The sequence below is a fragment of the Burkholderia sp. 9775_39 genome (assembly GCF_015712225.1).
Lineage (GTDB): Bacteria > Pseudomonadota > Gammaproteobacteria > Burkholderiales > Burkholderiaceae > Burkholderia > Burkholderia cenocepacia.
The window spans coordinates 1-98092 of record NZ_JACCQC010000028.1 but is presented as its reverse complement, the minus strand read 5'-3'; the positions used below and the strand labels follow the sequence as shown (position 1 = coordinate 98092).

General features: G+C 67.0%; 84 protein-coding genes, 2 tRNA genes and 1 pseudogene. 29 read left to right on the top strand and 58 right to left on the bottom strand.

What is annotated here, in order from left to right; genetic code table 11:
• Nucleotides 1–59 precede the first annotated feature (59 nt).
• A complete protein-coding gene (locus H0X90_RS29150; RefSeq protein ID WP_077188734.1) occupies nt 60–884 on the bottom strand; it encodes an RNA methyltransferase in 825 nt (274 codons plus the stop codon).
• Nucleotides 885–1166: 282 nt separating this feature from the next.
• Between H0X90_RS29150 and H0X90_RS29145 the strand changes: the two genes are divergently transcribed.
• Both H0X90_RS29145 and H0X90_RS29140 read left to right on the top strand, forming a co-directional pair.
• Nucleotides 1167–1970 (top strand): inositol monophosphatase family protein, encoded by an 804-nt coding sequence (locus H0X90_RS29145; RefSeq protein ID WP_006493635.1) that lies wholly within the window; start codon nt 1167–1169, stop codon nt 1968–1970.
• Nucleotides 1971–2277: 307 nt separating this feature from the next.
• Nucleotides 2278–3900, top strand: coding sequence for an NAD(P)/FAD-dependent oxidoreductase (locus H0X90_RS29140; protein WP_006483988.1), 1623 nt, complete (start codon nt 2278–2280; stop codon nt 3898–3900).
• A gap of 122 nt (nt 3901–4022) precedes the next feature.
• Here the strand turns inward: H0X90_RS29140 and H0X90_RS29135 are convergent, their stop codons facing one another.
• From H0X90_RS29135 to H0X90_RS29125, 3 genes are all read right to left on the bottom strand, one after another.
• On the bottom strand, nt 4023–4349 hold the full coding sequence (locus tag H0X90_RS29135; RefSeq protein ID WP_034201563.1) for an EthD family reductase: 327 nt from the start codon (nt 4347–4349) through the stop codon (nt 4023–4025).
• 485 nt (nt 4350–4834) lie between these two features.
• On the bottom strand, nt 4835–5281 hold the full coding sequence (locus H0X90_RS29130; protein ID WP_125346100.1) for a hypothetical protein: 447 nt from the start codon (nt 5279–5281) through the stop codon (nt 4835–4837).
• A 61-nt stretch (nt 5282–5342) separates the two neighbouring features.
• Nucleotides 5343–5696 (bottom strand): hypothetical protein, encoded by a 354-nt coding sequence (locus tag H0X90_RS29125; RefSeq protein WP_125346098.1) that lies wholly within the window; start codon nt 5694–5696, stop codon nt 5343–5345.
• An 856-nt stretch (nt 5697–6552) separates the two neighbouring features.
• On the opposite strand from H0X90_RS29125, the gene H0X90_RS29120 reads away from it, so the two are divergent.
• Entirely contained in the window at nt 6553–7128 is a 576-nt protein-coding gene (locus H0X90_RS29120) for a hypothetical protein (RefSeq protein WP_227739779.1), read from the top strand.
• A 292-nt stretch (nt 7129–7420) separates the two neighbouring features.
• Here the strand turns inward: H0X90_RS29120 and H0X90_RS29115 are convergent, their stop codons facing one another.
• Nucleotides 7421–7930 (bottom strand): hypothetical protein, encoded by a 510-nt coding sequence (locus tag H0X90_RS29115; RefSeq protein ID WP_125346096.1) that lies wholly within the window; start codon nt 7928–7930, stop codon nt 7421–7423.
• A 194-nt stretch (nt 7931–8124) separates the two neighbouring features.
• Here H0X90_RS29115 and mutS point away from each other — a divergent pair, with 194 nt between their 5' ends.
• Together mutS and H0X90_RS29105 are read left to right on the top strand one after the other, a co-directional pair.
• Entirely contained in the window at nt 8125–10776 is a 2652-nt protein-coding gene (gene mutS / locus H0X90_RS29110; protein ID WP_230877587.1) for a DNA mismatch repair protein MutS, read from the top strand.
• A 4-nt stretch (nt 10777–10780) separates the two neighbouring features.
• On the top strand, nt 10781–12028 hold the full coding sequence (locus tag H0X90_RS29105) for a hypothetical protein (RefSeq protein ID WP_077188742.1): 1248 nt from the start codon (nt 10781–10783) through the stop codon (nt 12026–12028).
• Here H0X90_RS29105 and H0X90_RS29100 read toward each other — a convergent pair.
• Complete coding sequence (locus H0X90_RS29100) at nt 12008–12550, bottom strand: peptidylprolyl isomerase (RefSeq protein ID WP_006498638.1); 543 nt, start codon at nt 12548–12550, stop codon at nt 12008–12010. The two genes, H0X90_RS29105 and H0X90_RS29100, sit on opposite strands and share 21 nt — an antisense overlap.
• Before the next feature lie 32 nt (nt 12551–12582).
• On the opposite strand from H0X90_RS29100, the gene H0X90_RS29095 reads away from it, so the two are divergent.
• Both H0X90_RS29095 and H0X90_RS36250 read left to right on the top strand, forming a co-directional pair.
• The gene (locus tag H0X90_RS29095) at nt 12583–13803 is read left to right on the top strand and encodes a cupin domain-containing protein (protein ID WP_077188731.1); all 1221 of its coding nucleotides are present in this window, start codon (nt 12583–12585) and stop codon (nt 13801–13803) included.
• Between the two features lie 56 nt (nt 13804–13859).
• Nucleotides 13860–14106 (top strand): annotated as a pseudogene (locus H0X90_RS36250) (hypothetical protein).
• Here H0X90_RS36250 and H0X90_RS29090 read toward each other — a convergent pair.
• The 11 genes from H0X90_RS29090 to H0X90_RS29040 all read right to left on the bottom strand — a co-directional run bounded on the left by H0X90_RS29090 (nt 14107) and on the right by H0X90_RS29040 (nt 23472).
• Nucleotides 14107–14373 (bottom strand): hypothetical protein, encoded by a 267-nt coding sequence (locus H0X90_RS29090; protein ID WP_162482215.1) that lies wholly within the window; start codon nt 14371–14373, stop codon nt 14107–14109. It lies immediately after the preceding pseudogene.
• Nucleotides 14374–14413: 40 nt separating this feature from the next.
• On the bottom strand, nt 14414–15190 hold the full coding sequence (locus H0X90_RS29085) for an MBL fold metallo-hydrolase (RefSeq protein WP_006498636.1): 777 nt from the start codon (nt 15188–15190) through the stop codon (nt 14414–14416).
• 4 nt (nt 15191–15194) lie between these two features.
• Complete coding sequence (gene bamC / locus H0X90_RS29080) at nt 15195–16340, bottom strand: outer membrane protein assembly factor BamC (protein ID WP_006487057.1); 1146 nt, start codon at nt 16338–16340, stop codon at nt 15195–15197.
• A 111-nt stretch (nt 16341–16451) separates the two neighbouring features.
• On the bottom strand, nt 16452–17354 hold the full coding sequence (gene dapA, locus H0X90_RS29075; RefSeq protein ID WP_006487058.1) for a 4-hydroxy-tetrahydrodipicolinate synthase: 903 nt from the start codon (nt 17352–17354) through the stop codon (nt 16452–16454).
• Nucleotides 17355–17400: 46 nt separating this feature from the next.
• Nucleotides 17401–18003 carry a bifunctional 2-polyprenyl-6-hydroxyphenol methylase/3-demethylubiquinol 3-O-methyltransferase UbiG gene (locus H0X90_RS29070; protein WP_012492702.1) on the bottom strand — a complete coding sequence of 201 codons (603 nt, stop codon included), beginning with the start codon at nt 18001–18003 and terminating at the stop codon, nt 17401–17403.
• A gap of 8 nt (nt 18004–18011) precedes the next feature.
• Nucleotides 18012–19214: a tryptophan--tRNA ligase gene (locus tag H0X90_RS29065; protein WP_006487046.1), complete on the bottom strand. Its 1203-nt coding sequence runs from the start codon at nt 19212–19214 to the stop codon at nt 18012–18014.
• A gap of 8 nt (nt 19215–19222) precedes the next feature.
• Nucleotides 19223–19885 (bottom strand): site-2 protease family protein, encoded by a 663-nt coding sequence (locus H0X90_RS29060; RefSeq protein ID WP_006487048.1) that lies wholly within the window; start codon nt 19883–19885, stop codon nt 19223–19225.
• 47 nt (nt 19886–19932) lie between these two features.
• Nucleotides 19933–20565: an L-threonylcarbamoyladenylate synthase gene (locus tag H0X90_RS29055; RefSeq protein WP_006487045.1), complete on the bottom strand. Its 633-nt coding sequence runs from the start codon at nt 20563–20565 to the stop codon at nt 19933–19935.
• 69 nt (nt 20566–20634) lie between these two features.
• The gene (locus tag H0X90_RS29050) at nt 20635–21465 is read right to left on the bottom strand and encodes a 3',5'-nucleoside bisphosphate phosphatase (RefSeq protein WP_034178618.1); all 831 of its coding nucleotides are present in this window, start codon (nt 21463–21465) and stop codon (nt 20635–20637) included.
• An 81-nt stretch (nt 21466–21546) separates the two neighbouring features.
• Entirely contained in the window at nt 21547–22437 is an 891-nt protein-coding gene (locus H0X90_RS29045) for an alpha/beta fold hydrolase (RefSeq protein WP_034201557.1), read from the bottom strand.
• A gap of 177 nt (nt 22438–22614) precedes the next feature.
• A complete protein-coding gene (locus tag H0X90_RS29040; RefSeq protein WP_012492704.1) occupies nt 22615–23472 on the bottom strand; it encodes a ferritin-like domain-containing protein in 858 nt (285 codons plus the stop codon).
• A gap of 143 nt (nt 23473–23615) precedes the next feature.
• Here H0X90_RS29040 and H0X90_RS29035 point away from each other — a divergent pair, with 143 nt between their 5' ends.
• From H0X90_RS29035 to H0X90_RS29025, 3 genes are all read left to right on the top strand, one after another.
• Nucleotides 23616–24140 carry a gamma carbonic anhydrase family protein gene (locus H0X90_RS29035; RefSeq protein WP_006478410.1) on the top strand — a complete coding sequence of 175 codons (525 nt, stop codon included), beginning with the start codon at nt 23616–23618 and terminating at the stop codon, nt 24138–24140.
• Between the two features lie 25 nt (nt 24141–24165).
• Nucleotides 24166–25116 (top strand): Hsp33 family molecular chaperone HslO, encoded by a 951-nt coding sequence (gene hslO, locus H0X90_RS29030; protein ID WP_077188730.1) that lies wholly within the window; start codon nt 24166–24168, stop codon nt 25114–25116.
• Between the two features lie 137 nt (nt 25117–25253).
• A complete protein-coding gene (locus H0X90_RS29025) occupies nt 25254–25619 on the top strand; it encodes a hypothetical protein (protein WP_034201555.1) in 366 nt (121 codons plus the stop codon).
• 92 nt (nt 25620–25711) lie between these two features.
• Here the strand turns inward: H0X90_RS29025 and ftsB are convergent, their stop codons facing one another.
• The 9 genes from ftsB to H0X90_RS28980 form a co-directional block, all read right to left on the bottom strand.
• A complete protein-coding gene (gene ftsB, locus H0X90_RS29020) occupies nt 25712–26137 on the bottom strand; it encodes a cell division protein FtsB (RefSeq protein ID WP_006485304.1) in 426 nt (141 codons plus the stop codon).
• A gap of 81 nt (nt 26138–26218) precedes the next feature.
• On the bottom strand, nt 26219–27502 hold the full coding sequence (gene eno / locus H0X90_RS29015; protein ID WP_006478406.1) for a phosphopyruvate hydratase: 1284 nt from the start codon (nt 27500–27502) through the stop codon (nt 26219–26221).
• 106 nt (nt 27503–27608) lie between these two features.
• The gene (kdsA, locus tag H0X90_RS29010) at nt 27609–28463 is read right to left on the bottom strand and encodes a 3-deoxy-8-phosphooctulonate synthase (protein WP_006485302.1); all 855 of its coding nucleotides are present in this window, start codon (nt 28461–28463) and stop codon (nt 27609–27611) included.
• Nucleotides 28460–30118, bottom strand: coding sequence for a CTP synthase (locus H0X90_RS29005; protein ID WP_006478404.1), 1659 nt, complete (start codon nt 30116–30118; stop codon nt 28460–28462). The genes kdsA and H0X90_RS29005 overlap by 4 nt, the downstream gene beginning before the upstream one ends.
• A 179-nt stretch (nt 30119–30297) precedes the next feature.
• Complete coding sequence (locus H0X90_RS29000; protein WP_006493957.1) at nt 30298–31143, bottom strand: alpha/beta fold hydrolase; 846 nt, start codon at nt 31141–31143, stop codon at nt 30298–30300.
• Nucleotides 31144–31327: 184 nt separating this feature from the next.
• Nucleotides 31328–33808 carry a DNA internalization-related competence protein ComEC/Rec2 gene (locus H0X90_RS28995; RefSeq protein ID WP_077188729.1) on the bottom strand — a complete coding sequence of 827 codons (2481 nt, stop codon included), beginning with the start codon at nt 33806–33808 and terminating at the stop codon, nt 31328–31330.
• A 56-nt stretch (nt 33809–33864) separates the two neighbouring features.
• Nucleotides 33865–34653: a TatD family hydrolase gene (locus H0X90_RS28990; protein ID WP_077188728.1), complete on the bottom strand. Its 789-nt coding sequence runs from the start codon at nt 34651–34653 to the stop codon at nt 33865–33867.
• A gap of 67 nt (nt 34654–34720) precedes the next feature.
• Complete coding sequence (gene lolD / locus H0X90_RS28985) at nt 34721–35416, bottom strand: lipoprotein-releasing ABC transporter ATP-binding protein LolD (protein WP_006482997.1); 696 nt, start codon at nt 35414–35416, stop codon at nt 34721–34723.
• Between the two features lie 55 nt (nt 35417–35471).
• Entirely contained in the window at nt 35472–36725 is a 1254-nt protein-coding gene (locus H0X90_RS28980; RefSeq protein ID WP_006483000.1) for a lipoprotein-releasing ABC transporter permease subunit, read from the bottom strand.
• 149 nt (nt 36726–36874) lie between these two features.
• Between H0X90_RS28980 and H0X90_RS28975 the strand changes: the two genes are divergently transcribed.
• From H0X90_RS28975 to H0X90_RS28955, 5 genes are all read left to right on the top strand, one after another.
• On the top strand, nt 36875–37951 hold the full coding sequence (locus H0X90_RS28975) for a hypothetical protein (RefSeq protein WP_043206045.1): 1077 nt from the start codon (nt 36875–36877) through the stop codon (nt 37949–37951).
• 14 nt (nt 37952–37965) lie between these two features.
• Nucleotides 37966–39663, top strand: coding sequence for a single-stranded-DNA-specific exonuclease RecJ (gene recJ, locus H0X90_RS28970; protein ID WP_077188727.1), 1698 nt, complete (start codon nt 37966–37968; stop codon nt 39661–39663).
• A 153-nt stretch (nt 39664–39816) separates the two neighbouring features.
• Nucleotides 39817–40921, top strand: a protein-coding gene (prfB, locus tag H0X90_RS28965) for a peptide chain release factor 2 (RefSeq protein WP_012492708.1) whose coding sequence is annotated in 2 segments (ribosomal slippage) — nt 39817–39897 and nt 39899–40921 — 1104 coding nt in all. Because the reading frame shifts where the segments join, the coding sequence is not laid out codon by codon here.
• Between the two features lie 73 nt (nt 40922–40994).
• Nucleotides 40995–42521 (top strand): lysine--tRNA ligase, encoded by a 1527-nt coding sequence (lysS, locus tag H0X90_RS28960; RefSeq protein ID WP_006485977.1) that lies wholly within the window; start codon nt 40995–40997, stop codon nt 42519–42521.
• A 347-nt stretch (nt 42522–42868) separates the two neighbouring features.
• Nucleotides 42869–43597: a glycine zipper 2TM domain-containing protein gene (locus H0X90_RS28955; RefSeq protein ID WP_006498621.1), complete on the top strand. Its 729-nt coding sequence runs from the start codon at nt 42869–42871 to the stop codon at nt 43595–43597.
• Nucleotides 43598–43739: 142 nt separating this feature from the next.
• Here the strand turns inward: H0X90_RS28955 and iscX are convergent, their stop codons facing one another.
• From iscX to H0X90_RS28895, 12 genes are all read right to left on the bottom strand, one after another.
• Nucleotides 43740–43949, bottom strand: coding sequence for a Fe-S cluster assembly protein IscX (iscX, locus tag H0X90_RS28950; protein WP_006478393.1), 210 nt, complete (start codon nt 43947–43949; stop codon nt 43740–43742).
• 19 nt (nt 43950–43968) lie between these two features.
• Complete coding sequence (gene fdx, locus H0X90_RS28945; RefSeq protein ID WP_006478392.1) at nt 43969–44310, bottom strand: ISC system 2Fe-2S type ferredoxin; 342 nt, start codon at nt 44308–44310, stop codon at nt 43969–43971.
• An 88-nt stretch (nt 44311–44398) separates the two neighbouring features.
• Complete coding sequence (gene hscA, locus H0X90_RS28940; protein ID WP_077188726.1) at nt 44399–46267, bottom strand: Fe-S protein assembly chaperone HscA; 1869 nt, start codon at nt 46265–46267, stop codon at nt 44399–44401.
• 54 nt (nt 46268–46321) lie between these two features.
• Complete coding sequence (gene hscB / locus H0X90_RS28935; RefSeq protein WP_006491598.1) at nt 46322–46849, bottom strand: Fe-S protein assembly co-chaperone HscB; 528 nt, start codon at nt 46847–46849, stop codon at nt 46322–46324.
• 96 nt (nt 46850–46945) lie between these two features.
• Nucleotides 46946–47269, bottom strand: coding sequence for an iron-sulfur cluster assembly protein IscA (gene iscA / locus H0X90_RS28930; protein WP_012492710.1), 324 nt, complete (start codon nt 47267–47269; stop codon nt 46946–46948).
• A gap of 65 nt (nt 47270–47334) precedes the next feature.
• On the bottom strand, nt 47335–47742 hold the full coding sequence (gene iscU / locus H0X90_RS28925; protein WP_006481982.1) for a Fe-S cluster assembly scaffold IscU: 408 nt from the start codon (nt 47740–47742) through the stop codon (nt 47335–47337).
• Between the two features lie 67 nt (nt 47743–47809).
• Entirely contained in the window at nt 47810–49033 is a 1224-nt protein-coding gene (locus H0X90_RS28920; protein WP_006481979.1) for an IscS subfamily cysteine desulfurase, read from the bottom strand.
• 65 nt (nt 49034–49098) lie between these two features.
• Nucleotides 49099–49638: a Fe-S cluster assembly transcriptional regulator IscR gene (gene iscR / locus H0X90_RS28915; protein WP_006481969.1), complete on the bottom strand. Its 540-nt coding sequence runs from the start codon at nt 49636–49638 to the stop codon at nt 49099–49101.
• 114 nt (nt 49639–49752) lie between these two features.
• On the bottom strand, nt 49753–50235 hold the full coding sequence (locus tag H0X90_RS28910) for a low molecular weight protein-tyrosine-phosphatase (protein WP_006481978.1): 483 nt from the start codon (nt 50233–50235) through the stop codon (nt 49753–49755).
• A gap of 101 nt (nt 50236–50336) precedes the next feature.
• A complete protein-coding gene (locus H0X90_RS28905; RefSeq protein WP_006481968.1) occupies nt 50337–50564 on the bottom strand; it encodes a hypothetical protein in 228 nt (75 codons plus the stop codon).
• Nucleotides 50565–50692: 128 nt separating this feature from the next.
• On the bottom strand, nt 50693–52105 hold the full coding sequence (locus H0X90_RS28900) for a lactate utilization protein B (RefSeq protein ID WP_077188725.1): 1413 nt from the start codon (nt 52103–52105) through the stop codon (nt 50693–50695).
• 34 nt (nt 52106–52139) lie between these two features.
• A complete protein-coding gene (locus H0X90_RS28895; protein ID WP_006481974.1) occupies nt 52140–52862 on the bottom strand; it encodes a (Fe-S)-binding protein in 723 nt (240 codons plus the stop codon).
• Between the two features lie 183 nt (nt 52863–53045).
• Here H0X90_RS28895 and H0X90_RS28890 point away from each other — a divergent pair, with 183 nt between their 5' ends.
• Entirely contained in the window at nt 53046–53855 is an 810-nt protein-coding gene (locus H0X90_RS28890; protein WP_006478384.1) for an IclR family transcriptional regulator, read from the top strand.
• A gap of 113 nt (nt 53856–53968) precedes the next feature.
• Here the strand turns inward: H0X90_RS28890 and pbpG are convergent, their stop codons facing one another.
• Both pbpG and H0X90_RS36090 read right to left on the bottom strand, forming a co-directional pair.
• On the bottom strand, nt 53969–55135 hold the full coding sequence (pbpG, locus tag H0X90_RS28885; protein WP_006481981.1) for a D-alanyl-D-alanine endopeptidase: 1167 nt from the start codon (nt 55133–55135) through the stop codon (nt 53969–53971).
• A 232-nt stretch (nt 55136–55367) separates the two neighbouring features.
• A complete protein-coding gene (locus tag H0X90_RS36090; RefSeq protein WP_256858327.1) occupies nt 55368–55502 on the bottom strand; it encodes a hypothetical protein in 135 nt (44 codons plus the stop codon).
• Between the two features lie 287 nt (nt 55503–55789).
• Between H0X90_RS36090 and H0X90_RS28880 the strand changes: the two genes are divergently transcribed.
• Nucleotides 55790–56356: a phasin family protein gene (locus H0X90_RS28880; protein ID WP_006481973.1), complete on the top strand. Its 567-nt coding sequence runs from the start codon at nt 55790–55792 to the stop codon at nt 56354–56356.
• A 198-nt stretch (nt 56357–56554) separates the two neighbouring features.
• Here the strand turns inward: H0X90_RS28880 and lpdA are convergent, their stop codons facing one another.
• The 3 genes from lpdA to aceE form a co-directional block, all read right to left on the bottom strand.
• The gene (gene lpdA, locus H0X90_RS28875) at nt 56555–58324 is read right to left on the bottom strand and encodes a dihydrolipoyl dehydrogenase (RefSeq protein ID WP_006481971.1); all 1770 of its coding nucleotides are present in this window, start codon (nt 58322–58324) and stop codon (nt 56555–56557) included.
• A 277-nt stretch (nt 58325–58601) separates the two neighbouring features.
• Nucleotides 58602–60251 (bottom strand): dihydrolipoyllysine-residue acetyltransferase, encoded by a 1650-nt coding sequence (gene aceF / locus H0X90_RS28870; RefSeq protein WP_077188724.1) that lies wholly within the window; start codon nt 60249–60251, stop codon nt 58602–58604.
• 68 nt (nt 60252–60319) lie between these two features.
• On the bottom strand, nt 60320–63016 hold the full coding sequence (aceE, locus tag H0X90_RS28865; protein ID WP_006482558.1) for a pyruvate dehydrogenase (acetyl-transferring), homodimeric type: 2697 nt from the start codon (nt 63014–63016) through the stop codon (nt 60320–60322).
• Between the two features lie 273 nt (nt 63017–63289).
• Between aceE and fixL the strand changes: the two genes are divergently transcribed.
• From fixL to H0X90_RS28845, 4 genes are all read left to right on the top strand, one after another.
• Nucleotides 63290–65806, top strand: coding sequence for an oxygen sensor histidine kinase FixL (gene fixL, locus H0X90_RS28860; protein WP_012492712.1), 2517 nt, complete (start codon nt 63290–63292; stop codon nt 65804–65806).
• Nucleotides 65803–66441 (top strand): oxygen response regulator transcription factor FixJ, encoded by a 639-nt coding sequence (fixJ, locus tag H0X90_RS28855; protein ID WP_006493245.1) that lies wholly within the window; start codon nt 65803–65805, stop codon nt 66439–66441. Before fixL ends, fixJ begins: the two co-directional genes overlap by 4 nt.
• 242 nt (nt 66442–66683) lie before the next feature.
• On the top strand, nt 66684–67544 hold the full coding sequence (gene folD, locus H0X90_RS28850; RefSeq protein ID WP_006482550.1) for a bifunctional methylenetetrahydrofolate dehydrogenase/methenyltetrahydrofolate cyclohydrolase FolD: 861 nt from the start codon (nt 66684–66686) through the stop codon (nt 67542–67544).
• A 244-nt stretch (nt 67545–67788) separates the two neighbouring features.
• On the top strand, nt 67789–69876 hold the full coding sequence (locus H0X90_RS28845; RefSeq protein WP_006496800.1) for a M3 family metallopeptidase: 2088 nt from the start codon (nt 67789–67791) through the stop codon (nt 69874–69876).
• Between the two features lie 60 nt (nt 69877–69936).
• Here H0X90_RS28845 and dinB read toward each other — a convergent pair whose 3' ends face one another.
• Nucleotides 69937–71112, bottom strand: coding sequence for a DNA polymerase IV (gene dinB / locus H0X90_RS28840; protein WP_006496799.1), 1176 nt, complete (start codon nt 71110–71112; stop codon nt 69937–69939).
• A 165-nt stretch (nt 71113–71277) separates the two neighbouring features.
• Here dinB and H0X90_RS28835 point away from each other — a divergent pair, with 165 nt between their 5' ends.
• Together H0X90_RS28835 and H0X90_RS28830 are read left to right on the top strand one after the other, a co-directional pair.
• A complete protein-coding gene (locus tag H0X90_RS28835; RefSeq protein ID WP_077188723.1) occupies nt 71278–71970 on the top strand; it encodes an aspartate/glutamate racemase family protein in 693 nt (230 codons plus the stop codon).
• A 297-nt stretch (nt 71971–72267) separates the two neighbouring features.
• The gene (locus tag H0X90_RS28830; RefSeq protein ID WP_077188721.1) at nt 72268–73071 is read left to right on the top strand and encodes a DUF3472 domain-containing protein; all 804 of its coding nucleotides are present in this window, start codon (nt 72268–72270) and stop codon (nt 73069–73071) included.
• Nucleotides 73072–73168: 97 nt separating this feature from the next.
• Here the strand turns inward: H0X90_RS28830 and H0X90_RS28825 are convergent.
• Nucleotides 73169–73245: transfer RNA gene (locus H0X90_RS28825), tRNA-Met, on the bottom strand.
• Nucleotides 73246–73429: 184 nt separating this feature from the next.
• Between H0X90_RS28825 and xth the strand changes: the two genes are divergently transcribed.
• A complete protein-coding gene (gene xth / locus H0X90_RS28820; RefSeq protein ID WP_034201544.1) occupies nt 73430–74206 on the top strand; it encodes an exodeoxyribonuclease III in 777 nt (258 codons plus the stop codon).
• A 19-nt stretch (nt 74207–74225) separates the two neighbouring features.
• Here xth and H0X90_RS28815 read toward each other — a convergent pair whose 3' ends face one another.
• From H0X90_RS28815 to glnA, 4 genes are all read right to left on the bottom strand, one after another.
• Entirely contained in the window at nt 74226–76334 is a 2109-nt protein-coding gene (locus H0X90_RS28815; RefSeq protein ID WP_077188720.1) for a prolyl oligopeptidase family protein, read from the bottom strand.
• Nucleotides 76335–76421: 87 nt separating this feature from the next.
• Nucleotides 76422–77948: a nitrogen regulation protein NR(I) gene (gene ntrC, locus H0X90_RS28810; RefSeq protein WP_006496794.1), complete on the bottom strand. Its 1527-nt coding sequence runs from the start codon at nt 77946–77948 to the stop codon at nt 76422–76424.
• Nucleotides 77949–77985: 37 nt separating this feature from the next.
• Entirely contained in the window at nt 77986–79128 is a 1143-nt protein-coding gene (glnL, locus tag H0X90_RS28805; RefSeq protein ID WP_006482511.1) for a nitrogen regulation protein NR(II), read from the bottom strand.
• Between the two features lie 161 nt (nt 79129–79289).
• The gene (glnA, locus tag H0X90_RS28800) at nt 79290–80705 is read right to left on the bottom strand and encodes a type I glutamate--ammonia ligase (RefSeq protein WP_006482510.1); all 1416 of its coding nucleotides are present in this window, start codon (nt 80703–80705) and stop codon (nt 79290–79292) included.
• A 406-nt stretch (nt 80706–81111) separates the two neighbouring features.
• Here glnA and H0X90_RS28795 point away from each other — a divergent pair, with 406 nt between their 5' ends.
• The gene (locus H0X90_RS28795; RefSeq protein WP_006496791.1) at nt 81112–81579 is read left to right on the top strand and encodes a rhodanese-like domain-containing protein; all 468 of its coding nucleotides are present in this window, start codon (nt 81112–81114) and stop codon (nt 81577–81579) included.
• A gap of 116 nt (nt 81580–81695) precedes the next feature.
• On the opposite strand, the gene H0X90_RS28790 is transcribed toward H0X90_RS28795, so the two are convergent.
• From H0X90_RS28790 to hrpA, 5 genes are all read right to left on the bottom strand, one after another.
• The gene (locus H0X90_RS28790; protein WP_006482515.1) at nt 81696–82511 is read right to left on the bottom strand and encodes a molybdopterin-binding protein; all 816 of its coding nucleotides are present in this window, start codon (nt 82509–82511) and stop codon (nt 81696–81698) included.
• Nucleotides 82508–83335, bottom strand: coding sequence for an EI24 domain-containing protein (locus H0X90_RS28785; RefSeq protein WP_006478362.1), 828 nt, complete (start codon nt 83333–83335; stop codon nt 82508–82510). The genes H0X90_RS28790 and H0X90_RS28785 overlap by 4 nt, the downstream gene beginning before the upstream one ends.
• 116 nt (nt 83336–83451) lie before the next feature.
• The gene (locus H0X90_RS28780; protein WP_006482516.1) at nt 83452–84426 is read right to left on the bottom strand and encodes a sterol desaturase family protein; all 975 of its coding nucleotides are present in this window, start codon (nt 84424–84426) and stop codon (nt 83452–83454) included.
• Nucleotides 84427–84442: 16 nt separating this feature from the next.
• Complete coding sequence (locus H0X90_RS28775; protein WP_006482513.1) at nt 84443–85432, bottom strand: beta-propeller fold lactonase family protein; 990 nt, start codon at nt 85430–85432, stop codon at nt 84443–84445.
• 189 nt (nt 85433–85621) lie between these two features.
• Nucleotides 85622–89821 carry an ATP-dependent RNA helicase HrpA gene (gene hrpA / locus H0X90_RS28770; RefSeq protein WP_077188719.1) on the bottom strand — a complete coding sequence of 1400 codons (4200 nt, stop codon included), beginning with the start codon at nt 89819–89821 and terminating at the stop codon, nt 85622–85624.
• 23 nt (nt 89822–89844) lie between these two features.
• Here hrpA and argA point away from each other — a divergent pair, with 23 nt between their 5' ends.
• Together argA and H0X90_RS28760 are read left to right on the top strand one after the other, a co-directional pair.
• Nucleotides 89845–91224: an amino-acid N-acetyltransferase gene (argA, locus tag H0X90_RS28765; protein ID WP_006485509.1), complete on the top strand. Its 1380-nt coding sequence runs from the start codon at nt 89845–89847 to the stop codon at nt 91222–91224.
• 53 nt (nt 91225–91277) lie between these two features.
• The gene (locus H0X90_RS28760; RefSeq protein WP_006478357.1) at nt 91278–91553 is read left to right on the top strand and encodes an oxidative damage protection protein; all 276 of its coding nucleotides are present in this window, start codon (nt 91278–91280) and stop codon (nt 91551–91553) included.
• Between the two features lie 261 nt (nt 91554–91814).
• Here H0X90_RS28760 and H0X90_RS28755 read toward each other — a convergent pair whose 3' ends face one another.
• From H0X90_RS28755 to H0X90_RS28745, 3 genes are all read right to left on the bottom strand, one after another.
• Entirely contained in the window at nt 91815–93227 is a 1413-nt protein-coding gene (locus H0X90_RS28755) for an MFS transporter (protein WP_077188718.1), read from the bottom strand.
• 89 nt (nt 93228–93316) lie between these two features.
• Nucleotides 93317–94528 (bottom strand): CaiB/BaiF CoA-transferase family protein, encoded by a 1212-nt coding sequence (locus H0X90_RS28750; RefSeq protein ID WP_006497805.1) that lies wholly within the window; start codon nt 94526–94528, stop codon nt 93317–93319.
• Nucleotides 94525–96276 (bottom strand): acyl-CoA dehydrogenase family protein, encoded by a 1752-nt coding sequence (locus H0X90_RS28745; RefSeq protein WP_077188717.1) that lies wholly within the window; start codon nt 96274–96276, stop codon nt 94525–94527. Before H0X90_RS28745 ends, H0X90_RS28750 begins: the two co-directional genes overlap by 4 nt.
• Before the next feature lie 173 nt (nt 96277–96449).
• On the opposite strand from H0X90_RS28745, the gene H0X90_RS28740 reads away from it, so the two are divergent.
• Nucleotides 96450–97352, top strand: a complete 903-nt coding sequence (locus tag H0X90_RS28740) for a LysR family transcriptional regulator (RefSeq protein ID WP_006488085.1) — start codon at nt 96450–96452, stop codon at nt 97350–97352.
• 98 nt (nt 97353–97450) lie between these two features.
• Nucleotides 97451–97525 (top strand) — tRNA-Val (locus H0X90_RS28735).
• A gap of 118 nt (nt 97526–97643) precedes the next feature.
• Here the strand turns inward: H0X90_RS28735 and H0X90_RS28730 are convergent.
• Nucleotides 97644–98092, bottom strand: a 449-nt coding sequence (locus H0X90_RS28730) for an aminotransferase class III-fold pyridoxal phosphate-dependent enzyme (RefSeq protein WP_196438314.1), incomplete at its 5' end; no start/stop codon positions are given.

The following is a 98092-nucleotide window of genomic DNA, read 5'->3' as shown; positions in this document are numbered from 1 at the left end:
ACCCACCACCCGCCGCATCCGTCGGACGCCCCGCACCCCGCGATCAGCGCGCCGGCCGCTTACGCGTCGCCGCCCGGTTTGCCCGACTTCAGCAGGATGTGCTTCGCGACGCCGCGCAGGATGTTGACCTCCTCGCGCTCGAGGCCCGTGCGCGCGAACAGCCGCCGCAGCCGCGGCATCAGCTTCTTCGGGTTGCGCGGATCGAGGAAGTCGAGCGCGATCAGCGCATGCTCGAGGTGCACGTACATCCGCTCGATCTCGTCGCTCTGCGCGAGCGTGCCGGCTTCGGCCGGCGGTTGCGCCGACGGCTCGCTCGCCTGCTTGAGAAACGCGACGCGCAACTCGTACGCGAGCACCTGCACGGCCTGCGCGAGGTTCAGCGAACTGTAGGCCGGATTCGCCGGAATGTGCGCGAGCGCGCTGCACTGCTCGACATGCTCGTTCGCGAGACCCGTACGCTCGTTGCCGAACACGAGCGCGATGTCGCCCGTGCCGACCTGCGCGCTCGCCTGCGCGGCGGCCGCGCGCGGCGCGAGCCGCGGCGGCCCGTATTCGCGCGTACGCGCGGTCAGCGCGATCGACCAGTGCACGCCGGACAGCGCTTCGCCGAGCGTCGACACGACATGCGCGGACGCGAGGACGTCGTCCGCGCCGCTGGCCATCGCGATCGCCTCCGGATCGCTCTGCACGTGCGGCACGCGCGGTGCGACCAGCACGAGGCGCGAGAAGCCCATCGTCTTCAGCGCGCGGGCGGCCGCCCCGACGTTGCCGGGATGGCTCGGCTCGACGAGCACGAAGCGGGTGGACGTGAAGCCGCCGGACGGCGGCGGGGACGAGGCCGCGCCCGATTCGGACGGCGCGGCGGTGTTCTGCGGGGTTTCCACTACGAGACGACTCGGTTCATCAGAATGGCCGTATGGTATCGCCATCGCTCCCGCAAACCCACTCGTCCGGATGGCCAGTGGGGGTTTCCCCGCATTCCGGTCGCCTGAAACCGCCAAAAATCGGGTAAAATCATGCCTTTACGCGTTGCGCCGCGGCGCAGCGCGGGTCGTACCCCGCTCTTTGTCAATTCGCGTCTCACCTCGCCCCGGCACGCTTGCGCCGTTCCGGGCGGTTGTCCCACTTCGTGGCGGCCCGTGCCGCCGGCTACAGGATCCAGGCTCATGCATCCCATGCTCAACATTGCTGTCAAGGCTGCGCGCCGCGCCGGACAGATCATCAATCGCGCGTCCCTCGATCTCGACCTGATCGAGATCCGCAAGAAGCAGCAGAACGACTTCGTCACCGAAGTGGACAAGGCCGCCGAAGACGCGATCATCGAGACGCTGAAGACCGCCTACCCCGACCACGCGATCCTCGCGGAGGAATCGGGCGAATCCGACAACGAATCCGAATTCAAGTGGATCATCGATCCGCTCGACGGCACGACCAACTTCATCCACGGCTTCCCGTATTACTGCGTATCGATCGCGCTCGAGCACAAGGGCGTCGTCACGCAGGCCGTCGTCTACGATCCGAACAAGAACGACCTGTTCACGGCCACCCGCGGCCGCGGCGCATACCTGAACGACCGCCGCATCCGCGTCGGCCGCCGCGACCGCCTGGCAGACGCACTGGTCGGCACGGGCTTCCCGTTCCGCGAGAAGGACGGCCTCGACGCCTACGCGCGCCTCTTCACCGAAATGACGCAGGCCTGCACGGGCCTGCGCCGTCCGGGCGCGGCGGCGCTCGATCTCGCGAACGTCGCAGCCGGGCGCCTCGACGCGTTCTTCGAGCAAGGCATCAACGTGTGGGACATGGCAGCGGGCAGCCTGCTGATCACCGAGGCCGGCGGCCTCGTCGGGAACTACACGGGCGACGCCGATTTCCTGCATCGCCACGAGATCGTCGCCGCGAACCCGAAGATCTACGCGCAGATGATCCCGATCCTGAACCGCTACAGCCGCGTGCATCCGGCAGCGGAGTAAGCCCGGGCCGCGCCCGCGTGGCGCGGCTTTCGCGCAAACCGCTCGCAGGCATCGTCACGCTGGCGCGCCGATCGCCCCGGAACGCGGGACAATCTTCCGTGCACACGGGTCGCTTCGTGCGCCTATCCTGAAGTTGCCCGAGTTGCCTGGGGCCGGCCGGCGTATCGCCGCCCGCGCCGCTGGTCGCGCAATGCCAGCGAAGGGTTTGCGTCCGGCATGCCCGCGCGGCGACAACGCCGCCGCCGGCATGCCGGCCCCGCCTGTATCAACACCGCCACGGCGCCGTGGCAATCGCATCCGAGTCCTCATGTTACGGCTAAGCGAAATTAAACTCCCCCTCGACCACCCCGAGAGCGCGCTCGAGGCCGCGATTCGCGCGCGCCTCGCGGAGCTTGGCGTGGCGGCAGACGGGCTGCTCCGTTACACCGTGTTCCGCCGCGCGCACGACGCGCGCAAGCGCGCGGACATCAAGCTCACGTATATCGTCGATGTCGAAGTCAAGGACGAAGCGGCCGCGCTCAAGCGCATCGCCGGCAAGCCGCATTGCGGCGTGACGCCCGACATGGCGTACCACTTCGTCACGAAGGCGCCCGAACACGCCGATTTCCTGCGCCCGGTCGTGATCGGCATGGGGCCGTGCGGCCTGTTCGCGGGGCTGATCCTCGCGCAGATGGGGTTCCGTCCCATCATCCTCGAACGCGGCAAGGCCGTGCGCGAACGCACCAAGGACACGTTCGGCCTGTGGCGCAAGAGCGTGCTCAATCCCGAATCCAACGTGCAGTTCGGCGAAGGCGGCGCAGGGACGTTCTCCGACGGCAAGCTGTACAGCCAGATCAAGGATCCGAACCACTATGGCCGCAAGGTGCTCGACGAATTCGTCAAGGCCGGCGCGCCCGAGGACATCCTGTACCTGAGCCGCCCGCACATCGGCACGTTCCGCCTCGTCAGCATGGTGGAAAAAATGCGCGCGTCGATCCACGAACTCGGCGGCGAAGTGCGCTTCGAAACCCGTGTCGACGATATCGAAATCGACCAGGGCAAGGTGCGCGCGCTCAAGCTGTCGAACGGGGAAACGTTGCGGTGCGACCGCGTGGTGCTGGCCGTGGGCCACAGCGCGCGCGACACGTTCCAGATGCTGCACGACCGCGGCGTCTATATCGAAGCGAAACCGTTCTCGCTCGGTTTCCGCATCGAGCATCCGCAGGGGTTGATCGACCGCAGCCGCTTCGGCAAGTTCGCGGGTCACAAGCAGCTGGGCGCGGCCGACTACAAGGTGGTCCACCACTGCAGCAACGGGCGCGCGGTCTACAGCTTCTGCATGTGCCCGGGCGGCACGGTGGTCGCCGCGACCTCGGAGCCGGGCCGCGTCGTCACCAACGGGATGAGCCAGTATTCCCGCGCGGAGCGCAATGCGAATGCGGGCATCGTCGTCGGCATCACGCCGGACGACTATCCGGGCGGCCCGCTCGCCGGCATCGCGTTCCAGCGCAAATGGGAGGAACGCGCGTTCGAACTCGGCGGCGGCGACTACCGCGCGCCGGGCCAGCTGGTCGGCGATTTCATCGCGGGCCGGCCGTCGACGTCGCTGGGCTCCGTGGAGCCGTCGTACAAGCCCGGCGTGAATCCGACCGACCTCAGCACCGCGCTGCCGGACTACGTGATCGAAGCGATCCGCGAGGCGCTGCCCGAGATCGACAAGAAGATCGCCGGCTTCGCGATGCACGACGCCGTGCTCACCGGCGTGGAGACACGCACGTCGTCGCCGATCCGGATTCGCCGGAAGGACGACTACCAGAGCATGAATGTCGAAGGCCTGTATCCGGCCGGCGAAGGCGCCGGCTATGCGGGCGGCATCTATTCGGCCGCGATCGACGGTATCGAAGTCGCGCAAGCGGTGGCGCTCAGCCTGATGTCGGGACACGCGTCCTGAACTGCGGGACAGGGCCGGCGCACGCAGGTTCGTGACCTGGGCGCGGCCGGCCTGCCTGCGCCGCGACAGCGCGGGCGCCACGCCATACGCGGATGCGGTGCCGGGCGATAGCCGAACCTCGGTCAGTCTTCCGAACGCTCCACGACCACCTCGCTGATTTGCAGCACCGGTTGTATATCCGTGTAATTGGCGATGTCGGCCATGATCTCCTGCGCGTGCGGGTCGCGGGCTGCCTGGAAAGCTTCGACGGACGTACAGACGAAGTCACACTTGGCCACGTAAACCGGGTCGGTGCCAGGCGCACCGCCTGCGATGCCCTTGTCCACCGTGTAGTACAGACATGCCGCGCCGAGTCGCTGTTTCACCATCGGCATATGCGTCTCGCGGTAGTACGCATGGTCGAATCGCGCGCCTGCGGTGTACGGATACATGACACTGACTTTGATCATCGGATTGGTTCTCCTGTTGCGGCACGGTAATCGAGGCGCCGCCGCCCGCGAGACGAGGCCGAGGTCGCCGATACAGGCATGGCCGACCTTTGGCCCGGAATCGGCGTACTCGTTCTTGCGATTGTAAGCACCGGTGAACCCGTCTTGCCAGTTCGGTGGCAACGGGTGCCCCATGATGCCGCAGCGGCTCGGTGCTGTCAGATGCTTTGCAGGTCGGCAGCCGGGAGAAGCCGTCTTTCAAATCGCGACTGCCCGGCACCACCGGCAATCGGCCGAATGGCCAACTTCGCACGTTCACGTCGACGCCACTGGTAAACTCGGGCAACCCAAGCAACAACTTCATGCCTGATCTATGACCACGCTGTCGCCCGAGGCCTTTGCCGGCCACACCCCAATGATGCAGCAGTACCTGCGCCTTATCTGACGCGGGTCAGCGCAAAAACTTACGCCAAGACTTACGCCTGCTGTTTTGAGGAGCCGTTAGCTCAGCCCATCAAGAACCTAGATTCCGGGCAAACCCACGGCCGGCCATTACCGATGAAGAAGATGTAGCGAGTACCTTGTTCTGAAATCGAATTTCTAGCATCCGGCCTTCGCAAGAAACGAATTTTAACCGCCTTAGCAACAACCTCCACCCCAGCTTTCAGGGTCGCACTTTCCAGGCTTCCTTCGACTGCGTCAAGGCAACCAAATCTGTATCCAATTGCCATGTAGAAGTGGGCAACCGCAACAACGAATAAACAAATACCCGTGCCCCCAAACGCTATTCCTCCTACCGAATCACCAGTGATGCCAAAGTACGCAATAGCGCGTTCCAATGCATAGCTACCCAGCAAGGTAGATCCCAGGCCCATGATCGCGTAAGCATTTGCGCGTGACTCTGGTCTCATTTGCAGCCTCACTGAACCGGGATTGATAATTTCAAGAAGCACACCGCCCCGTCGGAGACGGGTGCCGAGTTGCAGTCTTGGTGCCCATCCCCTGCCGGATGACCTACCTCGGAGGCTCGATGCCTTCGTTACAATACGGACATCGGTGCACTCCAGACTTTCCGGAAAGGGCTTGCAATGGAATGAACTGATCTCGTAGCGCTTGCCAATCTGGGCATAGAGCCGTGGGACGCTGGGTGCTGATCAGCATGCGTTTGCCGCACTTCGGACACTTCACTGTTGCCGCCACAGCTCCTGCGATCGCCCAAAGCGAAAAGCCGATTGTCATGCCACCAAAGAAGTAATTCCTGCTGGCAAATAGCGGGATGCCAACCATCCAGAAGACCACGAACCAAGATGCCACCGCACCGAGCAATGTAGCGGTGCGAATGCCGGAGAGGATCTTCGATGTGTTCATGCGAGCATCCCTGCTTCTGGGGTTTGCGCGGGCACTTCTAATAAAGCTTATGACAATAGCAGCACTTAAAACCAACCCAAGGAGTCCAGGTGCCGCGTGGCGTACGAATGGCAAGTGATCGACAATGTGGGCAGACTAGAACAGCAAGCTGAGCCACCGACGAACACACTGCAATCACAAGAAAAACGATCGCCGCCAATGCTTTGGTCGACGGCGGCAGGAAAATAACAAGGGGCACGGCAACGCCAAGTGGTATCGCTGTGGCTGCCAAGTAGAAAAGCGTCGCCTTCGTACGCAGTCGCATTGCTAGCCCCGCTCTAGTGGGGTTATTGATGATCGCTTACAGCGGTCGACAAGCCGTAGAACAGCACCCATCGCCTCCTGATGTCTTGCGTGCAATCCCCGACCCCATACAGACGCAGTCTAGACTGTCGCCCGCAACTGGCGTGCCTGGGTAAGTACTACGTTGTGGGTTGTGTCGCGCAGCGCTAAGTCCATGCCCCCGGTCGCGGCCAATTCTCAGCGCCCGAAACTAGCCAAACGGTGAACTCCGCGCAGGCGCGTGCGAGCCACTGGTAAACTCAGGCAGCCAAAGCAACTTTTCCCGGTCACATGAGCACGCAACCAGCAGCAGCACCTGCCCCCGTAACTCCAATGATGCAGCAGTACCTTCGCCTTATCTGACAAGGCCTGACGCACAAAGCTACGCCGAGACCTACGCCGATAGTTTTGTCGACGGGCCGCTACCGATCCGGAAGGGACACTCCCAGAAACCCAATGCGGACATTCGCAGGCACCACCGACCGTCGGTCTACGTATGACACAATTGCATGATTTACGTTGACGGCGAAACCCTATGGCAAGCACCCGGGCAGCGAATAACGGAGTTCAAAGCGGTTCTTTGCTGACTGCCTTTCCCGAAGTGCTTCGCTCCGAAGTTACCGTCGTCACGGATTTGATTCGACCCAGCACCGCAACTCATCCCGGGGCGGCTGTCGTTGTTCGAGGCGAATCACTCAACATCCCGTATCGAATTCACCACGAATGCGATGACACGCTATTCCCTCAGCTGAACTCGGCTCAAGCGGCCATCTATGCTTGCGTGCTGACGAGGCACCTTGACGGACATGTGCGCCAGCGCCAAATCGGGCGGCTGGCCACTTCACCCGAGCCTTGGATTGCGCCTTTCATCGTGCACCTTTGCGGCGAGTATGTAATTGAAATCCTCGCCGAGATTGAAGCGAACTTGCCATCCATGGATCAATGCGTTTACGGGGCCTTTTTCAGGGAAAACCCAGTTTTCATGAAACGCACGCATGATCGAATGATCAGTTATTGGGATTGCTACTACCGTTGGCTGTACAAGCGAAAACTCGATTACGTTGGTTTTCGGGTATTCGAACGGTTCCACGAATGGTGTAGCTCCTCCTGACGGCCATTGGTGCATCGACCTTGGTCAACACGAGCGATTGTGAACAATTCGGATGCTCAAGTCGACTGACCGTTCATGGCCGGCAGCCGCCGGTCGTGATCTCCGGCAACTGGCCGAACGGCGAACTTCGAGCGGTCCCGTGCGGGCCGCTGGTAAACCCGGGCAGCCAAAGCAACTTTTCCCGGTCACATGAGCATACAACCCACCGCAGCACCTGCACCCGTCACTCCAATGATGCAGCAGTACCCGCGCTTTATTTGACGGGGCCCGATGCGCAAACCTACGCCAAGTCCTACGCTCGCCCATCACTACCCATCGGCCTGTCTCTGACGTACGGGGCAGCGAAGTCGGCGTCAAAAGTGCCCTTCCATGAGCGCACGCGCATCGAAGTAGAGTAGTAATACTCATAGTTTGTGCGGGGAATCTGGTCTACCCGGACTGCGACGCTTGCAAAAACCCCGTCTCGTATAGTTGCATCGCCCGTGCAAATGTATGAGACCACGGCAAGGTGTTCGTCCAGTATCTTCCGGATGAACTCGACTGCACCACCGGCCTCTTCGGCATTGCCCAGAACGGAGAAGAAATGCCGATGGGTTGCTGCGTAGAAAACCGTTACCTCGTCGTTGTACAAGGAAGAAACCTCTAAGGGGCCACCTTTCGATCCTGGGAGCGACGGCACCCGAACATTGAAATAATTCTCGCCAGCGCGGGCAACAATAGAGAAATGGCTCCTCCAGCTCGGGAAGGCTGAGAGAAGGTCTCCCGCCATTTGGCGAGAAAAGGGCTCAAGCAATTCGATCAAGGTGCTCCCCCGCAGCTCGCGAATAGCGCAACGCGATCAACGACAATCCTACGCCAGAAGTCGATCGACCTCTGCTGGCCGACAATCACCTGTCTTGATCATCGGAAATTGGCCGAAAGGCGAACTTCGCTCTCTCACATTGGAGCCACTGGTAAACTTCGGCAGCCAAAGCAACTTTTCCCGGTCACATGAGCATGCAACCCATCGCAGCACCTGCACCCGTCACCCCAATGATGCAGCAGTACCTGCGCATCAAGGCCGATCATCCGGACACGCTCGTCTTCTACCGGATGGGCGACTTCTACGAGTTGTTCTTCGAGGATGCGGAAAAAGCGGCGCGCCTGCTCGACCTGACCCTCACGCAGCGCGGCGCGTCGGCCGGCACACCGATCAAGATGGCCGGCGTCCCGCATCACGCGGTCGAGCAATACCTGGCGAAGCTCGTGAAGATGGGCGAATCGGTCGCGATCTGCGAGCAGATCGGCGATCCGGCCACGTCGAAGGGCCCGGTCGAACGCAAGGTCGTGCGCGTCGTCACGCCCGGCACGCTGACCGATGCCGCGCTGCTGTCCGACAAGAACGACGTCTACCTGCTCGCGATGTGCACCGGCCACAACAAGCGTGGCGTCGCGGTCAATATCGGCCTCGCGTGGCTGAACCTCGCGAGCGGCGCATTGCGGCTCGCCGAAATCGAGCCCGAGCAGCTTGCCGCCGCGCTCGAACGCATCCGGCCGGCCGAAATCCTGACGCCGGACGGTGCAACCGACGCCATTCCGGCCGGCGCGGGCGCCAGCAAGCGCGTGCCGGCCTGGCACTTCGACATCGCGTCGGGCACGCAGCGCCTGTGCGACCAGCTCGATGTCGCGAGCCTCGACGGATTCGGCGCGCATTCGCTGACGAGCGCGTGCGGCGCGGCCGGCGCGCTGCTGCTCTATGCCGCGGCCACGCAAGGCCAGCAACTGCGGCACGTGCGCAGCCTGAAGGTCGAGAACGAAACCGAATACATCGGGCTCGACCCGGCCACGCGCCGCAACCTCGAACTGACCGAGACGCTGCGCGGCACCGAGTCGCCCACGCTGTATTCGCTGCTCGACACCTGCTGCACGACGATGGGCAGCCGTCTGCTGCGTCACTGGCTGCATCACCCGCCGCGTGCGTCGGTCGCCGCGCAGTCGCGCCAGCAGGCGATCGGCGCGCTGCTCGACGCGCCGGCCAACGCGAGCCTCGATGCGCTGCGCAGCGCGCTGCGCCAGATCGCCGACGTCGAACGGATCACCGGGCGGCTCGCGCTGCTGTCCGCGCGCCCGCGCGACCTGTCGAGCCTGCGCGACACGTTCGCCGCGCTGCCGGCGCTGCGCGAGCGCATCGGCGCGATCGTCGCGAACGCGGATGCGCTCGCGCGCGTCGACGCGGCGCTCGCGCCGCCCGCCGAATGCCTCGACCTCCTGACGAGCGCGATCGCCACCGAGCCGGCCGCGATGGTGCGCGACGGCGGCGTGATCGCGCGCGGCTACGATGCCGAGCTCGACGAGCTGCGCGACATTTCGGAGAACTGCGGTCAGTTCCTGATCGATCTCGAAGCGCGCGAGCGCGCGCGCACCGGCATCGCGAACCTGCGTGTCGAATACAACAAGGTGCACGGCTTCTACATCGAGGTCACGCGCGGCCAGACCGACAAGGTGCCCGACGATTATCGCCGCCGCCAGACGCTGAAGAACGCCGAGCGCTACATCACGCCGGAACTGAAGACCTTCGAGGACAAGGCGCTGTCCGCGCAGGAACGCGCGTTGGCGCGCGAGCGCGCGCTGTACGACTCGGTGCTGCAGGCGCTGCTGCCGTTCATCCCCGAATGCCAGCGCGTCGCCTCGGCCCTCGCCGAGCTCGACCTGCTCGCCGCCTTCGCCGAACGCGCACGCGCGCTCGACTGGGTCGCGCCGACCTTCACCGACGAGATCGGCATCGAAATTGAACAGGGTCGCCATCCGGTCGTCGAAGCGCAGGTCGAGCAGTTCATCGCGAACGACTGCCGGTTCGGTCCCGAACGCAAGCTGCTGTTGATCACCGGGCCGAACATGGGTGGTAAGTCGACGTTCATGCGGCAGACCGCGCTGATCGCGCTGATGGCGTACGTCGGCAGCTACGTGCCGGCGAAGTCGGCCTGCTTCGGCCCGATCGACCGGATCTTCACGCGCATCGGCGCGGCCGACGATCTCGCGGGCGGCCGCTCGACCTTCATGGTCGAGATGACCGAAGCCACGGCGATCCTCAACGACGCGACGCCGCAAAGCCTCGTGCTGATGGACGAGATCGGCCGCGGCACGTCGACCTTCGACGGCCTCGCGCTCGCCTGGGCCATCGCGCGCCACCTGCTGGCGCACAACGCGTGCTACACGCTGTTCGCGACGCACTACTTCGAGCTGACGCAACTGCCGGCCGAGTTCCCGCAAGCGGCGAACGTCCATCTGTCGGCCGTCGAGCACGGCCACGGCATCGTGTTCCTGCACGCGGTGAACGAGGGCCCGGCGAACCAGAGCTACGGCCTTCAGGTCGCGCAGCTCGCGGGCGTCCCGGCGCCGGTGATCCGCGCCGCGCGCAAGCACCTCGCGTATCTCGAACAGCAGTCGGCGTCGCAGCACACGCCGCAACTCGACCTGTTCAGCGCGCCGCCGGCGGCAATCGACGACCTCGAATGCGCGGACGCGCCGGCGCTGCCTGACACGCCACATCCGGCGCTCGAAAAGCTGCGCGACATCGATCCCGACGATCTCAAGCCGCGCGAGGCGCTCGACCTGCTGTACGAGCTGCGCACGCTGGTCCGGTCGCACGATGCCGACGGGCACGCGTAAGCGCATGCCGCAGGGCCTGCCAGCCCGCGCCGCCGCCGCGCTCGTCACGGCGGCGCTTGCCTTCGCGCAGGCGGATGCGCTGGCCGCGCCACCCAAGCGCAGCGCGGCGCCCTACTCGTTCGCCGTCGTGTCGGGCGTCATCAACGTCCCGGCGGACGAGCCGGCCGCGCAGCGGCTGCTCGATGCGATCGCACGCGAACGCAACCTCGCGTTCGTCGTCTACGCGGGCGATCTCAAAGGCTCGAAGGAAGCATGCCGCGACGCGCTGTATTCGCAGCGCGGCGCGATCCTGGATTCAGCACGCGTGCCGCTCGTGTTCATTCCCGGCCACGACGACTGGATCGCCTGCAACACGGCGGCCGGCGGCGGCTACGACCCGGTCGAGCGGCTCGATTTCCTGCGGCAGACGCTGCTCGCCGATTCGGCGCTGCCCGACCCCGGTGCGCTGCAGATCACGCGCGAGAGCGAAGTCGCGCGGTTCCGGCCGTATCGCGAGAACGCACGCTGGATGCGCGACGACATCGTCTACGTCGCCCTCAATGCACCGGCGCCGAACAATCATTATTTGACGGCGGGCGGCCGCAACGGCGAATTCGAGGATCGCATCATCGCGAACGGCTTCTGGATCGACCACGCAGCCGAATATGCGAAGCGGCGCGAGGCGCGCGCGATGGTGGTGATTTTCGAAGGCGATCCACAGTTCGAACGCTATGAACGCGCGGAGCGCTTCGCGTGGCTGCGTTTCAACCGGCCGCGCGTGCGCGACGGCTTCCGTGAGCTGAAACGAACGCTGGTGAAGGCGGCGGCGACATTCCGCGGCCCGATCCTGGTGATGCATGCGAGCGGCGAACCGCTGGCGAACGGCTTTCTGATCGATCGTCCGCTGCATGCCGACGACGGTGAACTGGTAGGAAACGTGACGCGCGTCGCGATCGGACCGCGCCATCCGGCGAATCAGTGGGTGAAGGTGAGCGTCTCGCCGGCGCGGCAGACGATCTTCAACGTGAGCCTCCAGGAGGTGCCGAAGAACCTGCCGTTGCCGCCCACGCTGCCGCTCGTGCCGCGCGACGACGTGCCACTGCCGCAGATGCCGGAAATTCCTGCGCTGCCGGCGCTGCCCGACTCGTCGTCGGTCGCGCCGCCGCTGCAGGGCGACGGCGCCGCACCGGGCGGCGCGTCGTGGCCGGCACCGCCTCCCGCATCGGGGCCGGCGCCGGGCCTGCCGGCAAGCTCAGTGCAGGGTACGCCCTGACGGCGCTTCGCCGTCTTCGTCGTCGTCCTCGTCGATGATCTCGAGCCCTTCCGCGCCATGCGCGTGCTCGTGCTCGATTTCGTCTTCGGTGGCTTCGCGGACGTCCTTCACGGTCAGCGCGAAACGCAGCGCCATGCCGGCCAGCGGGTGATTGCCGTCGAGCACGACCTTGTCTTCGGCGATATCGGTGACCGTGTAGATCAGCGAGTCGACTTCCTCGTCACCGTCTTCCGGCGTGCCTTCGAACTGCATGCCGACCTCGAGGGGCTCGGGAAAACGGTCGCGCGGCTCGATCTTCACGAGTTCGGGATCGTAGTCGCCGAACGCGTCCTGCGGCTCGAGCTGAACCTGTGCCTGGTAGCCCGCCTCGTGGCCGTCGAGCTGTTCCTCGATCTTGGGGAACGTGCCATCATAGCCGCCGTGCAGATAGACCATCGGCTCGTCGCTTTCCTCGATCAGATTGCCCTGTGCGTCCGACAGCTTGTAAGTGACCGACACGACGGTGTTTTTTGCGATTTTCATCCAATTCTCCCAAATACAAGTCTCATTATACGATGCGCAACCGGTCTCAAGCCGAACCGCGGGATGCCGCTGCCGCCCCGCTCGGCGCGCCGCCTTCCGATCTTCCCACGCCGCTGCTCGGCGGCCTCACGCCGGCGCAATTCATGCGCGGCTACTGGCAAAAGAAGCCGCTGCTGATCCGCCAGGCGATCCCCGGCGTCACGTCGCCGGTCACGCGCGATGCATTGTTCGAGCTCGCCGCCGACTATGACGCGGAATCGCGATTGATCACCCATTTTCGTAACAAGTGGCAACTGGCGCACGGTCCGTTCGAGCCCGATTCGCTGCCTTCGGTCACGCGCAAATCCTGGACCCTGCTCGTGCAGGGGCTCGACCTGCACGTCGACGCCGCGCGCGCGTTGCTCGACCGCTTCCGTTTCATCCCCGACGCGCGGCTGGACGACCTGATGATCTCGTATGCGACCGACGGCGGCGGCGTCGGCCCGCACTTCGATTCGTATGACGTATTCCTGCTGCAGGTCGAAGGCCGGCGCCGCTGGCAGGTCGGCGCGCAGAAGGATCTGTCGCTGCAGCCGGACGTGCCGCTGAAGATCCTCGAAAACTTCGAGCCGAGCGACGAATGGGTGCTGGAACCCGGCGACATGCTGTACCTGCCGCCGCACATCGCGCACGATGGCGTCGCCGAAGGCGAATGCATGACCTGCTCGATCGGCTTCCGGGCCCCGTCCGCCGGCGAGCTGGGCGCCCAGTTCCTGTACTACCTCGCGGAGCGCGGCGGCCTGCGCGACGCGAACGGGGACGACCTCTACCGCGATCCGAAGCAGCCGGCCGTCGACGCGCCCGCGCAACTGCCGCCGGCCATGGTCGAACGTGTCGCCGAGATCGTCGATGCGATCCGCTGGCGCAAGCGCGACGTCGCCGAATTCCTCGGCTGCTACCTGAGCGAGCCCAAATCCAACGTCGTTTTCGACCCGCCCGAGCGTCCGCTGTCCGAAGCCGCGTTCGTCACGCAAGCGTCACGCCGTGGCGTGTGTCTCGACAGAAGGGCCGCATTGATGTATAACGCGCGCTCGTACTTCATTAATGGCGAGGAAGGACCGCTCGAGCAAGCCGGTGAATGGCTGCCCGAACTGGCCAATCAACGCCAGATGGAGGCGAAACGGTTTGTAACACTATCCCGGGTTCCTTCAATGACAGCCTTGTTGCACGAGTGGTATCGTGCGGGCTGGATACGGGTCGGAAACCGGAATTAGTGTGAGTCGCCCCGTATGCCCGTACAGATCAAATTCTGTATGGGAAAGACAACGTATTGACCCCGCATTTGTCGACGGTCGATAGGAAAGTGCATATAATTTCCGCCCAAGCCGTAGGGAAGATTCACGCTCTAAGAAGTGCATCTCCACCAGCGGCCCAGGTCGGTGTTGGAGCACATTACCGGTATTGTTTCGCGCTGTTGCTTACCTTTAACCATAAAAGGACGTGATCATGAAGAAATCCCTCCTCGTAGCTTCCCTGTTGGCTGCTGTTGCACTGGCTGCTTGCAACAAGAGCGCTGATCAAGCTGCTTCGTCGGCTGCAAGCGACGCGGCTGCTGCTGCTTCGTCGGCTGCTTCGGCAGTTGCTGGTGCTGCGAGCGACGCTTCGGCTGCTGCTTCGTCGGCAACGGCTGCTGCGAGCGACGCTGCTGCTGCAGTGGCGTCGGCTGCTTCGGCAGCGACGGCTGCTCCGGCTTCGGGCGCAAGCCAGTAAGCCTTCAGCATCAGCTGAAAAAAAACCGGCCCGAGGGCCGGTTTTTTTACGTCTGCCGCTTTCGAATCGAGCACGCGGCAGCCGTGTCGAGCCGCCGCGGCGGCCCTCCCCCGCTCATCCGAGCATCAGCCAGTCGAAGCCCGCGTCCTGCGAGGCCACGATCACGTCTTCCCCGTCCGTCCCAAGCACACCGCCAAACGCCTGGCGGGCCAGTTCCGGCAGGTTGTTCTGCTGGCTCAGATGGGCCGCCACGAGGTGCTGGAGACGGCTGCGTTCGAGCGACGCGAGAATCTCGGCCGCCGCGTCGTTGCTCAGGTGGCCGTGGTTGCCGCCGATCCGCGCCTTCAGCGACTGCGGATAGCGGCTGGCGGCCAGCATCGCGGTATCGTGGTTGGATTCGAGCACCAGCGCGTCACAGCCGCTCAGGACGGCCGTGATGTGCGGCGTGGCCATCCCGACGTCCGTCAGCACGCCGAGCCGGCGGCTTCCGTCCATGAAGACGAACTGGAGCGGCTCCCGCGCGTCGTGGGGGACCGTATAGGGCATCACGGCCAGATCGCGTATCGCGGCCGTCTCGTCGCCCCACAGCACGTGGAGATCGACATCGGCCTCGTCCGCGGCGACCGCACGCGCGGTGCCCCAGCTCATGTAGAGCGGCAACGACGCGCGACGCGCGAGCGTCAGCGCGCTGCCGACGTGGTCGCTGTGTTCATGGGTAATGAGGATCGCGTCGAGATCGGCGACGCCGAGATTCAGCCGGCCGAGCCGGCGCTCGACCTCCTTGGCGGAAAAGCCGCAGTCGAGCAGCACGCGGGTGGTCGTCGTGCCGCTCGAGGCCTCGACGACCAGCGCGTTGCCTTCGCTGCCGCTTCCGAGGCTGGCGAATCGCACGCGCTCAGTTCAGCTGCGCGTGCAGCAGCGAAATGAGCCGCTGCGCGTCCGACGAGTTGTCGATCTGGCCATTCGCGCCGACCACCGCGACCTGCGTGCCGCCATTGCCCTGTGCACGCACGTTGATCAGATATTCCTTGCCGGGCTTGGCTGCCGACGGGCCGCCGTAGAACAGCTTGCCGAACAGGCCGTCACGCTTGAGCTCTTCCATCGAATTCGCGTAGCGCACGGTGTACACGCCCTTCTCGCGATCGCGATTGTCGACCGTGAAGTTGGTCCGGTCGAGCGCCAGGCCCACGCGCAGCCACGCGCGGTCGAACGACTCGGCCAGTTGCAGCGTCGCCGCGCCGCCGCTCGTATCGCTGACCTGCGCCGGCGCCGTCGCGGGACGCGCATCGGTCAACAGCTGCTTCGCCTGCGCGTCGGTCAGGCCGAACTTCTGCATCAGCTTCGACAGGAACACGGCTTCGAGCACCGGATTGCGCGGACGCTCTTCCCAGCGCGACGACGTGCCGCCCTGCGGGCCGACCATCATTTCTTCCATCGCGCTGTGCGTGATCGAGATGTCGGTGTTGCCGTCCGACGTGCGGTTCACGAGCGTGCGGAAGCGGTCGCGCGTGCCCGACGAATACGCGAAATCGATGACCCGGCCGATCGTGCGGCGGAACCAGTCGTCCGGAATGTTCGCGCGGTTCTCGGCCCAGTCGGTGGCCATGATGCCCGTCGACGGCGCATCGGTCTTCAGCGAGAAGCCGTTCTCCTGCCAGAATTCCTTCAGGATCGGCCACAGCTGCTCGGGCGTGCGGCCGTCGACGACGAGCCAGCGGCGATCGCCGTCGCGCTCGATATGCATGCCGAGCGGATCCTGCGCGCTCGGGATGCCGTCGGTCGCATTGCCTGCTTGCGTCGTGGCCCGCGGCGGCAGCGTGCCGAGCCCGGCGTTGGTCGGCGGCGCGACGAACTGCTGCGTCGTCGGGACCGGCTTCAGGTCGCTCGGCACCGCGAGCGGCGGCGCCGACCCGGTGTTCTTGTAGTTGACCCGGTCAGGGGCCAGGTAGTCGTTCAGCGTATCGCAGCCAGCGAGCGCGCCCAGCGCCAGCGCCACCACCGACAGCTGGATGGCGCGAGAGGAAAAGGCGAAACGTTTCATGAAATCCTTCGTCTTGCTAGAACGCTCGTCAGGAGCGGCGCCGGACGGAGCCGGCCGGTGCGGGTTGATCAGGGGTCGAGCCGGCGGCCGCAGGACGCGGCCGCCTCGGCATCAGAGGACGCCGGCCTCGACGAGGGCCGAACGCACGGCATCGTGGCAGCGCTCGTCGAGCGCCGTGAGCGGCAGCCGGATGCCGCCCTGCATCTTGCCCATCGCCTGCAGCGCCCACTTCACCGGGATCGGGTTCGCTTCGATGAACAGGTTCTTGTGCAGCGACAGCAGCTTCATGTGCAGCGCGCGGGCCGTCTGCACGTCGCCGGCCAGCGCCGCGCGGCACAGCTCGCTCATCGCGCGCGGCGCGACGTTCGCGGTCACCGAGATGTTGCCGTGGCCGCCGAGCAGCATCAGCGCGATCGCGGTCGGATCGTCGCCGCTGTAGATCGCGAAGTGCTTCGGCGCGGCCTTGATCAGGTGCGCGGCACGATCGATGTTGCCGGTCGCTTCCTTCACGCCGATGATGCCCGGCACGTCAGCGAGGCGCAGCGTCGTCTCGTGCGCCATGTCCGCGACCGTCCGGCCCGGCACGTTGTACAGGATCACCGGCAGGTCGACCGCTTCGGCGATCGTCCGGAAGTGGCGGTACATGCCTTCCTGCGTCGGCTTGTTGTAGTACGGCACGACCTGCAGCGTCGCGTCCGCGCCGACGGCCTTCGCATGCTTCGTCAGCTCGATCGCCTCGGCGGTCGAATTGCCGCCCGCGCCCGCGATGATCGGGATGCGTTTCGCCGCATGCTCGACCGCCGTGCGGATCATCAGGATGTGCTCTTCGACGTTGAGCGTTGCCGATTCGCCGCTCGTACCGACGACGACCAGCGCATCGGTGCCTTCCGCGATGTGCCAGTCGATCAGTTTGCGAAACGCCGGCAGGTCGAGACTGCCGTCTTCGAGCATCGGGGTGACGATCGCGGGGATGCTGCCGCGGATTTGAATGCCGTCTTGGGTGCCGTTAGCCATGAAACGCGATTGATTGTGTACCGGTAAACGTTGAGATTGTAGCGGATTAGCCGGGCAGTTCGTAACGTGGAATTCCCGCCCCCGCCTTCGGGGTCGCGCCCTCGCGCACTGCGCTCAGACGCTGGACGAACGCCTCGCGCGGCGCGGCGATGAAACCGTCCTCGTACGCGACCACCCGCAGGTGGCCGTGCACGGCGTCCAGCAGCTCGCCCGGGGCGAGCAGGAACGCGGGGTTGGACGGTTTTCCGACCGTTTCGTTTCCTTGCGCGAAAGTTTCGTAGATCAGCACGCCGCCCGGCGCCACGGCATCGCGCAGATGGGGCCAGAGCGGGCGATGCAGATAGTTCGTGACGATCACGGCCGCGAACCGCTCGCCGGCCGGCAGCGGCCATGGCGCGCCTTCGAGATCGGCCTCGCGGGCGTCGACGCCGGGAATCGCGCGCAACGCGGCGAGCGCGGCCGGATCGCGGTCGAGCGCGACGACCGGATGCCCGCGCGACGCGAACCAGCGCGCATGGCGGCCGCCGCCCGCGGCGACGTCGAGCACCGCGCCGCCGGCCGGCACGAGCCGCGCCCATTGCGCGACCCAGCGCGACGGCCCGGCCTGGCCGACGTGACCGCCCGCGGCGGCGATGACGGATTCGCTCATGCGCCGGATCAGTTGTACGACAGGCCCATCGCGTCGCGCACGTCGCGCATCGTTTCCGTCGCGTACTTGCGCGCCTTGTCGCAACCGTCCGCGACGATCGCGCGCAGCAGCGACGGATCGTCCATGTACTTCTGCGCACGCTCGAGCATCGGCTGCTGTTCGCGCAGGATGCCTTCGACGACCGGCTGCTTGCAGTCGAGGCAGCCGATACCCGCCGAGCGGCAGCCCTTCTGCACCCACTCGTGCGTCGCTTCGTCCGTGTAGACCTGGTGAAGCTGCCACACCGGGCACTTGTCGGGATCGCCCGGATCGGTGCGGCGCACGCGCGCGGGATCGGTCGGCATCGTGCGGACCTTCTTCGTGATCGTCTCGGCGTCTTCGCGCAGGCCGATCGTGTTGCCGTACGACTTGGACATCTTCTGCCCGTCGAGGCCCGGCATCCGCGACGCTTCGGTCAGCAGCGCCTGCGGCTCGACCAGGATGATCTTGCGCGCGCCTTCGAGATAGCCGAACAGGCGCTCGCGGTCGCTCATCGACAGGCTTTGCGATTCCTGCAGCATCGCGCGCGCCTGTTCGAGCGCCTCGTCATCGCCCTCCTGCTGGTACGCATTGCGCAGCTCGTGATAGAGCTTCGCGCGCTTGCCGCCGAGCTTCTTCGCGGCTTCGAGCGCCTTCTCCTCGAAACCGGGCTCGCGGCCGTACAGGTAGTTGAAGCGGCGCGCGATCTCGCGCGTCATCTCGACGTGCGGCACCTGGTCCTCGCCGACCGGCACGAGCGAGCCGCGATACAGCAGGATGTCGGCGGCCATCAGCACCGGGTAGCCGAGGAAGCCGTAGGTGGACAGGTCCTTGTCCTTCAGCTTCTCCATCTGCTCCTTGTAGGTCGGCACGCGTTCGAGCCAGCCGAGCGGCGTGCTCATGCCGAGCAGCAGTGCGAGTTCCGCGTGCTCGGGCACCTTGCTCTGGATGAACAGCGTCGCCTGCGCCGGATCGATGCCGGACGCGAGCCAGTCGATCAGCACGTCCCACACGTTCTTCTCGATGACCTCGGGCGTCTCGTAGTGCGTCGTCAGCGCATGCCAGTCGACGACGCAGAAGAAGCACGGGTACTCGGACTGCAGCTTCACCCAGTTTTTCAGCACGCCGTGGTAATGACCGAGGTGCAGCGACCCGGTGGGTCGCATGCCGGAGAAAATACGTTCTGGGAACATGATTGTCGTTAGAAAAGCGAGGCGAAGGGAGACAGGATGGCGCTCAGGACGGCGTAGCCGACATTGACGAGCGGACGCAGCCAGAAGTTCGTCAGCACGCCCGTCGTGACGAGCACGAGGACGATGATGAAACCGTACGGCTCGATGCGCGACAGCGCGATCGATTGCCTGGTCGGCAGCAGCGCCGCCAGGATGCGGCCGCCGTCGAGCGGCGGCAGCGGAAACAGGTTCAGCACGCCGAGCACGAGGTTCGCGCTGACGCCGGCGAGCGCCATCCGCGTGAAGAACGGCTCGTCGACACCCACGGCCGGCAGCACGAGGGTCAGCAGGCCCCAGACGAGCGCCTGCACGAAGTTGCACGCGGGCCCCGCGAGCGCGACCCACAGGCTGCCCCAGCGCGGATTGCGCAGGTTGCCGAACGACACCGGCACCGGCTTCGCATAGCCGAACAGGAACGCGCCGCCGGTCAGGAAGTACATCGCGAGCGGAATCGCGATCGTGCCGAGCGGATCGATGTGGCGCATCGGATTGAACGACACGCGCCCCATCACGTAGGCGGTATTGTCGCCGAGCAGGCGCGCGGCGTAGCCATGCGCGGCCTCGTGCAGCGTGATCGCGAAGATCACGGGCAGCGCGTAGACGGCGATGGTCTGTATCAGGGAAGCATCCATATCGCGTTATTGTAACAAGCGCACTCGCGCAAAAATGGCACCGCGCGTCATGCGGCCGAGAGTCCGAACGGTTCGAGTGCCCCGCGCCCCGCGCGGATGAGTTCGGGCGCGTCGCCGGTCAGGTCGATCACCGTCGACGGTTCGCGCGGGCACGCGCCGCCGTCGATCACGAGGTCGACCTGTTTCTCGAGCCGCGTGCGGATTTCCTCGGGATCGTTCAGCGGTTCGTCGTCGGGCGGCAGGATCAGCGTCGTGCCGAGCAGCGGCTGGCCGAGCGACTCCAGCAGCGCGAGCGTGATCGCGTGATCGGGCACGCGCAGCCCGATCGTCTTGCGCGACGGATGCGACAGCCGGCGCGGCACTTCCTTCGTCGCCTGCAGGATGAACACGTACGGGCCCGGCGTCACCGACTTGATCTGCCGGTACTGGCGGTTGTCGACCATCGCGAAGTTGGCGAGCTCCGACAGGTCGCGCACCAGCAGCGACAGGTGCTGCTTCTCGTCGAGGCCGCGAATCCGGCGCACGCGCTCGACCGCGTCCTTGTCGTCGAGATGGCACGCGAGCGCATAGCTCGAATCGGTCGGCATCGCGATCACGCCGCCCTTGCTGACGATCTCCACCGCCTGCTTGATCAGGCGCGGCTGCGGATTATCCGGATGAATCCTGAAGAACTGGGACATGGGGATACGTAAAGAGGGAGAAGTCGGATGCGCGCATCGGCAACGCGGGCGGCCCGAAGCCGCCCGGCGTCAGAGCCAGCGCTCCCAGACCGGTGTCAGGTCGGGCGGCAACGGCGGCAGGCTGCCGAGCTCGATGCGGCCCTCGCCGGGCGCATGGAAATCCGAGCCGCGCGACACTTCGAAGCCGAAGCGGCGCGCCACGTCCGCGTATTCGCGGTACTGGTCGGGCGTGTGGCTGCCCGTGATGACCTCGATCGCGCGGCCGCCGAGATCGATGAACTCGCCGAAGAATGCGTCGAATTCGACCGGCGTATAGCGATAGCGGCCCGGGTGCGCGACCACCGCTTCGCCGCCCGCCGCGCGGATCCAACCGACCGCGTCGGACAGGGACGCCCAGCGATGCGGGACGAAGCCGGGCTTGCCGTCGCCGAGCAGGCGGTCGAATACGTCCGACGTCGATTCGGCATGGCCGTTTTCAACGAGAAAGCGCGCGAAGTGCGTGCGCGAAATCAGGTCGGGATTCGATACGTATTTCAGCGCGCCTTCGTACGCGCCGGGAATGCCGAGCGTCGCGAGCTGCTCCGCGATCGCCAGCGCGCGCGCCGCGCGGCCGTGGCGCGTGCGGTACAGGCCGTCGACCAGCGCCGGATGGGCGGGATCGATGTGCAGACCGACGATGTGCACGGTGCGCGATGCCCACGTGACCGAGATCTCGACGCCGCTCAGGTAGCGCATGCCGAGCGCTTCCGCCTCGCTGCGCGCCGCCGCCTGGCCGCCGATCTCGTCGTGGTCGGTCAGCGCCCACAGGGTCACGCCGCCCGCATGCGCGCGGCGCGCGACGTCGGCAGGCGACAGCAACCCGTCGGAAACATTGGAATGGCAGTGGAGATCGGCGTTCATTGTCGGCATGGCAGGTAAGGCCTCATTCTACTGCAACGCGGCAATTGCGCCGCCCGCCTGCCCTGCCGCGGCGCCGCGTGCCTACGCGCAGAACGCCTCGATCAACGCCGCGATCTGCTCGGGCTGGTCGTGATGCACCATGTGGCCGGCATCCTCGACGAGCTTCTCGCGCCAGTCGGGGAATGCGTCGAAGCGCGCCTTGAATTCGGGTAGCGGGATGTCGCCGGCGAGATGCGCGAGCGTCGGCGAATTGACCGCCTCGACGTGCAGTACCTTCGCGCGCACCTGCTTCCAGATCGCCATCACTTCGTCGAGCCGGTACAGCAGCGGGCCCGGCATCTTGTGCGCCGGATCGGCCAGCAAGTGGTAGAGGCCGTCGTCGCCGCGTTTCGACCAGTGCGCGGCGAGAAACGCGGCGCGGCGCGGGTCGAGCCGCGGATTGGTCTTGATCAGGCGCGCCGCCACGTCGTCGAGGGACGCATACGGCCGCAGCGCGGGCGGCTCGCGCAGCTCGTCCAGCCAGCCGCGCAGCCGGCGCGGCGCCTGTTCGGCGCGGGCCGGCGCGAGCCCGAACCCTTCGAGGTCGACCACTCGGCGCACGCGTTCCGGCCGGGCGCCGGCGTACAGGCACACGACGTTCGCACCCATGCTGTGTCCGACCAGGTTGACCTCGCCGGTCGGCGCGTAGCGGTCGACGAGCGCATCGAGGTCACCGAGGTATTCGTGGAACCAGTAGTGGCCGCCGCCCTGCCGCGCCACCGGCCAGTCGGACAGCCCGAAGCCGCGCGCATCGGGCGCGATCACCTGCCAGTCGCCCGCGAGCGCATCGACGACGAACTGGAACGACGCCGCGACGTCCATCCAGCCGTGCAGCATGAACAGCGTCGGCGCATCGGGCCGGCCCCAGCGCCGCACATGCAGCTGGACGCCGCGCACCGTGACGAAATCGGAAACAGAACTCGAGGCACTCATTGCAGCCGCCAAAAAAAGAATGGTCGTTCGATTATAGCGGGCGCGCCCCGGTTCCGGCGGCCGGCAATCGAGGTACCGCTCTAGCGGCGAGGTCTTACGGAGCCTGGCAGGAAGGCGCCATGGGCCGGCTGCGCAAGCCGGCCGGCGGCCAACCCGGCCCAGCCGGACGGGATCCGGCTAATGCGCGGCGCGCCCGTCCGCCGCGTCCTGCGCGGCCAGTTCGTCGAGTTCGGCCTGCTCGAAGCCGGCATCGCGCCGCGCATCGAAATTGAACGGACCGCGCAGCCGTGGCGCGTGGTATTGCTCGGCGAGCTGCCGATAGGTCGGCACGGGGTCGCGGCCGGCAGCATCGCACAAATGGCGGAACCAGCGGTTGCCGATCGCGACATGGCCGATTTCGTCGCGCAGGATCACGTCGAGGATCGCGGCCGACGCATCGTCGCCCGCCTGCACGAGCCGCGCACGGATCGGCGGCGACGCGTCGAGCCCGCGGGCCTCGAGCGTCCGCGGCACGAGCGCCATTCGCGCGAGCACATCGCCCCTGGTTCGCTCGCACATCTCCCACAGCCCGTTGTGCGCGGGAAAATCGCCGTATGCGTGCCCGAATGCCGCGAGCCGGTCGGACAGCAGCGTGAAATGATAGGCCTCCTCGGCCGCGACCTTCAGCCAGTCTGCATAGAACGCGTCGGGCATGCCCGCGAAGCGCCAGACGGCGTCGAGCGCCAGGTTGATCGCATTGAATTCGATATGGGCGAGCGCGTGCAACAGCACGGCGCGCCCTTCGGGCGAGCGCATGCTGCGCCGCTCGAGCTGGCGCGGCTCGACGAGCGGCGGCCGCGCCGGGCGCCCGGGCAGATCGGCCGGTTCGCGCAGTTGCAGCGACGGCGCGATCGCGGCCTGCCCGGCCCGCAGCGCATCGTGCAGCGCGCGCACCCGCGCGGCCTTGGCCGCCGGCTCGGCAATACGCAGCGCGTCGAGCGCGACGCGACGCACACAGGCCGGCGCCTGGCCGAAAGAGGAAGACTCCATGCTCATAAACGGGGACACCTTGCGTACGCATCGCGGGAGCATCGGCACGCGACGGTTTACAATATGCGTTTGTTCCGCGGCGCCAGGCGCCGGGCAAACCGGACGCGCCATTCTACCGGCGCCCATCATCGAAGAGACAAGGAGACTCCGTGACGATCTACAAGCTGGGCGAGACGGCCCCGACGATCCACGAAAGCGTATTCGTCGCCGACACGGCGGCCATCATCGGCAAGGTCGTGCTCGAGGAAAACGCGAGCGTGTGGTTCGGCGCGACGATTCGCGGCGACAACGAGACGATTACGGTCGGCGCGGGCAGCAACGTCCAGGAAGGCGCGGTCCTGCATACCGACCCGGGCTTTCCGCTGACGATTGCCGAGAACGTGACGATCGGGCACCAGGCCATGCTGCACGGCTGCACGATCGGCGAAGGTTCGCTGATCGGGATTCAGGCGGTGGTCTTGAATGGCGCGGTCATCGGCCGCAACTGTCTGGTCGGTGCCGGCGCGGTCGTGACGGAAGGCAAGACGTTCCCGGACAACTCGCTGATTCTCGGCGCACCGGCAAAAGTCGTGCGCGAGCTGTCGGCGGAAGACGTCGCGCGGCTGCGCGCCAACGCAAAGACCTATGTCGAGCGACGCGCGCATTTCAAGGAGCAACTCGTGCGGATCGGATGATTCGCACGGATTTCAAGGAAGAAGAGTGAGCGACCAGTTACAGAAATTCATGTTCAATGCGGCGCCCGTGCGCGGCGAGATCGTTTCGCTGCGCAACACGTGGCAGGAAGTGCTCGCCCGCCGCGACTACCCTGCCCCGGTGCGCACGGTGCTCGGCGAGATGATGGCCGCGTGCGCGCTGCTGTCCGCGAACCTGAAATTTCACGGCACCCTGATCATGCAGATCTTCGGCGACGGGCCGGTCCAGATGCTGGTCGTCCAGTGCGGGTCCGATCTGTCGATGCGGGCCACCGCGAAGTTCTCCGGCGACGCCGCGCAGACGATCGGCGGCGACACGAGCTTCGCGGCGCTCGTCAACGCAAGCGGCCACGGCCGCTGCGTGATCACGCTCGATCCGGCCGACAAGCTGCCGGGCCAGCAGCCGTACCAGGGCATCGTGCCGCTGAACGGCGTCGACGGCCCGCTCGAATCGGTGTCGCAGGTACTCGAGCACTACATGCACCACTCGGAGCAGCTCGACACGCGGCTGTGGCTCGCGGCCGATCGCGACCGCGCGGTCGGCATGCTGCTGCAGAAGCTGCCTGGCGACGGCGGCATCGTGCCGCGCAACGCCGAAACCGATATCGACACGTGGGAACGCGTGTGCACGCTCGGCGGCACGCTGTCCGCGAAGGAGCTGCTCGAGGTCGAACCGGAAGTCGTGTTCCGCCGGCTGTTCTGGCAGGAAAACGTGCAGCACTTCGAACCGGCCGGCACGCGTTTCCAGTGTTCGTGCTCGCGCGAGAAGGTCGGCGCGATGCTGCGCATGCTCGGTCGTGAGGAAGTCGACAGCGTGATCGTCGAGCGCGGCCACGTCGAGATCCACTGCGAGTTCTGCAACCAGCGCTACGAATTCGATCCGGTCGACGTCGCGCAGCTGTTCGCAGCGCCCGGTGTCGAGACCGGCATCGCGCCCGCGACCGACCAGCGTCACTGAGCCGCGCGCCCGTGCCCGCCGCCGGCGCGGCACGGGCGCATAATGACGCACGAGCGCCGCACGCGCGGCTCCGGCGCCGGAGGCCCGACCTTCGGCACGAGCCGTTTTCCACGGCCGGCGCGCTGCAGGAGAAACACATGAGTCACCTCCGCCCCTTTGGCACCCTCCGCACCATCGCCCTGGCGAGCATGGCAGCCGGCACGCTCGCGCTTGCCGGCTGCGCGATGCCGCCGCCGACTTCCACGATCCTGAGCCGCCTGCCCGAGCCGGGCGCGTCGGGCGGCCAGCCGCCCGTGCTGTCGAGCGCCGAACGCAAGCGCTACGACGAGATCGACCAGCAGGTCCTGCGCGAGCAGAACAGCGCAATGGCAGCCGAAGCGGCCGCGCGCGCGTGGGCCTATTACTCGCCGCCGCCCGTGACGGTCTACGGCGGGTACTACGGCGGATGGGGCAATCGCTGGGGCACGGGCGTCAGTTACGGCTACCCGGGCTGGTGGTGGTGAGCAGCAGGCGTCGCCCGATCGATTGACGACTCGCAGGAAATAAAAAAGCGCGGCATTTCCCGCGCTTTTTCAATGGGTTCGAGGTATCGCGCTCAGTGATGCGCCGCCTTGCCCTTGTCGCCGCCGTGATGCCGCGACGGCTTCGCGATCGACTGCGGATTCGGCACGACCCGCACCGGCGCCGCGGACACAGCGCCGCGCGTCGACGTATTCGACGGCGTGTTGTTCACCGGCCCCGCAGGCGCATTCGGCGACACGAACTGCACGAACACTTCGCCGTCCTTCACCATGCCCATCTCGTAGCGCGCACGCTCCTCGATCGCCGCGGTGCCGCTCTGCAGATCCTGCACTTCGCCGGCCGTGCGCTCGTTGCGCAGCTTCTCGTCCGCGTTCTTCTGAAGCTGGTCGTCGAGCTGCTGACGCAATTCATGCACCCGCAGCCAGCCGCCGTGTCCCCACCATAGGGGGTACTGAATGAGCGCCAGCAAGGCAATCAGGACGACAGTGACAAGCCGCATGTAAGAGACGCAGATATAAGAAGCGCCGCTCCGCGCACAGGCACAGAGCGGCGTCGAGATGACGAACCCGATAGTAGCGCGTTAGCGCAGGTTATAGAAAGCCGATTTGCCCGGGTAGCTCGCGATGTCGCCGAGATCTTCCTCGATGCGCAGCAGCTGGTTGTACTTCGAGATACGGTCGCTGCGCGACAGCGAACCCGTCTTGATCTGACCGGCGTTCAGGCCGACCGCGATGTCCGCGATCGTCGAATCTTCCGTTTCGCCCGAACGGTGCGAGATCACGGCCGTGTAACCCGCGCGCTTCGCCATTTCGATTGCCGCGAACGTTTCGGTCAGCGTACCGATCTGGTTGATCTTGATGAGGATCGAGTTCGCGATGCCCTTCTCGATGCCTTCCTTCAGGATGCGCGTGTTGGTGACGAACAGGTCGTCGCCGACCAGCTGCACCTTCTTGCCGAGGCGGTCGGTCAGCAGCTTCCAGCCGTCCCAGTCGCTTTCGTGCATGCCGTCCTCGATCGACACGATCGGGAACTTGTCGGCGAGCGTCGCGAGGTAGTCGGTGAATTCGGCCGACGACAGTTGCAGGCCTTCGCCCGCGAGCTGGTACTTGCCGTCGTGGTAGAACTCGGATGCCGCGCAGTCGAGCGCGAGCAGCACGTCTTCGCCCGCACGGTAGCCGGCCTTCTCGATCGCCTGCAGGATCGTCGACAGGCATTCGTCGTTACTGCCGAAGTTCGGTGCGAAACCGCCTTCGTCGCCGACGGCCGTGCTCATGCCGCGATCGCTCAGGATCTTCTTCAGCGCGTGGAACACTTCCGCGCCGCAACGCAGCGCTTCACGGAACGTCGGCTGGCTGACCGGGACGATCATGAATTCCTGGATGTCCAGGCTGTTGTTCGCGTGCGCGCCGCCGTTGACGATGTTCATCATCGGCACCGGCAGTTGCATCGCGCCCGAACCGCCGAAGTAGCGGTACAGCGGCAGGCCGGCCTCTTCGGCGGCCGCCTTCGCGACGGCCATCGACACGGCCAGCATCGCGTTCGCGCCGAGGCGCGACTTGTTGTCGGTGCCGTCCAGCTCGAGCAGCGTCTTGTCGAGGAACGCCTGTTCCGACGCGTCGAGGCCCATGATGGCTTCGGAGATTTCGGTGTTGATGTGCTCGACCGCCTTCAGCACGCCCTTGCCGTTGTAGCGGCCGGCTTCGCCGTCGCGCAGTTCGATCGCTTCACGCGAGCCGGTGGACGCGCCCGACGGCACCGCCGCGCGGCCCATCGTGCCCGATTCGAGCAGCACGTCGCATTCGACGGTGGGGTTGCCGCGCGAATCCAGAATCTCGCGGCCGATGATATCTACGATTGCACTCATGGGTTTCCTCTGAGAATGACGATGGATTCTTCAAACTGCGACGGCGTGCGTGCCGGAACCGCTTTCGCTACAGACGCGCGAAGCCGTCGCAAGGTTCATTCGATCTTTAATTGAAATCGTTTTCCAGGAACGGATTGCGCTTCACCGCCTGGTCGAGCGTGACGAGGGTCTCCAGCAACGCGCCCATCCGGTTCAGCGGCACCGCATTCGGGCCGTCCGACTTCGCCTCGGCCGGATTCGGATGCGTTTCCATGAAGAGGCCCGCGACGCCCGTCGCGACCGCCGCACGGGCGAGCACCGGCACGAATTCGCGTTGGCCGCCCGAGCTCGTGCCCTGCCCGCCCGGCAATTGCACCGAGTGGGTCGCATCGAACACGACCGGCGCGTTCGTCTCGCGCATGATCGCGAGCGAACGCATGTCCGACACAAGATTGTTGTAGCCGAACGAGACGCCGCGCTCGCACGCCATGAAACGGTCTTCCGACAGACCGGCTTCACGTGCGGCGTCGCGCGCCTTGTCGATCACGTTCTTCATGTCGTGCGGCGCGAGGAACTGGCCCTTCTTGATGTTGACCGGCTTGCCCGAGCGCGCGCACGCATGGATGAAGTCGGTCTGGCGGCACAGGAACGCCGGCGTCTGCAGCACGTCGACGACCGACGCGACCTGCTCGATCTCGTCGATCGAATGCACGTCGGTCAGCACCGGCAGGCCGAGCTGGCGCTTCACCTCGGACAGGATCCGCAGGCCCTCGTCCATTCCGAGGCCGCGAAACGACTTGCCCGAGCTGCGGTTTGCCTTGTCGTAGGACGACTTGTAGATGAACGGAACGTTCAGCTTCTCGCAGATCTCCTTCAGGCGGCCCGCCGTGTCGATCGTCATTTGCTCCGATTCGACGACGCAGGTCCCCGCGATCAGGAAGAAAGGCTGGTCGAGACCGACCTCGAAATCGCACAGCTTCATGCTTGCACTCCGCGCGCTTGCTTGTTGGCGAGCGCGGCTTCGACGAACGACTTGAACAGGGGATGGCCGTCACGCGGCGTGGACGTGAATTCCGGGTGGAACTGGACGCCGACGAACCACGGGTGCATCGAACGCGGCAGCTCCATCATTTCCGGCAGATCCTCGCTCGGGGTACGGGCGCTGATGATAAGGCCGCCGGCTTCGAGCTGGGGCACGAAGCGGTTATTGACTTCATAACGGTGGCGATGGCGCTCGTTCACGTCCTTGCCGTAGATTTCTTCCGCCATCGTGCCCGGCTTGATCGGGCAGCGCTGCGAACCGAGGCGCATCGTGCCGCCGAGGTCGGATTCCTCGGTGCGCGTCTCGACCTTGCCTTCGCGGTCGTACCATTCGGTGATCAGCGCGACCACGCGCTCCGGCGTGTCCGGATCGAATTCCGTGCTGTTCGCCTGCTTCAGGCCGACGACATCGCGCGCGAATTCGATCACCGCGAGCTGCATGCCGAGGCAGATGCCGAGGTACGGCACCTTCGACTCGCGCGCGTAGCGAACCGCGGCGATCTTGCCTTCCGTGCCGCGACGGCCGAAACCGCCCGGCACCAGCACGGCGTCGAGATGCTTGAGGCTGTCGACACCGTTCGTCTCGAGCTCTTCCGAGTCGATGTATTCGATGTTGACCTTGGTCGACGTGTGGATCGACGCATGACGCAGCGCCTCGATCAGCGACTTGTACGACTCGGTCAGGTCGACGTACTTGCCGACCATGCCGATCGTCACCTCCTGCTTCGGGTTCTCGAGCTTCTCGACGAGCGCCGACCACATGCTCAGGTCGGCGTCCTTCGGCGACAGCTTCAGCTCTTCGCAGATGATCCGGTCGAGGCCCTGGTCGTGCAGCATCTGCGGAATCTTGTAGATGCTGTCGGCGTCCCACACCGAGATCACGGCGTCTTCGGGCACGTTCGAGAACATCGAGATCTTCTTCGATTCGTCGTCGGGGATGCGGCGATCCGCACGGCACAGCAGCACGTGCGGCAGGATGCCGATCTCGCGCAGCTTCTGCACGCTGTGCTGGGTCGGCTTCGTCTTCAGCTCGCCGGCCGTCGCGACGTACGGCACGAGCGTCAGGTGCACGAAGCACGCGCTGTTGCGGCCGAGGCGCAGGCTCATCTGGCGCGCGGCCTCGAGGAACGGCAGCGACTCGATGTCGCCGACCGTGCCGCCGATCTCGACGATCGCGACGTCCGGCTCGCCGCAGGTGGCCGATGCCGCCCCGCGCTCGATGAATGCCTGGATTTCGTTCGTGATGTGCGGAATCACCTGCACGGTCTTGCCGAGATAGTCGCCGCGGCGTTCCTTGCGGATCACCGATTCGTAGATCTGGCCGGTCGTGAAGTTGTTGGCCTTGCGCATCTTCGTGCTGATGAAGCGCTCATAGTGGCCGAGGTCGAGGTCGGTCTCCGCTCCGTCTTCCGTCACGAACACTTCGCCGTGCTGGAACGGGCTCATCGTGCCGGGGTCGACGTTGATGTAGGGATCGAGTTTGAGGAGGGTGACTTTCAGACCGCGCGATTCGAGGATCGCGGCGAGGGAAGCGGCGGCAATACCCTTGCCAAGGGAAGAAACTACGCCGCCGGTGACGAAAACATATTTGGTCATCGCTGGATGCTCGCGGGAAAAACGGATTATACCGTAAAGCCCGCCCTTCTCTCAGCAATTGACGTGATGATCGCGCCCTTTCGTGCAGACCCGCGCCGGCCGTGCGCGGCGGCGCGAACCGGCCGCCCGGTCGCGCCGCGCGCATGCGCCGACAAGCGTTCCGGCCGGCCGACGAAACGTCAGGCGCGCTTCGCGAGCGGCGCGCCGGCCTGCGAAACGCCGCCCTCGTCGGCCTTCAGCGAATTCAGCATCCGCTGCAATGCGCGGGCGGTCTCGATCGGCCGCTCCATCGGGAACAGGTGGCTGCCCTCGAGCCATTCGATGCGCCCCCGCGTCGCGCGGCGCGTCGCATCGAGCCCGACCTGCCGCACCTCGCGCGAGCGCGTGCCCGCTAGAAAGCCGAGCGGCACCGGCGCGCCGTGCGCGAGCCGCGGGCCGAGCGTGTGCGGCAGCGTCCGGTAGATCAGGTATTCGACCTGCCGGTCGAACGCGAGCGCGCGCTCGCCGTCGGCGCCGGCCTGCGGGATTCCGTAGTCGATATAGTCGGCCAGCATCCGCTCGTCCCAGCGCGCGAACGCGGGCTTCTCGCGGAAATGCCGCCAGACTTCGTCGCGGCTCGTCCAGCGCGTGCGCCGGTTGCGCGTCGCCGCGGCCGGCGACAGCCGCTCGTCGAGCCCCGCCCACTGGCTCGCGCGCAGCGCGCCGGCACGCCAGCCCGCGATGATCGGCGAATCGATCATCACGACGCCGCGCACCCACTGCGGCTTCTTCAGCGCGGCCATCAGCGACAGGTAGCCGCCGAGCGAATGGCCGACGAGCCAGACCGGGCGCTCGTAGCGGCGGCCGATGTCGTCGAGCAGTTGTTCGACGAGATGCGGCCAGTCGCGCGTCACCGGGTAGCGGCGATCGTGGCCGATCCGTTCGATGTAGCGCAGCTCGTAGTCGTCGGCCAGTTCGGCGAAGATCGTCCGGTACGTCGACGCCGGGAAGCCGTTCGCATGCGAGAAGTGGAGGATGTCCTTCAAACGCCGATGTCTCCTTTGTCGACGGGAGTTAGCGCTTTAGCGGTTACTCCCACCCCATGCTTCGCGGTCGGTGGGCGTTGGTGCTTCAGCACTTGCTCCCACCCCATGCTTCGTACTCCGTCGGCACCACGCACGGCACGCCGGCCCCGAGTTCTCTATCCTGATACGCCGGCCTTCGCCGCGCTCACCGGTCCATCCAGTAGCGGCGCCGCTCGTCGCGATAGCGCGCGAATCCGAACCCGCCGCCGGCCGGCGCGACGTCGAACCGCACGGCGCCGTCGCGATCGGTACGCGGCAGCGGAATCCCGCGCGCCTCGTAGCGGGCCAGCACGGTCCGGTGCGGATGCCCGAAACGATTGCGATAGCCTACAGGAAATACCGCGACGCGCGGCCCGACCGAATCGAGGAAAGGCTCCATCGACGACGTGCGACTGCCGTGGTGCGGAACGACCAGGATCTGCGCGGCCAGCGCATCGCGCGCATCGGCCACCAGCCGGCGCTCGGCGCCGGCCTCGATGTCGCCCGTCAGCAGTGCCGACGTGCCGCCCGCGTCGATGCGCAGCACGCACGACTGCCCGTTCGACGAACCCGCGCTCCGGCCGCCCGGCGGCCACAACATCGTGAAGGCGACGCCGTCCCAGGTCCAGCGCTGCCCGGCCGCGCACGGCAGCCGATCGGCCACGCCGGCGGCCTGCGCGTCGCGCCACAGCCGGCTCTTCGGCGCAATGCCGGCCAGCAACTGGCGCACGTCGGCCGCCGCATAAACGGCCGCCGCGCCGCCCGCATGATCGGCATCCGCATGACTGAGCACGAGCGAATCGATCGTCGAGATGCCGCGCGCCCGCAACGCCGGCGCGACGATCCGCGTACCGGCGTGGGACGATTCCGCACCCGGGCCCGCATCGAACAGCAAGGTCCGCCGCGCGGTTTCGACCAGCACCGCCGCGCCCTGCCCCACGTCGAGCACGGTCATCCGGAAGCCGCCGGGCGGTGGCGCATCGGGCGCAGGCGCAACGAGCGGTAGCCACGTGAGCGGCGCCGCCCAGCGCAACGGCCAGCCGCGCGGCATCAGCACCCACGCGACGCCCACGCATGCGAGCGCCAGCACCGGCCAGTCGGGCATGCGCAGCCAGAACACGCCGGCCGGCCAGTCGGCCAGGTGCCCGAGCAGCGTCATCATCGGTTCGACCGCCGCATGCGCAAGCCGGAAGGCCGCCGCATCGAGCGGCGGCGGCAACGCGATGCCGGCCAGCACGACCGGCGTCACGACCGAGCTGACCCACGGAATCGCGAACGCATTGCCGAACGGGCCCGACAGCGAAACCTGCGCGAACCACGCGGCGGTGAGCGGCGCGAGCCCGATCGTCACCGCGTACTGCACGCGCGTCGCGTCGGCGAGGCGGCGTCCGCAGCGCGTCGTCCACGCGCGCAACCGGCTCCGCCAATCGGCCGCGCCGCCTTCCATGCCGGCTTCGTCGGCTTCACGCACCGCGCGCCAGCCGGCGACGGCCAGCAGGATCACGGCGACCGCGCCGAACGACAGCCAGAAGCCAGCCGACAGCACGGCCCACGGATCGGCGAGCAGCACGCCGCCGAGCGCCGCGCAGAGCACCGCGGACGTCGGCACGCTGCGGCCGGCCAGATACGCGATGCCGCCGCCGGCGATCATCCACCACGCGCGCTGCGCCGGCACGTTGAAGCCGGCGAGCGCCGCGTAGCCGGCCGCGGCGACCAACGCGGCGAGCGCGGCCGCATACGGCGCCGGCAGCACGAGCGTCGCGGCCCGCCCGCGCCAGCGCACGCGGCGCCAGAGCATCGACACGAGCCAGCCGGCGAGCGCGCCGACCAGCCCGACGTGGAGACCGGAAATCGCGACCAGGTGGCTCGTGCCCGTGTTGCGCAGTACGCGCCAGTCATCCTCGCCGATGCCCGACTGCTCGCCGATCGCCAGCGCGGCGACGATGCCGCGATGCGCCGCATCGGTACCGAGCACCTCGCCGATGCGCGTGCGCAGCGCGTCGCGCACCCGGTCGATCGACGCGCGCCATCCCGAGGCGCGCGCGTCGAGCAATGCCGCCCGACGCGGCGCACTGACATAGCCGATCGCACGAATGCCCGCGGCGAGCCACGCCGCCTCGCTGTCGCGCACGCCCGGATTGGCCTCGGCATGCGGACGCTTGAGACGCACGACGAAACGCCAGCGCTGGGCCGCCCGCCAATCGGGAAGCGCGTCGCGTGGCGCGGCTGCGCCATACGCGCGCCACGACAACCGGATCAATGGCGGAAAACGCGCGAGCCCCGCATCGTTCGATTCGACCGCGAACAGCAGTCGCGCGCCTGTCTCGTCAACGACGGGCAGCCCGCGGATCACCCCCGTGACGACGATGTCGCGCCCTTCCCATTCCGTCGGCAGGTTGTCGCTCAGGCGCCATTCCGCTCGCGCGGCCGCATAGCCGAACCCCGCGACGCAGGCCGCGAGCGCCCACAGCATCCATCCGCATGCAACGACCGCACGCGTGCGCCTTCGACGCACGCACCACGCGCCCAGCACCGCGCAGCCCGCGAGCACGGCTGCTCCGACCGTCCATGCGACCGCCCCCGGCAACGCCGCCTGCCGCTGCAGCACGACGACGCCGAGCGCGAACGCGATCCACCCCACGCGCATTCCGCCTCCTCGTCGACCCGGCGCCACCCTGCCAACAAGGTGCCTTCCGGCAACGATTATGCGGACGAAAGTGCGAGTCGCGGCAGCGCGGCGAGCGCGTTAGCCGAAGTGCAGACGGCCAATTCGCCAGTATCGAGGCCGCGCAATTCGGCGAGCACGACGCCGATGCGCGGCACCTGGTCGGGCGTATTGCGGGATTTGTATGCCCATTCGGGCGCGATGTCGGGCGCGTCGGTCTCGACGACGAGCGCGTCGAGCGGCAACTCGGTGGCGAGCCGGCGAATCTGCCGCGCGCGCGTGAAGGTCACGTTGCCGCCGAAGCCGAGATGCAGTCCCTGCGCCAGATACGCTTCGGCCTGCTGGAAACTGCCGTTGAACGCATGCGCGATGCCACGCCGCACGCCGAAACGGCGCAGCCCGGCCAGCACGCGGTCCTGCGACTTGCGCACGTGGCACAACACCGGCAAGTCGAATTCCCGCGCCAGCCTGAGCTGGCCCTGGTAGAAGAACTGCTGCCGGTCTTCGTCGAGCCCCGGCACGAAATAGTCGAGCCCGATCTCGCCGATCGCGACGAAACGCGGATCGTCGAGGCTCGCCTCGATCTCCATGCGCAGTCGATCGAGGTCGGCATCGCGCGCCTGCGGCGTGTACATCGGATGAATGCCGAGCGCATAGACGGCGCCCGGCGTGCGCTGCGCGAGTTCGCGCACCGTCGTGAAGTTGTCGCGCCCGATGCTCGGGATCACGATGCGCGACACGCCGGCCGCGCTCGCAGCCTGCGCGATCGCGTCGCGGTCGGCGTCGAACTCGGCGGCATCGAGATGGCAGTGCGTGTCGATCCACATGGCAGCAGTCCCGCGCCCTTGCGCCGTGCCGGACGAACCGGCGGCCGGCCCAAAAGGCGCTGCTTTTTTACACCGGCAGCGCCGGCTCCTCGTGCAGCACGCCGTCGCGCAACCGCATGATGCGGTCGCAGCGCGCGGCGAGATCGGGATCGTGCGTGACGATCACGAAACTCGTTTCGAGCGTCTCGGACAGTTCGAGCATCAGGTTGAACACCGTGTCGGCCGTCGTGCCGTCGAGGTTGCCGGTCGGCTCGTCGGCGAGCACGCACGCGGGCTTCGTGACCAGCGCGCGCGCGATCGCGACGCGCTGCCGCTCGCCGCCCGACAGCTCGCCCGGCCGGTGCTTCGCACGCGGGCCGAGACCGACGCGTTCGAGCATCGCCTGTGCCTGCGCGCGCGCGTCCTCGGTCGTCATCCGGCGGATGCGCAGCGGCATCGCGACGTTGTCCAGCGCGGTGAACTCGGGCAGCAGGTGATGGAACTGGTAGACGAAGCCGAGCGCGCGGTTGCGCAGCTCGTTGCGCTCGCGCTCGGCGAGCTGCGTAAACGGCTTGCCGAGCAGCGACACTTCGCCGGCGCTCGGCTCGTCGAGCCCGCCCAGCACGTGCAGCAGCGTGCTCTTGCCGGAGCCCGACGCGCCGACGACCGCGAGCTTCTCGCCGCGCCGCACCGTCAGCTCGGTGTTGTTGAGCACCTGCACGTTGAAGCCGCCCTGCACGAACGCCTTCGTGATCCCGCGCGCCTGAAGCACGTATTCCTGCATACCTGCCGAATCCTGTCTGTTGTGTTGTCGTGAATCCGCGAATGCGGTCGCGCGGTCATTCATAGCGGAGCGCCTCCGCCGGCTTCACCTTCGCGCCGCGCCAGCTCGGATAGAGCGTCGCGACGGCCGACAGCGCGAACGCGATCAGCCCGATCCGGATCACGTCGCTCGCGACGAGTTCGGACGGCAGCTCGCTGATGAAGTACACCGACGGCGGCAGGAACTGCACGCCGAACAGGTGCTCGATCATCGGAATCAGCCACGGGATGCTCCACGCGATCAGGCAACCGAGCGCGACGCCGGACGCCGTGCCGACGAAGCCGATCGTCACGCCCTGCACGACGAAGATCTTCATGATCGACCCCGGCTGCGCGCCGAGCGTGCGCAGGATCGCGATGTCGGCCTGCTTGTTGGTCACGGTCATCACGAGCGACGACACGAGGTTGAACGCGGCCACCGCGATGATCAGCGTGAGGATGATGAACATCATCCGCTTCTCGATCTGCACGGCCGAGAACCACGTCTTGTTCTGCTGGGTCCAGTCGCGGATGTACAGGCTGCCCGACAGCGTATGCGACAGCTCGACCGCGACCTGCGGCGCCTTCTGCATGTCGGTGAGCCGCAGCCGCACGCCGGTCGGCGCGCTCATCCGGAACAGCGCCTCGGCGTCGCGGATGTTGATCATCGCGAGCGTGCTGTCGTATTCGTAGTGGCCCGATTCGAACACGCCGACCACCGTGAACTGCTTCAGCCGCGGCATCATGCCGGCCGGCGTGATCGAGCCTTCGGGCGCGACGAGCGTGACCTTGTCGCCGACCGTCACGCCGAGGTTGCCGGCGAGCGCGTCGCCGAGCACGATGCCGAACTGGCCCGGCACGAGCGCGCCGAGCTGGCCGGCCTTCATGTCCTTGCCGATGTCGGACACCTGCGGCTCGAGCGACGGCTCGACGCCGCGCAGCATCACGCCGCTCACCGCGTCCTGGCGCGTGAGCAGCGCCTGCGCGTCGACGTACGGCGCCGCGCCGATCACCGACGGATTGCGGCGCGCTTCCTGCGCGGTCAGTTGCCAGTCGGGCATCGAGCCCGTCGGCGAGAACACCTCGACGTGCGCGAGCACCGACAGCATGCGGTCGCGCACTTCCTTCTGGAAGCCGTTCATCACCGACAGCACGACGATCAGCGCCGCGACGCCGAGCGCGATCCCGAGCATCGAGACGAGCGCGATGAAGGAAATGAAGCCGTTGCCGGTCGTGCGTTTGCCGGCGCGCGTGTAGCGCCAGCCGATCTGCCATTCGTACGGAAGTTTCAAGCGAATCCTTTCTGCTGGTTACGGCGGGAGGCGCGCCGCGGCCGGACCGCCGCCGGGTGGCGGCCGGCAGCCCGGGCACGGTCGAAAAACGGCCGCCGGACGCGATCGGGCCGTCAGCCGGCCCGATCACGCGCGCAGTTTGCCATACAATGCGCACCATCATGCACGACCGACGCCTCCATTTTCTCGTTCCGTTCGCGCTGCCGTCGGCGGCCGATGCGGCCTCGTCCCTGCACACGCTGGACAGCCCCGCGCTCCAGAAGTTGCTCGCCCGCGCGAGCCTCGTCGAGCGCGTGGCCGGCGAGGACTTCCAGCGCACGCTGCCGCACGAGCGCTGGCTGGCGAGCCGGTTCGGCGCCACCCACGGCAACGCCGCGGACGAAGCGCCGCTCGCGCCCTACATGCTGCTGGCCGATGGCGGCGATCCCGGCACGCACGCATGGGCGTGCGTCGAGCCCGTGCACGTCGAAATCGCGCACGATCACCTGGTGCTCGTCGATCCGGCGGCCCTCGCGCTCGACGACGGCGACGCGGCCGCGCTGCTCGCGGTCGCGCGGCCGCTGATCGAGGAGCTCGGCGTGCGGCTCGAAGCGCCGAACCCGGCGCGCTGGTATCTGTCGAGCGACCAGCTCGCGCGCCTCGCCGGCGCCGCGCCGCTGCGCGCCAGCGGCCGCAACATCGAGATCTGGCTGCCGCACGAGGCGCATACGGGCGAGCGCTCGCGGATGTGGATGAAACTGCAGAACGAAGTGCAGATGGCGTGGTTCCAGCATCCGGTCAACGAAGCCCGCGAGGCGCGTGGGCTGCCGGCCGTCAATTCGATCTGGTTCCATGCGCAAGGCACGCTGAAGCCGGTCGGCAAGCCGTTCGCGCGCGTGCTGTCCGCGTCGCCCGCCGCGCTCGGCCTCGCACGCGCCGCGCAAACCGAAGCCGCCCGCCCGCCCGCGACGTTCGGCGCGCTGCCGGCCACTGATGGCGCGACGCTCGTCGAGCTGCCGGCGCTGACCACCCCGTTCATCGAGCAGGACTGGGCGCGCTGGCACGACGGGCTCGCCGCGCTCGAGCGCGACTGGTTCGCGCCGGCGCTCGCCGCGCTGCAGAACGGCGAGCTGGCGGCCGTCGATGTCACGCTGTGCGGCGACACGAGCTCCGTGACGCTGCACGCGACGCGCGGCGACCTGCGCAAGTTCTGGCGCCGCCGCGCGCTCGCCTCCCTGTTCGAATAACCAGCAGACCCCGAATGACCCGGATCGTTACCCGCCCCGTCGCGCCCGCCGACGCCGAAGCGCTTGCGCGCCACGGTCTGCACCCCGTCCTCGCGCGCCTGTACGCGTCGCGCGGCGTGCAGTCGCCCGTCGACATCGAGACCGCGCTCGCGCGCCTCGTTCCGCCCACCGAGCTGAAAGGCTGCGCCGATGCGGCGGTGCTGCTCGCCGACGCGATCGCCGACAAGCGGCGCCTGCTGGTCGTCGCCGACTACGACTGCGACGGCGCGACCGCCTGCGCGGTCGCGGTGCGCGGCCTGCGGATGTTCGGCGCGCAGATCGACTACCTGGTGCCGAACCGCTTCGAATACGGCTACGGCCTCACGCCCGAGATCGTCGAACTCGCGGCCGCGCGCCAACCCGACCTGCTGATCACCGTCGACAACGGGATCGCGAGCGTCGCCGGCGTCGAAGCCGCGAACGCGCGCGGCATCGACGTGCTCGTGACCGACCACCACCTGCCGGGCGACGCGCTGCCCGCCGCGCGCGCGATCGTCAACCCGAATCAGCCCGGCTGCGCGTTCCCGAGCAAGCACCTCGCCGGCGTCGGCGTAATGTTCTACGTGCTGCTCGCGCTGCGCGCCGAGCTGCGCCGCCGCGGCGCGTTCACGAGCAAGGAAGCCGAGCCGCGCCTCGACGGCCTGCTCGACCTCGTCGCGCTCGGCACCGTCGCCGACGTCGTGCGGCTCGACGGCAACAACCGCGTGCTGGTCGCGCAGGGGCTGCAGCGCATCCGCAACGGCCGCATGCAGCCGGGCATCGCCGCGCTGTTCCGCGCCGCCGGGCGCGAAGCGCGCACCGCGTCGGGCTTCGACCTCGGCTTCGGCCTCGGCCCGCGCCTGAACGCCGCCGGTCGGCTGTCCGACATGTCGCTCGGCATCGAATGCCTGATCACCGACGACATCGGCCGCGCGTGGGATCTCGCGCAACAGCTCGACGTGATGAACCGCGAGCGCCGCGAAATCGAGGCCGGCATGCAGCAGCAGGCGCTCGCCGATCTCGCCGACGTCGATCCGGCCGACGCATGCACGATCACGCTGTTCAATCCCGCGTGGCACCAGGGCGTGATCGGCATCGTCGCCGGCCGGCTCAAGGAGAAATTCCACCGCCCGTCGTTCACGTTCGCGCACGCCGACGACGAAGGCCGGCGGGTCAAGGGGTCGGGACGGTCGATCGCCGGCTTCCACCTGCGCGACGCGCTCGACCTCGTGTCAAAACGCGAACCGGACCTGATCGTCGCGTTCGGCGGCCACGCGATGGCGGCCGGCCTCACGCTCGACACCGACAACGTGCCGCGCTTCGCGGCCGCGTTCGAGGCCGTCGCGCGCGAATGGCTGTCCGACGACGCGCTCGCCCGCGTGATCGAGACCGACGGCGAACTCGAGGACGCGTACTTCACGCCGCAGTTCGTCGGCCTGCTCGACGAAGCCGTGTGGGGGCAAGGGTTTCCGGCCCCGCTTTTCTCGGGCGAATTCGACGTCGTGTCGCAGTCGCTCGTGAAGGAAAAGCACCTGAAGCTGCAGCTGGCGCGCGGCCGTCAGCGCTTCAACGCGATCTGGTTCAACCACACCGAGCCGCTGCCGGCGAGCGCGCTGGTCGCGTACCGGCTCGTCGCCGATACGTGGAACGGCGTCACGCGCGTGCAACTGATCGTCGAACACGCGGCCGGCTGAGCGGGCCGACCGTCCCGCACCGCGCCGCCGCACGCGTGCGCGCCGCGCCGGACGGGGCCGTCGACACGCGTGCGAGCACCGTTTGCGTCACCGGGCAACCCCGCCGATCGGCTATAATTCCGCTTTTTTACGAAGCCGGAACAGCGAACGATCATGGAAGCGGAACGTCTCAACGCGATCGAAAGCTCCCTGCTCGACCTGCGCAATCGCGCGGGCGAGCTTCGGGGGTATCTTTGACTACGACGCCAAAGCTGCGCGTCTGACCGAAGTCAACAAGGAACTCGAAGACCCGAACGTCTGGAACGATTCGAAGAACGCCCAGGCGCTCGGCCGCGAGAAGAAGCTGCTCGAAGGCGTCGTCACGACACTCACCGCGCTCGATAGCGACCTGCGCGACGCGCTCGACCTGTTCGAGCTGGCGCGCGAGGAAGGCGACGAGGACACGCTTCTCGCGTCGGAAGAAGACGCCGCGAAGCTCGAAGCACGCGTCGGCGACATCGAGTTCCGCCGGATGTTCTCGAACCCGGCCGATCCGAACAACTGCTTCATCGATATCCAGGCCGGCGCCGGCGGCACCGAGGCATGCGACTGGGCGTCGATGCTGCTGCGCCAGTACCTGCGCTACTGCGAGCGCAAGGGCTTCAAGGCCGAAGTGCTCGAAGAGTCCGACGGCGACGTCGCCGGCATCAAGAACGCGACGGTCAAGGTCACGGGCGAATACGCATACGGCTTCCTGCGCACCGAAACGGGCATCCACCGCCTCGTGCGCAAGTCGCCGTTCGACTCGTCGGGCGGTCGCCACACGTCGTTCTCGTCGGTGTTCGTCTATCCGGAAATCGACGACTCGATCGAAGTCGAGATCAACCCGGCCGACCTGCGCATCGACACGTACCGCGCGTCGGGCGCGGGCGGCCAGCACATCAACAAGACCGACTCCGCGGTGCGGATCACGCACATGCCGACCGGCATCGTCGTGCAGTGCCAGAACGACCGCTCGCAGCACCGCAACCGCGCCGAAGCGATGGCGATGCTGAAATCGCGCCTGTACGAAGTCGAAATGCGCAAGCGCCAGGCCGAGCAGGACAAGCTCGAATCGAGCAAGACCGATGTGGGCTGGGGCCACCAGATCCGCTCGTACGTGCTCGACCAGAGCCGCGTGAAGGACCTGCGCACGAACGTCGAAATGAGCAACACGCGGGCGGTGCTCGACGGCGATCTCGACGACTTCATCAGCGCAAGCCTCAAACAGGGCGTGTAAGCGCCGCGGCGCGGCCGGCCCGCGCCGCCCTTTCCGTTTGCGTTGCCGCACCCCACTCCGAATTCCGACCATCATGACCGAACCGACCCAAACGCAGCCCGCCGTCACGGCGGACGAAAACCAGATCATCGCCGAGCGCCGCGAGAAGCTGCGCGCGTTGCGCGAGCAAGGCGTCGCCTACCCGAACGACTTCCGCCCCGAGCACCACGCAGCCGACCTGCAGGCGAAATTCGCCGATTCGGACAAGGCCGCGCTCGAAGCGAACCCGGTCGAGGTGTCGGTCGCCGGCCGCATGATGCTCAAGCGCGTGATGGGCAAGGCGAGCTTCGCGACGGTGCAGGACGGCTCGGGCCAGATCCAGTTCTTCGTGACGCCGAACGACGTCGGCGCCGAGACCTACGACGCGTTCAAGAAGTGGGACCTCGGCGACATCGTCGCCGCGCGCGGCGTGCTGTTCCGCACCAACAAGGGCGAGCTGTCGGTCCAGTGCAAGGAGCTGCGCCTGCTGTCGAAGGCGCTGCGGCCGCTGCCGGACAAGTTCCACGGCCTGTCCGACCAGGAAATGCGCTATCGCCAGCGCTACGTCGACCTGATCGTCACGCCGGAAACGCGCGACACGTTCCGCGCCCGCACGAAGACGATCGCGTCGATCCGCAAGTTCATGGACAACGCCGACTTCATGGAAGTCGAGACGCCGATGCTGCACCCGATCCCGGGCGGCGCGGCCGCGAAGCCGTTCGTCACGCATCACAATGCGCTCGACATGCAGATGTTCCTGCGTATCGCGCCGGAGCTGTACCTGAAGCGCCTGATCGTCGGCGGCTTCGAGCGAGTGTTCGAGATCAACCGCAATTTCCGGAATGAAGGCGTGTCGCCGCGTCACAACCCGGAATTCACGATGATGGAGTTCTACGCCGCGTACACCGACTACCGCTGGCTGATGGACTTCACCGAGCAACTGATCCGCCAGGCGGCGATCGATGCGCTCGGCACCGCGACGATCCAGTACCAGGGCCGCGAGCTCGACCTCGCGAAGCCGTTCCATCGCCTGACGATCACGCAGGCGATCCAGAAGTACGCACCGGACTACACCGACGGCCAGCTGTCGGACGACGCGTTCCTGCGCACCGAGCTGAAGCGCTTCGGCGTCGACGTGTCGCAGCCGGCGTTCCTGAACGCCGGCATCGGCGCGCTGCAACTCGCGCTGTTCGAGGAAACGGCCGAAGCGCAGCTGTGGGAACCGACGTTCATCATCGACTACCCGGTCGAGGTGTCGCCGCTCGCACGCGCATCGGATACGGTGCCGGGCATCACCGAGCGTTTCGAGCTGTTCATGACCGGCCGCGAGATCGCGAACGGCTTCTCGGAGCTGAACGATCCGGAAGACCAGGCCGCGCGCTTCAAGAAGCAGGTCGAGCAGAAGGATGCGGGCGACGAGGAAGCGATGTTCTTCGACGCCGACTACATCCGCGCGCTCGAATACGGGATGCCCCCGACCGGCGGCTGCGGGATCGGCATCGACCGTCTCGTGATGCTGCTGACCGACAGCCCGACGATCCGCGACGTGCTGCTGTTCCCGCATCTGCGCCGCGAAGACTGACGGCCGCGACCGCGTGTGCGCCGCGCCCCGTGGCGCGCACGCGTCGGCTTTGTAACGACGCGTAAATCCCGCCAGCCGGCGTCTGTCGGCCCTCGATCATTCCCCGTTTTATTCCCTCGTCGCGACGCGCTTCTCCGGGTTTTCCCGGAAACGGCCGCCAATGCCCCGCTGCAATTCGTTACACCTTGATACGGCGCGCCGTCTGGCGGTGGACGACACTCCTTTTGCGTCACCACGCATGACCACGGGACCAGAACGAGGCGCAGGAACGCCAAGTCTGCTCGCTCCCGAGCGTGGGATCCTGCTCCGGCGCAGCGCGCCGATCCGGATCGACCTTGGAGAAGAAAATGGACAACCAGACTCAGACCACGCCGCAAAAGCAACGCCTCCACCCGCTCATCGCCACCGCGGCGGGCGCCGTCATCGTCGCCAGCCTCGCGGCGACGGCAGCGATCACGGGCGTCTTCCCGAAAGCCACCAGCAGCAACGAACAGAACGGCCAGACCCAGGCTGCGCTGATCGCGTCGCAGCCGGCCGTCGATACGGCCGCGGCCGCCAGCGCCGCGCTGGCCGCGCAAGCGCAGCGGCAGGCCGCGGAACAGGCCGCCGCGCAGCAGAAGGCCGCCGTCGCGCAGGCCGAGCCGAAGCCCGCGCCGCGCCCGGCTGCGCCGCACCGCCGTCACACGACCGCCCCGCAACCGCCGCAATACGCGCAGCAGCCGTCGGCGCCTGCGCAAACCTACTGCCAGAGTTGCGGCACGGTCGTGTCGATCACGCAGATGCGCACGCCGGGCCAGAGCTCGGGGATCGGCGCCGTGGGCGGCGCGGCGGCCGGCGGCCTGCTCGGCAACCAGTTCGGCCACGGCAACGGCCGCACCGCGATGACGATCATCGGCGCGCTGGGCGGCGGCCTCGCCGGCAACCAGGTCGAGAAGCAGGTTCGCGCGGAAACCGACTATCAGGTGCAAGTGCAGATGGAAAGCGGCGCGACCCGCACGTTCACGTACCGCAACCCGCCGCCGTTCGGCCAAGGTCAGCGCGTGCGGATCGAGAACGGCACGCTGGTCGGCGCTTGAAGCGGATCATGTAGTGCCAGCGCCCCTGCCCGCTTGTCGTGTGCGGGCTCGCCGAAAACGCAAACGGCTCGTGAGCAAACGCTCACGAGCCGTTTTTCATGGGCGCGGCGTAACCGTTGCCGCGCACCCGCTGGCCGGTCGGTCAGTCCTCGTCGTCGAAATCCGATTCGTCGATCCAGTGTGCCTGGATCGCCTCGAGGATCTTCTCGCCCGAGTGCGTCGGATCGTCGTCGAAGCCGTCGAGCTCGAGCACCCACTGGCGCAGGTCGACGAAGTTGATCCGCTGCGGGTCGATGTCGGGGTGCTTGTCCGCCAGCGCAATGGCTATTTCACGCGAATCGGTCCATTTCATCGCCTGCCTCCGGTTTCGGTCAGTGGTTTTCCTTCGCGTGGTTGATCGAGTACTTCGGGATCTCGACCACCAGGTCCGAATCTTCCTTCACGATCGCCTGGCACGACAGGCGCGACGTCGGCTCGAGGCCCCACGCCTTGTCCAGCAGATCGTCCTCGTCCTCCTCGGACGGCGTCAGATCGTTGAAGCCCTCGCGGATCACCACGTGGCACGTCGTGCATGCGCACGACTTCTCGCATGCATGCTCGATCTCGATCCCGTGATCGAGCAGGTTGTCGCAGATACTCTTGCCGGGCGTCGCGTCGATCACTGCGCCATCCGGGCACAGTTCGACGTGAGGCAGCACCACCAGTTGAGGCATGTCCGTTCCGTCAGTCAGGGTGCGGCGCGACGCGCCGCACGGTTCATCATCGCGCAGGCCGTTGCCGGCCGATGCGCGGTTCGTGGATTCAGATCTCGTCGAGCCGGCGGCCCGACAGCGCGCGCTTGATGCTCTTGTCCATCCGGCGCGCCGCGAATTCGTCGGTGCCGTCGGCCAGCGCCTTGGTCGCCGCTTCGATCGCATTCGTATCGTCGCCCTGCGCGACCGCGCGCAAGGCATCGGCCAGCGCGTCGACCTGCGCGCGCTCGTCGGCATCGAGCAGTTCGCCGTCGGCCGCCAGCGCGGCCTGCGTCGCCTCGAGCATCCGCTGGGCCTCGACCTGCGCTTCGCGCAGCGCGCGGGCGCGCATGTCGATTTCAGCGGTCTTGAAGCTGTCTTCCAGCATCTTCGCGATGTCGTTATCGGCGAGGCCGTACGACGGCTTCACGACGACCGATGCCTCGACGCCCGACTGCTGCTCGCGTGCAAATACCGACAACAGGCCGTCCGCGTCGACCTGATAGGTCACGCGAATGCGCGCGGCGCCCGCCGTCATCGGCGGAATGCCGCGCAGCTCGAAGCGCGCGAGCGACCGGCAGTCGGCCACGAGCTCGCGCTCGCCCTGCACGACGTGGATCGCCATCGCGGTCTGGCCGTCCTTGAAGGTCGTGAATTCCTGCGCACGCGCGATCGGAATCGTCGAGTTGCGCGGAATGATCTTCTCGACGAGGCCGCCCATCGTCTCGACCCCGAGCGACAGCGGAATCACGTCGAGCAGCAACCAGTCGTCGCCGGTGCCGCGATTGCCCGCGAGCAGATCGGCCTGGATCGCCGCGCCGAGCGCGACGACCTGGTCCGGATCGAGGTTCACGAGCGGCGGCTGGCCGAAATACTTCGCGACCGCGTCGCGGATCACCGGCATGCGCGTCGCGCCGCCGACGAGCACGACGCCCTTGATGTCGGCCGGCGTGACCTGAGCATCGCGCAGCGCCTTGCGGGTCGGCGTGAGCGTGCGCTGCACGAGCGGCTCGACGAGCGATGCGAACGTGTCGTGCGAAATCGTCTGCGCCAGGTGCGCGCCACTCGACAGCGTTACGTCGAGCGCCGCTTCGGGCGCCGACGACAGCGCTTCCTTCAGCACGCGCACGCGATCGAGCAGCAGGCGCACGTCTTCGGGCGCGAGCGTCTTCGCGTCGATACCGGCCTGCGCGAGCACATGGTCGAACAGCGCGTGGTCGAAATCGTCGCCGCCGAGCGCGGAATCGCCGCCCGCGGCCAGCACCTCGAACACGCCCTTCGTCAGCTTCAGGATCGACAGGTCGAACGTGCCGCCGCCGAGATCGTACACCGCGTAAAGACCTTCGGCCGCGTTGTCGAGACCGTAGGCGATCGCCGCGGCAGTCGGTTCGTTCAGCAGGCGCAGCACGTTGAGGCCCGCGAGACGCGCGGCATCCTTGGTCGCCTGGCGCTGCGCATCGTCGAAATACGCGGGCACCGTGATCACCGCACCGACCAGCTCGTCGCCGAGCGTGTCTTCCGCGCGATAACGCAGCGTCGCGAGAATCTCGGCCGACACCTCCACCGGGCTCTTCACACCGTCGATCGTGCGGATCTGCACCATGCCCGGCGCATCGACGAATTCGTACGGCGCGTTCGCCGCGCCTTCGACCTCGGCCTTGCCGCGGCCCATGAAGCGCTTGACCGACACGATCGTGTTGCGCGGATCGGTCGCGGCTTGCTCCTTCGCTTCGTGGCCGATGCGGCGGCCGCCCTTCTCGAGATAACGGACCACCGACGGCAGCAGCACGCGGCCTGCTTCGTCCGGCAGTACTTCAGGCACGCTGTTGCGCACGGCGGCGACGAGCGAGTTCGTCGTGCCGAGATCGATCCCGACGGCGAGTCGCCGCTGGTGCGGCGCCGGCGCCATGCCCGGTTCGGAAATTTGCAGTAAAGCCATCTTGGTTCGTTCGGGCGCTCGGCCCGTTTGCTGCGCGTGCCGCAAGGCACGCGGTTAAGTTTCGAGGCGCTCGATCTGCGCGCCCACTTCCGACGCGACCCGTTCGATGAACATCAGCTGACGCACGGCTTCCGCGGCGGCCTGGTCGGCGCCGCTGTCGAGCAGCGTGCCGAGGCGCTCGACGCGCACGCGCTTCTCGTCGCGCAACTCGGCGAGCAACGCATCGAGCGCGTCGACGTTGCGGGCGGCCGCGGCATCCTCGATGCCCTCGCGCCACTCCATCTGCTGCATCAGGAACGCAGGCTCCATCGCCGTGTTGTTTTCCGCGCCGATGTCGACGCCGCGCAGCGACAGCAGATAGGACGCGCGCTTCAGCGGATCGCGCAGCGTGCGGTACGCCTCGTTCGCGCGGGTGGCCCATTGCATCGCGATACGCTTTTGCGCGTCGCCGGCCGCCGCGAAGCGGTCCGGATGCACCTGCGTCTGCACCGTCCGGTAGGCGGCGTCGAGCGCCGTCTCGTCGAGCGCGAATTGCGCCGGCAGGTGAAACAGGTCGAAATGGCTGTCTTTCAGCGAAACCATCGTCGCGTTCAATTCCGGTTCGTCGCGCGGCAAACGCCGCACATTAAAAAGGCGGCCCGTGCCGCCTCTTGCCCGCATCGCGCGGAGCGCGCCGCGTCACACGCGGAACGATTCCCCGCACCCGCACTCGTCCTTCACGTTCGGGTTGTTGAACTTGAACCCTTCGTTCAGGCCTTCGCGGGCGAAGTCGAGCTCGGTGCCGTCGATATAGGCGAGGCTCTTCGGGTCAACGATGACCTTCACGCCATGGCTCTCGAACACCTGATCCTCGGGCGCCAGCTCGTCGACATACTCGAGCTTGTACGCGAGTCCCGAGCACCCGGTCGTGCGAACGCCGAGCCGCAGGCCCATACCCTTGCCGCGACGGACGAGGTATTTCTGCACGTGCTGTGCTGCTTTTTCGGTCAGTGTAATTGCCATGATGTCCTTGCCGCGGCGCCCCACCCGGAGGCACCGCGTTTCCTTCCCTAGCCGCTCGATGCCGCTCAGGCTGCTGCCTGATCGCCTTCCTTGGTGTCGTGGCGCTTCTTGTAGTCGGCCACGGCTGCCTTGATCGCGTCTTCCGCGAGGATCGAGCAGTGAATCTTCACCGGCGGCAGCGCGAGTTCCTCGGCGATCTGCGTGTTCTTGATCGACAGTGCCTCGTCGAGCGTCTTGCCCTTCACCCATTCGGTGACGAGCGAGCTCGATGCGATCGCCGAACCGCAACCGTAGGTCTTGAACTTCGCGTCTTCGATCACGCCGTCCGCGCCGACGCGGATCTGCAGCTTCATCACGTCGCCGCAAGCCGGCGCGCCGACCATGCCCGTGCCGACCGTGTCGTCGTCCTTCGCGAACGAACCGACGTTGCGCGGGTTTTCGTAGTGATCCAGAACCTTGTTGCTGTAAGACATGACTCAGACTCCTTGACTCGTTACGTCTGCGTGCGTCAATCCGCCCGCGGTTGCATTCAATGCGGTATCAGTGTGCGGCCCATTCGATCGTCGACAGATCGATGCCTTCCTGGTGCATTTCCCAGAGCGGCGACAGTTCGCGCAGCTTCGCGATCTTGCTGTTCAGCAGATCGATCACGAAGTCGACTTCCTGCTCCGTCGTGAAGCGGCCGACCGTGAAGCGGATCGAGCTGTGCGCGAGTTCGTCGTTGCGGCCGAGCGCCCGCAGCACGTACGACGGCTCCAGCGACGCCGACGTGCACGCGGAGCCCGACGACACCGCGACGTCCTTGATCGCCATGATCAGCGACTCGCCTTCGACGAAGTTGAAGCTGATGTTCAGGTTGTGCGGGACACGGTGATCCATGTCGCCGTTCACGTAGGTTTCCTCGATCTGCGACAGGCCGCGCAGCAGCTTGTCGCGCAGCATGCGGATGCGCTCGTTCTCGGTCGCCATTTCCTCGCGGGCGATACGGAACGCTTCGCCCATGCCGACGATCTGGTGCGTCGGCAGCGTGCCCGAACGCATGCCGCGTTCGTGGCCGCCGCCGTGCATCTGCGCCTCGATGCGCACGCGCGGCTTGCGGCGCACGTACAGCGCACCGATGCCCTTCGGGCCGTAGGTCTTGTGGGCCGAGAACGACATCAGGTCGACCTTCAGCTTCGCGAGATCGATCGCAACCTTGCCGGTCGACTGCGCGGCATCAACGTGGAACACGATGCCCTTCTCGCGGCAGATCTCGCCGATCGTCTCGATGTCCTGGATCACGCCGATCTCGTTGTTCACGTGCATCACCGACACGAGGATCGTGTCCGGGCGCAGCGCGGCCTTGAACACGTCGAGATCGATCAGGCCGTCATCCTTCACGTCGAGGTAGGTGACTTCGAAACCGTCGCGCTCGAGCTCGCGGCACGTATCGAGCACGGCCTTGTGCTCGGTCTTCACCGTGATGATGTGCTTGCCCTTGCCCTTGTAGAAGTTCGCGGCGCCCTTGATCGCGAGGTTGTCCGACTCGGTGGCGCCGGACGTCCAGATGATCTCGCGCGGATCCGCGTTCACGAGCGCGGCCACTTGCTCGCGTGCTTCCTCGACCGCACGCTCCGCGTCCCAGCCATAGGCGTGGCTGCGCGACGCCGGGTTGCCGAACTGCTCGCGCAGGTACGGCACCATCTTGTCGACCACGCGCGGATCGACCGGCGTCGTCGCGCTGTAATCCATATAGATGGGCAGGTGGAGAGTCTCTTGGGTCATCTGTCGCTCCGGGTATTCTGTGCAGGGACTATGTGCGTTATGGGGTATGGCGGGCGCCTTCGCGCTCACGAACTCGCGATGTTGAACACCGAATTGGGGCCGAGCGGCATCGTGCGCGCGGGCTCGGCCGGTGCGGCGACGGGCTCGGGCGCGCGACGATCGCGCAGCACCGCGGGGGCGCCCTCGCGTGCGCGCTGCTGATCGACGAGATCCTGCAGCGACACCGAATCGAGGTATTCGACCATCTTCTGGTTCAGCGTCGACCACAGCTCGTGCGTCATGCAATGGCCGTCGGGCTGCTTCGAGCCGTCGCACGTGCCTTTGCCGCCGCACTGCGTGGCGTCGAGCGGTTCATCGACCGCGATGATGATGTCGGCAACGGTGACGTCCTGCGCGCGACGCGCGAGGTTGTAGCCGCCGCCCGGGCCGCGCACGGATTCGACGATTTCATGCCTGCGCAGCTTGCCGAACAGCTGTTCGAGATACGAGAGCGAAATCCGCTGGCGCTGGCTGATGCCTGCAAGCGTCACCGGGCCCTGCTCCTGGCGCAGTGCCAAGTCAATCATCGCCGTGACGGCGAAACGGCCTTTGGTGGTGAGTCTCATGGTGTCTAGGGGACTGCAATCTTGACGATTTTGGTCAAGTATAAATATTTGACGTTTTTAGTCAAGTATCCATGTCTTTGAAAGGGTATTCGCAGACCGCTGAATACCGTGCGATCAGCGCGCCGTGCGGGCCCGGAGCGTCTCCAGCAGGCCCGCGCACGCGCGCTCGACCTGGTCGAGCACCTGTTCGAAGCCCTGCGCACCGCCGAAATACGGATCGGCCACTTCGGTTTCGGTCGCGCCCGGCGCGAACTCCATCAGCAGACGCACCTTGTCGCGATGCTGCGGCGGGCAACGGCGGCGCAGTTCGGCGAGATTCGCCTCGTCCATCGCGAGCAGCAGGTCGAACCGCTCGAAATCCGCCGCGCTCACCTGCCGCGCGCGCAGCGCCGACAGATCGTAGCCGCGGCTCCGGGCGGCCGCCTGCGCGCGCGTATCGGGCGGCTCGCCCACGTGCCAGTCGCCGGTGCCGGCCGAATCGATCGCGATCCGGTCGGCCAGCGCGGCCGCGTCGACCTGGTGGCGCATCACCCCTTCCGCGGTGGGCGAACGGCAGATGTTGCCGAGACAGACGAAACAGATCGCAACGCGGGTCATCGCACTATCGGAAAGCCGCGGCGGACCGCGTGGGAGAAGAATACGCCATTATACAAAGGCGACCGGAATCGCGCCGCCGCGCCAAGCGACGGCGCCATGCCTTACAGCGCCTTCGGCGCAGCGAGCGCAATCTCGCCGGATGCCGCCGGCAGCGGCGTCGCCGCGTCGCCGACCAGCCCGAACGACACCGCGCGCGCCAGTTCGGCGGACGCCTGGTGAACCGCGAGCGGGCCGCGCGACGGCGCACCGGCCGTCGCATGCAGATAGGCAACCGCTGCCAGCGGGACCACGATTGCCAGCGGCCAGTACATCGATATTGTCTTTTTCATGATGCGGACCTCGTTGACCTCGTACCCCGAAACCCAATTCCGGGGACTACAGACGAGATTCTATAGACCGCATCTATCGAGATAAATATACAAATAGCGAACGCACTGTTGCTGCCCGCTGAACAGTGTCAGCCGAGGTGACTTTGCGACGCCGCGTACAGCTCGCGGAACGTGCGCCCGGTCGGCGTCGGCATGTCGCGCGTGTCCATCCAGCCGCCCATCATCGGCAGGCGCCGCAACGTGCCGCCGTTGCCGCCCAGCCGTTCGAGGATGCGCACGGCGAGCTTGGTCGTCAGCGCATACAGCATCGGCCGCCGGGCGAAGAAACCCCACGCGGCGAGCGCCGCCCGCTCGCGCCACGGCCGCAGATGGCGCTCGACCTGCTTCTCGCGCAGCGTGCGCAGCAGGTGCGACAACGGAATCCCGGCCGGACAGACGCTGTCGCATTCGCCGCACAGCGTCGCGGCCTGCGGCAGGTCGAGCGTGCGGTCGAGCCCGACGTAGCTCGGCGTCAGCACCGAGCCCATCGGCCCCGGATAGACCCAGCCGTACGCGTGACCGCCGACTTTCTGGTACACCGGGCAATGGTTCATGCACGCGCCGCAGCGGATGCAGCGCAGCATCTCCTGGAATTCGCCGCCGATCAGGCCGGTGCGGCCGCCGTCGACGAGCACCACGTAGCTGTGCTCGGGGCCGTCCTCGTCGCCCGGCCCGCGCGGCCCGGTCAGCAGCGAGAAGTAGTTCGACGTCTTCTGCCCGGTCGCGGAGCGCGGCAGCAGCCGCATCGCGGTCGCGAGATCCTCGAGCGTCGGCAGCACCTTCTCGATGCCCGTCACCGCGACATGCACGCGCGGCATGACCGTGCACATGCCCTCGTTCCCTTCGTTCGTCACGATCGCGACCGAGCCCGTCTCCGCGATCACGAAATTGCCGCCCGTCACGCCCATGTCGGCCGACATGAAATGCGGGCGCAGCACCTCGCGCGCCTCGCGCGTCATGTCCGGAATCTCGGTGAGCCGCTCACGCCGGTGCGTGCGCGCGAACAGGTCGGCGATCTCGTCCTTGTCCTTGTGCACGACGGGCGCAATGATGTGGCTCGGCGGCTCGTTGTCGTTGATCTGCAGGATGTATTCGCCGAGGTCCGTCTCGATCGACTGCACGCCCATCTCCGCGAGCACCGCGTTCAGGCGCATTTCCTCGGACACCATCGACTTGGTCTTGATGACCTTCTTCACGTCGTGCCGGCGCGCGATGTCGGCCACGAGCCGCGCGGCGTCCGCGGTCGTCTCGGCGAACAGGACCGTCGTGCCGCGCCGCGTCGCCTCGCGCTCGAATGCCTCGAGCCACACGTCGAGATGCTCGAGCGCGCGGTTGCGGCGCGCCTTGAGCGCGGCACGCGTGGCCGGGAAGTCGATCAGGGTCATCGCGTCGGCGCGGGCGGACACGAACTTCGTCGACAGCTTCTTCAGGTTCTGCTGCAGGCGCTGGTCGGCCAGCTTCTGGCCGGCGCGCGCCTTGAAATGCATCGATTGGACTTGCATCGCGGTATCGGGGAAAAGTGAGCGGAACCGGGCGTCAGACGTCGCCCGCCAGCACCTGCGCGACGTGCAGCACGCGCGTGTCGCGGTCGCCGGTGCGGCGCAACCGCCCTTCGATGTTCAGCATGCAGCCGAGATCGCCGAGCACGACGGTGCCCGCGCCCGACGCGCGCACGTTCGCGCATTTCTCGTCCGCGATGGCCGCCGAGATGTCGCCGTACTTGACCGCGAACGTGCCGCCGAAGCCGCAACAGTGCTCGCAATCCTTCATCTCGGTCACCGCGACGCCGCGCTGCGCGAGCAGCGCGCGCGGCTGCGCCTTCACGCCGAGCTCGCGCAGGCCCGAGCATGAATCGTGATAGGTGACCGGCCCGGCGAATTCGCCCGGCGCGAGCGACACCTTCGCGACGTTCGCGAGGAAATCGGTCAGTTCGTGGACTTTCTGCTGGAATCGCGTGTAGCGCCCCATCAGTTCGGGGTCGTCGCGGAACAGGTCGCCGTAGTGCGCGCGGATCATCCCGCCGCACGAACCCGACGGCGCGACGACGTAATCGAACTGCTCGAACTCGCGCAGCGTCTTTTCCGCGAGATCGCGCGCGAGCGCACGGTCGCCCGAGTTGTAGGCCGGCTGGCCGCAGCAGGTCTGCGCGGGCGGCACGATCACCTCGTAGCCGGCGTCGCGAATCAGCTTGAGCGCCGAAAAGCCGATTTCGGGGCGCATCAGGTCGACCAGGCAGGTGACGAACAAACCGACTCGCATACGTGCTCCTTCGAGAAAACGGCTCTCATTATCCGACGTTTGGCCAGCAAGACCAACGCCGGCCCGCGCGCAAGCCCGCACTGCGCGAAACGAGGACTTCCTCGAACGGCGTTCGCTTTTTTCACAATACGAGATACAATCGTTGCAACACCGCTTGACGCGTCAACCGATTCCTCCCCCGACATGAGCCAACCCACCCCGGATTCAAAAACGTCGATCCAGGTGATCGAACGCATGATGCGGTTGCTGGACGCGCTCGCCGCGCACAGTGACCCGGTCAGCCTGAAGGAACTTGCGCAGCGCACGGAGCTGCACCCGTCGACCGCGCACCGCATCCTCAACGACATGGTGACCTGCCGCCTGGTCGACCGCTCGGATCCCGGCACCTACCGCCTCGGCATGCGGCTGCTCGAACTCGGCAATCTCGTGAAGGCGCGCCTGTCGGTGCGCGATGCGGCGCTCATGCCGATGCGCGAGTTGCACCGCCTCACCGGGCAGACCGTGAACCTGTCGGTGCGCCAGGGCGACGAGATCGTCTATATCGAGCGCGCGTACTCCGAGCGCTCGGGCATGCAGGTCGTCCGCGCGATCGGCGGCCGCGCGCCGCTGCACCTCACGTCGGTCGGCAAGCTGTTCCTCGCGGCCGACGAAACGTCGCGCGTGCGTGCCTATGCGACGCGCACGGGGCTGTCCGGCCATACGCAGAACAGCATCACCGACATCGCGAAGCTTGAGCGCGAGCTGACGATCGTCCGCCAGCAATCGTGCGCGCGCGACAACGAGGAGCTCGAGCTCGGCGTGCGCTGTATCGCGGCCGGCATCTACGACGATTCGGGCAAGCTCGTCGCGGGCCTGTCGCTGTCGGCGCCGGCCGACCGCCTGCAGGACGCGTGGCTCGGCCAGTTGAGCCGCACGGCGCTCACCATCTCGGAATCGCTCGGCTACCGGCCGGCGCCCGAGAAGGACGTGGACGGGTTGCAACGGCAGGCGTAAGCCGCGCCGTCGGCCCGGTTCCCGCTCCGGTGTGTCGCCGGACGAAAAAAGCCCCGCGATTGCGGGGCTTTTTCGTTGCGGCGATCGATACGGCGGCGAACCGCCGCACACGATCAGGTGCCGCCGCTCGGCGTGTTGGCCGCCGTCAGGCGTTCGCCGCCGCCGGCATCGAGCCAGTTGCGCAGACGCGACGCGTCGGCGAAGCGCGAGTACTTGCCGAACGAATCGAGCAGCACCATCACCATCGGCCGGCCGTGGATCGTCGCCTGCATCACCAGGCACTCGCCCGCTTCGTTGATGAAGCCCGTCTTCTGCAGGCCGATGTCCCACGAGCCGTTACCGCGGATCAGCGCGTTGGTGCTGTTGTAGACCAGGTTGCGCTTGCCCGTGTACACCTCGTAGGTGCGATCGGTCGAGAACTGGCGGATCATCGGGTACTGGTACGCCGCATTGACCATCTTCACGAGATCGCGCGCGCTCGACACGTTCGAGCTCGACAGGCCGGTCGAATTCTCGAAGTGCGTGTCGGTCATGCCGAGCGACTTCGCCTTCGCGTTCATCGCCGCGATGAACGCCGGACGGCCGCCCGGGTAATAACGCGACAGCGCGGCGGCCGCGCGGTTTTCGGACGCCATCAGCGCGATGTGCAGCATGTCCTCGCGCGACAGCACCGAGCCGACCGACAGGCGCGAGCCCGTGCCCTTCTCGTAGTCGCGGTCTTCGTCGGTGACTTCGAGCTGGTCGGTCATCGGCGACTTCGAGTCGAGCACGACCATCGCCGTCATCAGCTTCGAAATCGACGCGATCGGCACGACCGCGTGCGAATTCTTGTCGAACAGCGGCTCGCCGGAATTCTGGTCGACGACGTACGCGACGCTGGAGCGCAGCGCGAGCGCGTCGGGCGTGTCGTGCAGGCCGAACGCCTGGCCGACCGTCGGACGGCGCGGCTGGAACGCGACCTTGCGCACCGCGCCGCGATGGCCGCCGTGCACGTTGTTCGCCGCGAGCGTCACGCGCTTTCGCGACGCTTTCGCGCGCGGCGCATCGGCCGCGGCGACCTTGGCGGATTTATCGGGGGTCGCCTTGGCCGACTTCTTCTTCGCTGACGAAGCAGGAGCGACGGCTTTTTTCTTGGCGGCTTGGGTCTTCGCAGTGGCGGCGAAGGCATCGGCAGGCGTGACGGACGCGGTGGTCGCCAGCAACGCGACTGCGACCGACACAGCCGTGCCGAGCGTCATGCTCTGCAACAATCTGCGCGGTGAAAACGATTCGGCTTTCATTGGGGTCTGGACAAAGCGGGCGGGAGGTTTCCGCAAGTGTAGTTAAAGCTGAAAAAAAGAGCAATATTAGGCACTTACCGATCGTCGTTAAACCGGAATGTAAGGGTCGGCCAACCTCCGGCCAATCGACCCTTCCGCTCCCATCGAAAAAATCCATGGGATGCACTGCCCGACAGCGCCCGTCTCCCGATTACCACACGGTTAATTGAGATAACGTCACTTCGGAGGCAATTTAAAGCGGGGAAAGTACGTATCCGGCGCTCGGCGTGCCAAAGGCGCCGGTCTCGACCGTGGCGGCGGCACGTCGCCACGGCACGCGCATCGAAACGGCGCGCTTTTCGACAGGAACAGAAGGATAACGTTCCATGGGCCTGTCAGGTTTACCTGTGCGTGATCATGGTGCGGCGCGCTTGCCCCGCCATCGTGCGCACCATCTGGGAACAGGCCTGAAACCGATTCCGAACGGCTACGATAACCCGTTGTTTTATCGATAATTTGTCGCGATTGTGCAACGCACAAAAAATACTTGACATCCGTTTTCTCTGCCCTAAAATAGGCCTCATTGCTGCGTTGCACAAAGCACGCATCGCCGAAGTTCCCCAGCGTAGTGCCCTTTACCCTGCGATCGACGCGATCGCTTTTCAGGAGCTTGACATGTCCTTGCTGACCCCCGAGCAAATCGCCGCCGCCCAGAAAGCCAACCTCGAAAGCCTGTTCGGTCTGACGACCAAGGCGTTCGAAGGCGTCGAAAAGCTGATCGAACTCAACCTGCAGGTCGTGAAGTCGACGCTGGCCGAGGGCCAGGAAAACGCGCAGCGTCTGCTGTCGGTGAAGGACGCGCAGGAACTGATCGCGCTGCAGGCGAGCCTGTCGCAGCCGGTCGCGGAAAAGGTGCTGTCGTACGGCCGTCACCTGTACGAAATCGCGTCGTCGACGCAAGCCGAATTCGCGAAGGTTGCCGAAGCGCAATTCGAAGAGCAGAACAAGAAGGTCCAGGCGCTCGTCGACAACGTCGCGAAGAACGCCCCGGCCGGTTCGGAAACGGCTGTCGCCGCACTGAAGTCGGCACTGAACGCTGCGAACACCACGTACGAAACGGTTCAGAAGGCCACGAAGCAAGCGGTCGAAATCGCTGAAACGAACTTCAACGCCGCTGCTGCCGTCGCAACGAAGGCTGCCACCGCCGCTGCCGCACGTCGTTCGAGCAAGCCGGCCGCGTAAGCGTCCCCTGCTCCTGAAAGAGCCGCGCCCAGCGCGGCTTTTTCGTTTCTGGCGCCGGAACATGGGGGCGTGGGCGAGCGGCAACGGCGCTCCGCCTTCTAGCCTGTCGCGCGCACACCAAAGAAAACGCCGCCGCCCGGATGATCCGGGCGGCGGCGTTTTTTTCGGGCCGGCGCGTGGCCGGCCGCGCCGTTCGCGTTACTTCTTGCGCTGCGGCGGCAGGTCCGTACAGACGCCTTCGTACAGCTCGGCGGCCATGCCGACAGATTCGCCGAGCGTCGGGTGCGGATGGATCGTCTTGCCGATGTCTTCCGCGTCCGCGCCCATCTCGACCGCGAGGCACACTTCGCTGATCAGGTCGCCCGCGTTCAGGCCGACGATCGCGCCGCCGATCACGCGATGGGTTTCCTCGTCGAAGATCAGTTTCGTGAAGCCTTCGTCGCGGCCGTTCGCGATCGCACGGCCCGAAGCGGCCCACGGGAACACGGCCTTGCCGTACTTGATGCCTTCGGCCTTGCACTGGTCTTCCGTCTTGCCGGCCCACGCCACTTCCGGATCGGTGTAGGCCACCGACGGAATCTGCAGCGCGTCGAAGTACGCCTTCTCGCCGTGCGCGGCTTCCGCGGCAACGTGGCCTTCGTGCACGGCCTTGTGCGCGAGCATCGGCTGGCCGACGATATCGCCGATCGCGAAGATGTGCGGCACGTTCGTACGCATCTGCTTGTCGACCTCGATGAAGCCGCGATCCGTAACCGCGACGCCGGCCTTGTCGGCACCGATCTTCTTGCCGTTCGGGCTGCGGCCCACCGCGACGAGCACGAGGTCGTAGCGCTGCGCTTCCGCCGGCGCCTTCTCGCCCTCGAACTTCACGTAGATGCCGTCTTCCTTCGCTTCCGCGCCGACCGTCTTGGTCTTCAGCATCACGTTGCCGAAGCGCTTCGCGTTGTACTTTTCCCAGACCTTCACGAGATCGCGGTCGGCGCCCATCATCAGGCCGTCCATCATTTCGACGACGTCGATCTCGGCGCCGAGCGTCGAGTACACCGTGGCCATTTCGAGGCCGATGATGCCGCCGCCGATCACGAGCATGCGCTTGGGCAATTGGCGCAGTTCGAGCGCGCCCGTCGAATCGACGACGCGCGGGTCTTCCGGCATGAACGGCAGCTTCACGGCCTGCGAGCCCGCGGCGATGATCGCCTGCTTGAACTTGACGACCTTCTTGCCGTTTTCGCCCTGCACTTCCATGTGGAACGGATCGACGAACGCGCCGACGCCGGTCACCACTTCGACCTTGCGTGCCTTCGCCATGCCGGCGAGGCCCGTCGTCAGCTTCTTGACGACGCCGCCCTTGAAGTCGCGCAGCTTGTCGAGATCGACTTGCGGCTTGCCGAACGTGATGCCGTGCGACGCGAGCGCCGCGGCTTCCTCGACGACGAGCGACGTATGCAGCAGTGCCTTCGACGGGATGCAACCGACGTTCAGGCACACGCCGCCGAGCGTCGAGTAGCGTTCGACGAGCACGGTCTTCATGCCGAGGTCGGCCGCGCGGAACGCGGCCGAGTAACCGCCGGGGCCGGCGCCGAGCACGAGCATGTCGCACTCGATGTCGGCCGCGCCGCTGTAGCTGCCGGCTTGCGGCGCGGGTGCCGGCGCGGCGGCCGGGGCCGGTGCAGCTGCTGCGGCCTTCGGCGCTTCGGGTGCTTTCGCGGGTGCGGGCGCGGCTGCGCCTGCCGATGCTTCGACGATGGCGATGACGGTGCCTTGCGAGACTTTCTCGCCGGCTTTGACCTTGACTTCCTTGACGGTGCCGGCGACGTCGCTGGGCACTTCCATGGAGGCTTTATCGGATTCGAGCGTGATGAGCGTTTGCTCTTTTTCGATCACGTCGCCGGGTTTCACGTTGACTTCGATGACATCGACGCCGCTGAAATCGCCGATATCCGGAACCTTGACTTCGATGAGACTCATGACTGTCCCCTTCTTGATTGACTGCAGACAGAGGGGGAGGAACCCGCGAAAGAACCTGACTACGGCCGGGCAAAAACCACAACCCTGGGCATGACCACCTTTGCCGTCCGCCCAAGGACGCGCCTTTCTTTTGGTTACTTTTCTTTGGAAGACAAAGAAAAGTGACCGCCGCCCCGCGCAGGGGCGACGCTAGCAGACCGTTAGCGCAACAGGTTCAACGAAAGGGCGTAGAGAACCAAAAACAAATCCACGCCCCCGCGAGCCACCTCCCCGCTCATCAAAGAATGATGCGACGGAAATCGCCGAGCAACGCGCCGAGATACGCATTGAACCGCGCGGCTTCCGCGCCATCGATCACGCGATGGTCATACGACAGCGACAGCGGCAGCATGAGACGCGGCACGAACTGCTTGCCGTCCCACACCGGCTTCATCTGTCCGCGCGACAACCCGAGGATCGCCACTTCCGGCGCGTTGATGATCGGCGTGAAGTTCGTCCCGCCGATCCCGCCGAGCGACGAGATCGAGAAGCAGCCGCCCTGCATCTGGTCCGGCTTCAGCTTGCCTTCGCGCGCGGCCTTCGACAGGTCGCTCATTTCCTTCGCGATGTCGACGAGGCCCTTCTTGTCCGCATCGCGGATCACCGGCACGACGAGACCGTTCGGCGTATCGGCCGCGAAACCGACGTGGAAGTACTGCTTGAACACGAGGTTGTCGCCGTCGAGGCTCGCGTTGAAGGTCGGGAATTTCTTCAGCGCGGCGACGACTGCCTTGATCACGAACGCGAGCATCGTGAACTTCACGCCCGCCTTTTCGTGCTCCTTGTTCAGCTGGACGCGCAGCGCCTCGAGCTCGGTGATGTCCGCTTCGTCGTTGTTCGTGACGTGCGGGATCATCACCCAGTTGCGATGCAGGTTCGCGCCCGAGATCTTCTTGATGCGCGACAGCGGCTTCGCCTCGAACGGGCCGAACTTCGAGAAGTCGACCTTCGGCCACGGCAGCAGGTTCAGCTCGCCGCCGCCTGCCGGCGCGGCTGCCGCGCCCGGCGCCGCGCGCTGGCCCGTCATCACGCCCTTCACGAAGCCCGTGACGTCTTCCTTCGTAATGCGGCCCTTCGGACCCGAACCCTGCACGCGTGCGACGTCGACGCCGAGTTCGCGTGCGAACTTGCGGACCGACGGCGATGCGTGGCTGGCGCGGTATTCGCCCGACGGCGCGGCGGCCGGGGCGGCGGCTGCCGGTGCCGGTGCCGGCGCAGCCTTCGCAGGCGCGGGCGCCGGTGCAGCGGCAGGCGCGGGCGCGGCAGCGGCCGGAGCCGGTGCGCTGGCCTGCGGTGCGGCAGCCGGTGCGCCGGCGGCTTCGAGCAGCACGATCAGCGTGCCTTCCGACACCGAATCGCCCACCTTGACCTTGATGTCCTTCACGACGCCGGCGGCCGGGCTCGGCACGTCCATCGTCGCCTTGTCCGATTCGAGCGTGACGAGCGACTGTTCCTTCTCGACCGTGTCGCCGACCTTCACGCCGATCTCGATCACCGGAACGTCCTTGTAGTCGCCGATGTCGGGCACCTTCACTTCGAGCGTGCCGCCGGATGCTGCCGGGGCGGCAGCGGGCGCAGCGGCGGCCGGCGCCGCTGCGGGAGCCGGCGCTGCTGCCGGCGCGGCCGCGCCGTTCGCCTGGGCGCCTGCGCCGCCTTCGAGCAGGACGATCAGCGAGCCTTCCGACACGGAATCGCCGACCTTGACCTTGATTTCCTTCACGACGCCGCCGACCGGGCTCGGCACGTCCATCGTCGCCTTGTCCGACTCGAGCGTGACGAGCGACTGCTCGGGCTCGACCGTATCGCCCACCTTCACGCCGATCTCGATGACCGGCACGTCCTTGTAATCGCCGATATCCGGCACCTTCACTTCGATCGCTTGACTCATCTGTTTCTGTCTCCATGGCCGCGCGCGCTCCTCGCGGGAGCGGCGCGCGGCATCACACGGCGTGTGCGTTAAACGGTCATCGGGTTGGGCTTGGACGGATCGAGGTTGTACTTGGCGATCGCGTCCGCGACCACCTTGCGCTCGATCGTGCCTTCGTCGGCCAGCGCGTTGAGCGCGGCGACGGTGACCCAGTGACGGTCGACCTCGAAGAAGTGACGCAGCTTCTCGCGGGTATCCGAACGGCCAAAGCCGTCGGTGCCCAGCACGACGAAGCGGCGATCGATCTGGCCACGGATCTGGTCGACCAGCGCACGGACGTAGTCGGTCGATGCGATGACCGGGCCCTGCGTGTCCTTCAGGCACTTCTGCACGTGCGACAGGCGACGCTCTTCGGTCGGATGGAGCAGGTTCCAGCGCTCGACCTCATGGCCTTCGCGCGCGAGTTCCGTGAAGCTCGGCACGCTCCACAGGTCAGCGGCGACGCCCCAGTCGTTCTTCAGCAGGTCGGCGGCGGCGATCACTTCGTTGAAGATCGTGCCCGCGCCGAGCAGCTGGACGCGCGGCGCCTTCTTGTCGGCGTCGGCCTTCTTGAACGCGTACATGCCCTTGATGATGTCGGCCGCCACGTGCTCGCCCTGCGGAATCGCCGGGTGCTCGTAGTTTTCGTTCATCACCGTGATGTAGTAGTACACGTCTTCCTGCTCCTGCACCATGCGGCGCAGGCCGTCCTGGATGATCACCGCGAGTTCGTAGCCGAACGTCGGGTCGTAGCTCACGCAGTTCGGCACCGAGGCCGCCCACAGGAGCGAGTGACCGTCTTCGTGCTGCAGGCCTTCGCCGTTCAGCGTCGTCCGGCCCGCCGTGCCGCCCAGCAGGAAGCCGCGCGAACGCATGTCGCCCGCGGCCCACGCGAGGTCGCCGATCCGCTGGAAGCCGAACATCGAGTAGAAGATGTAGAACGGCACCATGATCTCGCCGTGCGTCGAATACGACGTCGCCGCCGCGATCCAGTCGCACATGCCGCCCGCTTCGTTGATGCCTTCCTGCAAGATCTGGCCGGTCTGCGATTCCTTGTAGAACATCAGCTGGTCGGAATCTTCCGGCACGTACTTCTGGCCTTCCTGGTTCCAGATACCGATCTGGCGGAACAGGCCTTCCATGCCGAACGTACGCGATTCGTCCGGGACGATCGGCACGACGCGCTTGCCGAGCGCCTTGTCCTTCAGCAGGATGTTCAGGATCCGCACGAACGCCATCGTCGTCGAGATCTCGCGGCCTTCGCCCGTGCCCTTCAAGAGCGGCTCGAACGCGTCGAGCGCCGGCACCGGCAGCGACGTCGCCTTCTCGCGGCGGTGCGGCAGGTAGCCGCCGAGGTCCATGCGCTTCTGGCGCATGTATTCGAGTTCCTTCGAACCTTCCTCGAACTTGAGGTACGGCACGTCGGCGATCTGCTCGTCGGTGATCGGCAGGCGGAACTGGTCACGGAACTTCTTCAGTTGCTCGACCGGCAGCTTCTTCTGCTGGTGCGTGATGTTCATCGCCTGGCCCGACTCGCCCATCCCGTAGCCCTTGATGGTCTTCGCGAGGATGACGGTCGGCGCGCCCTTCGTGTTCGTGGCTTCGTGGAACGCCGCGTAGATCTTGTGCGGATCGTGACCGCCGCGGTTCAGCGCCCAGATGTCGTCGTCCGACCAGTCGGCGACCAGCGCCTTCAGTTCAGGCGTGTTGAAGAAGTGCTCGCGCACGTACGCGCCCGACTCCGACTTGTACGTCTGGTATTCGCCGTCGACGCACTCCATCATGCGGCGCATCAGCGCGCCCGACTTGTCGCGCGCGAACAGCGCATCCCAGCGGCTGCCCCAGATGACCTTGATCACGTTCCAGCCGGCGCCGCGGAATTCCGATTCGAGTTCCTGGATGATCTTGCCGTTGCCGCGCACCGGGCCGTCGAGACGCTGCAGGTTGCAGTTGATCACGAACACGAGGTTGTCGAGCTTCTCGCGGCTCGCCATGCCGATCGCGCCGAGCGATTCCGGCTCGTCCGTCTCGCCGTCGCCGAGGAACGCCCACACCTTGCGGCCTTCCGTCTTCGCGATGCCGCGCGACTCCAGGTACTTCATGAAGCGCGCCTGGTAGATCGCCATGATCGGGCCGAGACCCATCGACACGGTCGGGAACTGCCAGAAATCCGGCATCAGCCACGGGTGCGGGTACGACGAGATGCCCTTGCCGTCGACTTCCTGGCGGAAGTTGTCGAGCTGCTCTTCCGACAGACGGCCGAGCAGGAACGCGCGCGAGTACACGCCCGGCGACGAGTGGCCCTGCACGAACACGAGATCGCCGCCGTGCTGGTCGGACGCTGCGTGCCAGAAGTGGTTGTAGCCGACGTCGTAGAGCGTCGCGGCCGACGCGAACGACGCGATGTGACCGCCGACGTTCGTGTCCTTGCCTGCGCGCAGCACCATCGCCAGCGCGTTCCAGCGCGTGTACGAACGGATGCGGTGCTCGATGTCCTGGTCGCCCGGAATCTTCGCCTGGGCTTCGACCGGAATCGTGTTGATGTACGGGGTATTGGCGGAGAACGGCAGGTGTTCGCCGTGCATGCGGGCGAATTCGATCTGCTTTTCGATCAGGTAATGCGCACGGCCAGTGCCCACGGAGGAGATCACGCCATCGAGCGACTCCAGCCACTCGACGGTTTCTTGCGGGTCGTCGTCACGTTCGGCGGCGACATATTTCATCACTTCGTTCGGTACAGCGGACATTCTCGTCTCCTGGGTCCTGGAATGTGAGGATCGCTCTCGTGCAGACGACGCGACGCGGCCGGCTGCGGGCAAGCTCCAGCGGATTGTAATGAGCGTGGACGGGCCCGCGCAACAAAATTTTCGAATTGTGAGATCTTTTCTCGCAATGCGGAATATTGCTGCGCTGCACCCATATTTCGGGGCTCTCCGGCACGTCTCGTCGGAACAAAACCGTTTCCGTTCAACATATCCGGTATAGGTTTTCCATGTATTGCGCTGCGCTACAATCCTGCCATGTTGACCGATCGGCTTTTCGCACGCTCGGCGCGACCGCCGGGCCCGCCGGCGGAGTCGCAGCCGTCCCGTTGGCACCACGGACCGTGGTGGTCCAATTCCTATTTGCTGACGCCGCTGCTGTCGATCCTGGTGTTCCTCGTGGTGATGAGCCTCATCCTGTGGAGCCTGAACCGGCGCGAACAGCAGCAGCAGGAAGACACACTGTTTCGCAACGTCGCGTGGGCCCAGCAGCAGATCCGCCTGTCGATGACGGGCGCGCAGGAACAGTTGCAGGCGCTGTCGCGCGATCTCGCGTCCGGCCGTCTCGACCAGAATGCATTCCAGATGGCCGTCGCGGACGTGATGCAGACGCATCCGGAAATCCTTTACCTGAACTGGTATACGGCGCCCGGCGTGCAACGCTGGCCCACCGTGCATCCGCCGCTGCTCGGCCAGCGCCTCGCGAAGCCCGGCGACGCACAGATGCAGGACGCCGTGCGCGGCGCGTACGACGAGGCGCGCAGCACGCGCCGCCAGGCCTATTCGCCGCTGATCTACGACGACTTCGGTAACGGCTTCATCACGTTGCAGACGCCCGTGATGCGCGGCGACCGCGACTATCTCGGCTCGATCGCCGCGGTGTTCTCGGTCGAGGGCATCCTGAAGCACGACATCCCGCAGGAACTGTCGTCGAAGTACAAGATCTCGATCACCGATTCGAACAACCGCGAACTGTCGTCCACGTCGACGCGGCCGCGCCTGCCGCGCGACTCCCACTACGATCTGCCGCTCGACCCGCCCGGTCAGGGGCTGACGGTGCGCGTGTATGCGTTCCCGCAGCTCACCAACCTGACCAACAACACGCTCGTGTGGCTCGTCGCCGGCCTGTCGTGCTTCGTGCTGTGGAGCCTCTGGAGCCTGTGGAAGCACACGCGCCAGCGCTTCGAGGCGCAGCAGGCGCTGTATGCGGAAGCGTTCTTCCGCCGCGCGATGGAAAACTCGGTGCTGATCGGCATGCGCGTGCTCGACATGCACGGCCGCATCACGCACGTGAACCCTGCCTTCTGCCGGATGACGGGCTGGGACGAAACCGATCTCGTCGGCAAGGTCGCACCGTTCCCGTACTGGCCGCGCGACGCGTACCCGGAAATGCAGCGCCAGCTCGACATGACGCTGCGCGGCAAGGCGCCGAGCTCGGGCTTCGAGCTGCGCGTGCGGCGCAAGAACGGCACGCTGTTCCATGCGCGCCTGTACGTGTCACCGCTGATCGACAGCTCGGGCCGCCAGACCGGCTGGATGTCGTCGATGACCGACATCACCGAGCCGAAGCGCGCGCGCGAAGAGCTCGCGGCCGCGCACGAACGCTTCACGACGGTGCTCGAAAGCCTCGACGCCGCGGTGTCGGTGCTCGCCGCCGACGAAGCCGAGCTGCTGTTCGCGAACCGCTACTACCGCCACCTGTTCGGCATTCGTCCGGACGGCCACCTGGAGCTGTCGGGCGGCGGCTTCGACCGCGCGCAGGCGTCGTCCGACTCGATCGACATGGTCGACGCGTTCGCGGGGCTGCCGGCCGCCGCGCTGACGAGCAGCACCGCCGATGCGCAGGAGGTGTACGTCGAGAGCATCCAGAAGTGGTTCGAGGTGCGCCGCCAGTACATCCAGTGGGTGGACGGCCACCTCGCGCAGATGCAGATCGCGACCGACATCACGACCCGCAAGAAAGCGCAGGAGCTCGCGCATCAGCAGGAAGAAAAGCTGCAGTTCACGAGCCGATTGATGACGATGGGTGAAATGGCGTCGTCGATTGCTCACGAATTGAATCAGCCGCTCGCCGCGATCAACAACTACTGCTCGGGTACGCTCGCGCTCGTGAAGAGCGGCCGCGGCACGCCCGAGACGCTGCAGCCCGCGCTGGAAAAGACCGCGCAGCAGGCGCTGCGCGCGGGGATGATCGTCAAGCGGATCCGCGAATTCGTGAAGCGCAGCGAGCCGAAGCGCCAGCCGGCACGGGTCGCGGACATCGTCGCCGATGCGGTCGGGCTGGCCGAAATCGAGGCCAGAAAGCGCAGGATCCGGATCGTCACGGAAATCCTCGCAAGAATGCCTATTATTTATGTCGACCCCGTGCTGATCGAACAGGTGCTGATGAACCTGATGAAGAACGCAGCCGAGGCGATGGCCGACGTGAAGCCGGCGTCGGCGGACGGCGTGATCCGCGTCGTCGCCGACATCGATGCGGGCTTCGTCGACATCCGTGTGATCGACCAGGGCCCGGGCGTCGATGAAGCGACCGCCGAGCGCCTGTTCGAACCGTTTTACAGCACCAAGTCCGATGGCATGGGCATGGGGCTGAACATCTGCCGTTCGATCATCGAATCGCATCGGGGGCGTCTGTGGGTGGTCAACAACGTCGAGCCGGATGGCCGCATTTCCGGCGCGACGTTCCACTGCAGCCTGCCCATTGGGGAACCCGCTGATCTCGGCCAAGGGGGGCGCGAGGCATCGGCATCACATACCGTTACGGGAGAACTATGAATAGCCCTGTCACCACCACTCAGGAAACCGTCTTTGTCGTCGACGACGACGAGGCCGTACGGGACTCGCTGCGCTGGCTGCTGGAGGCGAACGGCTATCGCGTGCAATGCTTCTCGAGCGCCGAGCAGTTCCTCGATGCCTACCAGCCGGCGCAGCAGGCCGGCCAGATCGCGTGCCTGATCCTCGACGTGCGGATGTCGGGCATGAGCGGCCTCGAATTGCAGGAACGCCTGATCGCCGACAATGCCGCGCTGCCGATCATCTTCGTCACGGGTCACGGCGACGTGCCGATGGCCGTGTCGACGATGAAAAAGGGTGCGATGGACTTTATCGAGAAACCGTTCGACGAAGCCGAGCTGCGCAAGCTCGTCGAGCGGATGCTCGACAAGGCCCGAAGCGAAAGCAAGAGCGTCCAGGAACAGCGTGCCGCGAGCGAACGCCTGTCGAAGCTGACCGCGCGCGAGCAGCAGGTGCTCGAGCGGATCATCGCCGGCCGCCTGAACAAGCAGATCGCCGACGACCTCGGCATCAGCATCAAGACGGTCGAGGCGCACCGCGCGAACATCATGGAAAAGCTCAACGTCAACACGGTGGCCGACCTGCTGCGCCTCGCGCTGTCGAAGAAGCAGGCCTGAGCGGGTTCTCCGGCCGCGGCGGCACGGCCCGCCCGGCCCGCAACCGGTATTTGCCGCCCCGCGCGATGCGGCCCACTCGCGCGGCGGCGGCCGTTCCTCCCGGCGCGCACGCGCCGCGGCCATGACGCTTCCCGTTGATTCGCTGTCGGACGGCAGCAGGCGAACGGTATAATTACGTGCTTTGCTACGGCGCTTCGCGCGTCGTACGCCCGCATTCCAACTTCCCGGCAGGACCCACCACCATGACAGCCCTCCTCATCGACGGCAACGCCCTCTCGAAGACCCTGCGCGGTCAGGCCGCCGAGCGCGCCGCCGCACTGACCGCCCGCGGCCACCAGCCCGGTCTCGCGGTGATCCTCGTCGGCGAAAATCCGGCGAGCGAAGTCTACGTGCGCAACAAGATCAAGGCCTGCGAGGACAACGGTTTCTTCTCGCTGAAGGATGCGTACCCGGCCACGCTGTCGGAAGCCGACCTGCTCGCGCGCATCGACGAACTGAACCGCGACCCGAAGATCCACGGCATCCTCGTCCAGCTGCCGCTGCCCGCGCACATCGACAGCCACAAGGTGATCGAGGCGATCGCGCCGGAAAAGGACGTCGACGGCTTTCACGTCGCGAACGCCGGCGCGCTGATGACCGGCAAGCCGCTGTTCCGCCCGTGCACGCCGTACGGCGTGATGAAGATGTTCGAAGCGCACGGCATCGCGCTGCAAGGCGCGAACGCGGTCGTGATCGGCCGCTCGAACATCGTCGGCAAGCCGATGGCGATGATGCTGCTCGACGCCGGCGCGACCGTGACGATTTGCCACAGCAAGACGCGCGACCTCGCCGCGCATACGCGCGAGGCCGACATCGTGGTCGCCGCGGTCGGCAAGCGCAACATCCTGACCGCCGACATGGTAAAGCCGGGCGCGACGGTGATCGACGTCGGCATGAACCGTGACGACGCAGGCAAGCTGTGCGGCGACGTCGATTTCGCGGGCGTGAAGGAAGTCGCCGGCTACATCACGCCGGTGCCGGGCGGCGTCGGTCCGATGACCATCACGATGCTGCTGATCAACACGATCGAATCCGCCGAACGCGCCGCGGCCGCCGCGGCCTGACGCGCCACCCGCCCAGCCGGCGCGCGCTTCCGTGCGCCGGTGTCTCGCCAGCCGCAATCGCCCGGCTGCATCGCGCCAGCCGGCGCGCCTCGCTGCGCATCCGACCCTGCGTCAATCGCGTCATTAGAAACTAACGATTGGAAAGCGCACGATGCGCCCCAATAATGTCGGTATCGGGCGCGTTCGCGCGCCGCCGCCGTTACCCTTTTCATCCCGGTTCATCCGGCAACAGACAGGGAGTCTTATGTCCGCCAGCGCCAACACCAATCCGCTCCTCGACTTCTCCGGCCTGCCCCGTTTCGGCGAGATCCGCCCGGAACACGTGACGCCCGCGCTCGATACGCTGCTCGATGCCGCCAGCCGCGCGGTCGAAGCCGCGAGCGCGAGCGACACGCCGTCGACGTGGGCCGCCGTCGTTGAGACGGTCGAGCGGGCCACGGAGCCGCTCGGCCGCGCATGGGGCATCGTCGGCCACCTGAATGCGGTCGCCGACACGCCCGAACTGCGGGCTGCGTACGGTGAAAACCTGCCGCGCGTGACCGAATTCTGGTCGAGCGTCGGCCAGAATCTCGCGCTGTACGAAAAGTACAAGGCGATCGCCGCGAGCGCCGAATACGCGACGCTGTCGGCCGAGCGCAAGAAGATCCTCGACAATGCGCTGCGCGACTTCCGCCTGTCGGGCGCCGAGCTGCCGGAGGACCAGAAGCCGCGCTTCGCGGAACTGCAGGAACAGCAGGCCGCGCTGTCGAAGGCGTTCTCCGATCACGTGCTCGACGCGACCAACGCGTACGCGTACTTCGCCCACGACGAAGCCGAGCTGGCCGGCCTGCCCGGCGACGCGATCGAGGCCGCCCGCGAAGCCGCGCAGAAGGACGGCAAGGAAGGCTGGAAATTCACGCTGCATTTCCCGTCGTACTTCCCGGTGCTGCAGTACGCGGACAACCGCGCGCTGCGCGAGACGCTCTACCGCGCCTATGCGACGCGCGCGTCGGAGCTCGGGCCGCAATACGGCGACGGCAAGGCCGAATGGGACAACACGGCGATCGTCGCCGACGAGCTGAAGCTGCGCCGCGAAGAGGCGCAGATGCTCGGCTACCGCAATTTCGCCGAAGTGTCGCTCGCGCCGAAGATGGCCGAATCGCCGCAGCAGGTGATCGCATTCCTCGAGGATCTCGCGACGCGCGCCCGCCCGCACGCGGACAAGGACTGGGACGAACTGCGCACGTTCGCCGCGAAGGAGCTCGGCCTCGCCGAACTCGCCCCGTGGGACGTCGCGTACGCGGCCGAAAAACTCCGCCAGCAGCGCTATGCGTTCTCGGAAAACGAGGTCAAGCAGTACTTCCCGGAACCGGCCGCGCTGAAGGGCCTGTTCACCGTCACCGAAACGCTGTTCGGCGTGCGGATCAAGCCGGACGACGCGCCGGTGTGGCACAAGGACGTGCGCTTCTTCCGCGTCGAGAACCGCGACGGCTCGCTCGTCGCGCAGTTCTACCTCGACCTGTACGCACGCGAAGGCAAGCGCGGCGGCGCGTGGATGGACGACGCGCGGTCGCGCGCGAAGCGCGGCGGCGACGTGCAGACGCCCGTTGCGTACCTGACCTGCAACTTCTCCGCGCCGGTCGGCGGCAAACCCGCGTGCTTCACGCACGATGAAGTCATCACGCTGTTCCATGAATTCGGCCACGGGCTGCACCACATGCTCACGCGCGTCGACGAGCTCGGCGTGTCGGGCATCAACGGCGTCGAATGGGATGCGGTCGAACTGCCGTCGCAGTTCATGGAAAACTTCTGCTGGGAATGGGACGTGCTGTCGTCGATGTCGTCGCACGTCGACACGGGTGCGTCGCTGCCGCGCGAACTGTTCGACAAGATGATCGCCGCGAAGAACTTCCAGAGCGGGCTCGGCACGCTGCGCCAGATCGTGTTCTCGATGTTCGACATGCTGCTGCACGTCGACTTCGACCCGGCCGGCACCACCGGCGTGACCGCGTTCGCACGCGAGATCAACGAGCGCTATCACGTGATCCCGCAGGCGCCGTTCTCGCGCTGGCCGAACACGTTCAGCCACATCTTCGCGGGCGGCTATGCGGCCGGCTACTACAGCTACAAGTGGGCCGAAGTGCTGTCGGCCGATGCGTACGCGGCGTTCGAGGAAGCGGCCGCCGCCAGCGGCAGCGTGCTCGACGCGGCAACCGGCACGCGCTATCGCCGCGAAATCCTCGAGGTCGGCGGCAGCCGTCCGGCGATGGAATCGTTCAAGGCGTTCCGCGGCCGCGAGCCGCAGATCGACGCGCTGCTGCGCCACAACGGGATGGCCGCGTCCGCGCACTGAGCGCGCGTAGCCCGGCTCGTCCGGCCGCATCGACAGGCACCGCTCCGGCGGTGCCTTTTTTCATGGCGCGGGCGTGCCGTCGCCCACTTCGTCGTCGAACAGCAGGAATTGCCCGTGGCGCTCGGCCGTGTCCTCGTCGATGCGCACGCCGACGCCCAGCAGCCGAACCGGCTGCGCGCGCCGCAGCAACCCCTTCGCGAGCAGCGTGACGGCCGTCTCGGCGTTGGTCGCATCGGCCACGCACTCGACCGTCGTGCGCTGGAAATCGGCGAAGCGGATCTTCACGTACAGCTTGCGGATCGACCGCACGGCGCCCGCGCGCTCGATCCGCGCGTCGAGTTGCACGACGAGGCGGCGGATTTCGTCCGCGCATTGCTCGAGCGTCGTCAGGTCGGTCACGTAGGTCGTCTCGACGCTGACCGACTTGCGCTCCTGGTCGGCCTGCACCGGCCGCTCGTCGATCCCGCGCGACAGCTGGTACAACCGCCGCCCGAACGCGCCGAACTCGCGGTGCAGGTCGATCAGCGGCCAGTCGCGCAACTGCGCGCAGGTCTGGATGCCGAGCCGGTCGAGCCGCGTGGCCGTCACCTTGCCGACGCCGTGCAGCTTGCGCACCGGCAGCGCCGCGACGAACGCATCGATCTCGTGCGGCCGCACGACGAACAGCCCGTCGGGCTTGTTCCAGTCGGACGCGATCTTCGCGATGAACTTGTTCGGCGCAACGCCCGCCGACACGGTTACGCCGACCGTCTCGCGCACCCGCTCGCGGATCTCGCGCGCAATCAGCGTCGCACTGCCCTGACAACGTTCGGACCCGCTGACGTCGAGATAGGCTTCGTCGAGCGACAGCGGCTCGACGTCCGGCGTGTAGTCGCGATAGATCGCCATGATCTGCCGCGACGCCGCGCGATACTTGTCCATCGCGGACGGCAGGATCAGCAGGTCCGGACACTTGCGCATCGCCAGCGCCGACGACATCGCCGAATGTACGCCGTAGCGCCGCGCCTCGTAGTTGCAGGTCGCGATTACGCCGCGCTGGTCGGGACGGCCACCGACCGCGAGCGGCCGGTTGCGCAGCGACGGGTCGTCGCGCATCTCGACCGACGCGTAGAAGCAGTCGCAGTCGCAATGAATGATCTTGCGCATGCGCGGCGGCGCGTCGCCGGGCGGCGGCGCGTGCGGATCGGCAGGCGGAATGGTGGTCGGGCTCACGGTGCCGATACTGTACAAAAACACAGTGCCGGTTTCAACTGCCGCGTGCGGCCGAAGCCGGCCGCCCGTAGCCGGCCATGCGCAACCGGCTGCGCCGTACCGGCCCGGTTCGCGCGGATCGTACCGGCCGGGCACGGGCAGCGACACCTATACTCGTCTGCCGCGAGACACGAAACGCAAAGGTGACGGATGAAGACGATCGGACTGATCGGCGGCATGAGCTGGGAATCGTCGGCCGAGTACTACCGGATGATCAACCGGCACTCGAAGGCATTGCACGGCGGGCATCACAACGCGAAGAGCGTGCTGGTCACGGTCGACTTCGCCGACATCGAAGCGCTGCAACGCACGCACGACTGGGCCGCGCTCGGCGAGCGGATGGCCGACGCCGCGCGGCAACTCGAAGCAGCGGGCGCCGACCTCGTCGTCCTGACGACCAATACGATGCATCGGGTGCACGACGCGATCGAGGCCGCGGTGGCGCTGCCGTTCCTGCACATCGCCGATCCGACCGGCAGCGCGCTGCGCGCCGCGGGCGTCGAGCGCGTCGCGCTGCTCGGCACGCGCTACACGATGGAGTTGCCGTTCTACGCGGCGCGGCTGTGCGAGAAGTTCGGGCTCGACGTGCTGGTGCCGGACGAACCCGGGCGCGACGACGTGCACCGGATCATCTACGACGAGCTGTGCCACGGTGTCATCTCGACGCAATCGCGCGCGACATACGTGTCGATCATCGACGCACTGGCCACGCGCGGCGCACAGGCGGTGATCCTCGGCTGCACGGAAATCACGCTGCTGATCGGTGCGGACGACTCGCCGCTGCCGGTATTCGATACGACCGCGCTGCATGCGAAAGCGGCCGTCGAGTGGGCGGCGCGCTGAACGACACACGCCGTCGCGTACCGACACGCGTCGCCGAATGGCATCGCCGCATTGTTTCGTGCGCCGGGATTCACTCTCCCGACGTACGCGTCGCGGCTCGCCCGACGCCCTGCTCTCGCCCGTCACGCGGGGCCCGGCACGAACGACCCGCGCATCACGCGCCCGGTTCACACGGACGCGTCGACACGACGGCTTGTCCCTTGGTAATAAAGTGACTGCAAATTGGTACGCGAGCAGCGCCACCGCAATCGACGCTGCTCGTCGCGGTCTCTTTTTCCACCAACGGGAAACAGGAACATGAAAAGACTCAGCACCGTATTCGGCGCGCTGCTCGCCGTGTCGGCCACGCTCAACGCGCATGCCGACCCGAATATCGCCGCATCGGCCGCCACGACGCCCAGCGACGGCTTCGATCGCATGACGTGGGACATCACGCCTGAAGTCGTGCCGACCGAGGTCAACGCCAGCTACTACTGGGCCAACCAGTTGTCGTCGCAACATGGCGGGCACGCGATGTACACCGGCATCCAGCCGCGCACGCGCGGCACCAACGTGGTGATCTTCAGCGCGTTCGGCACCGGCACGGCGCCGCTGTCGGCGAATTGCCGCGGCGGCGCCGACGGCGGTTCCGGCACGTCGTGCTCGATCGCCTACCCGTGGAAAACCGGCCGTGCGTATCGGCTGCAGGTCACCGTGACGCAGGCCAATCGCAGCGACGGGCGCTCGACCGTCGACGGCTTCATCACGGACGTCGCCACCGGCGCCACGACGCCGATCGGCAGCATCGCGGTGCCGGCGGACTGGGGCGGCCTGTCGAGTTCGGCTTACCTGTTCGACGAATACTTTCCGTTCAATGCTGCGTCGAAGGACCCGATGCAGCGGCCATGCGTGCCGTACGCGCGCTACATGACGTCGCTGCCGCATTTCTACCTGAAGGAAGTGGACTACCCGACGACCGAGCGGTCGATCCGGCTGAATACGGGGAAGGACAAGTGCGCGGTGCTGTCGGGCACGCCGAACGCGCGGGCCACGCTGGTCAACACGACGACCTATCAGCTCGAGAACGGCTTCCTGCCCAGGAGCCCGGGCGCGCCGAAATAACAGGCGGACGCGGAAAACAAAAAACCCGGCACGGAGCCGGGTTTTTCGTGGACGAAGTGCGCATCGGTCAATTGCGCCGCACATCGTCTGGTGTGCTTGGTTGCGGGGACAGGATTTGAACCTGTGACCTTCGGGTTATGAGCCCGACGAGCTGCCAGACTGCTCCACCCCGCGTCAGAGAAATAAATTATAGGGTGAGGAAGTACTCACGTCAATACTTTTGTCACAATTTCCGGTTCTGCTGCCCGAGCGGCGATGCGTGACACATGCGCGAGCCTGCATGACCTTGTGCGTTCGCACCCCATGCTCGCGGTAAGATGGCGGCCTTCGCATTCACGCCGCACGCACCCTCCCGTTCATGAAAATCGCCACCTGGAACGTCAATTCGCTCAACGTCCGCAAACAGCACGTGCTCGACTGGCTCGCGCAAAGCGGCACCGACGTACTGTGCCTGCAGGAGCTGAAGCTGCCGGACGAGAAATTCCCGCGCGCCGATCTCGAGGCGGCCGGCTACCGCAGCTGGTTCACGGGCCAGAAGACCTACAACGGTGTCGCGATCCTCGTGCGCGACACGCTCGTCGTCGACGAATCGGACGTCGTGCGCAACATCCCCGGCTTCGACGATCCGCAGCAGCGCGTGATCGCCGCGACGGTCGACGGCGTGCGCATCGTGTCCGCCTACTTCCCGAACGGCCAGGCGCTCGACTCCGACAAGTTCGTCTACAAGATGCAGTGGCTCGACGCGCTGCAGGCGTGGCTGCGCACCGAGCTGCAACGCTACCCGAAGCTCGCGCTGCTCGGCGACTACAACATCGCGCCGGAAGACCGCGACGTGCACGATCCGGCGAAATGGGAAGGCCAGAACCTCGTGTCGCCGCAGGAGCGCGCGCACTTCGCGCAGCTGATCGAACTCGGCTTCGTCGATGCGTTCCGCCGCTTCGAGCAGCCCGAGAAAACCTTCACGTGGTGGGACTACCGGATGATGGCATTCCGCCGCAACGCGGGGCTGCGCATCGACCACATCCTGCTGTCGCCGGAACTCGCGGCGACCTGCGCGTCGTGCGAAGTCGATCGCACGCCGCGCACGTGGGAGCAGCCGTCCGACCACACGCCCGTCGTCGCGATCGTCGGCTGATCTTCCGGCCCGCGCGCGATCAGCGCCGCGCGGGCGCCGGCCCGAGATGGGCCCACAGGAAGCCGAATTCGGCCGCATCGGCTTCCGCGCGTTCGAGATCGTCCGCGCTGCCGTGGCCGCCGTCGGTGTTCTCCCAGTACCACACCCGTTCGTGACCGAGCGCCTGCATGCGCGCCGCCATCTTGCGCGCATGCGCGGGATGCACGCGGTCGTCGCGGGTCGACGTCGTCAGCAACAACGGCGGATACACGACCCCTTCGCGCACCCGGTGATACGGCGAATACGCGGCCAGCGCCGCGCCTTCGCGCGGGTCGTCCGGGTCGCCGTATTCGTCGAGCCATGCGGCGCCCGCGTGCAGCTTCGGATAGCGCTGCATGTCCAGCAGCGGCACGCGGCACAGCACCGCGCCGAACAGCTCCGGCCGCTGCATCATGCACGCGGCGACCAGCAGCCCGCCGTTGCTGCCGCCCTCGATCCCGAGCTGGGCGGCACTCGTCACGCCGGTCGCGGCCAGATCCTCGGCGACCGCGATGAAATCGTCGAACGAACGCTGACGATGTTCACGCTGCGCGTCGGTGTGCCAGCGCGGCCCGAATTCGCCGCCGCCGCGGATGTGCGCGAACGCCATCACGCCGCCGCGTTCGAGCCATCCGATGCCGAACGCATCGCTGTAGCCCGGCAGGTTCGGGATCGCAAAACCGCCATAGCCCGACAGCAGGCATGGCCGGGCGACGCGCGCCCCGCCCGGCGGTGCGTCGAGCGCATCGCGCGGCCCGATCAGCGTGTACGGCACCACCGTGCCGTCCCGCGAACGCGCGCTCGCGCGGCGGACGACCAGCCCGGCCGCGTCGAACTGCACCGGCGGCCGGTCGAGCAGCACGCGGCGCGACGGCGCATCGTCCGCGCGATCGGCCAGATCGGCCAGCCAGCATTCGGGCGGATCGAGATAGGTGTCGACGTCGACGTACACCTCGTCGTTCAGCGTCGACTCGACGGGCTCGACGTCGATCTGCGCATTGCCCGGCCAGTCGAACGGCCGCGCATCCCATGTCCACGACCCGTCATCGGCCTGCCGCGGCTGCCACAGCATCGTACGGTTGTGCACGTCGTCGAGCCAGCTCGCGATCAGCGTCGTGCGCGTGTGCGTCCACGTACAGGCGGATGTGGTCGGCCGCGGTGCGAACAGCGTCGTGAATTCGCGCGCGCCGGCGAGGAACGCCTGCTCGCGAATCGCCAGCAGCGAGCCGCCCGCGTGGCGCACACCGTCGCAATCCCAGTCGAGGCGCGGCTCCAGCACGAGCCAGCCTTCCCAGAACCCGACCTCGACATGCGTCGGCACGTCGTAGCGCGCCCATTCGCCCGCGTCGGTCAGCCGGTACGCGTGCGCGTCGAAGAAATCGACGCTGCGCCACGCAACGTGGCGGCGGTCGATCGGGTCGTACCATGCACCCGCGCTGATGTCGTCCGGCTCGCCGCTGAACACGACGGGCGCGTCGGCGAGCGCCGTGCCGCGCACCCAGCGCCGTGCTTCATACGGATAACCGGCCGCGGTCGCATGCGCTTCGCCGCGATCCCAGCTCACGTACACGGTGTCGCGGTCGATCCAGCCGACCGTGTGATGGCCCGGCGCGTCGATCGTGAAGCCGCCGTCCACGAACCGGCGCTCGACGAGATCGAATTCGCGCACGACGACCGCATCGGCGCCGCCCGGCGACAGCGACAGCAGCACGCGATCGCCGTCCGGATACAGGATCGCCTCCTGCTCGAACACCCACGACTCGCCCTCTTCGGCGCCGAGCGCGTCGACGTCGAGCAGCGTCTCCCACGCAGGTTGGCCGGCACGCCAGTCGGCCCAGCGCGTGCGGCGCCACAGTCCCTTCGGATGAAGATCGTCCTGCCACAGGTCGTACGCCCAGTCGCGCCAGCGGGTCGGAATCACCGGGCGTTCACGCGGCAGATACGCTTTCGCGAGACGCGCGGTCAGCGCGCGATAGGCATCGTCGTCGCGCAGCGCGGCGCGCGTACGCGCATTCTGCTCGTCGACCCACGTGCGGGCGCGCTTGCTGTCGAGCGCTTCGAGGAAACGGAACGGGTCGGCCCCGGCGGGCCAGCGGAAGGATTCGGACATGGAGGATCGGCGGAATGGCAAGCTGCATGCAAACCGCGATTATGTCCGATCGCGGCAGGCGCGGCCCGCGCCTGCCGCGAATCGTGCTCAGGGCTCCAGATGGAGCTCCTGGATCTTGCGCGTGATCGTGTTGCGGCCGATGCCGAGCCGCTCCGCGGCCTCGACCTTGCGGCCGCGCGTGAAGTCGAGCGCCTCGCGAATCACGGCCGCCTCGAAGCGGCGCGCAAGTTCGTCCATCACGTCGGCCGAGTTCTCGCGCAACAGCCGCGCGACTTCGGTGCGCAGCCCGTGCTCCCACAACGGGTAGCCGGCCGGCACGCTGCCGTTCGGCGCGCTCGCGGCGGGCGCGGCGGCCAGCGGCGTCGCGCCGATCGCGGCAGGCACCGCTGCAACATGGCCGCCGCTGCCGTGCGCGTCCGCACCGTCGCCCGTCGCGACGACGGGCGACGCGGGCGCGCCGGCCGGCACGAGGTCGGGCGGCAGATCCTTGATCTCGACCGTCTGCGCGGGCGCCATCACGGTCAGCCAGTTCGCGAGGTTCTCGAGCTGCCGCACGTTGCCGGGAAACGGCAGCGACGTCAGGTACGCGAGCGCGTCGTCGGACACGCGCTTCGGCTCGACGCCGAGATCGCGCGCGCTCTTCTGCAGGAAGTGGCGCGTGAGCAGCGCGATGTCCTCGCTGCGTTCGCGCAGCGGCGGCAAGCGCAGCCGGATCACGTTGAGCCGGTGGTAAAGGTCCTCGCGGAACAGCCCCTGCCGCACGCGCGACTCGAGATTCTGGTGTGTCGCGGCGATCACGCGCACGTTCGCGCGCAGCGGGTTGTGCCCGCCGACGCGATAGAACTGCCCGTCCGACAGCACACGCAACAGGCGCGTCTGCAGGTCGAACGGCATGTCGCCGATTTCGTCGAGGAACAGCGTGCCGTTCTCGGCCTGCTCGAAGCGGCCCTGCCGCGTCGTCTGCGCGCCGGTGAACGCGCCGCGCTCATGGCCGAACAGTTCGGATTCGAGCAGGTCCTTCGGAATCGCCGCCGTGTTCAGCGCGATGAACGGGCCGTTCGCGCGCGGGCTGTGACGGTGCAGCGCCCGGGCGACCAGCTCCTTGCCGGTGCCCGATTCGCCGGTGATCAGCACGGTCGCGGCCGAATGCGACAGGCGGCCGATCGCGCGGAACATGTCCTGCATCGCGGGCGCCTGGCCGAGCATCTCGGGCGCTTCGGCCACGCGCTCGTCCTGCGGCGCGCCGCCGCGCAGGCTTTCTTCCACCGCGCGGCGAATCAACTCGACCGCCTTGTCGACGTCGAACGGCTTCGCGAGGTATTCGAACGCGCCGCCCTGGAACGCCGCGACGGCGCTGTCGAGATCGGAGAACGCCGTCATGATGATGACGGGCAGGCCCGGCAGCCGCTCGTGCATCGCCTGCAGCAACTCGAGGCCCGAGCCGCCCGGCATCCGGATGTCGGACACGAGCACTTGCGGCGTCTCGTGGTCGAGCGCGGCCAGCGCATCGCGCACGTTCGCGAAGCTCTTCGTCGCGAAGCTGTCCCGGGCGAGTGCCTTTTCAAGCACCCAGCGGATCGATTGGTCGTCGTCTACTATCCAGATCGGCTTCATAGGTCGGTCAGATATGGGTGAATCGCAATGTCGCCGCTCAATGGTCGAGCGGCAGCAGGATCTGAAATTCGGTACGTCCGGGCCGGCTTTCGACCTCGATCATCCCGTCGTGCTGCTGTACGAACGTCTGCGCGAGCGTGAGGCCGAGGCCGCTGCCGTCTTCGCGTCCGGACACGAGCGGGTAGAAGATCCGGTCGCGGATCTCTTCCGGAATGCCGGGCCCGTTGTCGATCACGTGCAAGTCCAGTGCCAGCCGGTACAGGCGCTTGGCGATCGTCACCTTGCGCGCGATGCGCGTGCGCAGCTCGATCTTCGCGTCGCCCTGCGCGATCCGTTCGCGCAGCGCCTGCGCGGCGTTGCGCACGATGTTGAGCAGCGCCTGGATCAACTGCTCCTTGTCGCCGCGCAGGTCCGGCACGCTCACGTCGTAGTCGCGCTCGATCGTGAGCCCCCGCGGGAACTCCGCAAGCATCACCGCGCGCACGCGTTCGCACACTTCATGAATGTTCACGTCGCCGACGATGTGCGGATGCCGGTGCGGCTCCAGCAACCGGTCGACGAGCGTCTGCAGGCGGTCGGACTCCTTGATGATCACCTGCGTGTATTCGCGCAACTCGCCGCGCTCGCGCTCGCCCAGCTCGAATTCGAGCAGCTGGGCTGCGCCGCGAATGCCGCCGAGCGGGTTCTTGATCTCGTGCGCGAGGTTGCGGATCAGTTGCTTGTTGACCGCGGTCAGGTCGTGGATGCGCTCTTCCCGATCGGTGCGCGACTGCCGTTCGTTCTCGAACAGCTCGACGAGCACGAAATCGGGCGCGTTCTCGAGGAAGCCGACGATCGCATGCACGTGCAGCGGTTCGCGGCCGGGCCGGTCGAGCACGGTATCGAGATGCGTCGCGTGAAAGCGTTCCTCGCCGATCGCGGTGATCGTCGAGGCCAGCTCGTTCGCGTTCGGAAAAATCTCGCCCCACGGCCGCTGCGCGAGCTGCCGCCGCGAGATGTCGAGCATCGCCTCCGCGGACGGGTTCGCGAACGCGATCCGCAGCGTCTTGCGGTCGAGCACGATCACGACCGTCGGCAGCGCTTCGAGCCCCGCCAGCAGACCCGAGCGCGAGAGCCGCTCGTCGTCCGTCAGTCGTTCGGGCTGCCCCGTTTTCGCCTTGATCAGATTCTTCAGAACCATCTGCGTGCTTGTCGCGCCTCAACGGGCCAGAAAATGAAAATCGTCGGAACAAAAAAGGGACGGCTGGACGCCGTCCCCTTTCAGACTCCGCCGCTCCCGCCGCAAGCCGCGCGGCGGGAACGAACCGGCATGACGGCGCTGAATCGAAGCGCCATCGCCGATTAGAGCGAGTAGTACATCTCGAACTCGATCGGGTGCGTCGTCATGCGGAACTTCGCCAGCTCCTGCTCCTTCAGCGCGAGGTATGCGTCGAGCATGCTGTCCGTGAACACGCCGCCACGGGTCAGGAACTCGCGATCCTTGTCGAGTGCTTCGAGCGCCTGGTCGAGGCCCGCGCACACGGTCGGGATCTTTGCATCTTCTTCCGGCGGCAGGTCGTACAGGTTCTTGTCCGCTGCTTCGCCCGGATGGATCTTGTTCTGGATCCCGTCGAGGCCGGCCATCATCAGCGCCGAGAACAACAGGTACGGGTTCGCCATCGGATCCGGGAAGCGCGTTTCGATGCGGCGGCCCTTCGGGTTCGACACGTGCGGAATGCGGATCGATGCCGAACGGTTGCGCGCCGAGTAGGCGAGCTTGACCGGCGCTTCGAAGTGCGGGACCAGACGCTTGTACGAGTTCGTCGTCGGGTTCGTGATCGCGTTCAGCGCGCGAGCGTGCTTGATGATGCCGCCGATGTAGAACAGCGCCAGTTCCGACAGGCCGGCGTAGCCGTTGCCCGCGAACAGGTTCTGGCCGTCCTTCCAGATCGACTGGTGAACGTGCATGCCCGAACCGTTGTCGCCGACGACCGGCTTCGGCATGAACGTCGCCGTCTTGCCGTACGAGTGCGCGACGTTGTGGATGATGTACTTCGACCACTGCGTCCAGTCGGCGCGCTCGACCAGCGTCGAGAACTTCGTGCCGATTTCGTTCTGCCCCTGGCCCGCCACTTCGTGGTGGTGCACTTCGACCGGGATGCCGAGCTGTTCGAGCAGCAGGCACATTTCCGAACGCATGTCCTGGAACGTGTCGACCGGTGCGACCGGGAAGTAGCCGCCCTTCGTGCCCGGACGGTGGCCCGTGTTGCCGCCTTCGAATTCCTTGCCGGCCGACCACGGTGCTTCTTCCGAGTTGATCTTCACGAAGCAGCCCGACATGTCCGTGTTCCACTGGACCGAGTCGAAAATGAAGAATTCCGGTTCCGGACCGAAGTAGGCCGTGTCGCCGATGCCCGTGCTCTTCAGGTACGCTTCCGCGCGCTTCGCGAGCGAACGCGGATCGCGCTCGTAGCCCTTGCCGTCGGCCGGCTCGACCACGTCGCAGGTCAGCACGAGGGTCGACTCTTCATAGAACGGGTCGATGAAGGCAGCGTTCGGGTCCGGCATGAGCAGCATGTCCGACGCCTCGATGCCCTTCCAGCCCGCGATCGACGAACCGTCGAATGCATGGCCGCTTTCGAACTTGTCTTCGTCAAACGCCGAAACCGGCACCGACACGTGCTGTTCCTTGCCGCGCGTATCCGTGAAGCGGAAATCGACAAACTTGACGTCCTCGTCCTTCACGAGCTGCATGACGTCGGCGACGGTTTTACTCATAACCTCTTCTCCTGATTGAACAATTCCGGCGGACTGGGAACCGCCTCGTTTATCGAGCTGACCGGGGTCTTGCTTTTGGCGCAGCGCGCCCCGATTCGACCGAATTCTATATAGCAGCTTCCGTGCCAACCATCGCAAAACCGACGCGGATCGCGCCGTCCCGCGCCGCAGCGGGGCTCGCCTGCGCAATTGCAGGGCTCGGGGCCGCACCGACGCCGACGACATCGCACCGCATTGGTGCAATCGGCGGGATGCGGCGGCGCGTCCGAATCATTCTGGTGCATGCGCGCCATTCTGCACTCTTTTGGTGAATCCGTGGCCCGCACGTGCGCCGCAGGTCGCGCGGACGTCCGTGCCGTGCCGCCGCGCTAGAATGATCGTTTGACCGATACGGAGACTCCCTGCCATGAGTACGCTCGACCAGCTTTACGCGAAGGCCGACGAACGCCGCGCACAAGGCGCGCTCAACTACGCCGGCGCGCTGCTGCCGGTCGAGGCATTCGAACTGCTGCAGCTCGACCCGTCGGCGCGCCTCGTCGACGTGCGCACGCGCGCCGAGCTGGACTGGATCGGCCGCCCGCTCGTCGGCGACGGCCAGTACCTGCACGTCGAATGGACGCGCTACCCGGGCGGCGTGCCGAATGCCGAATTCGTCAACGAACTGAAGGCGGCCCTCCCGGCCGCCGATACGCCGATCCTGTTCCTGTGCCGCAGCGCCGCGCGCTCGAAGCTCGCCGCGGTCGCGTCCGCGCAGGCCGGCTACACGAAGGCGTTCGACCTGCTCGAAGGCTTCGAGGGCGCGAAGGACGCCGAAGGCCACCGCAAGACGGTCGACGGCTGGTGCTTCCGCAAACTGCCGTGGATCGGCGCCTGAGCGCGCGCCGCACCCGCCGGTTGCGACAGCCTCATCGTCGAGCCGGGCGATGACATGCCGATGACGGGCCGCGTTGCGCGGCCCGTTGCTTTTGGCATTGCCGCGTTGCAGGCCGCTCAGGGGCGCGGCGTGTCGGGCTCGACGACGTCGCCGCCGAGCAGATGCACGCCTTCGCGCAGCTTCACGAACGCGGCCGCGACCGCTTCCGGCTCGCCCTTCACGCCGAGATCGATGTGCCGGCGCGCGTAGATGCCGCCGCGCTCCGCGTCGCCCACGCTCGGCAGGCTGAACACGCGCACGCCCGGGAAATCGCGCTCGATCTTCTCCATCAGCGGCGTGAGTGTCGATTCCGGCAGTTCGAACACGTACAGCGAGCGCTCCGCATGCGGCGTCGCGTGATGCAGATGCGCGTACTTCGTATCGAGCACCCATTCGATCATCGGCCACGCCATCACCGGGAAGCCCGGCACGAAATGGAGATCGCCGACCGAGAAGCCGGGAATCCGGTTGTAGCCGTTCGGGATGATCGTCGCGCCCGCCGGGAACACGCCCATGTTGAAGCGATGCTGGTTCTCCGGCGACTCGAAGTCGACCGGCGTGGCCGGATCGGTGTGCGTTTCGCGAATCCGCTCCGAAATCAGCTCCTTCGCTTCCGGATGCAGCGCGAGCGGCACGCCGAGCGCGGCGGCCGCGCACTGGCGCGTATGGTCGTCCGGCGTCGCACCGATGCCGCCCGTCGAGAACACGATGTCGCCCGACGCGATCGCGCGCGCGAGCGTCGCGGTGATGCGCGCCGGATCGTCGCCGACGTATTCGGCCCAGTCGAGCGCGAGGCCGCGCGCGCCGAGCAACTCGATGACCTTCGCCAGATGCTTGTCCTGCCGGCGGCCCGAAAGGATTTCGTCGCCGATGATGATGATGCCGATGCTCATGCCTGCCCCATGTCGATTGCGGTGGCGCGCGCGCTGGCGCGCAGGTCTTCCAGCGCGCGCAGGCAGTAGTGCCCGAACCACAGCGCCGAGAAGACGAGGATGAAAGCGTAAACCCAGATCATGGCGGCCGCGACGAACGGAAACAGCACCATCATCCAGACCGACGAGACCCACACGAAGGTCGGCACGGTGCCGAGCAGCCCGGTCGCGACGCCGATGCCGATCAGCGGCCAGCGGTGCCGGCGCACCAGCGCGCGGCGCTCGTCGCGGCTCGCGTGCAGCGCGAGCGCGTCGTAGGTCATCACGCGGTACGTGAGCCAGCCCCAGATCACCGGCGGCAGCAGCGCGAAGAACGGCGGAATCAGCCACAGCGGGATCGTGACGACGAGCAGTACGACGCCGACGATCGCCGCGCCGAGCGAATTGACTACGCTGCCGAAGAAGGTGCCGCCCCGCTTCGCTTCGAGTGCCGCGAACTGGCGATTCGAAAGGTGCTTGATCACGACCGGCATCGAGATCGTCGCGATCAGCAGCAGCACGGTCAGCACGATCAGCGGGATCGCGAGCGACACGACCACGAACGGCGCGACGACCGCATGCAGCTGCGACATGCCGATCGCGTCGAACGCGCGATACAGCATGGCCGTCAGCACGAAGCCGTCGAGCGCGCCGCGCGCGAGGTCCAGCAGCGTCTGCCACGAGAACCACAGCACGGCGCCCCACAGCAGCGCGGAGACGACGAACGGCATCAGGGTGAGCCACAGCATGCGCGGGTGCAGCGCGCTGGCGAGCGCCCGGACGAAGGAACGCAGCAAGTCGTTCATGCGGACCTGTATCGATGGAGAAAAACGGGGAAAGGATAAACCACGCGGCCCGCATGCGCCAAAGCGCATGCGGGCCGCGTGGGAAAGTCGTTCAACGGGAGAACGGCCGGATCGGGTCAGGCCGACGCCGCGCCGCGCTTGGCGGGGAACAGGCGCCGGAAGATCCGCACGAACGCCAGGCCGTGCTGCGACCAGAAGCCGTCGCCATAGGACACGCCCTCGACCTGCTCGCGGATGCCGGTCGGCTCGACCGTGCGGTTCCACGACGCGGTGCCGAACATCATGTCCCACCACGGGAACAGCACGCCGAAGTTGCAGCCGTACTTGGTGCCTTCGTGGCCGTAGCCGACCGCATGGTGGCGGCGATGGAAGATCGGGCTGACGAGCAGGCGCTCGCCGATGCGGCCGTACGACAGCCGCGCATTCGTGTGCTGAATGCTCTGCAGGAAGTTCGTGACCGCGGTCAGCACGACGAACTGCGACGGCGTCACGCCGATCACGAGCGCGATCGCCGCGAAGAAGCACGACTGCAGTACGTCGTCGAGCAGGTGGTTGCGGTCGTCGCACCACAGCGACATCTGCCGCTGGCTGTGATGGACCGCGTGCAGCTCCCACCAGATACCGAACTTGTGCTGCCAGCGGTGATACCAGTAGCCGGCGAAATCGAGCACGACGAGGTAGATCGCGAACGCGACGATCGGTTGCGACGTCACGCCCGGCCACAGATAGTCGAGGTTGACGTTCGCGACGCCGTGCAGGCGCAGCCACGCCTGGAAGCTGTCGAACACCGGCTGCAGCGCGAAGAAGAAGAACAGCGTGTAGATGCCGAGCTTCGAGATCGCCGTGTAGATCACGTCGACCCGCACCGCGCGGCGGTTCTTCCAGCGCTCGACCGGCAGCAGCGCCTCGAGCGGGCGCAGCAGCGCGAACATCAGCACCATCTGCAGCGCGCCGATGATCACCCAGTACAGCGCGTCGTAGGTGTCCTCGTCATAGTCCATCAGGTTGAACTTGAAGAGGAGCGGCTGCACGACATCGACGTACAGCCAGGTCTGGATGTCCGACACGAACGCATCGATCAGGTGCAGCATCGTTCGCCTCCGCCCGTCACGCGCCGTTCGCGGCCTTCCACGGCGCGCGGTCGTAGAAGTAGATGCCGTGCGGCGAGCGGCCGACGGCGATCGTCTGCACCAGCTTGCGCGACGCCAGGTCGATGATCCCGACCTTCTTCGCGAAACGGAACGTCACCCACAGCGTCTTCTTGTCGGCGGACAGCTCCATGTCGTCCGGGCCCGGCAGCAGGCCGGTGATGTCGCCGACGTTGGTGAGCGTGTTCTCGTCGATGATGCTGATCGTGTTCGCGACGCGGTTGGTCACCGCGACGTGCGTGCCGTCGGCGAGCGAACGGAAGTTGTGCGCGCCCTTGCCCGTGTAGATCTGCTTGACGACCTTCTGGTTGCGCCAGTCGACGACCGCGACGTAATCCGCGCCGGTCATCCCGACGAGCAGGAACTTGTCGTCCGGCGTGAGCCACAGGCCGGCCGGCACCTTGCCGACCTTCATCTTCCATTTGACCGTCTGCGTAGGCAGGTCGATCGCCGCGATCTCGCCGGACACCTGCAGCGACACGAGCAGCGTCTTGCTGTCCTTCGTGAACGCGAGGTGGCTCGGCATCACCGCGAGCGGCACGCGCTTCACGAGCTTCAGGTCGCGGCCGTCGTAGCCGTAGATGTCGACGCGGTCGAGCCGCAGGCCGGCCGCCGCGAACCACTTGCGATCGGGCGAGAAGCCGAGCTGGTAGGGATCGTCGATCCCTTCGACGGTGCGCTGCAGCTTGCCCGTCTTCGGATCGAGGAACATCAGGCTGTTCGAGACCGAATTTGCAACGATCAGCGACGCATTGTCGGGCGTCGCCATCAAATGGTGCGGTTCCTTGCCGGTCGGCATCGTGGAAACGACTTCGCGGGTCTGCTGGTCGATCAGGGAAAGCGTCGCTTCGGCCGAGTTGAGAACGATCACGTTATTCGCGTGGGCGGCGGGCGCCAGTACGGCGGCGGCCAGCGCGAGCGTGCGGCCGAGGGAAAGGAAAGTGCGCATGAAGACTCACGTCGTGGAACAGCAGTCATTGTAGAACGTTCGGCGGGCCCCTCCGGTTGACCCATGCCGGTATTGCGCCGCTTCGCCGCACGCCCCGCCTGCCGGACGCGCCGCCGCGGCAGGCGCCGTGCGGCCGGCCGGGGCAGCCAGGGCCAGCCGCCGGGGCGGACGCGGTCAACCGATGCCGCGCTAGCGCTGCATCGACTCCCAGACCTTGTGCAGACGCTTGACAGAGACCGGCATCGGCGTGCGCAGTTCCTGCGCGAACAACGAAATCCGCAATTCCTCGAGCAGCCAGCGGAATTCCGCGAGCCGCGCATCGGCGACGCCGCCGCGCTGCGACACCGCGCGCTGGTACTGCTGGGCGAGCGGCAGCAGCTCGGCCGACTGCTTCGCGTCGCGTGCCGGATCGGCCTTCAGCTTGTCGATGCGCAGCGCGATGCCCTTCAGGTAGCGCGGGAAATGCGCAAGCTGCGCGTAAGGCGTGTCGATCACGAAGCGCTTGCCGACCAGCGCAGCCAGTTGCTGCTGCAGATCCGCATGCGCCTGCGCGAACGGCTTCGCCTGCGCGAGCTTCTTCACGAGCCCCGCGTATTCGGCCAGGATCTGCCCGACGAGCCGCGCGATTTCCTGCGCGAGCAGGTTCAGGCGGCTGCGGCCCTCGTCGCGGCGCGCGTGGAAGCTCGCGTCGTCGTCGGGCAGCGGATCCTGCAGGCACGCGCGGTCGAGCGCCGTGTCGATCAGCTGGTCGCGCAGTTCGTCCTGCGTGCCGAGCGACATGTACTGCATCGCCATCTCGCGCAGGCCCGGCAGATTCTTCTCTAGGAACTTGATCGGCTCCTTCAGCTGCAGCGCGAACAGCCGCCGCAAGCCGGCCCGGTGAATGCGCGCGGCCTCCTCCGGCGAATCGAACACCTCGACGTCGCAGTGCGTGCCGCGGTCGACGAGCGCCGGATAGCCGTACAGCGTCTGGCCGCGCCGGCGGATTTCCAGCAACTCGGGCAGCTTGCCGAAATTCCACGTCGTCAGGTTTTCGTACAGCGCGGTCGCGCCGGTTTCCGCCGGGACGGCCGTCTGCGGCGCGGCGCCCTTGCCGGCCTTCGCGCCGCGAGCGGCAACCGCGGGCGTGGCAGCCGACGCGGACGCGTGGCCGAGCGCGTGACCGGCGTCGGCGTCGCCGCCGGTCGCGATCGTCGACGCCGCCGCGATCTTCTGGAACTGCTGCTGCGCCTGCGCGCCCAGCTCCTGGCGCAGCTGCGCGAGATTGCGCCCCATCGCGAGCTGGCGGCCGTGCTCGTCGATCACCTTGAAGTTCATGAACAGGTGCGCGGGCAGCGTCTCGAGCTTGAAGTCGGCCGTTTTCATCGCGACCTGCGTCTCGCCGCGCACGTCGGCGATCAGCGCCTCGACGAGCCCGCCCGCACCGAAGCGCTCGCGGCCCATCCGCTCGACGAAGCCGGCCGCGTATTCGGGCAGCGGCACGCAGTGCCGGCGCAGCTTCTGCGGCAGCGACTTCAGCAGCAACTGGACCTTTTCCTTCAGCATCCCCGGCACGAGCCACTCGCAGCGGCGCGCGTCGACCTGGTTCAGCGCGAAGAGCGGCACCGCGAGCGTCACGCCGTCGCGCGGCGTGCCCGGCTCGAAGTGATAGGTGAGCGCCATTTCGACACCCGCCATCGTCGCGCGCTTCGGGAACAGGTCGGTCGTGACGCCGGCCGCCTCGTGACGCATCAGGTCGTCGCGCGACAGGTACAGCAGCCGCTGCTTGTCCTCCGCCTGGCCGCCCTTCTTCACCTCGTCGCGATACCAGCGCTCGAACGCGGCGCCCGTGTGGATGCCTTCCGGAATCGCATGGTCGTAGTACGCGTAGATCAGTTCGTCGTCGACCAGCACGTCCTGACGGCGCGACTTGTGCTCGAGCTGCTCGATGTCGGCGAGCAGCTTGCGGTTGTGCGCGAAGAACGGCAGCTTCGTGTCGAATTCGCCTTCGACCAGCGCGCCGCGGATGAACAGCTCGCGGGCGCGCGCCGGGTCCTGCTTGCCGAACGCGACGCGCCGCCGGTGGTAGATCGGCAGCCCGTACAGCGTCGCGCGCTCGAATGCGCTGACCTGCGCCGGACGCTTTTCCCAGTGCGGCTCCGACAGCGATTTCTTCAGCAGGTGCGCGCCGATCTTCTCGACCCACTCGGGCTCGATCTTCGCGAGGCAGCGCGCGTACAGCCGGCTCGTCTCGACGAGTTCGGCCGCCATCACCCAGCGGCCGGCCTTCTTCGCGAGCGCGGAGCCCGGCCACAGGTAGAACTTGATGCCGCGCGCGCCGAGGTAATGCGGATCGTCGTCGGCCTTCATCCCGAGGTTGCCGAGCAGGCCCGTCAACAGGGCCAGATGAATCTGCTCGTAGGTGGCCTCGACTTCGTTGAGCCGCCAGCCGTGCTCGCGCACGACCGTCAGCAGCTGCGAATGGACGTCGCGCCACTCGCGCAGCCGCAGGTGCGACAGGAAGTTCTGCCGGCATGCATCGATCAGCTGGCGATTCGATTTCTTGTGCGCGACGGCCTCTTCGAACCACGCCCAGATCTTCAGCCACTGCAGGAATTCGGAGCGCTCGTCGGCGAACCGGCGGTGCGCCTGGTCGGCCTGCTCCTGCGCTTCGATCGGGCGGTCGCGCGGGTCCTGCACGGACAGCGCGCTCGCGATGATCAGCACCTCGCGCAGCGACTGCTGGTCGCGCGCGGCGAGAATCATCCGGCCGACGCGCGGGTCGAGCGGCAGGCGCGCGAGCTCGCGGCCGAGCGGCGTCAGCGCGTTGTCGTCGTCGACCGCGCCGAGTTCGTTCAGCAGTTGATAACCGTCCGCGATCGCGCGGCCGGGCGGCGGCTCGAGGAACGGGAACGATTCGATCGCGGTCAGGTGCAGCGACTTCATCCGCAGGATCACCGACGCGAGCGACGAGCGCAGGATTTCCGGGTCGGTGAAGCGCGCGCGCGCCTGGTAGTCGCTTTCCTCGTACAAGCGGATGCAGACGCCGTCGGCCACGCGGCCGCAGCGGCCCGCGCGCTGGTTCGCGGCCGCCTGCGAGATCGACTCGACCTGCAGCTGCTCGACCTTGTTCCGGTACGAATAGCGCTTCACGCGCGCGAGGCCGGTATCGACCACGTAGCGGATGCCGGGCACCGTCAGCGAGGTTTCGGCCACGTTGGTCGCGAGCACGATGCGGCGCGCGTTCGACGCCTTGAACACCTTGTCCTGGTCGGCCGCCGAGAGCCGCGCGAACAGCGGCAGGATCTCGGTATGCGGCGGATGGTGCTTGCGCAGCGCCTCGGCCGCCTCGCGGATCTCGCGCTCGCCGGGCAGGAACACCAGCACGTCGCCGGGGCCTTCGCGGCACAGCTCGTCGACCGCGTCGACGATCGCGTCCATCAGGTCGCGCTCGGCTTCGCGCGCGGTCTTCACGCGGTCGCGGCCGCCCGTGCCTTCGGCGTTCTTCACGGCCGGGCGATCCTCGGCCACCGGGCGGTAGCGCATCTCGACCGGATACAGCCGCCCGCTCACCTCGATCACGGGCGCGGGGCGCGCGTCGGTGCCGAAATGGCGCGCGAAGCGGTCGGCGTCGATCGTCGCGGACGTGACGATCAGCTTCAGGTCCGGCCGCCTCGGCAGGATTTCCTTCAGATAGCCGAGCAGGAAGTCGATGTTCAGGCTGCGCTCGTGCGCCTCGTCGATGATCAGCGTGTCGTACGCCTTCAGCAACGGGTCGGTCTGCGTCTCCGCGAGCAGGATGCCGTCCGTCATCAGCTTGACGGACGCGCCCGGCGCGAGATTGTCGGTAAAGCGCACCTTGTAGCCGACCACCTCGCCGAACGGCGTGCCGAGTTCCTCGGCGATCCGGCGGCCGGTCGACGAGGCGGCCAGGCGCCGCGGCTGCGTATGGCCGATCAGGCCCGTGCCGCCGGCGCCGAGGCCGCGGCCGAGATCGAGACAGATCTTCGGCAACTGGGTGGTCTTGCCCGAGCCGGTTTCGCCGCAGACGATCACGACCTGATGATCGGCGATCGCGCGCGCAATCTCGTCGCGCTTGCCCGAGACGGGCAGGCTTTCCGGGTACGTGATCGGCGGAACGGGATTCGGTGCGACCGGGGCGCGCGGCGGACGCTCGCGGCGCGGGGCGCGCTCGCCCGTTGCCTGGGGCGCGCCCTTCGCGGCCGGCTGGCGCGCGCCGCCGCGCCGTTCGTCGCCGCGCGGTGCGGGTGCCGCCGTGCCCGCCGGCTTGTCCTGCTGCTGGCGGGGCGGCTGGCCCTGCTGCTGGCGCGCATCGGCCGCACCATCCGGGTGCTGCGCCGACGGCGTATTGGCCCGCGTCGGCGCGGGACTTTTAGAAACATTCGACATGGGGGCGCATTATAATCCCGCCCATGAATTCCCAAACCGACCTCCCTCCCGCCCAGACCGGCGCCGCGACGCCGCCGGCCGCCGACGATTCGGCCGCCAGCCACGCGCAGTTCGTCGACTGGATGCGCTCCGTCGCGCCCTATATCCACAAGTTCCGCAACAGCACGTTCGTCGTGGGGTTCGGCGGCGAGGTGGTGCAGCAGGGGCTGCTGAATGCGCTCGTGTCCGACATCGCGCTGTTGCAGGCGATGGGCATCCAGATCGTGCTGGTGCACGGCTCGCGCCCGCAGGTCGAGGAGCAGTTGAGCCTGCACGGTGTCGAATCCGAGTTTTCGCACGGGCTGCGCATCACCGATGCGCGCGCGCTCGAATCCGCGAAGGAAGCGGCCGGCGAGGTGCGTCTCGACATCGAGGCCGCGATCAGCCAGGGTCTGCCGAACTCGCCGATGGCGCACGCGCACATCAGCGTCGTGTCGGGCAACTTCGTGACCGCGCGGCCGGTGGGGATTCTCGACGGGGTCGATTTCGCGCACACGGGCATCGTGCGCAAGATCGACGCCGAATCGATCCGTCATTCGCTCGCGAGCCGCAAGCTCGTGCTGCTGTCGCCGCTCGGTTTCTCGCCGACCGGCGAAGCGTTCAACCTGTCGATGGAAGACGTCGCGTCGGCGGCCGCGATCGCGCTGCGCGCCGACAAGATCATCTTCCTGACCGAAGGGCCCGGCATCGTCGACGACGAAGGCGAGCTGGTCCGCGAAATGTCGCTCGACGCCGCGGCCGAGCTGCTCGATTCCGGCAACATCCAGGGCGACGACGCGTTCTTCCTGAAGCATTCGATCCGCGCGTGCCGCGGCGGCGTGACCCGCGCGCACCTGATCCCGCAGTCGCTCGACGGCAGCATGCTGCTCGAACTGTTCCTGCACGACGGCGTCGGCACGATGATCTCGTACGAGAATCTCGAGAGCCTGCGCGAGGCGACGCCGGACGACGTCGGCGGCATCCTGTCGCTGATCGAGCCGCTCGAGTCGGACGGCACGCTGGTGCGGCGCGGCCGCCACCAGATCGAACGCGACATCGACCACTTCTCGGTGATCGAGCACGACGGCGTGCTGTTCGGCTGCGCGGCGCTGTACCCGTACCAGCAGGAGAAGATCGGCGAGATGGCGTGCCTGACGGTCGCGCCGGAAGCGCAGGGCTCGGGCGACGGCGAGCGCCTGCTCAAGCGCATCGAGCAGCGTGCCCGCGCGCGCGGCCTCACGCACATCTTCGTGCTCACGACGCGCACCGAGCACTGGTTCCTCAAGCGCGGCTTCGTCAAGGTCAGCGTCGACGACCTGCCGGAAGACCGTCGCAAACTCTATAACTGGCAGCGCAAGTCGCTCGTGCTGATGAAGCAGCTCTGAGCACCGGCACGACTGCCCTTCCCCCCAGACACCGATTACAGGAGAAGTACACGATGGCTCGAATGATCCAATGCGCGAAGCTCGGCAAGGAAGCCGAAGGCCTCGATTTCCCGCCGCTGCCGGGCGAACTCGGCAAGCGCATTTACGAGAGCGTCTCGAAGGAAGCGTGGCAAGGCTGGCTCAAGCAGCAGACGATGCTGATCAACGAAAACCGCCTGAACATGGCCGATCCGCGCGCGCGTCAGTACCTGATGAAGCAGACCGAGAAGTACTTCTTCGGCGACGGCGCGGACCAGGCGTCCGGCTACGTGCCGCCGACGGAAGGCTGAAGCGACGCGACTCGCGACGGCAGGCCGCGCCGGCCTCGTCGCGACGTGAAGCCAACGCCCAGGCAAACGGCACCGTGTCTCGCACGGTGCCGTTTGCTTTTGGGAAGCGTGATCCGGTGCGAGCCGACGCCGCGCGACGCACGCTCGGTCCGGCACGCGATGCCGCCGGAGCGCCGAATTACCGCGCGACCGCGCCGGCGGATTGCCGCCTCACCGAATTACCGCGTCGCCAGCGTGCCGAATCGCGCCGGCCTCCCCGCGTCACCCCGCCGGTTTCAACGTGCCGCGATCGTCGGGCTGCGCCGGCGCGCCGGCCGGACAATCGGCCCCCGCGCCTTCGGTGCCCCACTCGGCCGCATCGCTGCGCTCGGCGCTCGACAACTCGTCGGCGCGATACCCGGTGCGGTTCAGCAGCGCCAGCATGCACGCCAGCGACACGAGCGCGTACAGCCCCGACACGACCGCGACGCCGACGATGCTGCCCGTCGCATTGAGAATCGCCTGCGCGAGCACCGGCGTGCCGCCGCCGACGACCAGCGCGCTCAACTGATACGCGAGCGACAGACCCGTATAGCGGATGTTCGCCGGGAACACGCGGGCGAGCACGCCGCCGACCGCCCCGTAGAACATCGCCGACGGAATCGTCGAGATGCACATGCCCGCGACGGCGACCCAGTACGAACGCGTCGCGAGCGCGTGGAACATCACGGGCATCAGCACGATTTCCGGGATCAGGATCCAGCCCATCGCGCGCCGCATGTCGACCTTCGACACGAACCACGCACCGACCGGCTGCATCAGGAACTGGACGACGAGCGAGATCGACAGGATGCCGAGGAACGTGCCCTGCGCGTAGCCGAGTTCCTTGGTCGCCCACGACAGCGCGAACGTGCTGCGGAAATACGTGACGTTGATCACCGGCAGCGTGCCGGCCGCGAGCAGCACGACGACCCAGTGGTCGCGCACAACGTCGCGCAGCGGCAGCTTCACCGTGCGCTTGCGCGCGAGCACGCGCTGCATGTCGATCGACTCCTCGAGCCGCAGCCGGATCACCATCCCGATGACCACGAGCACGGCCGACAGCAGGAACGGAATGCGCCAGCCCCACATCAGGAACGACGGGGTCGGCAGCGCGCTCAGCGCGAAGAATGCCGCCGTGGCCAGCAGGTTGCCGGTGGGCGAGCCTTGCTGCGCGAACGCCGCATACAGGATGCTGCGATGCTTCGGCGCATTCTCGCTCGCGATCAGCACCGCGCCGCCCCACTCGCCGCCGACCGCGATGCCCTGCAGCACGCGCAGCACGACGAGGCCCGCCGGCGCCCACACGCCGATCGACGCGTAACCGGGCAGCAGGCCGATGCCCGTCGTCGCGAGCCCCATCATCACCAGCGTGATCACGAGCGCGGTCTTGCGGCCGACGCGATCGCCGAGATGCCCGAACACGATGCCGCCGAGCGGCCGCGCGGCGAAGCCGGCCCAGAACGTGACGAACGCGAGCAGCGTCGCGACGCCGGGATCCATCGTGCCGGAAAAGAACACCTTGCCGAACACGAGCGCCGCGGCCGTGCCGTAGATGTAGAAGTCGTACCACTCGATCGTGGTGCCGACGAACGCCGCGAGGGCGGCGCGGCCGGGCCGCGGTTGTGCGGCGGGCGGGGATTGAGGACGGCTCATCGATGTCTCCATATTGGGGTGATCGGGGGCGCGACTCGCGCGCGCCTTTCCCGGTGGCCGGCATCACGCCGCCGGCCAGCGGCGTCGTGTCAGTCGGGCGGCGATTCGCCGGCCGCCGTCTTCAGCACGCCGGCATCGAGCAGTTGCTGCTGAAGCGCGCGATCGACGCCGAGCCGGTCGAGCACCGCGCGCGTGTCGCGGCCGAGCGCGGGCGGCGCCGACCGGTAGGTGGCCGGCGTGCGCGACAGCTTCACCGGCGACGCGGTGCCGCGATACGCGCCGATCTCGACGAACAGGTTGCGGTGCAGCGCATGCGGATCGTGCGCGACGTCGGCCACCGTGCGCACCGGCCCGCACGGCACGCCGGCCGCCATCAGGTCACGCGCGAGCGGCTCGCATGCGTGCGCGGCGAGCCGCGCTTCCAGCTCGGCCTTCAGCGCGGGCCGGTGCGCGCAGCGGCTGCGGTTGTCGACGAAGCGCGGATCGCCGGCGAGCGCCGGCGCGCCGAGATGCGCGACGAGCCGCGCGAACTGCCGGTCGTTGCCGACAGCGAGGAAAATCGGCACGGTGGCCGTGCGGTAGCTGTCGTACGGCGCGATGTTCGGGTGCGCGTTGCCGCTGCGCTCCGGCACGCGACCCGAGCCGAAGAAATTCGGCAGGTGCGGATGCAGCAGCGACACGCCGCAGTCGTACAGCGCGACGTCGATCGACTGCCCGCGCCCGCTCTTCTCGCGCTCCGCGAGCGCCAGCAGGATGCCGGCGAGCGCGTTGAGCCCCGTGACCATGTCGACGATCGGCAGGCCGATGCGGGTCGCGTCGCCGTCGCGTTCGCCGTTCACGCTCATCAGCCCGGCCATCGCCTGGATCACCGCGTCGTAGCCCGGCAGCCCGCCGAGCGGGCCGTCGTCGCCGAAGCCCGTCACCGCGCAGTGGATCAGGCGCGGAAAGCGCGGCTGCAGGTCGCGTGCGTAGTCCATCCCCCAGCGCGCGAGCGTACCCGGCTTGAAATTCTCGACGAGCACGTCGGCTTCCTCGAGCAGGCGCCACAGGATCGCGCGCCCTTCGTCGCGCGACAGGTCGAGCGCGAGCCCTTCCTTGTTGCGGTTCACGCCCATGAAATACCAGGCCGTGTCGCCGAGGAACGGCGGCCCCCAGCCGCGCGTCTCGTCGCCGGCGGGCGGCTCGATCTTGACCACCATCGCGCCGTGATCAGCGAGCGCCTGCGTGCAGTACGGGCCGCCGAGCACCCGGCTCAGGTCGATGACCTTCAGGCCGTCCAGTGCGCCACGCGTCGCGTTCATCGCTCGACCTCCGGCAGCAGGTCGAGCGCCGTGTCGAGCGCGACCGGCAGACCGCGCAGCAGCGCGTCGGACGCGGCCGATTCGTCGTCGCGCAGAGCCGGCGCGAGCGGATCGACCGGCAGCAGCTTGTGACGCACGATCAGGTGCGCCAGCGCGAGACGGCGGAAATCCGGCGCGAGCCGCGCGCCCTCGCAGGCCATCAATACGGCCGCGCTCGCGTAATACAGCGCGGACGCGGCTTGCCGCACACGCGCGTCGTCGCCTTCGTCAGCGACCCGCGCGAGCCCGTCGCACGCCCGCGCCAGAATGCGCCGCAACGCCGTGCGGCTCGCCTCGGGCAGCGGCGCCGCGCCCAGGCGATCGCCGAGGAACGTGCGCAGCGCGTCGAGCGCATGCTCGCGCTGCGCGGCGCGCGCGACGTCGAGCGCGACGATGTTGCTGGTGCCCTCCCAGATCGAGCCGAGATGCGCGTCGCGCACGAGCCGCGCATCGCTCCATTCCTCGATATAGCCGGTGCCGCCGCGCACTTCCATCGCGTCGCCCGTCACGCGGCGCGCGTCGCGGCACGCGCGGAACTTGATCAGCGGCGTCAGGATCCGCACGCAGCGCGCGGCCTGCTCGTCGCCCGCGTCGGCCTGCGGCAGCAGCAGCGCGATCTGCATGAACATCGCGCGCGCGGCCTCGGCCGGCAGCAGCACCTTCATCAGCTGGCGCTGCATCAGCGGCATCTCGATCAGCTTGCGGCCGAACGCCTCGCGATGCGCGGCCACGTGCAGCGCTTCGTTCAGCGCGCGCCGCATCAGCCCCGCCGCGCGCACGCCGTTCGACAGCCGCGACATGTTGATCATGTCGGCCATCTGGTGAAAGCCGCGGCCGATCTCGCCGATCAGGTACGCCTGCGCGCCTTCGAGCGCGATCTCGCCGCTCGCCATCGAACGGCTGCCGAGCTTGTCCTTCAGCCGCACGATCCGGTAGCGGTTGCGCGTGCCGTCCGGCAGCGTCTTCGGCAGCAGGAACAGCGCGAGGCCCTTGATGCCGTCCGGCGCGCCGTCGGGCCGCGCGAGCACCATCGCGAGATCGGCGTCCGCGTTCGAGCAGAACCACTTGTCGCCGGTCAGCCGCCAGACGGTCTCGCCGTGCACGTCGGTTTCGCAGGTCGCGCGCGTCGCGATCCGGCCGACGTCGGAGCCGGCCGCCTGCTCGGTCATGAACATCGCGCCCTGGTACAGCGTGTCGAAGTCGCGCGACGCGAGCATCGGCAGGTAGCGCGCGACCAGCGCGGGATCGCCGAAGCGGCGCAGCGTGCGCGTCAGCGAATCGGTCATGCTGACCGGGCAGCACAGCCCGAATTCCGCCTGCACGAACAGGAACGTCAGCGCGTACTTGACGAGCGGCGGCACGGTTTCGGCTCCGTGGCTCAGCGACGCGAGCCCCAGCTCCGCATACGCGACGCGTTCGAGCGCGACGTACGCCGGGTCCTTGTCGATCCGCTGCACGGCCTCGCCGCGCCGGTTGCGATGCTCGAGCACGGGCGGATGCTTGTCCGCGCGCGACGCCCATTCGTCGAGTTCGCCCGACACGCGCGCACCGAGCGCGTGCAGCTGCGGCTCGAGTTCGGCATAGCGCGCATCGCCGAGATGCAGCTTCAGCAATGCGCCGAGATCGGGGTCGACGGTGAAGAAATTGATGCCCCGGCTGTCGGGGATATTGGATGCGCCGGTGTCGGGCGTGCGAGCGGTGTCGTTCATGCATGCGTCTCCTGGGTTGCCTGCGCGGCGACCGGGCCGCGCGCCGCGGCGTCCGGCCGATCCTGCGTCAAGCCTCCCGCAGAGCGTAGGCGCGCGATCGATAAGCGTCCAATACAGGATTTGTCCGGTACGATAGATATCGCTTATCGATGCCGACGCCGGGAGGAGACACCATGGAACTGAGGCAGTTGCGCTACTTCGTGGCGGTCGCCGAGGAGCTGCATTTCGGGCGCGCGGCGAAGCGCCTGTTCATCTCGCAGCCGGCGCTGAGCTTCGACATCCGCAAGTTCGAGGACGCGCTCGGCGTGCAGTTGTTCTCGCGCACCAACAAGACGGTCGCGCTGACCAACGCGGGCGAGGTGCTGCTCGGCGAAGCGCGCCGGCTGCTGCTGCAGGCGGCCGAAGCCGAGCGCCTGACGGTGCGCTCCGCATCGGGGCTCGCGGGCCGGCTGCGGATCGGCTTCGTCCACTCGATGCTGTATCGCGGGCTGCCCGACGCCGTGCGGCGCTTCGAGGCCGACTATCCGGGCGTCGAGGTCGTGCTGAGCGAGATGAACACGCACGCGCAGGTACAGGCGATCCAGCGTGGCCAGATCGATCTCGGCTATGCGCACTGGGGCCACTTCCCGCCCGAGGTGGAATCGGTGCCCGTCTATGCGGAGCCGTTCGTGTGCTGCCTGCCGGCCGCGCATCCACTGGCGCGGCGCAGGCAGGTCGCGCTCGCCACGCTCGCGACGGAACCGTTCATCCTGTTTCCGCGCGACGCCGCACCGCACTATCACGACCTGATCATCGCGCAGTGCGTGAACGCGGGATTCAGTCCGCTGATCCGTCACGAGGCGCGGCTGTGGCAGACGGTCCTGTCGATGATCGAATTCGGGATGGGCATCGCGCTGGTGCCGCGCGTGCTGCAGCAGGCGAAAAGCGACCGGCTTGCGTTCCTGCCGCTGAAGGATGCGTCGCTCGAATCGCGCACGCTCGCGCTGAAACGCAGCGGCACCGCCGAACCGGTGGCGCTGCGCTTTGCCGGCTACGTACGCGCGTCGATCGATGCGCTGCCCGCGCTCGCGGGCTGAGCGCGCGGCTCGCGAACCGGTGCTTGCGGCTATTTGAAAAAATTTGCAGAAAGGGCTTTACGAGCCCCAAAATCTCTGACATAATTTGATTCTTCTTTGGGCGGTTAGCTCAGCGGTAGAGCACTGCCTTCACACGGCAGGGGTCACTGGTTCGATCCCAGTACCGCCCACCAAAGAATTCAAGGGCCTGCGTCTCACGACGCAGGCCCTTTTCGTTTTGGGCGTCGCGCGTGCCCCGAGCGACGCGGGCGCCACGTCATACGCCGCCCACGTCCGCACGCAGCTACCGGCTTACCGTGCGCGCCCCACCCGCTCCGCCGTCGCGTCGAACGCGCGCTTCGCCTTGTCGACGATCTCGTCGACCTCCGCCTCGCGAATCACGAGCGGCGGCGACAGCAGCATCCGGTCGCCGGTCGCGCGCATGATCAGGTTGCCGTTGAAGCAGAAGTCGCGGCAGATCGTGCCGATATCGACGTCCGCGCCGAAGCGCTCGCGCCGGCTCCGGTCGCGCGCCAGCTGAACGCCGGCGACGAGTCCGGCTCCCGCGATCTCCCCGACGATCGGGTGGTCGCCCAGCGCGTCGCGCAGCCGGCGCTGGAAATACGGCCCGATGTCGGTCTTCACGCGCTCGACGATGCCCTCGTCGCGCAGCAGCTTCAGGTTCGCGACCGCGACGGCGGCTGCCACCGGGTGCCCCGAATACGTGAGGCCGTGATTGAATTCGCCGTTGTCGATGATCG

Coding starts and splice junctions, on each gene's coding strand:
- H0X90_RS28975 (WP_043206045.1), top strand. CDS start 36,875: ATGCGCACCATCATGCACGACCGACGCCTCCATTTTCTCGTTCCGTTC.
- H0X90_RS28780 (WP_006482516.1), bottom strand. CDS start 84,426: ATGCTGCACCTGATCGATGCGTTCGTGTCGGACATCCAGACCTGGCTG.
- eno (WP_006478406.1), bottom strand. CDS start 27,502: ATGAGTGCAATCGTAGATATCATCGGCCGCGAGATTCTGGATTCGCGC.
- H0X90_RS29025 (WP_034201555.1), top strand. CDS start 25,254: ATGAGTCACCTCCGCCCCTTTGGCACCCTCCGCACCATCGCCCTGGCG.
- H0X90_RS29140 (WP_006483988.1), top strand. CDS start 2,278: ATGTTACGGCTAAGCGAAATTAAACTCCCCCTCGACCACCCCGAGAGC.
- lpdA (WP_006481971.1), bottom strand. CDS start 58,324: ATGAGTCTCATCGAAGTCAAGGTTCCGGATATCGGCGATTTCAGCGGC.
- recJ (WP_077188727.1), top strand. CDS start 37,966: ATGACCCGGATCGTTACCCGCCCCGTCGCGCCCGCCGACGCCGAAGCG.
- mutS (WP_230877587.1), top strand. CDS start 8,125: ATGCAACCCATCGCAGCACCTGCACCCGTCACCCCAATGATGCAGCAG.
- H0X90_RS28880 (WP_006481973.1), top strand. CDS start 55,790: ATGTCCTTGCTGACCCCCGAGCAAATCGCCGCCGCCCAGAAAGCCAAC.
- H0X90_RS28755 (WP_077188718.1), bottom strand. CDS start 93,227: ATGAGCCGTCCTCAATCCCCGCCCGCCGCACAACCGCGGCCCGGCCGC.
- glnL (WP_006482511.1), bottom strand. CDS start 79,128: ATGGTTCTGAAGAATCTGATCAAGGCGAAAACGGGGCAGCCCGAACGA.
- H0X90_RS29120 (WP_227739779.1), top strand. CDS start 6,553: ATGGCAAGCACCCGGGCAGCGAATAACGGAGTTCAAAGCGGTTCTTTG.
- glnA (WP_006482510.1), bottom strand. CDS start 80,705: ATGAGTAAAACCGTCGCCGACGTCATGCAGCTCGTGAAGGACGAGGAC.
- ftsB (WP_006485304.1), bottom strand. CDS start 26,137: ATGCGGCTTGTCACTGTCGTCCTGATTGCCTTGCTGGCGCTCATTCAG.
- xth (WP_034201544.1), top strand. CDS start 73,430: ATGAAAATCGCCACCTGGAACGTCAATTCGCTCAACGTCCGCAAACAG.
- H0X90_RS28795 (WP_006496791.1), top strand. CDS start 81,112: ATGAGTACGCTCGACCAGCTTTACGCGAAGGCCGACGAACGCCGCGCA.
- lolD (WP_006482997.1), bottom strand. CDS start 35,416: ATGCAGGAATACGTGCTTCAGGCGCGCGGGATCACGAAGGCGTTCGTG.
- hscB (WP_006491598.1), bottom strand. CDS start 46,849: ATGGTTTCGCTGAAAGACAGCCATTTCGACCTGTTTCACCTGCCGGCG.
- iscX (WP_006478393.1), bottom strand. CDS start 43,949: ATGAAATGGACCGATTCGCGTGAAATAGCCATTGCGCTGGCGGACAAG.
- pbpG (WP_006481981.1), bottom strand. CDS start 55,135: ATGAAAGCCGAATCGTTTTCACCGCGCAGATTGTTGCAGAGCATGACG.
- bamC (WP_006487057.1), bottom strand. CDS start 16,340: ATGAAACGTTTCGCCTTTTCCTCTCGCGCCATCCAGCTGTCGGTGGTG.
- iscU (WP_006481982.1), bottom strand. CDS start 47,742: ATGTCTTACAGCAACAAGGTTCTGGATCACTACGAAAACCCGCGCAAC.
- H0X90_RS28900 (WP_077188725.1), bottom strand. CDS start 52,105: ATGCAAGTCCAATCGATGCATTTCAAGGCGCGCGCCGGCCAGAAGCTG.
- dapA (WP_006487058.1), bottom strand. CDS start 17,354: ATGGCTAACGGCACCCAAGACGGCATTCAAATCCGCGGCAGCATCCCC.
- H0X90_RS28990 (WP_077188728.1), bottom strand. CDS start 34,653: ATGTGGATCGACACGCACTGCCATCTCGATGCCGCCGAGTTCGACGCC.
- H0X90_RS28905 (WP_006481968.1), bottom strand. CDS start 50,564: ATGAAAAAGACAATATCGATGTACTGGCCGCTGGCAATCGTGGTCCCG.
- H0X90_RS29055 (WP_006487045.1), bottom strand. CDS start 20,565: ATGTCCCAGTTCTTCAGGATTCATCCGGATAATCCGCAGCCGCGCCTG.
- kdsA (WP_006485302.1), bottom strand. CDS start 28,463: ATGAAGCTGTGCGATTTCGAGGTCGGTCTCGACCAGCCTTTCTTCCTG.
- H0X90_RS29125 (WP_125346098.1), bottom strand. CDS start 5,696: ATGAACACATCGAAGATCCTCTCCGGCATTCGCACCGCTACATTGCTC.
- H0X90_RS29135 (WP_034201563.1), bottom strand. CDS start 4,349: ATGATCAAAGTCAGTGTCATGTATCCGTACACCGCAGGCGCGCGATTC.
- H0X90_RS29040 (WP_012492704.1), bottom strand. CDS start 23,472: ATGAGCATGGAGTCTTCCTCTTTCGGCCAGGCGCCGGCCTGTGTGCGT.
- H0X90_RS29045 (WP_034201557.1), bottom strand. CDS start 22,437: ATGAGTGCCTCGAGTTCTGTTTCCGATTTCGTCACGGTGCGCGGCGTC.
- aceF (WP_077188724.1), bottom strand. CDS start 60,251: ATGAGTCAAGCGATCGAAGTGAAGGTGCCGGATATCGGCGATTACAAG.
- H0X90_RS28790 (WP_006482515.1), bottom strand. CDS start 82,511: ATGAGCATCGGCATCATCATCATCGGCGACGAAATCCTTTCGGGCCGC.
- H0X90_RS29065 (WP_006487046.1), bottom strand. CDS start 19,214: ATGTTCCCAGAACGTATTTTCTCCGGCATGCGACCCACCGGGTCGCTG.
- hscA (WP_077188726.1), bottom strand. CDS start 46,267: ATGGCTTTACTGCAAATTTCCGAACCGGGCATGGCGCCGGCGCCGCAC.
- H0X90_RS28745 (WP_077188717.1), bottom strand. CDS start 96,276: ATGAACGACACCGCTCGCACGCCCGACACCGGCGCATCCAATATCCCC.
- H0X90_RS28910 (WP_006481978.1), bottom strand. CDS start 50,235: ATGACCCGCGTTGCGATCTGTTTCGTCTGTCTCGGCAACATCTGCCGT.
- H0X90_RS28845 (WP_006496800.1), top strand. CDS start 67,789: ATGTCCGCCAGCGCCAACACCAATCCGCTCCTCGACTTCTCCGGCCTG.
- H0X90_RS28895 (WP_006481974.1), bottom strand. CDS start 52,862: ATGCGAGTCGGTTTGTTCGTCACCTGCCTGGTCGACCTGATGCGCCCC.
- H0X90_RS29145 (WP_006493635.1), top strand. CDS start 1,167: ATGCATCCCATGCTCAACATTGCTGTCAAGGCTGCGCGCCGCGCCGGA.
- fdx (WP_006478392.1), bottom strand. CDS start 44,310: ATGCCTCAACTGGTGGTGCTGCCTCACGTCGAACTGTGCCCGGATGGC.
- H0X90_RS29050 (WP_034178618.1), bottom strand. CDS start 21,465: ATGAACGCCGATCTCCACTGCCATTCCAATGTTTCCGACGGGTTGCTG.
- H0X90_RS36090 (WP_256858327.1), bottom strand. CDS start 55,502: ATGGAACGTTATCCTTCTGTTCCTGTCGAAAAGCGCGCCGTTTCGATG.
- H0X90_RS28835 (WP_077188723.1), top strand. CDS start 71,278: ATGAAGACGATCGGACTGATCGGCGGCATGAGCTGGGAATCGTCGGCC.
- iscR (WP_006481969.1), bottom strand. CDS start 49,638: ATGAGACTCACCACCAAAGGCCGTTTCGCCGTCACGGCGATGATTGAC.
- H0X90_RS28995 (WP_077188729.1), bottom strand. CDS start 33,808: ATGCGCGTGGGGTGGATCGCGTTCGCGCTCGGCGTCGTCGTGCTGCAG.
- H0X90_RS28920 (WP_006481979.1), bottom strand. CDS start 49,033: ATGACCCAAGAGACTCTCCACCTGCCCATCTATATGGATTACAGCGCG.
- aceE (WP_006482558.1), bottom strand. CDS start 63,016: ATGTCCGCTGTACCGAACGAAGTGATGAAATATGTCGCCGCCGAACGT.
- H0X90_RS28760 (WP_006478357.1), top strand. CDS start 91,278: ATGGCTCGAATGATCCAATGCGCGAAGCTCGGCAAGGAAGCCGAAGGC.
- H0X90_RS29095 (WP_077188731.1), top strand. CDS start 12,583: ATGCGCAACCGGTCTCAAGCCGAACCGCGGGATGCCGCTGCCGCCCCG.
- H0X90_RS29105 (WP_077188742.1), top strand. CDS start 10,781: ATGCCGCAGGGCCTGCCAGCCCGCGCCGCCGCCGCGCTCGTCACGGCG.
- hrpA (WP_077188719.1), bottom strand. CDS start 89,821: ATGTCGAATGTTTCTAAAAGTCCCGCGCCGACGCGGGCCAATACGCCG.
- H0X90_RS29070 (WP_012492702.1), bottom strand. CDS start 18,003: ATGAGCGAATCCGTCATCGCCGCCGCGGGCGGTCACGTCGGCCAGGCC.
- folD (WP_006482550.1), top strand. CDS start 66,684: ATGACAGCCCTCCTCATCGACGGCAACGCCCTCTCGAAGACCCTGCGC.
- H0X90_RS28830 (WP_077188721.1), top strand. CDS start 72,268: ATGAAAAGACTCAGCACCGTATTCGGCGCGCTGCTCGCCGTGTCGGCC.
- H0X90_RS28815 (WP_077188720.1), bottom strand. CDS start 76,334: ATGTCCGAATCCTTCCGCTGGCCCGCCGGGGCCGACCCGTTCCGTTTC.
- iscA (WP_012492710.1), bottom strand. CDS start 47,269: ATGGCAATTACACTGACCGAAAAAGCAGCACAGCACGTGCAGAAATAC.
- fixJ (WP_006493245.1), top strand. CDS start 65,803: ATGAATAGCCCTGTCACCACCACTCAGGAAACCGTCTTTGTCGTCGAC.
- ntrC (WP_006496794.1), bottom strand. CDS start 77,948: ATGAAGCCGATCTGGATAGTAGACGACGACCAATCGATCCGCTGGGTG.
- lysS (WP_006485977.1), top strand. CDS start 40,995: ATGACCGAACCGACCCAAACGCAGCCCGCCGTCACGGCGGACGAAAAC.
- H0X90_RS28785 (WP_006478362.1), bottom strand. CDS start 83,335: ATGAACGACTTGCTGCGTTCCTTCGTCCGGGCGCTCGCCAGCGCGCTG.
- H0X90_RS28890 (WP_006478384.1), top strand. CDS start 53,046: ATGAGCCAACCCACCCCGGATTCAAAAACGTCGATCCAGGTGATCGAA.
- H0X90_RS28740 (WP_006488085.1), top strand. CDS start 96,450: ATGGAACTGAGGCAGTTGCGCTACTTCGTGGCGGTCGCCGAGGAGCTG.
- H0X90_RS28775 (WP_006482513.1), bottom strand. CDS start 85,432: ATGCGCACTTTCCTTTCCCTCGGCCGCACGCTCGCGCTGGCCGCCGCC.
- H0X90_RS29060 (WP_006487048.1), bottom strand. CDS start 19,885: ATGGATGCTTCCCTGATACAGACCATCGCCGTCTACGCGCTGCCCGTG.
- argA (WP_006485509.1), top strand. CDS start 89,845: ATGAATTCCCAAACCGACCTCCCTCCCGCCCAGACCGGCGCCGCGACG.
- H0X90_RS28955 (WP_006498621.1), top strand. CDS start 42,869: ATGGACAACCAGACTCAGACCACGCCGCAAAAGCAACGCCTCCACCCG.
- H0X90_RS28750 (WP_006497805.1), bottom strand. CDS start 94,528: ATGAACGCGACGCGTGGCGCACTGGACGGCCTGAAGGTCATCGACCTG.
- H0X90_RS29005 (WP_006478404.1), bottom strand. CDS start 30,118: ATGACCAAATATGTTTTCGTCACCGGCGGCGTAGTTTCTTCCCTTGGC.
- fixL (WP_012492712.1), top strand. CDS start 63,290: ATGTTGACCGATCGGCTTTTCGCACGCTCGGCGCGACCGCCGGGCCCG.
- H0X90_RS29100 (WP_006498638.1), bottom strand. CDS start 12,550: ATGAAAATCGCAAAAAACACCGTCGTGTCGGTCACTTACAAGCTGTCG.